Origin of the sequence: Brevundimonas sp. BAL450 (assembly GCF_015767455.1) — a bacterium.
Taxonomy (GTDB): domain Bacteria; phylum Pseudomonadota; class Alphaproteobacteria; order Caulobacterales; family Caulobacteraceae; genus Brevundimonas; species Brevundimonas abyssalis.
The window spans coordinates 1-112,821 of the sequence record NZ_JADWOW010000052.1 but is presented as its reverse complement, the minus strand read 5'-3'; the positions used below and the strand labels follow the sequence as shown (position 1 = coordinate 112,821).

104 protein-coding genes and 3 pseudogenes (1 of these 107 only partly in view) are annotated in these 112,821 nt (G+C 67.9%); 63 read left to right on the top strand and 44 right to left on the bottom strand.

The window, feature by feature from the left end; all coding sequences use genetic code 11:
* A protein-coding gene (locus IWC96_RS09580; protein ID WP_021696092.1) for a creatininase family protein crosses the window boundary here: on the bottom strand, window positions 1-91 show its 5' end (the start). It extends 659 nt beyond the left edge of the window; 91 of the gene's 750 nt are visible here — the first part of the coding sequence; its start codon is at window positions 89-91; its stop codon lies beyond the left edge, outside the window.
* A gap of 110 nt (window positions 92-201) precedes the next feature.
* On the opposite strand from IWC96_RS09580, the gene acs reads away from it, so the two are divergent.
* Window positions 202-2,136 (top strand): acetate--CoA ligase, encoded by a 1,935-nt coding sequence (gene acs, locus IWC96_RS09575; RefSeq protein ID WP_021696093.1) that lies wholly within the window; start codon window positions 202-204, stop codon window positions 2,134-2,136.
* Here acs and IWC96_RS09570 read toward each other — a convergent pair.
* Entirely contained in the window at window positions 2,117-2,836 is a 720-nt protein-coding gene (locus tag IWC96_RS09570) for a hypothetical protein (RefSeq protein ID WP_021696094.1), read from the bottom strand. The two genes, acs and IWC96_RS09570, sit on opposite strands and share 20 nt — an antisense overlap.
* 67 nt (window positions 2,837-2,903) lie before the next feature.
* Between IWC96_RS09570 and nth the strand changes: the two genes are divergently transcribed.
* Window positions 2,904-3,572, top strand: coding sequence for an endonuclease III (gene nth / locus IWC96_RS09565; protein ID WP_021696095.1), 669 nt, complete (start codon window positions 2,904-2,906; stop codon window positions 3,570-3,572).
* Window positions 3,573-3,576: 4 nt separating this feature from the next.
* Here nth and gyrB read toward each other — a convergent pair whose 3' ends face one another.
* From gyrB to IWC96_RS09535, 6 genes are all read right to left on the bottom strand, one after another.
* Window positions 3,577-6,006, bottom strand: coding sequence for a DNA topoisomerase (ATP-hydrolyzing) subunit B (gene gyrB / locus IWC96_RS09560; RefSeq protein WP_196838801.1), 2,430 nt, complete (start codon window positions 6,004-6,006; stop codon window positions 3,577-3,579).
* A complete protein-coding gene (gene recF, locus IWC96_RS09555) occupies window positions 6,007-7,179 on the bottom strand; it encodes a DNA replication/repair protein RecF (RefSeq protein ID WP_021696097.1) in 1,173 nt (390 codons plus the stop codon).
* A gap of 136 nt (window positions 7,180-7,315) precedes the next feature.
* Window positions 7,316-8,434 carry a DNA polymerase III subunit beta gene (gene dnaN / locus IWC96_RS09550; RefSeq protein ID WP_021696098.1) on the bottom strand — a complete coding sequence of 373 codons (1,119 nt, stop codon included), beginning with the start codon at window positions 8,432-8,434 and terminating at the stop codon, window positions 7,316-7,318.
* Between the two features lie 120 nt (window positions 8,435-8,554).
* On the bottom strand, window positions 8,555-9,982 hold the full coding sequence (gene dnaA, locus IWC96_RS09545; protein ID WP_021696099.1) for a chromosomal replication initiator protein DnaA: 1,428 nt from the start codon (window positions 9,980-9,982) through the stop codon (window positions 8,555-8,557).
* A 425-nt stretch (window positions 9,983-10,407) separates the two neighbouring features.
* Window positions 10,408-10,677, bottom strand: a complete 270-nt coding sequence (gene rpsT / locus IWC96_RS09540; RefSeq protein ID WP_021696100.1) for a 30S ribosomal protein S20 — start codon at window positions 10,675-10,677, stop codon at window positions 10,408-10,410.
* Window positions 10,678-10,788: 111 nt separating this feature from the next.
* Window positions 10,789-11,574, bottom strand: a complete 786-nt coding sequence (locus IWC96_RS09535) for an enoyl-CoA hydratase (RefSeq protein ID WP_021696101.1) — start codon at window positions 11,572-11,574, stop codon at window positions 10,789-10,791.
* Window positions 11,575-11,737: 163 nt separating this feature from the next.
* On the opposite strand from IWC96_RS09535, the gene IWC96_RS09530 reads away from it, so the two are divergent.
* The 4 genes from IWC96_RS09530 to folP all read left to right on the top strand — a co-directional run bounded on the left by IWC96_RS09530 (window position 11,738) and on the right by folP (window position 14,879).
* Window positions 11,738-12,967 carry an acyltransferase family protein gene (locus IWC96_RS09530; protein ID WP_021696102.1) on the top strand — a complete coding sequence of 410 codons (1,230 nt, stop codon included), beginning with the start codon at window positions 11,738-11,740 and terminating at the stop codon, window positions 12,965-12,967.
* Between the two features lie 59 nt (window positions 12,968-13,026).
* Window positions 13,027-13,665 carry a hypothetical protein gene (locus IWC96_RS09525; protein WP_021696103.1) on the top strand — a complete coding sequence of 213 codons (639 nt, stop codon included), beginning with the start codon at window positions 13,027-13,029 and terminating at the stop codon, window positions 13,663-13,665.
* A gap of 3 nt (window positions 13,666-13,668) precedes the next feature.
* Window positions 13,669-13,971, top strand: a complete 303-nt coding sequence (locus tag IWC96_RS09520; protein WP_021696104.1) for a transcriptional regulator — start codon at window positions 13,669-13,671, stop codon at window positions 13,969-13,971.
* Between the two features lie 83 nt (window positions 13,972-14,054).
* Complete coding sequence (folP, locus tag IWC96_RS09515) at window positions 14,055-14,879, top strand: dihydropteroate synthase (RefSeq protein WP_081703373.1); 825 nt, start codon at window positions 14,055-14,057, stop codon at window positions 14,877-14,879.
* On the opposite strand, the pseudogene IWC96_RS09510 reads toward folP, so the two are convergent.
* A pseudogene (locus IWC96_RS09510) lies at window positions 14,849-15,703 on the bottom strand (PA0069 family radical SAM protein); the annotation flags it as partial. The gene folP and the pseudogene IWC96_RS09510 sit on opposite strands and share 31 nt — an antisense overlap.
* A gap of 67 nt (window positions 15,704-15,770) precedes the next feature.
* Between IWC96_RS09510 and IWC96_RS09505 the strand changes: the two are divergent.
* The 14 genes and pseudogenes from IWC96_RS09505 to IWC96_RS09440 all read left to right on the top strand — a co-directional run bounded on the left by IWC96_RS09505 (window position 15,771) and on the right by IWC96_RS09440 (window position 29,071).
* On the top strand, window positions 15,771-17,540 hold the full coding sequence (locus tag IWC96_RS09505) for a recombinase family protein (protein ID WP_196838800.1): 1,770 nt from the start codon (window positions 15,771-15,773) through the stop codon (window positions 17,538-17,540).
* Window positions 17,541-17,681: 141 nt separating this feature from the next.
* Window positions 17,682-18,383: a hypothetical protein gene (locus IWC96_RS09500; RefSeq protein ID WP_196838799.1), complete on the top strand. Its 702-nt coding sequence runs from the start codon at window positions 17,682-17,684 to the stop codon at window positions 18,381-18,383.
* Between the two features lie 99 nt (window positions 18,384-18,482).
* Complete coding sequence (locus tag IWC96_RS09495) at window positions 18,483-18,686, top strand: hypothetical protein (protein WP_196838798.1); 204 nt, start codon at window positions 18,483-18,485, stop codon at window positions 18,684-18,686.
* Window positions 18,686-18,973: a hypothetical protein gene (locus IWC96_RS09490; protein WP_196838797.1), complete on the top strand. Its 288-nt coding sequence runs from the start codon at window positions 18,686-18,688 to the stop codon at window positions 18,971-18,973. The genes IWC96_RS09495 and IWC96_RS09490 overlap by 1 nt, the downstream gene beginning before the upstream one ends.
* Window positions 18,973-19,191, top strand: a complete 219-nt coding sequence (locus tag IWC96_RS09485; protein ID WP_196838796.1) for a hypothetical protein — start codon at window positions 18,973-18,975, stop codon at window positions 19,189-19,191. Before IWC96_RS09490 ends, IWC96_RS09485 begins: the two co-directional genes overlap by 1 nt.
* A complete protein-coding gene (locus tag IWC96_RS09480) occupies window positions 19,188-19,775 on the top strand; it encodes a recombinase family protein (RefSeq protein WP_196838795.1) in 588 nt (195 codons plus the stop codon). Before IWC96_RS09485 ends, IWC96_RS09480 begins: the two co-directional genes overlap by 4 nt.
* Window positions 19,772-21,826 (top strand): recombinase family protein, encoded by a 2,055-nt coding sequence (locus tag IWC96_RS09475; protein WP_196838794.1) that lies wholly within the window; start codon window positions 19,772-19,774, stop codon window positions 21,824-21,826. The genes IWC96_RS09480 and IWC96_RS09475 overlap by 4 nt, the downstream gene beginning before the upstream one ends.
* Before the next feature lie 209 nt (window positions 21,827-22,035).
* Window positions 22,036-22,701: pseudogene (locus IWC96_RS09470) on the top strand (integrase core domain-containing protein); the annotation flags it as partial.
* Between the two features lie 185 nt (window positions 22,702-22,886).
* Entirely contained in the window at window positions 22,887-25,793 is a 2,907-nt protein-coding gene (locus IWC96_RS09465; protein WP_196838793.1) for an ATP-dependent Clp protease ATP-binding subunit, read from the top strand.
* 76 nt (window positions 25,794-25,869) lie between these two features.
* The gene (locus tag IWC96_RS09460) at window positions 25,870-27,012 is read left to right on the top strand and encodes a sigma-70 family RNA polymerase sigma factor (protein ID WP_196838792.1); all 1,143 of its coding nucleotides are present in this window, start codon (window positions 25,870-25,872) and stop codon (window positions 27,010-27,012) included.
* A 26-nt stretch (window positions 27,013-27,038) separates the two neighbouring features.
* Window positions 27,039-27,686 (top strand): HdeD family acid-resistance protein, encoded by a 648-nt coding sequence (locus IWC96_RS09455; protein ID WP_196838791.1) that lies wholly within the window; start codon window positions 27,039-27,041, stop codon window positions 27,684-27,686.
* 208 nt (window positions 27,687-27,894) lie between these two features.
* Window positions 27,895-28,533 (top strand): hypothetical protein, encoded by a 639-nt coding sequence (locus IWC96_RS09450; protein ID WP_196838790.1) that lies wholly within the window; start codon window positions 27,895-27,897, stop codon window positions 28,531-28,533.
* Entirely contained in the window at window positions 28,517-28,813 is a 297-nt protein-coding gene (locus IWC96_RS09445; RefSeq protein ID WP_196838789.1) for an NADH dehydrogenase ubiquinone Fe-S protein 4, read from the top strand. Before IWC96_RS09450 ends, IWC96_RS09445 begins: the two co-directional genes overlap by 17 nt.
* 3 nt (window positions 28,814-28,816) lie before the next feature.
* Complete coding sequence (locus IWC96_RS09440; protein ID WP_196838788.1) at window positions 28,817-29,071, top strand: hypothetical protein; 255 nt, start codon at window positions 28,817-28,819, stop codon at window positions 29,069-29,071.
* Between the two features lie 65 nt (window positions 29,072-29,136).
* Here IWC96_RS09440 and IWC96_RS09435 read toward each other — a convergent pair.
* Window positions 29,137-29,238: pseudogene (locus IWC96_RS09435) on the bottom strand (IS5/IS1182 family transposase); the annotation flags it as partial.
* Between the two features lie 38 nt (window positions 29,239-29,276).
* Window positions 29,277-29,480 (bottom strand): integrase core domain-containing protein, encoded by a 204-nt coding sequence (locus IWC96_RS16000; protein WP_370541125.1) that lies wholly within the window; start codon window positions 29,478-29,480, stop codon window positions 29,277-29,279.
* Here IWC96_RS16000 and IWC96_RS09430 point away from each other — a divergent pair.
* Entirely contained in the window at window positions 29,443-30,003 is a 561-nt protein-coding gene (locus IWC96_RS09430) for a LysR substrate-binding domain-containing protein (protein WP_196838787.1), read from the top strand. The genes IWC96_RS16000 and IWC96_RS09430 overlap by 38 nt on opposite strands.
* A 117-nt stretch (window positions 30,004-30,120) precedes the next feature.
* On the opposite strand, the gene IWC96_RS09425 is transcribed toward IWC96_RS09430, so the two are convergent.
* The 8 genes from IWC96_RS09425 to IWC96_RS09390 form a co-directional block, all read right to left on the bottom strand.
* Complete coding sequence (locus IWC96_RS09425) at window positions 30,121-31,209, bottom strand: PA0069 family radical SAM protein (RefSeq protein WP_196838863.1); 1,089 nt, start codon at window positions 31,207-31,209, stop codon at window positions 30,121-30,123.
* Complete coding sequence (locus IWC96_RS09420; protein WP_370541124.1) at window positions 31,206-31,469, bottom strand: hypothetical protein; 264 nt, start codon at window positions 31,467-31,469, stop codon at window positions 31,206-31,208. The genes IWC96_RS09425 and IWC96_RS09420 overlap by 4 nt, the downstream gene beginning before the upstream one ends.
* A 100-nt stretch (window positions 31,470-31,569) precedes the next feature.
* Window positions 31,570-32,058, bottom strand: coding sequence for a peptidase S1 (locus tag IWC96_RS09415; protein WP_196838786.1), 489 nt, complete (start codon window positions 32,056-32,058; stop codon window positions 31,570-31,572).
* Between the two features lie 170 nt (window positions 32,059-32,228).
* Window positions 32,229-32,639 carry a hypothetical protein gene (locus IWC96_RS09410; RefSeq protein WP_148291394.1) on the bottom strand — a complete coding sequence of 137 codons (411 nt, stop codon included), beginning with the start codon at window positions 32,637-32,639 and terminating at the stop codon, window positions 32,229-32,231.
* A gap of 85 nt (window positions 32,640-32,724) precedes the next feature.
* Entirely contained in the window at window positions 32,725-33,180 is a 456-nt protein-coding gene (locus tag IWC96_RS09405) for a hypothetical protein (protein WP_021696109.1), read from the bottom strand.
* 160 nt (window positions 33,181-33,340) lie between these two features.
* Entirely contained in the window at window positions 33,341-33,802 is a 462-nt protein-coding gene (locus tag IWC96_RS09400; protein WP_045318651.1) for a hypothetical protein, read from the bottom strand.
* 116 nt (window positions 33,803-33,918) lie between these two features.
* A complete protein-coding gene (locus IWC96_RS09395; protein WP_231378994.1) occupies window positions 33,919-35,520 on the bottom strand; it encodes a lytic transglycosylase domain-containing protein in 1,602 nt (533 codons plus the stop codon).
* A gap of 158 nt (window positions 35,521-35,678) precedes the next feature.
* Window positions 35,679-36,467: a uracil-DNA glycosylase family protein gene (locus IWC96_RS09390; protein ID WP_045318638.1), complete on the bottom strand. Its 789-nt coding sequence runs from the start codon at window positions 36,465-36,467 to the stop codon at window positions 35,679-35,681.
* Between the two features lie 88 nt (window positions 36,468-36,555).
* Here IWC96_RS09390 and IWC96_RS09385 point away from each other — a divergent pair, with 88 nt between their 5' ends.
* From IWC96_RS09385 to IWC96_RS09350, 8 genes are all read left to right on the top strand, one after another.
* Complete coding sequence (locus tag IWC96_RS09385) at window positions 36,556-38,304, top strand: electron transfer flavoprotein-ubiquinone oxidoreductase (RefSeq protein WP_021696113.1); 1,749 nt, start codon at window positions 36,556-36,558, stop codon at window positions 38,302-38,304.
* 15 nt (window positions 38,305-38,319) lie between these two features.
* Window positions 38,320-40,086, top strand: a complete 1,767-nt coding sequence (locus IWC96_RS09380; protein ID WP_021696114.1) for a tetratricopeptide repeat protein — start codon at window positions 38,320-38,322, stop codon at window positions 40,084-40,086.
* A complete protein-coding gene (locus tag IWC96_RS09375; RefSeq protein WP_021696115.1) occupies window positions 40,083-40,958 on the top strand; it encodes a 4-(cytidine 5'-diphospho)-2-C-methyl-D-erythritol kinase in 876 nt (291 codons plus the stop codon). Before IWC96_RS09380 ends, IWC96_RS09375 begins: the two co-directional genes overlap by 4 nt.
* Window positions 40,959-41,086: 128 nt before the next feature.
* Window positions 41,087-41,599 (top strand): hypothetical protein, encoded by a 513-nt coding sequence (locus tag IWC96_RS09370; RefSeq protein ID WP_021696116.1) that lies wholly within the window; start codon window positions 41,087-41,089, stop codon window positions 41,597-41,599.
* Between the two features lie 71 nt (window positions 41,600-41,670).
* Window positions 41,671-42,591, top strand: coding sequence for a glycine--tRNA ligase subunit alpha (locus IWC96_RS09365; RefSeq protein WP_045318639.1), 921 nt, complete (start codon window positions 41,671-41,673; stop codon window positions 42,589-42,591).
* Entirely contained in the window at window positions 42,588-42,995 is a 408-nt protein-coding gene (locus IWC96_RS09360) for a hypothetical protein (protein ID WP_148291395.1), read from the top strand. The genes IWC96_RS09365 and IWC96_RS09360 overlap by 4 nt, the downstream gene beginning before the upstream one ends.
* Window positions 42,995-45,181, top strand: coding sequence for a glycine--tRNA ligase subunit beta (gene glyS / locus IWC96_RS09355; protein WP_021696119.1), 2,187 nt, complete (start codon window positions 42,995-42,997; stop codon window positions 45,179-45,181). The genes IWC96_RS09360 and glyS overlap by 1 nt, the downstream gene beginning before the upstream one ends.
* A 123-nt stretch (window positions 45,182-45,304) precedes the next feature.
* On the top strand, window positions 45,305-46,003 hold the full coding sequence (locus IWC96_RS09350; protein ID WP_021696120.1) for a pirin family protein: 699 nt from the start codon (window positions 45,305-45,307) through the stop codon (window positions 46,001-46,003).
* Between the two features lie 121 nt (window positions 46,004-46,124).
* On the opposite strand, the gene IWC96_RS09345 is transcribed toward IWC96_RS09350, so the two are convergent.
* Both IWC96_RS09345 and IWC96_RS09340 read right to left on the bottom strand, forming a co-directional pair.
* Window positions 46,125-47,075: an acetyl-CoA carboxylase carboxyltransferase subunit alpha gene (locus IWC96_RS09345; RefSeq protein WP_021696121.1), complete on the bottom strand. Its 951-nt coding sequence runs from the start codon at window positions 47,073-47,075 to the stop codon at window positions 46,125-46,127.
* 81 nt (window positions 47,076-47,156) lie between these two features.
* Window positions 47,157-48,062, bottom strand: coding sequence for a site-specific tyrosine recombinase XerD (locus IWC96_RS09340; protein WP_021696122.1), 906 nt, complete (start codon window positions 48,060-48,062; stop codon window positions 47,157-47,159).
* A 57-nt stretch (window positions 48,063-48,119) separates the two neighbouring features.
* Between IWC96_RS09340 and IWC96_RS09335 the strand changes: the two genes are divergently transcribed.
* The 3 genes from IWC96_RS09335 to IWC96_RS09325 are packed head-to-tail and all read left to right on the top strand — an operon-like array spanning window position 48,120 to window position 50,433.
* The gene (locus IWC96_RS09335; RefSeq protein WP_021696123.1) at window positions 48,120-48,686 is read left to right on the top strand and encodes a shikimate kinase; all 567 of its coding nucleotides are present in this window, start codon (window positions 48,120-48,122) and stop codon (window positions 48,684-48,686) included.
* Window positions 48,683-49,795 carry a 3-dehydroquinate synthase gene (gene aroB / locus IWC96_RS09330; RefSeq protein ID WP_021696124.1) on the top strand — a complete coding sequence of 371 codons (1,113 nt, stop codon included), beginning with the start codon at window positions 48,683-48,685 and terminating at the stop codon, window positions 49,793-49,795. Before IWC96_RS09335 ends, aroB begins: the two co-directional genes overlap by 4 nt.
* Window positions 49,792-50,433: a class I SAM-dependent methyltransferase gene (locus tag IWC96_RS09325; RefSeq protein WP_045318654.1), complete on the top strand. Its 642-nt coding sequence runs from the start codon at window positions 49,792-49,794 to the stop codon at window positions 50,431-50,433. The genes aroB and IWC96_RS09325 overlap by 4 nt, the downstream gene beginning before the upstream one ends.
* On the opposite strand, the gene IWC96_RS09320 is transcribed toward IWC96_RS09325, so the two are convergent.
* Window positions 50,430-50,840, bottom strand: a complete 411-nt coding sequence (locus IWC96_RS09320; RefSeq protein WP_242397017.1) for an MliC family protein — start codon at window positions 50,838-50,840, stop codon at window positions 50,430-50,432. The two genes, IWC96_RS09325 and IWC96_RS09320, sit on opposite strands and share 4 nt — an antisense overlap.
* Window positions 50,841-50,871: 31 nt before the next feature.
* Window positions 50,872-51,351, bottom strand: coding sequence for a tRNA adenosine(34) deaminase TadA (gene tadA, locus IWC96_RS09315; protein ID WP_045318655.1), 480 nt, complete (start codon window positions 51,349-51,351; stop codon window positions 50,872-50,874).
* Window positions 51,352-51,363: 12 nt separating this feature from the next.
* On the opposite strand from tadA, the gene IWC96_RS09310 reads away from it, so the two are divergent.
* The 4 genes from IWC96_RS09310 (at window position 51,364) to IWC96_RS09295 (ending at window position 57,384) form a co-directional block, all read left to right on the top strand.
* Window positions 51,364-52,845, top strand: a complete 1,482-nt coding sequence (locus IWC96_RS09310; protein WP_196838784.1) for a pseudouridine synthase — start codon at window positions 51,364-51,366, stop codon at window positions 52,843-52,845.
* A gap of 6 nt (window positions 52,846-52,851) precedes the next feature.
* Entirely contained in the window at window positions 52,852-53,433 is a 582-nt protein-coding gene (rsmD, locus tag IWC96_RS09305; RefSeq protein ID WP_196838783.1) for a 16S rRNA (guanine(966)-N(2))-methyltransferase RsmD, read from the top strand.
* A 9-nt stretch (window positions 53,434-53,442) separates the two neighbouring features.
* Window positions 53,443-54,483 (top strand): kelch repeat-containing protein, encoded by a 1,041-nt coding sequence (locus IWC96_RS09300; RefSeq protein ID WP_021696130.1) that lies wholly within the window; start codon window positions 53,443-53,445, stop codon window positions 54,481-54,483.
* A gap of 93 nt (window positions 54,484-54,576) precedes the next feature.
* Window positions 54,577-57,384 carry a pitrilysin family protein gene (locus IWC96_RS09295; protein WP_196838782.1) on the top strand — a complete coding sequence of 936 codons (2,808 nt, stop codon included), beginning with the start codon at window positions 54,577-54,579 and terminating at the stop codon, window positions 57,382-57,384.
* Between the two features lie 88 nt (window positions 57,385-57,472).
* On the opposite strand, the gene IWC96_RS09290 is transcribed toward IWC96_RS09295, so the two are convergent.
* On the bottom strand, window positions 57,473-59,161 hold the full coding sequence (locus tag IWC96_RS09290; protein ID WP_021696132.1) for an alkaline phosphatase: 1,689 nt from the start codon (window positions 59,159-59,161) through the stop codon (window positions 57,473-57,475).
* 12 nt (window positions 59,162-59,173) lie between these two features.
* Window positions 59,174-61,720 carry a TonB-dependent receptor gene (locus tag IWC96_RS09285; protein ID WP_021696133.1) on the bottom strand — a complete coding sequence of 849 codons (2,547 nt, stop codon included), beginning with the start codon at window positions 61,718-61,720 and terminating at the stop codon, window positions 59,174-59,176.
* Window positions 61,721-61,943: 223 nt separating this feature from the next.
* Between IWC96_RS09285 and IWC96_RS09280 the strand changes: the two genes are divergently transcribed.
* Both IWC96_RS09280 and IWC96_RS09275 read left to right on the top strand, forming a co-directional pair.
* Complete coding sequence (locus IWC96_RS09280) at window positions 61,944-62,228, top strand: DUF4212 domain-containing protein (RefSeq protein ID WP_021696134.1); 285 nt, start codon at window positions 61,944-61,946, stop codon at window positions 62,226-62,228.
* Between the two features lie 9 nt (window positions 62,229-62,237).
* Complete coding sequence (locus tag IWC96_RS09275) at window positions 62,238-64,145, top strand: sodium:solute symporter family protein (RefSeq protein ID WP_021696135.1); 1,908 nt, start codon at window positions 62,238-62,240, stop codon at window positions 64,143-64,145.
* Window positions 64,146-64,388: 243 nt separating this feature from the next.
* On the opposite strand, the gene IWC96_RS09270 is transcribed toward IWC96_RS09275, so the two are convergent.
* Complete coding sequence (locus IWC96_RS09270; protein WP_021696136.1) at window positions 64,389-66,326, bottom strand: S9 family peptidase; 1,938 nt, start codon at window positions 66,324-66,326, stop codon at window positions 64,389-64,391.
* 144 nt (window positions 66,327-66,470) lie between these two features.
* Here IWC96_RS09270 and IWC96_RS09265 point away from each other — a divergent pair, with 144 nt between their 5' ends.
* Entirely contained in the window at window positions 66,471-68,465 is a 1,995-nt protein-coding gene (locus tag IWC96_RS09265) for an acyltransferase family protein (RefSeq protein WP_196838781.1), read from the top strand.
* Window positions 68,466-68,626: 161 nt separating this feature from the next.
* Here IWC96_RS09265 and mnmA read toward each other — a convergent pair whose 3' ends face one another.
* The 5 genes from mnmA to IWC96_RS15995 all read right to left on the bottom strand — a co-directional run bounded on the left by mnmA (window position 68,627) and on the right by IWC96_RS15995 (window position 74,181).
* Window positions 68,627-69,829, bottom strand: coding sequence for a tRNA 2-thiouridine(34) synthase MnmA (mnmA, locus tag IWC96_RS09260; RefSeq protein WP_162471529.1), 1,203 nt, complete (start codon window positions 69,827-69,829; stop codon window positions 68,627-68,629).
* 104 nt (window positions 69,830-69,933) lie between these two features.
* Entirely contained in the window at window positions 69,934-70,218 is a 285-nt protein-coding gene (locus IWC96_RS09255; protein WP_021695959.1) for a DUF1153 domain-containing protein, read from the bottom strand.
* A gap of 170 nt (window positions 70,219-70,388) precedes the next feature.
* A complete protein-coding gene (gene flgE, locus IWC96_RS09250; RefSeq protein ID WP_021695958.1) occupies window positions 70,389-71,837 on the bottom strand; it encodes a flagellar hook protein FlgE in 1,449 nt (482 codons plus the stop codon).
* A 34-nt stretch (window positions 71,838-71,871) separates the two neighbouring features.
* Window positions 71,872-72,609, bottom strand: a complete 738-nt coding sequence (locus IWC96_RS09245; protein WP_021695957.1) for a flagellar hook assembly protein FlgD — start codon at window positions 72,607-72,609, stop codon at window positions 71,872-71,874.
* A 3-nt stretch (window positions 72,610-72,612) separates the two neighbouring features.
* A complete protein-coding gene (locus IWC96_RS15995) occupies window positions 72,613-74,181 on the bottom strand; it encodes a flagellar hook-length control protein FliK (protein WP_231378993.1) in 1,569 nt (522 codons plus the stop codon).
* A 384-nt stretch (window positions 74,182-74,565) separates the two neighbouring features.
* Here IWC96_RS15995 and flgK point away from each other — a divergent pair, with 384 nt between their 5' ends.
* Together flgK and IWC96_RS09230 are read left to right on the top strand one after the other, a co-directional pair.
* On the top strand, window positions 74,566-76,677 hold the full coding sequence (gene flgK, locus IWC96_RS09235) for a flagellar hook-associated protein FlgK (RefSeq protein ID WP_021695954.1): 2,112 nt from the start codon (window positions 74,566-74,568) through the stop codon (window positions 76,675-76,677).
* Window positions 76,677-77,606, top strand: a complete 930-nt coding sequence (locus IWC96_RS09230; RefSeq protein ID WP_021695953.1) for a flagellin — start codon at window positions 76,677-76,679, stop codon at window positions 77,604-77,606. Before flgK ends, IWC96_RS09230 begins: the two co-directional genes overlap by 1 nt.
* Window positions 77,607-77,619: 13 nt before the next feature.
* On the opposite strand, the gene IWC96_RS09225 is transcribed toward IWC96_RS09230, so the two are convergent.
* The 3 genes from IWC96_RS09225 to IWC96_RS09215 are packed head-to-tail and all read right to left on the bottom strand — an operon-like array spanning window position 77,620 to window position 81,361.
* Window positions 77,620-78,666: an ABC transporter ATP-binding protein gene (locus IWC96_RS09225; RefSeq protein WP_196838780.1), complete on the bottom strand. Its 1,047-nt coding sequence runs from the start codon at window positions 78,664-78,666 to the stop codon at window positions 77,620-77,622.
* 20 nt (window positions 78,667-78,686) lie between these two features.
* Complete coding sequence (locus tag IWC96_RS09220; protein WP_196838779.1) at window positions 78,687-80,294, bottom strand: iron ABC transporter permease; 1,608 nt, start codon at window positions 80,292-80,294, stop codon at window positions 78,687-78,689.
* Between the two features lie 23 nt (window positions 80,295-80,317).
* A complete protein-coding gene (locus tag IWC96_RS09215; RefSeq protein WP_021695949.1) occupies window positions 80,318-81,361 on the bottom strand; it encodes an extracellular solute-binding protein in 1,044 nt (347 codons plus the stop codon).
* 170 nt (window positions 81,362-81,531) lie between these two features.
* Between IWC96_RS09215 and IWC96_RS09210 the strand changes: the two genes are divergently transcribed.
* The 4 genes from IWC96_RS09210 to IWC96_RS09195 are packed head-to-tail and all read left to right on the top strand — an operon-like array spanning window position 81,532 to window position 85,025.
* Complete coding sequence (locus IWC96_RS09210) at window positions 81,532-82,644, top strand: ABC transporter permease (RefSeq protein WP_196838778.1); 1,113 nt, start codon at window positions 81,532-81,534, stop codon at window positions 82,642-82,644.
* Window positions 82,641-83,414: an ABC transporter ATP-binding protein gene (locus tag IWC96_RS09205; RefSeq protein WP_021695947.1), complete on the top strand. Its 774-nt coding sequence runs from the start codon at window positions 82,641-82,643 to the stop codon at window positions 83,412-83,414. Before IWC96_RS09210 ends, IWC96_RS09205 begins: the two co-directional genes overlap by 4 nt.
* 25 nt (window positions 83,415-83,439) lie before the next feature.
* The gene (locus IWC96_RS09200; protein ID WP_021695946.1) at window positions 83,440-84,378 is read left to right on the top strand and encodes an MlaD family protein; all 939 of its coding nucleotides are present in this window, start codon (window positions 83,440-83,442) and stop codon (window positions 84,376-84,378) included.
* Window positions 84,375-85,025, top strand: a complete 651-nt coding sequence (locus IWC96_RS09195) for an ABC-type transport auxiliary lipoprotein family protein (RefSeq protein ID WP_021695945.1) — start codon at window positions 84,375-84,377, stop codon at window positions 85,023-85,025. The genes IWC96_RS09200 and IWC96_RS09195 overlap by 4 nt, the downstream gene beginning before the upstream one ends.
* Here the strand turns inward: IWC96_RS09195 and IWC96_RS09190 are convergent.
* On the bottom strand, window positions 85,022-86,806 hold the full coding sequence (locus tag IWC96_RS09190) for an acyl-CoA dehydrogenase (RefSeq protein WP_196838777.1): 1,785 nt from the start codon (window positions 86,804-86,806) through the stop codon (window positions 85,022-85,024). The two genes, IWC96_RS09195 and IWC96_RS09190, sit on opposite strands and share 4 nt — an antisense overlap.
* Window positions 86,807-86,966: 160 nt before the next feature.
* On the opposite strand from IWC96_RS09190, the gene IWC96_RS09185 reads away from it, so the two are divergent.
* The 10 genes from IWC96_RS09185 to IWC96_RS09140 all read left to right on the top strand — a co-directional run bounded on the left by IWC96_RS09185 (window position 86,967) and on the right by IWC96_RS09140 (window position 96,063).
* Window positions 86,967-87,515: a cytochrome b gene (locus tag IWC96_RS09185; RefSeq protein ID WP_021695943.1), complete on the top strand. Its 549-nt coding sequence runs from the start codon at window positions 86,967-86,969 to the stop codon at window positions 87,513-87,515.
* A 10-nt stretch (window positions 87,516-87,525) separates the two neighbouring features.
* A complete protein-coding gene (locus IWC96_RS09180; RefSeq protein WP_021695942.1) occupies window positions 87,526-88,449 on the top strand; it encodes an L-threonylcarbamoyladenylate synthase in 924 nt (307 codons plus the stop codon).
* A 192-nt stretch (window positions 88,450-88,641) separates the two neighbouring features.
* Window positions 88,642-89,787 (top strand): FAD-binding oxidoreductase, encoded by a 1,146-nt coding sequence (locus IWC96_RS09175; RefSeq protein ID WP_196838776.1) that lies wholly within the window; start codon window positions 88,642-88,644, stop codon window positions 89,785-89,787.
* A gap of 26 nt (window positions 89,788-89,813) precedes the next feature.
* Window positions 89,814-90,476 (top strand): phosphoribosylanthranilate isomerase, encoded by a 663-nt coding sequence (locus IWC96_RS09170; protein ID WP_045318604.1) that lies wholly within the window; start codon window positions 89,814-89,816, stop codon window positions 90,474-90,476.
* 14 nt (window positions 90,477-90,490) lie between these two features.
* Window positions 90,491-91,720, top strand: a complete 1,230-nt coding sequence (trpB, locus tag IWC96_RS09165) for a tryptophan synthase subunit beta (RefSeq protein ID WP_045318603.1) — start codon at window positions 90,491-90,493, stop codon at window positions 91,718-91,720.
* Entirely contained in the window at window positions 91,720-92,172 is a 453-nt protein-coding gene (locus IWC96_RS09160; RefSeq protein ID WP_021695937.1) for a hypothetical protein, read from the top strand. Before trpB ends, IWC96_RS09160 begins: the two co-directional genes overlap by 1 nt.
* Window positions 92,169-92,999, top strand: a complete 831-nt coding sequence (gene trpA / locus IWC96_RS09155; RefSeq protein ID WP_021695936.1) for a tryptophan synthase subunit alpha — start codon at window positions 92,169-92,171, stop codon at window positions 92,997-92,999. The genes IWC96_RS09160 and trpA overlap by 4 nt, the downstream gene beginning before the upstream one ends.
* 10 nt (window positions 93,000-93,009) lie before the next feature.
* Complete coding sequence (gene accD / locus IWC96_RS09150) at window positions 93,010-93,894, top strand: acetyl-CoA carboxylase, carboxyltransferase subunit beta (protein WP_021695935.1); 885 nt, start codon at window positions 93,010-93,012, stop codon at window positions 93,892-93,894.
* Between the two features lie 11 nt (window positions 93,895-93,905).
* On the top strand, window positions 93,906-95,180 hold the full coding sequence (locus tag IWC96_RS09145) for a folylpolyglutamate synthase/dihydrofolate synthase family protein (RefSeq protein WP_196838775.1): 1,275 nt from the start codon (window positions 93,906-93,908) through the stop codon (window positions 95,178-95,180).
* Window positions 95,181-95,190: 10 nt separating this feature from the next.
* Window positions 95,191-96,063, top strand: coding sequence for a RimK family alpha-L-glutamate ligase (locus IWC96_RS09140; protein WP_021695933.1), 873 nt, complete (start codon window positions 95,191-95,193; stop codon window positions 96,061-96,063).
* A gap of 80 nt (window positions 96,064-96,143) precedes the next feature.
* On the opposite strand, the gene IWC96_RS09135 is transcribed toward IWC96_RS09140, so the two are convergent.
* Both IWC96_RS09135 and prmC read right to left on the bottom strand, forming a co-directional pair.
* Window positions 96,144-96,998, bottom strand: coding sequence for a DUF4167 domain-containing protein (locus IWC96_RS09135; RefSeq protein ID WP_231378991.1), 855 nt, complete (start codon window positions 96,996-96,998; stop codon window positions 96,144-96,146).
* Between the two features lie 295 nt (window positions 96,999-97,293).
* Window positions 97,294-98,175: a peptide chain release factor N(5)-glutamine methyltransferase gene (gene prmC / locus IWC96_RS09130; RefSeq protein WP_021695931.1), complete on the bottom strand. Its 882-nt coding sequence runs from the start codon at window positions 98,173-98,175 to the stop codon at window positions 97,294-97,296.
* A gap of 71 nt (window positions 98,176-98,246) precedes the next feature.
* On the opposite strand from prmC, the gene IWC96_RS09125 reads away from it, so the two are divergent.
* Window positions 98,247-99,512: a YihY/virulence factor BrkB family protein gene (locus tag IWC96_RS09125; protein WP_196838774.1), complete on the top strand. Its 1,266-nt coding sequence runs from the start codon at window positions 98,247-98,249 to the stop codon at window positions 99,510-99,512.
* On the opposite strand, the gene prfA is transcribed toward IWC96_RS09125, so the two are convergent.
* Together prfA and IWC96_RS09115 are read right to left on the bottom strand one after the other, a co-directional pair.
* The gene (prfA, locus tag IWC96_RS09120; RefSeq protein ID WP_196838773.1) at window positions 99,509-100,576 is read right to left on the bottom strand and encodes a peptide chain release factor 1; all 1,068 of its coding nucleotides are present in this window, start codon (window positions 100,574-100,576) and stop codon (window positions 99,509-99,511) included. The two genes, IWC96_RS09125 and prfA, sit on opposite strands and share 4 nt — an antisense overlap.
* A 69-nt stretch (window positions 100,577-100,645) precedes the next feature.
* Window positions 100,646-101,245: a glutathione S-transferase N-terminal domain-containing protein gene (locus tag IWC96_RS09115; RefSeq protein ID WP_021695928.1), complete on the bottom strand. Its 600-nt coding sequence runs from the start codon at window positions 101,243-101,245 to the stop codon at window positions 100,646-100,648.
* A 131-nt stretch (window positions 101,246-101,376) separates the two neighbouring features.
* Here IWC96_RS09115 and IWC96_RS09110 point away from each other — a divergent pair, with 131 nt between their 5' ends.
* Together IWC96_RS09110 and IWC96_RS09105 are read left to right on the top strand one after the other, a co-directional pair.
* Window positions 101,377-102,024, top strand: coding sequence for a DUF4893 domain-containing protein (locus IWC96_RS09110; RefSeq protein WP_196838772.1), 648 nt, complete (start codon window positions 101,377-101,379; stop codon window positions 102,022-102,024).
* Between the two features lie 4 nt (window positions 102,025-102,028).
* Window positions 102,029-103,210, top strand: coding sequence for an NAD(P)/FAD-dependent oxidoreductase (locus IWC96_RS09105; RefSeq protein WP_021695926.1), 1,182 nt, complete (start codon window positions 102,029-102,031; stop codon window positions 103,208-103,210).
* Between the two features lie 6 nt (window positions 103,211-103,216).
* Here the strand turns inward: IWC96_RS09105 and IWC96_RS09100 are convergent, their stop codons facing one another.
* On the bottom strand, window positions 103,217-103,720 hold the full coding sequence (locus IWC96_RS09100) for a pyridoxamine 5'-phosphate oxidase family protein (protein WP_021695925.1): 504 nt from the start codon (window positions 103,718-103,720) through the stop codon (window positions 103,217-103,219).
* A 58-nt stretch (window positions 103,721-103,778) separates the two neighbouring features.
* The gene (locus tag IWC96_RS09095; RefSeq protein WP_196838771.1) at window positions 103,779-103,997 is read right to left on the bottom strand and encodes a hypothetical protein; all 219 of its coding nucleotides are present in this window, start codon (window positions 103,995-103,997) and stop codon (window positions 103,779-103,781) included.
* Window positions 103,998-104,223: 226 nt separating this feature from the next.
* Here IWC96_RS09095 and IWC96_RS09090 point away from each other — a divergent pair, with 226 nt between their 5' ends.
* The 3 genes from IWC96_RS09090 (at window position 104,224) to IWC96_RS09080 (ending at window position 108,735) form a co-directional block, all read left to right on the top strand.
* Complete coding sequence (locus IWC96_RS09090; protein WP_021695923.1) at window positions 104,224-106,884, top strand: tetratricopeptide repeat protein; 2,661 nt, start codon at window positions 104,224-104,226, stop codon at window positions 106,882-106,884.
* Window positions 106,885-106,996: 112 nt separating this feature from the next.
* Window positions 106,997-107,917 carry a sulfite exporter TauE/SafE family protein gene (locus tag IWC96_RS09085; RefSeq protein WP_021695922.1) on the top strand — a complete coding sequence of 307 codons (921 nt, stop codon included), beginning with the start codon at window positions 106,997-106,999 and terminating at the stop codon, window positions 107,915-107,917.
* Window positions 107,917-108,735 carry a TIGR02186 family protein gene (locus IWC96_RS09080; protein WP_021695921.1) on the top strand — a complete coding sequence of 273 codons (819 nt, stop codon included), beginning with the start codon at window positions 107,917-107,919 and terminating at the stop codon, window positions 108,733-108,735. Before IWC96_RS09085 ends, IWC96_RS09080 begins: the two co-directional genes overlap by 1 nt.
* 237 nt (window positions 108,736-108,972) lie before the next feature.
* Here the strand turns inward: IWC96_RS09080 and IWC96_RS09075 are convergent, their stop codons facing one another.
* The 3 genes from IWC96_RS09075 to IWC96_RS09065 are packed head-to-tail and all read right to left on the bottom strand — an operon-like array spanning window position 108,973 to window position 110,650.
* On the bottom strand, window positions 108,973-109,755 hold the full coding sequence (locus IWC96_RS09075) for a sulfite exporter TauE/SafE family protein (protein ID WP_021695919.1): 783 nt from the start codon (window positions 109,753-109,755) through the stop codon (window positions 108,973-108,975).
* A gap of 2 nt (window positions 109,756-109,757) precedes the next feature.
* The gene (locus IWC96_RS09070) at window positions 109,758-110,291 is read right to left on the bottom strand and encodes a rhodanese family protein (protein WP_045318602.1); all 534 of its coding nucleotides are present in this window, start codon (window positions 110,289-110,291) and stop codon (window positions 109,758-109,760) included.
* Window positions 110,292-110,293: 2 nt separating this feature from the next.
* The gene (locus IWC96_RS09065) at window positions 110,294-110,650 is read right to left on the bottom strand and encodes a metalloregulator ArsR/SmtB family transcription factor (protein ID WP_196838770.1); all 357 of its coding nucleotides are present in this window, start codon (window positions 110,648-110,650) and stop codon (window positions 110,294-110,296) included.
* Between the two features lie 69 nt (window positions 110,651-110,719).
* Here IWC96_RS09065 and IWC96_RS09060 point away from each other — a divergent pair, with 69 nt between their 5' ends.
* Together IWC96_RS09060 and rhuM are read left to right on the top strand one after the other, a co-directional pair.
* Window positions 110,720-111,601, top strand: coding sequence for an MBL fold metallo-hydrolase (locus IWC96_RS09060; RefSeq protein ID WP_021695917.1), 882 nt, complete (start codon window positions 110,720-110,722; stop codon window positions 111,599-111,601).
* Window positions 111,602-111,650: 49 nt separating this feature from the next.
* Window positions 111,651-112,718, top strand: a complete 1,068-nt coding sequence (gene rhuM, locus IWC96_RS09055; RefSeq protein WP_196838769.1) for a RhuM family protein — start codon at window positions 111,651-111,653, stop codon at window positions 112,716-112,718.
* Window positions 112,719-112,821 lie beyond the last annotated feature (103 nt).

The following is a 112,821-nucleotide window of genomic DNA, read 5'->3' as shown; positions in this document are numbered from 1 at the left end:
GCTGCTCATTGGAGCCGATCGGCACGACCACGGTCTTCGTCGCCTTCAGGCGCGCGTCGATCTCGGGCCAGGACGACAGGTGGATCAGCATGAGGAACTCCGAACTTTGGGACAGTGGTCCGCTTGGCAAGCGGACGCCCAGCGCATACGCCTGTTTCACCGGCGCCGCCAAGACGCGATCCTCCCCAAACGGAGCCCCACATGACCGACCAGACCCGCATTCCCGTTCCGGACCACATCGCGCAAGCCGCCCACATGGACGCCGAAGCCTATGCCCGTACGGTCGAGAGCGCGGCGCGCGATCCGCAAGGGTTCTGGCGCGGAGTGGGCGAGCGGCTGGACTGGTCCAGGCCCTTCACCGAGGTGAAGGACGTCAGCTTCGACCGGCAGGATTTCCGCATCCGCTGGTTCGCCGACGGCGAGCTGAACGCCAGCGTCAACTGTATCGACCGGCACCTGCCCGACCGCGCCGACCAGACCGCCATCCTGTTCGAGGGCGACGACCCCTCCGTCGACGGCAGGATGACCTATGCCGAGCTGCACGCCGAGGTGTGCCGCATGGCCAATGTGCTCAAGGACCTGGGCGCGAAAAAGGGCGACCGCATCACCCTGTACATGCCCATGATCCCGCTTGCGGCGGTGGCTATGCTGGCCTGCGCCCGCATCGGCGCGGTGCACTCGGTGGTGTTCGGCGGCTTCTCGCCGGACAGCCTGGGCGGCCGGATCGAGGACTGCGGCTCGACCATCGTCATCACCGCCGACGAGGGCAAGCGCGGCGGCAAGCGCATCCCGCTCAAGGCCAATGTGGACAAGGCGCTGGAGAAGGTCGCTGTCGACAAGGTGCTGATGATCCGCTGGACCGGCGCCGACGTGCCGCTGACCGAGGGCCGCGACGTGGTCTATGAGGACGTGCGCGAGGCCGCGTCCACCGAATGCGCGCCCGAGCCCATGAACGCGGAGGATCCGCTGTTCATCCTCTACACCTCCGGCTCCACCGGAAAACCCAAGGGCGTGCTGCACACCACCGGCGGCTATCTGGCCTGGGCCGCCTACACCCACGAGCTGGTGTTCGACTACAAACCCGGCGACATCTACTGGTGCACCGCCGACGTGGGCTGGGTCACGGGGCACAGCTACATCGTCTATGGACCCCTCGCCAACGGCGCGACGACCCTGGTGTTCGAGGGCGTGCCCACCTGGCCCGATGCCGGGCGCTGCTGGCAGGTGGTGGACAAGCACAAGGTCAACATCTTCTACACCGCCCCCACCGCCCTTCGCGCCCTGATGCGCGAGGGCGACGACTGGGTGACGAATTCCGACCGTTCGTCCCTGCGCCTGCTGGGGTCGGTGGGCGAGCCCATCAATCCCGAGGCCTGGCTGTGGTATCACCGGGTCGTCGGCGACGGCCGCTGCCCCGTCGTGGACACCTGGTGGCAGACCGAGACCGGCGGCATCCTGATCAGCCCGTTGCCCGGCGTCACAGAGCTCAAGCCCGGCTCGGCCACCAAGCCCCTGCCCGGCGTCATGCCCGCCATCGTCACAAATGAAGGCGACATCCTGCAGGGGGCGGCCGAGGGGCCGCTGTGCATCACCGAATCCTGGCCGGGCCAGATGCGCACCGTCTACGGCGACCACAACCGCTTCATCGAGACCTATTTCACCACCTTCCCCGGCAAATATTTCACCGGCGACGGGGCCCGGCGCGACGCGGACGGCTACTACTGGATCACCGGGCGCATCGACGATGTGCTCAACGTCTCCGGCCACCGTCTGGGCACCGCCGAGATCGAGAGCGCGCTTGTGTCCCACCCGGCGGTGTCGGAGGCTGCGGTGGTGGGCTATCCCCACGACATCAAGGGTCAGGGCGTCTGGGCCTATGTGACCCTCAAGGCGGATCAGGAGCCGTCCGAGGATCTGCGCAAGGCGCTGGTCACCCACGTCCGCGCCGAGATCGGCCCCATCGCCAGCCCCGACGTGATCCAGTGGGCCCCCGGCCTGCCCAAGACCCGCTCGGGCAAGATCATGCGGCGCATCCTGCGCAAGATCGCCGAGAACGAGACCAGCGCCCTGGGCGACACCTCCACCCTCGCCGATCCTTCGGTGGTGGACGATCTGGTCAGGAACCGGCCGGGGTGACCGTCAATTGGTAGGGAATGAATAGCGACAGATCGAGCGGCCCGGACTGGGTCCAGGTCACGCGGTGGGCGAGGCCCTCCACTTGCACCGCATAGCGATCTCCGAAGGCTTCGGCGGTGCGACGGGCGTCAGCCGCGATGGCGGCAAGGATCTCGGCGCGATACCGGTCGGGGCCGATAAGAGTGAGCTGCCAGTCGCCCGAGGTGATGATTTCGGTGCGTCCGGCCTTGGGGGTCTGCGCCACAAAGCGCTCTATGCGCGCCGTGGCGGCATCCAGAGTGTCCTCGGCGCGGACGGGTGTCTTGATCGTCAGGGTGACCACGCTGGTGTCGGCGCGCGTGCGGTCGACGCCGATGGTCAGTCCGCCCGCCATGGTTTCGTCGAAGGCTGAGAGGATGTCCGATCCGGTGCTGAGATCGATGTCGTCCCGATAAGCCGCCGCCCGCGCCATGTTTCTCAGGGTCTCCAGCAGCTCGGCTCGCCGTTGGGCGGGGTCGCGCGTGTCGCAGATCACCTGCACCTGAATGACCAGATTGTCCGCCCGCCGGGTCAGCCGCACCTGGGGCACCTCTTCAGGCCCCCAACCCGCGAGGCGCGAACCGGTGACGACGATCTCGTCCACCTCGCCGTAGTCCTGCCCCGTCGCCGGAAGCGGGGCCAGCAGGGCGAGTGCGGCGATCAAGGCAATGGCGGATTTCATGAACGTCTCTCCCCGTTTGGACCATTAAGACCCTTGTTCAAATCCTTGTCACGCGGGATGAAGGAGCATGGTTTCCGTCTCACGCTTCCCGCCCGACCCCGACCGGGTGGAGGAGATCTTCGCCCGTCTGGCGCGGGTGATGCCCGAGCCGAAGACCGAGCTGAACTTCACCAATCCCTTCACCCTCGTCTCTGCCGTGGCCCTGTCGGCCCAGGCCACGGACGTGGGGGTGAACAAGGCCACAACCGCGCTGTTCGCGGTGGCCGACACGCCGCAGAAGATGGCCGCCTTGGGGGTCGAGGGCCTGACCCCCTACATCGCCTCCATCGGCCTGTACCGGAACAAGGCGAAGAACCTGATCGCCATGTCGCAGATCCTGATCGAGCGGCACGGCGGCGAGGTGCCGCTGAACCGCGCCGACCTGCAGGCCCTGCCCGGCGTGGGGCGAAAGACCGCCTCGGTGGTGCTGAACGAGCTGGGGATCGAGCCGGCCATCGCGGTGGACACCCATGTGTTCCGCGTCTCCCACCGCCTGGGTCTGGCCAACGCCAATACGCCGGACAAGGTGGAGGCCCAGCTGCATCAGGTGGTCCCGGAGCACTGGCTGCCCAAGGCCCACCACTGGCTGATCCTGCACGGTCGCTACACCTGCGTGGCGCGCCGTCCCAAATGCGAGGCCTGCGTCATCTCGGACCTGTGCCCGGCGCGGCCCGACCTGATGGCGGCCCGCGCCTGATCGATCAGACGTCCACCGCCGCGTCCAGGGCGTTGCTCTGGATGAACTCGCGGCGCGGCTCCACCACATCGCCCATCAGCTTGGCGAACAGGTCGTCAGCGTCGTCGGCGTGGTCCACCTGCACCTTGAGAAGGGTGCGGGCGTTGTCGTCCAAGGTGGTTTCCCACAGCTGCTCGGGGTTCATCTCGCCCAGGCCCTTGTAGCGCTGGATCGACAGCCCCTTCTTGCCCGCGTCCAGCACGGTGGTCAGCAGGTCGAGCGGTCCCCGGATGGTGGTGGACTTGTCCTTGCGCCGGAACGTCGCCGGCTCGCGGAACAGACCGTCGAAGGCGGCGGCGCGCTCGCCGAGGCGTCGCGCGTCCAGCGAGCGGGTGAGGGATTCCTCAAGCACGATCTGCTCGGCCACGGCGCGGCGCGTGCGGCTGAACACCAGGGCGCCCTGTTCCCCCTTCTCGCCGGACCAAGGACCATCGCCCTCCTCGGCGTAGAGGTCCAGATGGCGCGCCGCATAGGCGAGATCGCCGCCTTCCGCCGTGAACAGGCCCGACAGGGCCGCCTGCTCAATGGCGAAGGCGGGGGCGCGGGTCGCCAGCCGGTCCACCAGCCCCTTGAAGGCCTTGGCCTCGCGCACCAGGCCTTGCAGGTCCATGCCGGTGCGGCGCTCGCCGCCGGCGAAGTCCAGCTCGGCGCCGTCCGACCCTTCCTCGATCAGATAGGCGTCCATCTCGGACTCGTCCTTGAGGTAGCGGGACTGCTTGCCCTTGGACACCTTGTAGAGGGGCGGCTGGGCGATGAAGATGTGGCCCTTCTCGATCAGCTCCGGCATCTGCCGGTAGAAGAAGGTCAGCAGCAGGGTGCGGATGTGGGCGCCGTCCACGTCGGCGTCGGTCATGATGATGATCTTGTGGTAGCGCAGCTTCTCGATGTTGAAGTCGTCGCGCCCGATGCCGGTGCCCAAGGCCAGGATCAGGGTGCCGATCAGCTCGCTGGACAGCATCCGGTCAAACCGGGCCCGTTCCACGTTCAGGATCTTGCCGCGCAGGGGCAGGACGGCCTGGTTCTCGCGGTTGCGCGCCTGCTTGGCCGAGCCGCCGGCGGAATCACCCTCGACGATGAACAGTTCCGATTTGGCGGGGTCACGCTCCTGACAGTCGGCCAGCTTGCCGGGCAGGGAGCTGATCTCGAGCGCGGACTTGCGCCGGGTCAGGTCGCGGGCCTTGCGCGCCGCCTCGCGCGCGACGGCCGCCTCGACGATCTTGGAGACCACCATCCGGGCCTCGGTCGGGTGCTCCTCGAACCAGGTGGACAGGCCGTCCGAGCACAGGGCCTCCACTGCCGGGCGCACCTCGGACGAGACCAGCTTGTCCTTGGTCTGGCTGGAGAATTTCGGGTCCGGCACCTTGACCGACAGCACGCAGGTCAGACCCTCGCGCGCGTCCTCGCCGGTGACGGAGACCTTCTCCTTCTTCGCGATGCCGGAGCTCTCGATATAGGCGCCCATGACCCGCGTCAGGCTGGCGCGGAAGGCCGAAAGGTGGGTGCCTCCATCCCGCTGGGGGATGTTGTTGGTGAAGCACAGCATGGTCTCGTGGTAGCTGTCGTTCCACCACAGGGCCAGGTCGATCTCGATGTTCTCCTTCTTGCCCCGGATGACGATGACGTCCTTCAGGATCGGAGACTTGGACTTGTCCAGGTGGCGCACGAAGGCCTCGACCCCGCCCTCGTAGTGCAGGATCTCCTCGAACGGCTCCGCGCCGCGGTGATCGGCCAGCTTGATGACCACGCCCGAGTTCAGGAACGCCAGCTCACGCAGGCGGTGCTCCAGGGTCTTCAGGTCGAAGTCGATGTGGCTGAAGGTGGTCACCGACGGATAGAAGGTCAGTTCGGTGCCTGTCAGGACCTTGCCGTTCTCGCGCATGGGCGCGTCGCCCACCACTTCCAGCGCCTTGACCGTGTCGCCCCGTTCGAAGCGCATCTGATGCTTCTTGCCGTTGCGGTAGATGACCAGCTCGAGCCAGTCGGACAGGGCGTTGACCACCGACACGCCCACGCCGTGCAGGCCGCCGGAGACCTTGTAGGAATTCTGGTCGAACTTTCCGCCCGCGTGCAGCTGGGTCATGATGACCTCGGCGGCGGACACGCCCTCACCCTCGTGGATGTCGGTGGGAATGCCGCGCCCGTTGTCGGTGACGGTCACCGAGCCGTCGGCGTTCAGGATCACCTGCACCAGGTCGGCGTGACCGGCCAGGGCCTCGTCGATGGCGTTGTCCACCACCTCATAGACCATGTGGTGCAGGCCCGAGCCGTCGTCGGTGTCGCCGATGTACATGCCCGGACGCTTGCGGACGGCGTCGAGCCCTTTCAGCACCTTGATGGATTCTGCGCCGTAGGCGGCTTCCTCGGCGGTGTCCGGGGTGCGGTTCTGGTCGGTCATTCAGTCATCCGATGGGGCGAGCGTTCCTGCGTCGACGCGCACGAACCGGCCTCGCCCGTGAAGGTCAGAGAAGAGCGTTTCGTCGGTGCCGGTCAGGAAAGCCTGAAGGTCCAGCGCCACGATCTCCTCGAACAGGGCGGCGCGTCGGCGGCTATCCAGGTGCGCCGGCGCTTCGTCCAGCAACAATACAGGGTTTGCGCCTGAATTGGCCAGTGATTCCGGGCCTTCCGGCATGGTTTTCAGCCGCGCGACCTGCGCCAGAATAAGGTTCAGAACCAAGGCCTTCTGCTCTCCGGAGGAGCCTTCGGCCGCCGGGCGGTTCTTTTCCCGGTGAATGGCGGTCAGATCCGACCGATGAGGACCGAAAAGCGAGCGTCCTGAGGCCGAATCGCGGGCCCTGGACGCCTTCATGCCGGCGACGATTCCGGCTGCGATTTCAGCGGTCTCCCCGCCCATGGCGGCGCTTTGCTCGGCCTCGCCGGTCAGGCCCAGATCGGCCTGGGGGAAGGGGCGGTCGCCGCGCGCGTCGATGCCCGCCTGCAGGTCGCCCAGGGCGCGGGCGCGGGCCATGGCGGCGGCGGCGCCCTGTTCGCCCAGGCGGGCCTCCAGTGCGTCCAGCCAGGCGGGATCGGCGGGCCGCTTGCCCTCGGCCGCCTCGGTCAGCAGGCGCAGCCGTTCGCGCAGGGCTTTCTCATAGGCCGAGACGCTGGCGGCGTGGCCGGGGTCGGCGGCGAACACCAGCCGGTCGAAGAATTTGAGCCGCTCGGCCCGGCTGTCCGAGAACAGCCGGTCATGCTCGGGCGTGGCCCACACGGGCCGCAGATAATCCAGCATCCGCCCCGGCTGGGCGGTCTCGCTGTCGATGCGCACGATGCGCCGCGACGCCCCCGGGGCCTGCACTCCCGTGCCCAGCCGAACCTCATCGCCATCCGCCCCCGCCAGCACCGCCGCAACGGCCCAGGCGCGGCCCCCGGCCTCGCCCGGCTCGCGCCGCCCCAGCTCGGCCACCGGCGCCCCGCGCAGCCCCCGCCCCGGCGTCAGCAGGCTCACCGCCTCCAGCAGATTGGTCTTGCCCGCCCCGTTGGGCCCATGGAGCACGATGGGGCCTGACCCCACGCGCAAGGTCGCGCTGGCGTATGAGCGGAAATCGGTGAGGGTGAGGGCGGTGATCACTGTGTGATCGGTGGCGCGTGGCGCGTGGCGAGTGGCGAGACGGGCCAGCGCAGGTTCAGGAGGTCTAAGCGCAACCACCCCAAAGCGGTCAGTCTAGCCTTCTCACCACTCGCCACTCGCCGCTCGCCACTCAGAATCACACCCTCAGCGGCATCAGCACGTACTGCACGCCCGGATCGCCCGGATCGAGCACCAGGGTCGGGCTGGCCGGGTCGGCGAACATGTAGGTGGCGGTCTCGCCCTCGATCTGGCCGGCCACGTCCAGCAGGTAGCGGGCGTTGAAGCCGATCTCGAACGGCTCGTCGCTGTAGCCGATCTCAACCTCCTCCACGCCTTGTCCCGCTTCCATGTTGCGCACGGTCAGGGTGACCCGGTCGTTGTCCAGGCCCAGCTTCACCGAGCGGCTCTTCTCGGCCGAGATGGTGGAGACCCGGTCCACGGCCTGGGCGAACACGGCGTTGTCGATGTCGGCGCGTTTGTCGTTGCCCTTGGGAATGACCCGCAGATAGTCGGGGAACGAACCGTCGATGACCTTGGAGGTCAGGCTGGCCTGGCCGAATTCGAAGCGGATCTTCTGGGCGCTGACCTGCACCTCCACCGGGCCGGAGCCGTCGTCCAGCAGGCGGCGCACCTGATCGATGGTCTTGCGTGGCACGATCACGCCGGGGCCGCCCGCCGCGCCTTCCGGCGCCGGGGTCTCGGCCAGGGCCAGACGATGGCCGTCGGTGGCGACGGCGCGCAGCAGCGCCTGTCCGCCCTCGGACACGGTGTGCAGATACAGGCCGTTCAGATAGTAGCGCGTCTCTTCGGTGGAGACGGCGAAGCGGGTCTTGTCGATCAGACGGACCAGATCTTCCTTGAGCAGGCTGAACCGGGCCCCGGCGCTATCGGCGGACATGACCGGGAAGTCCCCGGCCGGCAGCACCGGCAGGTTGAACTTGGACCGGCCGGCCTGGACCACCAGACGGGGGTCGTCGCCGGAGTACAGCAGCGACACCTCGGCGCCTTCCGGCAGCTTGCGCACGATTTCGTACAGGGTGTGGGCCGGGGCCGTGATCTGGCCCTCGGTGTGCACCATGGCCTCGGCCTCATCCACCATCTCCATGTCCAGGTCGGTGGCCGCGAAGCTCAACCGGTCCCGGCCCGCGGACAGCAGGACGTTGGACAGGATGGGGATGGTGTTGCGTCGTTCGACGACGCTCTGCACGTGGCCAAGGGCCTTCAGGAGCGCCGCGCGTTCGATCGTCAGCTGCATTTGGTCTCGCCCGGATGACGACGACTCAACCGCCGCCGCTGCAATTGTGGGCCTTGGACATTAGCGGCTTGCGCGCCCGCTTCAACAGGGGAAACGGGCGCTCCACAGACCGGCGTCGCCTTATCCCCGCAGCTTGCGGGTCAGGGTCTCCACATCGCGGGCGATCTGGTCGTCCGCGGGCATCATCTCCTCGATGCGGCGCACCCCGTGCAGGACCGTGGTGTGGTCCCGCCCGCCGAAGCGGCGGCCGATGTCGGGATAGCTGCGCGTGGTCAGCTGCTTGCACAGGTACATGGCGATCTGGCGGGGGCGGGCGATGATGCGCGTGCGCCGTTCGCTCAGCAGATCCGCCTGCTTCAGGTTGAAGTGCTCGGCCACCGTCTTCTGGATCTCGTCCACGGTGATGCGGCGCTCGGGCCCGCCGCGCAGGGCGGCGCCCAGCAGCACCGAGGCCTCGTCCGCCGTCAGTTCGGCCAGACGCTGCCCGGCGGAGGCTGCCAGGGTGTTCACCGCGCCCTCCAGTTCGCGCACCGATCCCGGGGTGCGGTCCACCAGTTGCTCCAGAACCTCGGGACGCGCCTCGCCGGACACCAGGCCCAGACGGCCCAGGGCCTCAAACCGCTTTCTGGCCACCGCCAGCTTGACCATGCGGTCGGCGGGTTCGACCGGACAGGTCAGGCCTGCGGCCAGGTGGGAGCGCAGACGCGGCTCGATGTCGGTCATGGCCGTGGGCGGCTTGTCGCCGGCCATGACCACGCGCTTCCCGTCCTCGATCAGGGCGGTCAGGGTGTTCAGCAGCTCTTCCTGGGTCGAGCTCTTGCCGCCCACAAACTGGACGTCGTCCAGCAGCAGCATGTCGGCCGAGCGCAGGCTTTCCTTGAAGGCCGCGGTCTGGCGGTCCTGGACGGCGCGCACGAAGGTGGACAGGAACCGCTCGGCGGTCAGGTAGATCACCTTGGCGTTGGGGCGCAGGCGCTGCGCCTCCCAGGCGATGGCGTTCAGCAGGTGGGTCTTGCCGTGGCCGTAGGGGCCGCACAGGAACACCGGGTTGAAATGCCCCTCGGCCCAGCTGGCGGTCTGTTTGGCGATGGCCAGGGCGAAGGCGTTGCCCGGGCCTTCCACGAAGGCGTCGAAAGTCAGGCGGTCCTGCAGGCCCGCGGCCCGCACGGCGCGCGGCCCGTCGGCCACCGGCGCGACCGTGGCGCGGGGATGCGCCGCCGGCGTCTGGGTCTGGGAGGCGGAGCCCGAGATGGCCGGGGCGGGCGAGCCGAACTCGGCCCGGCAGCGCACGTCCAGCCGGCGCGACAGACCGTCCAGGCCCAGCCACAGCTCGTTCATGCGGCGCAGGGCGTTCCTGCGAACCCAGTCCCGCGCATAGGCGGTGGGCGTCACCAGCACCAGCCGACCCGAGGCGTCAGCCCGAACCGCCGACGGCGCGATGTACGAACTGAACGGACCCTCGCCGATCTCGGCGCGCAGGCGCGTCGCCGCTTCGTCCCAGATCCGTTCCGGATCCGTCAGTCTCTGTTCCGCCGCGCTGCCCGCCATGGGTTGCCCACCTCTTTCAGTTCACCAGTCACAAAGCCCGCCTGATCTCCGGGACGACTTCTCCTGGCCGCCGGAACAGGGGTTCCGGCGGTGGGGTCGGCCTCGCAGACGGACTTCTCCCGCCGACGCGGAACAGGGTCCCGCGCCGTCTTCATCCGTGTTGGGATGGAAGTGCGTTAGGCCCCAAAACTTACGCCCAGCGAGGGCGCCGTCAACGCTGATTCGCGGACCCGGATGCGGATAAATTGTTTGACTCCGCTAAGCGCCTCGCCCGCTTGGAGAAACGGATGATCCGCAGCACCGGCGGGTGCGGACTTTTTTTATTTCAACTTAGCCGCACACGGCAAAACGACGAAGGAGACAAATCCCCTTCGCCGTTGAAATGCTTTGATATTTACTGTGACGGCCCTGTGACGGGCCGCAAGTCAGGCTGCGGCCAGCTTCTTCAGCTGAGCGTGCAGACGCGACACCTTCCGGGCGCCGGTGTTCTTGTGGAACACGCCTTTGGACACCGCCCGCATCAGTTCCGACTGGGCGTCGAGGAAGGCCGTCTTGGCAGCCTCGACGTCACCGCCGGCGATCGCGGCGTCAAACTTCTTCAGGAAAGTGCGAACGCGGCTGCGGCGAGCCGTGTTCACTTCAGTCCGGGCGGCGATCTTGCGGATCGCCTTCTTGGCGCCGGGGTTGTTGGCCATCAGTCAAACCTTCGAACGGAAAACGCCGCGGAGCACTTCTCCACGGCGTGGAAATCTCAAGAGGGCGGGCCTATAGCCGATGGCTGCGCAGGGGTCAACGCGACTCTGGACTCAACGCCCCCTGAAATCCGGCTTCCGCTTGTCGACGAAGGCGGCCATGCCTTCCTTCTGGTCCTCGAAGGCGAACAGGCTGTGGAACAGCCGCCGCTCGAAGCGCACGCCTTCGGTCAATGTGCTCTCCAGGGCCACATTGACCATCTCCTTGTTGGCCATGACCGCCAGGGGGCTGTGGGCCGCGATCTTCGCCGCCGCCTCGCGCGCCTCGTCCAGCAGGCGCTCGCCCGGCACGACGCGGCTGACCAGTCCGGCGCGCTCCGCCTCGGCGGCGTCCATCATGCGGGCGGTCAGGATCATGTCCATGGCCTTGGACTTGCCCACCAGCCGGGTCAGGCGCTGGGAGCCGCCGATGCCCGGCGCCACGCCCAGATTGATCTCCGGCTGGCCAAATTTCGCCGTTTCAGAGGCGATGATGAAGTCGCACAGCATGGCCAACTCGCAGCCGCCGCCCAGGGCATAGCCAGACACCGCTGCGATGATGGGCTTTCTGAACCGGGTGATGCGGTCGTGACCGGCGGCGAAGAAATTCTCTGTGAACATCTGGGCGTAGGACTGGTCCGCCATCTCCTTGATGTCGGCGCCGGCCGCGAAGGCCTTTTCCGAGCCGGTCAGGACGATGCAGCGCACAGTGTCATCGCGCTCGACGCTGTCCAGAAAGGCCGTCAGGTCGGCGAAGACCTGGCTGTTCAGGGCGTTCAGCGCCTTGGGCCGGTTCAGCGTCACGACCGCATAGCCGTCGGCGTGCCGTTCGATCAGCAGGGTTTCATAGGTCTCGGCCATGGCGGGTCTCCCTTGTATGCGGGCCCCGTCTAGCGCGTCCCCATGGCCGCTGGAAACACTTGCCCAACCGCTAAGCACTCCCAAGTTGGCGGCGCATGAAAAACAAGTTTGTAAAATAGACAAGTCTATGCCATTCATTAACACGTCCATATCGGAGAGCGCCATGACCGTCCAATCACCCGAACCCGTCGACCGCCTGCACGGTCTAGACGCCCTCAGGGGCTTCGCCCTCCTGCTCGGCGTCGTGCTGCACGCGGCCATGGCTTATACGCCCATGCCCATGTGGGTGGTGGCGGACGGCCAGACTTCGCCCGCCGCCGGGGCGCTGTTCTTCGCCATCCACCTGTTCCGCATGACCGCCTTCTTCCTGATCGCGGGCCTGTTCGCTCACATGATGATCGGGCGCAGGGGCGTAGGCGGCTTTATCCGTGACCGCCTGAGCCGCATCGCCGGCCCGCTGGCGGTGTTCTGGGGGCCGACACTGGCGGCCATCATCGCCGTGCTGATCTGGGTGGCGGTCATCAACAACGGCGGAACCATGCCCGAGGGACCGCCGCCGCCGCCGCTCACCGTCCAGACCTTCCCCCTGACCCACCTGTGGTTCCTGTGGGTGCTGCTGATCCTCTACGCGGTCCTGCTGCTCTTGCGCGCGCCCTTCGCGGCCCTGGACCGGAACGGGGGCTGGGGCAGGGCGGTGGACCGCCTGACCGGCGGCTTGATCGGGCCGTGGACGCCCGTGATCCTGGCCGCGCCGCTGGCTGTCGCCCTGTATCTGACGCCGAACTGGATTCCCTTCTTCGGCATCCCCACGCTCGATACCGGACTGGTCCCCAATCCCGCCGCCCTGACGGCGTTCGGCGTTGCCTTCGGCTTCGGCGCCCTGATCGATCGTCGTCGTGACCTGCTGACCGGCATCCGCAGCCTTTGGGCGCCCTTCACCGTCATGGCGCTGGGAACGGGAGCCGGCGCCTTCCTCCTAAGCGGCGGCGCGACCCCCAGCATGGCGCCGGTGACCGACCCGCAGACCAAGGCCGGCATGGCCGCGCTGTACGCCTTCGCCGTCTATGCCGGCGCCTTGGCCGCCACGGCCCTGGCCCTGCGGTTCGCCTCGGGCGTCAGCGGCGTGCGTCGCTATCTGGCCGACGCCTCGTACTGGATCTACATCATTCACCTGCCGCTGGTGATGGTTGGGCAGGTTCTGATGCTGGGCCTGGACTGGCCATGGTTCGCCAAGCTGGCCGCCGTCATCGCGGGCGTCATGGCCGTCTCGCTGATCACCTACGAACTGCTGATCCGCCACAGCTTCATGGGCCGCTGGCTGAACGGCCGCCGCGTGCCGTGGCGCCGCCCGGCCGCGCCCGTCGCCGTCACCGCCGCCCCGCCTGCCGAATGACTTGCCAAGCCATGCCCGCTCGTTCACCCCAGCATCAGGCCGTTACAGGAATCGCCCCCATGCCCGCGCCCCTCACTTCATCCCCCGAAGACGACCTGGCCTATCTCCGCTCCGTCATCTCCGGCGGCGGGCCGCAAGGGCATTTCACTATGGGCGTCGCCTATCTGGCGGGCGGTCTTCTGTACGGGGTGCAGTGTCTGTTTCACATCGGCCAGTCCTGGGGCTGGATCCTCTGGCCGCCCGCGCCCACCCTGGCCTTCATCATCGCCATCACCGCCGCCATGATCGCCGTGCTGATCTGGGCCTGGCGAAAGGACAGGAGACAGCCGCGCCCCGGCCCGGTGGTGACGCGCACCCTGAACGCGGCCTTCAGCGCCACGGGCATGGTCAATCTGGCGGTGATCGTGGTGTTCGGCGCCGGGGCCATGCGGGATCAGGATTTCGCCGTCTGGCTCTACTATCCGGCCATGGTCTTCGCCATCCAGGCGGCGGCCTGGTTCGTGGCGTGGAGCCTGCGCAAGAAGGCGTGGATGCTGGCGACCTGTCTGGGCGGCTGGATCACCGCGATCGCGCTGGGCCTGCTTGTCCGCGAGCCGCTGCTTTACCTCTATGTCTCCACGGCGGCGCTGTTCCTGCTGTTCGCCGCGCCCGGCTGGATCATGCTGAGCGGCGCCCTGCGCGCGCGGGCGGCGGCCTGATCCATGGGGCTGCACGATCTCGGACGCATCGACGAGATCATCCACGGCCGCATCCGGCTGGGGATCATGGTCTATCTGGCCGACGCCGAAGTGGCCGACTTCACGGAGCTCAAGACCGCGCTGGAGGCCACTCAGGGCAACTTGTCCATCCATCTGAAAAAGCTGGAGGAGGCAGGCTATGTGGCCATCGACAAGAGCTTTGTGGACAAGAAGCCCCTGACCCGCGTGCGCCTAACAGACGCCGGTCGTAAGGCCTTCCAGGCTTATGTGGAGGCCATCGGCGCCCTGATCGGAGACAGGTCATGAGCCAATGGAGCTGGCTCGCCCGCCTCGGGGATGTGGTGTTCGGCGCGCACCCGGACACGCCGATGCATAGGCGGCCGCGCGTCATGGGCATCGTCAATGTGACGCCGGACAGCTTTTCCGACGGTGGCCGCCATGACACCGTCACGGCCGCTGTAGATCATGCGCTCGCCATGCTCGACCAAGGCGCCCACGTGCTGGACATCGGCGGTGAAAGCACCCGGCCCGGCGCCGAGCCGGTCGCTGCGGCCGAGGAAATCGCCCGTGTCGTGCCGGTCATTGAGGGGATCCGCGCCGAACGGCCCGATGCCGTCATCAGCATCGACACCATGAAGCCGGACGTGGCCCGCGCCGCCGTGGCCGTCGGCGCCGCCATCTGGAACGACGTCACGGCGCTGACCCACCGCGCCGACAGCCCGGCCGTCGCCGCCGAACTGGGTTGCGGTGTCATCCTGATGCACATGAAGGGCGCGCCGCGCACCATGCAGGCTGATCCTCGCTATGACGACGTGGCGGCCGAGGTGCGGGACTGGCTCATCGCCCGCGCTGAAGCGGCGATGACGGCAGGTGTGGCCCGCGAGCGCATCTGGCTGGACCCGGGTATCGGGTTCGGCAAGACGGCGGAACACAACCTGGCTCTGACGGCGCATCTGGGTCAGCTGACGACTCTGGGTTTCCCCGTGCTCTACGCCGCCAGCCGCAAGCGGACCATTCAGGCCGTCGATCCGACGGCGACGGATCCGATGGACCGGCTGGGCGGCTCCCTGGCCCTGGCGCTGGAGGGCGCCCGACGCGGCGCGGCCATGGTCCGGGTCCACGACGTGCGCGAGACCGTCCAGGCGCTGCAAGTCCAGGCGGCGGTCGCGAGCGCCGGATCGGGTCAGCTCGCCAGGTCGAACAGGTCCAGCTGACTGCGCGCCTCGGGCGGCACGCGGAAGTGACTGACGTCCAGCATCCTGCGCGGCCCATCCAGGTGGTAGCGCTTCACCGCCGCCCTGAACCGGGTGGCGATCAGCTCCGCCACGGGCCCGGTTCCCTTCATGCGCTGGCCCCAGTCGGGATCGTAGTCGCGCCCGCCTCGGGTCTGGCGCACCAGCGACATGACCCGTTTCGCCCGGTCGGGCCGCGCCTCCGCCAGCCATTCGCGGAACAGATCCTTGATCTCCAGCGGCAGGCGCAATGTGACGTACATAGCGCCGGTCGCCCCGGCCTTTTTCGCCGCCTCCAGCACCGCTTCCATTTCGTGGTCGTTGAGGCCCGGAATGACGGGAGCGAAGCCCACCGTCACCGGCACGTCTGCGTCCGCCAGGCGGGATATGGCCTCCAGCCGCCTGGCCGGCGTCGCCGCGCGAGGCTCCATGGCGCGGGCCAGCTTTCGGTCCAGGGTGGTGATGGACACCGCCGCGCTGACCAGGCCTTTTTTCGCCATCGGACCCATCAGGTCGGTGTCGCGCGCGATCAGGGCCGATTTGGTGATGATGCTGAACGGATGGTTGAAACGGCTCAGCACCTCAACCACCCCCCGCGTGATGCGCTCATCCCGCTCCACAGGCTGATAAGGGTCGGTGTTGCCGCCTATGTGGATGGGCTTGCAGACATACCGCCGGGCGCAGAGCTCCTGTTCCAGCAGACGCGCGCTTTCGGGCTTGAAGAAGAGTTTGCTCTCGAAATCCACGCCCGGGGATAGGCCCATCCAGGCATGGGCCGGACGGGCGTAGCAGTAGATGCAGGCATACCACTCAGTTGCACCAAACGCCTGATGGCACTAGGATCACCCGCGACCCTCATGCGCCTGATCCTAGATGGAAGCCCTAATCTATATACGCTTTTCCACTCCCAAGCAGGAGAGGGGAGCCAGCCGCGAACGGCAGTTGGAGCTGTGCCAGGAGTTCTGCGCCAGGAACGGCTGGCCTGTGCGCGAGGTGATCGAAGACTTGGGGAAGTCCGCCTGGAGCGGAGCCCATCTCTCCGCTGGCGAGTTGGGCCGCTTGGCCGAGCGGGTACGGAGTGGTGAGATCGGGCGAGACACCGTCCTGGTCGTCGAAAAGCTGGATCGCCTATCCCGTCAGGAGACACGCCTGACCCTGCGCTGGATGGAGGACATCTGCGCGGCCGGCCTGACCGTCGCAACCGTCGATGGGGCCAGAATCTATGATGACGCCAGCCTCAAGGCTGACCTGATGAGCGTCTTCGAGATTCTCATGCGGGCCAAGCTGGCCCACGACGAGAGCCAGCAGAAGTCCGAGCGCGTGCTGGACCGGATCGGCCGCAACATGGAACGGGCCCGGGTCACGGGTCAGATCATCACCGCGAAGGCGCCGGGGTGGCTGGTCGCCAAACCGGATCGCACCGGCTTCGACATCGTCGAGGAGAGAGCCACGCTCGTCCGGCAGATTTACGAGATGGCGGCCCAAGGGAAGGGGGCTGGCTGGATCGCCAAGGAACTGAATGAACGCGGTGTGCCAGCGTGGGGAAAATGGCGCAAAGCGACATCGACGCCGACTTGGGAAATCGGCGCGGTGAAGATGATCCTGAGCCAGCCTTCGGTCGAGGGCGACTATGTGCCGGGCTTCTCCAACACCAGCGCGAGGCGGACGAAATTCAAAGAGCCCGTCCGCGGCTACTATCCCCGGATCGTTGACGCGGATCTGGTGGCGCGGGCGCGCGCCCAGATCGAAGCGCGAAAGACGGGTCCGAGGAAGGGCGGTCGTCACACGCGGGGCGTGGCCAACCTGTTCGCCGGCGTGGTCCTGTGCGAGCAGTGCGGCAATCGCATGCACTTGCGCACAAGCGGCCAGCCGAATCCGAACCGATATTGGAAATGCAACTTCGCCGCCCGGGCTCGCGGATGCAGCCAGAAGGCCATGTTCCGATACGAGCCCTTCGAGCGAGCTGCCCTGGACGAAATCCTGCACCTCGTCCTGGACGACCGCTACTTCTCCTTGCCCGACCAGACCGCCGATCTCGCGCTGGCCCTGGCCGAACTCGACAAGACCATCATCGATCAGAACGAGCAGATCGAGCGCTGGGTCGAAGTGCTCGGCCGCCTCGGCGCTTCGCCGGCCATTGAAGCAAAGCTGGTCGACGCCGAGAGAGTGGTGAAGGACCTGGTCTCGAAGCGCGAGCACACCGCAAAGGCGCTGGAGGTCGCCCGAGGCGCCGTCAGTCCGATCGAGCATCTGCAGCGAGTTCAGGAAATCCGGGGAGCCTTGGATGACCCTGACCGTGATGTCCGGCAGGAAGCTCGCCTGCGGGTCCATAACGCCATCGTCGGCCTGGGCTGCACCGTCGTCTGCAGCGACGACCCAGAGGAGGGCCGGCAGATCGGCCTGTTCCTGCCGAACGGCCTCCTGGGCTGCATCTTCGACAACGATGGCCGAGTGGTTGCCCGGTTCGATGGGCTCGGGTTCATGGAGCATACGCATCCTGATGTGGACGAAGCCGAACTGGCAGCTCTAGCGACCGCGAAGCTTCCACAATTCGGCGACGAGGACGTGGCTTGGGTTCGCACCAACCCGACGACCAAGGGGTGGCTGGCGGCCTATATCGCGCGTTATCGAAAGGGCCGGTAAGGCGTCGATCGCGGGGTGCTCTCTAGACGGGCTAGTGGCTCAGAGTTAGGACTGATTGTAACAATAGGCTGTCCGGCGCGTGGGTCGAATGGTCTTCGATGTTCATTTGGAGATCATGCCTTGGCCCGACTGCCCGCCCTCGTGGACGCCTTCTCCGCCCATGACCCGCGCGGTCGTCCGACCATCGCCCACATCGCTCGGCAACTCCGTAACGATAGCGAGATCGAATCCACGCGGCGGGGCGCCGGCGGCGCCAAGATGACGTTTCGCGACGCCGCCACCTTGTTGATCGGCGCCTGCGGCGACATGAACCCCGCAGGTGCGGTGAAGGCCGTGGATCGAATGCGGGGCTTCACTCTCGATGTGGCGGACCACCTAGCCACCATGCAGGGAGAGGACCTGCCGGAACATTTTACCTGGCTCCGCGACGCCGAGAACTTCGGGGCGGTCGTCGAAGGCATGATCGCGCGGGCGCCGGAGTTGAAGGCTTGGGGGGAGGATTATGACTCCTTCTGGTCCGACGTGGAGGGCGGCGTCAGCGGGGCTGAGTTCTCCATGCGCCGGGCCGCACAGAGACTGCGTCTGCCCGGAGCGGGCTTCATGCCCGGTTTTGCGCGTGCGGTCCGGATCGTCTTTCACCCGCCGGCGCTGGCCGCCGAGGTGCATCTCGGCTGGGTCTGGCGTTCGCTTGAGGATGCTGACGCCTTCCACGGCTATTACGCTCATCCGGACACCTGGGCGCAGCAGCGACGAGAGACCGACGCGCCGGAAAACAATCTGATCACCATCGAGGTCGGCATTCCCCTCCTCATGTCCCTGCATCACACGGTGAAGGATGGCTAGCAGCCGCACGCCCGCGTCCGGCCAACAATAGATACCTTGACTCCTTATTCCCGATCCGCCATCTCGTAGATACCGTTTGTATCAACGAGGAGGTTGGTCATGCACCACCGTCTTGATCTGGGCGCCGCTCCGGCCATGCCGGTGCGCGACCCGTCCCACGGCGGGATGATCGCCGCCCAACGCCTTTCGGCCCGCGAGGCCGAGGCCGCCGCCGGTCTGGAAAAGGACGACGCGGCCCTGCTGCCGCTGATGATGTGCCTGGCCCGTCTGTCGGCGCGCCAGCACGTTCAGGAGATGCTGTAATGGCGGGGCGTCGCGTCGCCCTGCATGGGCAAGGCTACGGAAACGGCAGCCGTTGGACCGATACGTTGGGAGAGCTCGGCTGCACGGCCCGCGCCCTCGACCTGCGCGTGGTCATGGTCGACGGCGATCCGGCCGACATGGTCCTCGGCAAGGGAATGAAACGCCTGCTCACGCGCCTGTCGCACGACGAGGTCGATGTGATCCTGACCGAGTTGGACGGGAAGGCGGTCGCTATCGCTCTTCCGGACGCCGGTCTCTTCACTGTCAATCCCGAGGAGGTCCCCTAATGAGCACCAAGCCTCCCCCTGGCGCGCGGATCGCCACTTATGCCCGCTACTCGAGCGATCGCTCTCCGGAAAATCCGTTCAAAGAGCAGATGCGCCACCTGCGCGCCCAGTCGCGGACGCGCGGACGGGAGCCGGTCCACGTCTTCCGTGACGTCACGCCGGGCGAAGTCCCGCACAACCCGTCGCAGGATGATGCCGAACCGGAGGGCGGCGAATGAAGTTGCCTCCTCCCAAGACGCGCGCCGCCATCTACGCTCGCAAGGCGACGACGCCCGCCGCGGTCGCGATCGATGACCAGATCACGTCCTGCCGCAACTTCATCGAAGATCAGAGTTGGACGGAGTCTGGCGTCTATGCCGATGCGGCGGGCAGCGGTTCGACCTTCGCTAATCGAGATGGCTTTTTCACCCTGATGGCGGCGGCCGGGCGAGGCGAGTTCTCCGTGGTGCTGGTTAGCGACATCGATCGCCTCAGCCGCAGCCCGAGCGCGGTGCTTCAGATCGTCCGGGAACTCGACGATCTGGGTATCGCTGTCTGCACCGTGCAGTCGGGCCTGCTTGATACCCTGGGTGTTCAGTTCAAGGCGGCCATGGACAGCAGCAATGCTGGGAGCTCGGGCGGGCGCGGTCGCCGCAAGTCCTCGGCAACGATCCTCCGCGAAATCACGGGTCCTGACGAGGCGGTGGTGCGGCGCATCTATAGCCTCTTCGCCCGCGGGCTCGATGTTGGTGAGGTCTGCCGTCGCCTGAACCAGGAAGGTGCTTCGGACCAGCCTACCGCGTCCCAGGAGGACGGCGAATGATGCCGCCGGCCGGCACGCCCGTCGCCATCTACGCCCGCTACTCCTCGTCGCTTCAGTCGCCTATGTCGATCGAAGATCAGGTCGCTCTCTGCCGTGACTACATCCAGCGCCACGGCTGGGTCGAGGTCGGCGTTTACGTCGACGCGGAGCGCAGGGGCACCACCTGGGTAGGCCGCGACGGCTACTTCAGCATGATGGCGGACGCTGACCGCGGCAAGTTCAGCATTGTCCTGACTGAAGACCTCGATCGCCTGAGCCGGGTTCCCTCGGGCACCCATCTGGTGATCGAGGAACTCGAGGCCTTGGACATCGTCGTTTGCACGGTCAGTTCCGGGATCGTTGACGATGTGGATGTGGCGTTCAAGGCCGCCCAGAATTCCCGTTACGTGCGCGGGCTAGCCGAGAAGGTCCGCCGTGGCCAGTCGGGCATGGTCCGTCGCGGCCTGAACGCGGGTTCGGTGGCTTATGGCTACCGGAAAAAGATCATGCCCAATGGCGAGCGCGGTCACCGCGAGATCGTGCCGGAAGAGGCCGCGATCGTGCAGCGCATCTTCCGCATGGCCGCCGCAGGCCTTAGCGGTCTGGATATCAGCCGCCAGTTGAACGCGGAAAGCGTGCCCGGCCCCCGCGGCAAACCGTGGCAGTCCAGCACCCTCTACGGCAACAAGACGTCCGGCACCGGCATCCTGCGCAATCGGCTCTACATCGGCGTCAACGAGTACGGCGCCACCACGCGTAAGCACAACCGCGCCAAGGGCACGGTCACGATCAAGGTGACGTCTCAGGACGCCCGCACGCGCAGCGAATCCCCGCATCTGCGCATCATCGACGATGAGCTGTTTGAGACGGTCCAGGCGCGGCTTGAGGCTGCTGGGTCCCTGAAGGTGCACGAGCGCCGGCGCGTGGAGTATCCTCTGACTGGCCTGGTTTACTGTGGCTGCTGTGGGTCCAAGTACACCACGCTGCAGGAGAAGCTGGGCTGCAAGGGACGGGTTCAAGGCGTGTGTGACAACCGTCGCCGCGTCGCCCGCGAGGTTGTCGAAGACACCGCTCTCGCCGGCATCAAAAGCCGTCTGCTCAAGCCCGAATTGATCGAGCCGTTCCTGGCGGAATACCGCGCCGAGGTCGCCCGGGCGATCCAGGAACATCAGCAGCGTGTTGAGGGTGGCGCCAAGCGCCTGGCGGTTCTGGAGGAGGAGAAGGCCAATCTGGTGGCTCAGATGCGCAAAGGCATTCTGGGCGAGGTGCTGGCCGAGGAACTGGCGCGGCTGGAGATCGAGCGCCGCAACCTGCAGCGCGAGATCAAGGGCCGTCCGCCCGAACCGGCGCCGATCCTGGATGCCGCCACAGTGGTCGCCCGTCTTGAAGTCTTGCTGGATGACTTGAAGACCCATCTGAAGGGGGCTGACGAGAACGCTGTGCGCGCCCGCGACATCCTGCGCAGCTTCATCGAGCGTATCGAGATCAAGCCCATCCTGCTGGCCAAGGAGCACAAGCGCGGCATCGGGCCGGTCCGGATCACCGTCTTCGGCCGCCTTAACGCCCTCTTGGGCCGCGCGGCGGACGGTCACGAGACCCAGTCCACTTCAGGTACTCAAATGCGTCAGGATCTCGCGAACCTGGAGTTCCGCTACTGGGTTGATTTCTTTGGCGATGATGGAACACCTGATGCTCAGGGCTTCGCCGACCTGGCCCTGATTTCGACGGCCTTGGTCGAATCCGGGGTTCCCGTAGGCCGTTCAGCTCTGATCGACATTCTCGCCAAGGCCGACAATGTAACGCCGGACTATGGCCGTTTTCAGCCGCTCTCGGATCGGGTGAAGGCGGCGCTCGCCTACCTGCGGGCCGAAGGAGATGCGCGCCCGATCCAGGGCGGCCTGCCCTCGACGTCCTGGGTGTCGAACCGGCTGCCCCTGACCGACGAGCAATGGCGGCGGCGTGCGCGCAACGAGGCCCCGATCTCCGAGCCCATGCCTATCCCGTCGATCTCCCTCGGGGCCCCGACGGCCGATGTGGTGACGATCGGCAAGAAGGGGAGGAAGCCCGACTAGACACAGCCCCACGCCCTCCGCCTTCGCGGCTTCCTGACCCTCCCATCTTCTCCCGAGGTTTGTACCATGACCCTCAATTACGGCCGCGCGGGCGGCCCCATGCCTCCCTCCGATCGACCCACCACCCAGCACCCTCACGGGCCCTTCGCGGCCACACTGTCTCCCAGCATCTTCGCGGGGGCTCGCGGCGCCTACGGCGACGACCTCCTTCTCGCCTTTGGCTCAACGACGGGTCGTGCGTGCGGCTGCGCGCCGAGCGGCCCAACCATGTCTGGTCCTACGACTTCGTCAAGGACCGCACCCAGGACGGCAGGAAGTTCCGCATGCTCTGCGTGATCGACGAGTTCACGCGGGGGGCTCTGGCGATCCGGGTCAAGCGCAGGCTCAACTCCACCGATGTGCTGGAGACCTTGGCGGACCTGATGATCCTGCGCGGGCCTCCAGCCTATGTTCGCTCCGACAACGGACCGGAGTTCATTGCCACGACGCTGCGTGAAGGGATCGCCGCCGTCGGCTCGCAAACCGCCTATATCGAGCCGGACAGCCCCTGGGAGAACGGCTACTGCGAGAGCTTCAACTCCAAGCTTCGGGATGAACTTCTGAACGATGAGACCTTCTTCAGCCTGGCTGAGGCCCAAGTGCAGATCGAGGCGTGGCGGCGTCGCTTCAACGCCGTGCGTCCCCACAGCGCTCTGAAATACCGACCGCCGGTGCCGGAAGCCGTTATCCCTCGCAGCAGAAACATCGTGCCGTGGGCGAGCGCTCGCCCAACCCAACGATGGCGTCAGGCCGCCCATGAACTAACATCAAAACCGGATCACCCCATGTCAGCTACGTGGGAATGGCGTGTTCAAGCGCACCCTCACCCTTCTTGAAAACAATCTGGATATTCTCGAGCAATCGGCGCAGGATCTCCTGCAACGAGAGACACTGGACGAGCCCAATCTTGTGGCAATTGGGTCCAAGGTGAAAAGAACGGAAGCGGTCGCTGCGTGACACTGTCACTGGCGCAGATGATAGGCGAACAACCCCGACCGGATAATGAAAACGGAGAAGACGAATGGCAAACGGAGCTTGCGATATTTGCGGTCGCCCGGCGACGGCGCGCGTGCGCGCGTCGGTGAACGGCAGGGTTCAGAACATGGAGCTTTGCGACCAGCATTACAGCGAAATGGCGCGCCGGTCGGGGCGCAGCGCCTCGCCGCTGGAGTCCCTGTTCGGACGGCGTTCCCTTCTTGACGAATTCTTCGGCGAGAGCGGTTTCGGCAGCCTCTTTGGTGACAGTCCGCTGCGAGGCGGCACGCTCGGCTCTACGGGTGATGGCGATGACGCTGTCGTCGACGCCACTTTCGGCGAGGGCGCGCCGCGGCGTGGATCGCGGCGCGGCGGCGGACGCACCATCGCCGACCGGCTGAGCGAACAGGGCAACAAGCTGCTGCAGGATACAGCACAGAAGGCCGGGGAATTCGGGCGCAGCGAGGTCGATACCGAACATCTGCTTCTGGCACTGACCTCGTCCGACGTCGTCAAAACGATCCTGGAACAGTTCAAGGTCGATGTGGACGACCTGCGGCGCCAGGTTGAGAAGGAAGCGAAGCGTGGAGAGGCCAGGACGGAGGGCGAAATCGGCGTCAGTCCTCGCCTGAAGGACGCGCTGAACCGGGCCTTCATCGCCTCGAACGAACTCGGCCATTCCTATGTCGGTCCGGAGCACCTGCTGATCGGCCTTGCCGAGGAAGGTGAAGGCCTGGCCGCGTCGATCCTGCGCAAATACGGATTGACGCCGCAGGCGCTGCGCCAGCAGGTGACCAAGGTCGTGGGCAAGGGTGCCGAGGAAGGCCGCGTGGAGGCGCCTTCCAGCACGCCCGATCTCGACCAGTTCAGCCGTGACCTGACGAAGCTCGCCCGCGAGGGCAAGCTCGACCCCGTCATCGGCCGCGCCCGCGAGATCGAGACGACGATCGAAGTGCTGGCCCGCCGGAAAAAGAACAATCCGGTGCTGATCGGCGAGCCCGGCGTGGGCAAGACCGCCATCGTCGAGGGGCTCGCACAACGGATCGTCGCGGGCGAGGTGCCCGAGGCACTGCGCGACAAGCGGCTCGTGGAGCTCAACATCAACTCAATGGTGGCCGGGTCGAAGTATCGGGGCGAGTTCGAGGAGCGGGTGCAGAAGATCCTCAAGGAGATCACCGAGGAGAAGGACAGTCTGATCCTGTTCATTGACGAGATCCATACCATCGTCGGCGCCGGCCAGGGCGGCGGCGAAGGCGGTCTCGACATCGCCAACACCTTCAAGCCGGCGCTGGCGCGGGGCGAGCTGAACCTGATCGGTGCAACGACGCTCAACGAGTACCAGAAATATATCGAGAAGGACGCAGCACTCGAACGCCGCTTCCAGCCGGTCTATGTCGAGGAACCCACGGTCGCTCAGGTCATCATGATCCTGCGGGGTCTGCGCGACACGCTGGAGGCTCACCACAAGGTGACGATCACCGACGAGGCCATCGTCGCGGCGGCCGAGCTTTCGGACCGCTACATCACTGGCCGCTTCATGCCTGACAAGGCGATCGACCTGATCGATCAGGCCGCCGCACGTGTGAAGATCAGCGCCACAGCGCGCCCCGTGGACGTCCAGGAGCTGGAGGCCGAGGTCGCGCAGATCAAGCGCGAGCAGGACTATGCCGCAGCCCGCAAGCAATTCGACCGGGCAGCGGAATTGAAGAGGGAACTCGAACAGAAGCAGAAGGAACTGGACGAGCTTCTGGAGATCTGGAAGCGCGACCAGGCCTCCGCCACCGCCGAGGTGCGCGCCGATCATGTCGCGCAGATCGTCTCGAAGATCACCGGCGTTCCGGTCACCGAGCTGACCACCGAGGAGAAAGACAAGCTCCTCAAGCTCGAGGAGAAGCTGCACGAGCGCGTCATCGGCCAGGAAGAGGCCATCCGCGCCGTGGCGGATGCGGTGCGCCTGGCGCGCGCAGGACTGCGCGAGGGACGCGGCCCGACCGCGACATTCCTCTTCCTCGGGCCGACCGGGGTTGGCAAGACGGAACTGGCCAAGACGCTCGCCGAAGTGATCTTTGGCGATCAGGACGCAATCATCCGCATCGACATGTCCGAGTATGGCGAGCGCCACTCGGTCGCCCGGCTGGTGGGCGCGCCTCCCGGCTACGTCGGATACGACGAAGGCGGGCAACTGACCGAGAAGGTGCGCCGTCGGCCCTACTCGGTCGTGCTGCTCGACGAGATCGAGAAGGCGCACCCGGATGTCTACAACATTCTGTTGCAGGTGTTCGACGACGGTCGGCTGACCGACGGCAAGGGGCGCGTGGTGGACTTCACCAACACCATCATCATCGCCACGTCGAACCTCGGTTCGGACATCATCCAGCGCAACCTCAAGAAGCGCGGCACCAAGGAGTTCGACGAGGCAAAGCAGAAATCCGAGCTGATGGAGGTGTTGCGCGGTCATTTCCGGCCAGAGTTCATCAACCGGATCGACGAGATCATCGTCTTCCACTCGCTGAACCAGTCGGAAATCCGCCAGATCGTGGGGTTGCAGCTGAACCGGGTGAAACGGACCGCCCTCGGCCAGGGCGTCGAGCTCGAGTTCGACGTGAGCGTCGTGGATCACTTCGGCGCGGTCGGCTTCCGCCCCGAATTCGGCGCCCGCGAGCTGCGCCGGCTGATCCGGTCGGAGTTGGAGACCGAGTTGGCCCGCGAGATGCTCTCGGGGCGGATCGAGGATGGTGACAAGGTCCGCGTCGCCTGGTCGGCGGACGAGCAGAAGGTCGTGTTCGAAAAGATCGCAAAGGACACCGATGACGACAGCCCGGACGATCAGGCCAAGGCCGGGATCGACGAGTCCGGCAAAGTTGCCGGAGGCAAGGCGCACGCTCCGACGCCCGACGTCCCGGCCGAGGCCAAGGATGAGGTGCAGTCCAAGGACGACAAATCCGCCGGGTGACTTTGCGAAGGACTGGCCCGGCGCGACGACGGTCGCGCCGGCCCATTTCGTCGAAAGCGATAGCAGGTCACACGCCATGAAACTCATCAGAGCATTTCGCAATCTTGACCGGCACGGCCAACAGCGCGCGCCTGAGGTCATCGAGGAAGAGGTGCGGCAACTTGCACCGCACCTTGCGCGCTTTCGCGAGGATCTGGTCCGGCTCGAAGTCGTTGCCTCGCAGACGAGGGGCAAGAAGCGCATCAAAGTCAGCCTGCGCCTGCAACTGCCGTCGGGCGTGATCGCGGCGCGGGAAGAGGGATTCGAGATCGAGCCTGTCCTGCGCAAGGCCTTTGCCGACCTGCGCCACCAGGTCGATCGGCATGTGGCGCGCCTCAAGCACGAGCCTGAATACAAGCGTCCCGCCCGCCGGCGCCGGATCGGCGCCCCGCTGCCGCCCGCGCGGGATGCGGCGGAAGCGGACCGGCGCCAGCTCTTCTTTGACCTGATCGAGGATCATCTCGATATGGTCTACGATACCGTCAGGCGCGAGTTGACCTATCTCGAGTGTAGCGGGTCTGTGCCGGCTGGCTACCTGAGCGTTCGCGATATCGTCGATGCGACGATCCTCAAGGGGCTGGCCCGCTTCGAGGATCGGCCTTCGGAGTTTTCCGTCGGCGACTGGCTGAAACGGCTGGCTTTTGAGACCATCGAGGAAGAATCCCGCGCCGCCCGCCGCGCCGTGCCTGAGGATGCCGCCTCCATCGAGGCGGAACCCGAGGCCCCGGCGGAGGATCCGACCGAGGCGGATCAGGCGATGTTCGAGTTCTACCAGCCCGACGAAGTGCTGATGCTGGAGGACCTCATCGCCGACGACGGCGGCACAGACCCCGAGACCGAAGTGGATCGTCATAAGATCGCCATGGCACTGCACCGGGCTATCGCAGATCTTGCTCCGGTCGAGCGCCGCGTCCTGTATCGGATGTACCTGGAAGACGCCGCGATCGCGGAGACGGCAGACCTTTTCGGCCTGACCGAGACAGAGGTCGCCGAGATCGCAGAAAATGCGGGCGCGACACTACGCGCGAGGCTTGCCGAAGCCGGGTCGGTCAGAGATCCATCAGGCCGCGCGCCCATCCAACGGGAAATCGCTCACACGCAGCATCTGCCTCAGCCGATCGAGGATCGCCGCCGCTTGGCCGCCGCCCTAACCGGCGAGGAGGCCGGCTCCGACACCTGACATGGAACTGAATAGGAGATCGACCAATGACCACAGCCTCTGAAAACCCGACCGACAAGATGCAGGACATGCTGTGCAGCCTGTCCCGGAATTGGTGGGCATTCGTGTTACGCGGCGTGCTCGCATTGATCATCGCAGTGCTAGCCTTCGTCATGCCTGCGGAATCGCTTCTGGTGCTCACGCTGGTCTTCGGCGCGTTCGCCTTTGCCGACGGCGTGTTCGGCCTCGTCGCCGCGATACGTAACATCCGCAAGGGCAAACGCTGGGGCTGGCTGATGTTCAGCGGCCTCCTGGGGATCGCCACCGGCGTCGTCGTGGTTGTCTCGCCATTTGTCGCAACGCTCGTGCTTGCGACATTCCTCTGGGCCAGCATCGCATTCTGGTCCGTGTTCTCCGGCGTCCTGGAAATCGTGGCGGCGATTCGCCTGCGCAAGGAAATCAAGGGCGAAATCTGGCTCATCCTGAGCGGCCTTCTGTCCGTCACCCTGGGGGTCTTCGTGACCTGGATGCTGCTGACGCGCCCGCTCGAAAGTTTTCTTGCGCTTGGCTGGCTTCTTGGCTTTTACGCCGCCTTCTTCGGAGCAATGATGCTCCTGCTGGGCCTGCGGCTGCGCCGCGCCAATCACACGGAGCACGACAAAGGTCCCGACGCCAACCAAGCCGCTGGCACATGACTCGCGGAATGACGACCGGGCGGCCCATCGGCAACGAGGATGATTTTACTCGATGGGACGAGACAATCTTTGACCGCTGTCTAAAGGCTGGTTTCAATCCTTTCGGCAGCGGTCCGACGCCGGTTTTCCCGCAGCCGAGTGGCGAAGAACAAAGCTGCGAGAAGCCCAATGTTCGGCTGAGGGCAGATTGCAAAGAGGACGATCGCCAATGAACTACAGATTGCGCGATCTTGCCTACCTAATTGTCGCCACCTCGTTTGGGGTCGGCATCTATTTTATGTTTCGCGCAATGTATATGTCGGAAGAGCCTCTACCGTATGCCCAAGAGGTGACGATGGTCTTTCTGGGCGCCGTCGTCACGATCGCACTTACCGCCGCTCTCCTTAATCGTCAGACAGAACTCGAGCTTCGGAAAGAAGGAAGGGTGATCATCCTTCAGCAGCAATGCGACATATACATGTCGTGCATAGAAAAGGTCGCGGAAATTGTCGAGAATGCAAAGCATGAGGCCGGGCTGATCGATGATCTGAGGGTTCTCAATCATAAGCTTGCGGTGGTAGCCAGCGAAGAGGTTGTGATCCGCTTTGCGGTCGTTCTCGACGCCCTGTTGTCCGGCTTTGCGGACGGTGCGCTTTCCGAAGCTGACGGCGAAAAGGTGATGCAGTCCGTTGCCGATCTGACAACGGCAATGCGATCTGACGTCCTCCAGAACACGGCCTTGACCTCAACGAATGCGGCGAGCGCCATTCGCCGCAACTCGACGCGAATGGAGAAACTTGACGATCTCAATTTTGAAGCGGAGGTCGCAAAGATTAAGAAGGAGAAACGTCATGATGCGCGGCCATAACCGCCCGCCCTTTCCGCCGACGATACCCGGGACCAACATGAGGACTTGGGACGTTCCGACCGCGATCATTTACCGGCCGGCTCGTTCCGCGATGACGTCGGCGCCGCGGCCCAACTACTGGATACTGGAATTCGAGCCTTCTCGACCCCTGCAGGTCGAACCGCTGATGGGATATACCTCCAGCAGCGATCCCTACCGTTCGATCCGGCTGAAATTTCCCGACCGCGAAAGCGCCGTGGAATTCGCGGAGCGGCAGGACTGGCGCTATTTCGTGCGTTAGGACGTGGCTCACCGGCATGCGCCTGACCGCTGGCGGGGAGAGGAACGGCATCGACTCCACAAGGGAGCCAATGCGCCGGAAGCCTTCCGCATCCCGTCCCGCGTGGATCACGGTCGCTCGGATCACCGCCTCCGGCGCGCGGTCGAGCAGAAAGGCACGGTGGACCTGTCGTCGCAAGAACAGGCCGAATTCGATCCGGTGCTCGAAGCCTCGCTCGAATCCTTCCCGGCCTCCGATTCCCCGGCCTGGACGGCGTGACGATGGCCGGGAAAGAACAATGAACGGAATGTCTAGAGCGTTTTTCGATCAGCTAGGCTCAGGACTCATAGCCAGAACAGGACGGTTGCGGCGAGGGCTATGGCGGGGAGGAAGACGGTTGGGCAGCGATCGTAGCGGGTTGCGACCCGCCGCCAGTCTTTGAGCCTACTGACGTGCCCTGACGTGCCCCCCTCTGCTCCCTCGATCATTGTGAGAGCCCAGGGGGTTGATAGCCGATCTGCTGCGCCGGCGGGAGCGGCCGTGCGGCGGAGCTGATCAAGTTGCGCAGCCGGACGGCCGCGGGGTTCAGGCGCACCGCCTCCGGGGTCAGTCCCCCGTGCGCCGAGTGCGGCCTGACGTGGTTGTAGTCGATGCGCCAGCGCTCGATGACGGCGCGGGCCTCGGACATCCACGTCGAACTGCTGGTGGACAACAGCTTCCGCAACATCGTCGAGGAGGGCTACGACGGCGGCGTGCGCCTGGGCGAGAGCCTCGAGAAGGACATGATCGCCGTCCGCATCGGGCCGGACTGGCGCCTGGTGGCGGTCGCCTCGCCCGCCTACTTGGCGGCGCACGGGCGGCCGGATCATCCGCAGGATCTGATCCGCCACCGCTGCATCAACATGCGCCAGGAGACCTCGGGCGGCCTCTATGCGTGGGAATTCGAGAAGGACGGCCAGGGCCTGAAAGTCCGGGTGGACGGCCAGCTGACCTTCAACAACCCCTATGCGATGATCGATGCGGCGGTCAGCGGCTTCGGCGTCGCCTATGTCCCCAAAGACATCGTGGAGACCCATACGGCCTCCGGCGCATTGGCAGTCGTCCTGGACGACTGGTCGCCGGGCTTCGACGGCTACTTCCTCTACTATCCCAGCCGCCGCCAGAACCTCCCGGCCTTCCAGATCGTCATCGACGCCCTGCGGCATCGCTAGCTCAAGCGACTCCCGCTCTGTCTCAATGGGACATTTCTTCAGCGAACAGGAGGCTCCTTTGGCGTGGCGGCTTTTGGCGCGATCTGGTCATTTCTTGTGGCCGAAGACTCAGTTCACCTATCGGAATAAATCCATCTGCCGGATCGCATCAGCGGGAACGCGAAACCGACTCTCGTCGAGACTGTGGCGGGGGGCATCCAGACCGTAGCGTTTCACCGCCGCTTTGAAACGCGCGGCGATCAGGTCCGCCACTGGGCCGGTGCCTTTCATACGTTGGTTCCAGTCGGGATCGTAGTCGCGGCCGCCCCGAGTCTGGCGGATGAGGGACATGACCCGTTTCGCCCGGTCCGGCCGGGCGTCGGTCAGCCATTCGCGAAACAGGTCCTTGATCTCCAGCGGCAGGCGCAGCGTGACATACATGGCGGATGTGGCGCCGGCCTTGGCGGCGACCTCCAGAACCGATTCCAGTTCGTGGTCGTTGAGGCCGGGGATGACGGGGGCGAAGCCCACGCCGACGGGGCATCCGGCGTCGGCCAGGCGGCTGATGGCTTCCAGCCGTTTCGCCGGGGTGGAGGCGCGCGGCTCCATCGCTCGGGCCAGGCCCCTGTCCAGGGTGGTGATGGAGATGAAGGCCGAACACAGGCCTTCACGTCCCATGGGTCCTAGGATGTCGGCGTCGCGGGCGATCAGCACCGACTTGGTGATGATGCTGAACGGGTGATTGAACCGTCGCATAACCTCGAGCACGCCGCGCGTGATCTTCAGGTCGCGCTCATGGGGCTGATAGGGATCGGTGTTGCCGCCTATGTGGATGCGCTTGCAGACGTACTTCCCGGCGCTGAGTTCCTGTTCCAGGAGACGCGTGGCGTCGGGTTTGAAGAAGATCCGGCTCTCGAAATCCAGGCCCGGGGATAGGCCCATGTAGGCATGGGACGGACGGGCGTAGCAGTAGCAACAACCATGGGCGCAACCTGTGTAGGTGTTGATGGAACGCTCGAAACCGACGTCGGGGCTCTGGTTACGAGTGATGATGGTGCGGGAGCGGAGGGGTGTTATCGTGGTCGGGATTTGGAGGGAGGCGGGAGCATCCTCGTCGGTCCAGCCGTCGTCGAAGGCCTCCACCTGGTGGGTTTCGTATCGACCGCTGCGGTTCGATTTGGCCCCACGGCCCCGCGCGGCAGGTGTCGGTTTCGGTGTGCCAATCATGACGGTGTAACAGGGTGGTAAAGCCAGCCATGTTCGCAACCTCGATACGGATTGATGGATCGGTCGAAGCCCACGTCGGGGCTGTCGTTCCGGGTGATGATCTTCCTGGCCCGCTCGGGCGTGAGGGTGGTGCGCAGGGGCGCGGCCGCCGCGTCGTCGCCGGTCCAGCCGTCGTCGAAACCCTCTTCCCGGTTGCTCTCGTATCGGCCGGATGCATTGGATCTGGCCCCTCTGCCCTTTGGGACGGTGCTGGACGACATGCCCACACCATAGCGCAGATATAGAACAAAACAAGAACAAATACGGCATTAGAAAACCCGGCGTGCAGCCGGGTTTTCAATGTCGCTCAGGGATGAGGGCTCACCAACAGTCTGGATCGTCCCAGTCCGCATATTCGCAGTCGTCATCGAGGGATCCATGGGCCGTGCTCACATTGCCGATCACTTCGGAAATGTTGAGAACGGCGTTGGTCGTGCCCTGGGAATAGCGCCCCATCCAGATATCATATCGCCCCGACTGCGGAGCCGTGGCGGCGAACAGGGGGTTCAGATCGCCGGCGCCGTCATCGTTGCAATGCCATGAACCGTCCGGCCCTCGCACCACAAGGGTGGTGTCCGTATCTGAACGGGCGGAGATCAGCAGCGGCAGACTTCCTGAGCCGGCTCTCCACTCCAGTCGGGCCGTAGGCGCATCGCTGATGAAGCCGACGCAACTGGAACTGAAATCCCCAGCCCGGACGTTCCCGCCTGCGGTGACATTCAGGGTTCGCGGATCCGGTACGAATCCGGCCGACAGGTTGATGACCCCGAATCTGGGCGACAGATAATGATTGGGGGGACGGCCGGTCACCACGGCTCGAGGGGTAGAGTCCAGCGGCCGTGAGAATGAAGACAGCGAGCCGCCCGTACTGTCGCTCAGTTCAGTGATTCTGAACGTGGCGGCGCCCCGGGTGTTGGAAAATGTCCCGATCCAGACGTCATATCGGCCTGTCCGGGCGCTCCTGGCCTCGAACAGGGGGTTCAGCCCGACTCCGCCGTCGTCGTCGCAGTGCCAGGCTCCGCTGGATCGCGCACCAGTATGGTGGGGTCGCGCTCCGCGCTGGTGGTCGTGAAGAATAGGGGCAGGCCGCCGCTTCCGCTCGACCAGTGCAGGCTGACGGTCGGCGCTTCGCTGACATAGCCCGAACAGCCGGACTGGAAATCGCTCACCCGGATCGGTCCGCCCGCGTTGACCCGCAGGTCATGCGGATCGGGAAGGAACCCGGCGCTCAGGTGAATATCCCCATGAAGCGGTCGAAGATTTGGATTCGGCCAAGATTGCGCTGCGACATTTCCCGTCAACAGCATAGCGAGCGCCCCCGCCCCCCATAAACTCTTCATTTTTTCGTCCTCTTCAAGCGCCGCTTTTCCCGACAGCGGTGTGCTGATCATGAACCTTGCCGGTCATCGTGTCGCGGTGATCGGAACCGTTGGAAATGAAGAAAGGCCCGGCGTTGAGCCGGGCCTTTCCTGAAGCCTACTGGAGTTCGGTGATCACCAGGGTGGCCGGCGCCGTCTGTTCGCCGAAGGTGCCGATCCAGATGTCATACTGGCCGGAAGTCGCGTTGCGGAAAACGACGCGGGCGTTCAGGCTGCCGCCGCTGTCGTCGTCGCAGTACCAGCGACCGTCGGGACCGTTGATGACCAGGGTGGTGTCGCTGCTCGAGCGCGTTCTGAACACGAGAGGCAGGCTGCCGCCGCCGTTCCAGTTCACCCGCACATCGGGCGCGCTGGCGATGCGGCCGTTGCATCCCGACGCGGTATTGCTCGCGTTGATGCTGCCGCCGGCGACGACCTCAACCGTGCGGGGGTCCGGGGTGAACCCGGCCGACAGGTTGACCGTGCCGAAGCTGGGCGAGCGGGAGACATCCTGCGCGACGGCCGGCGCGGACATGAGCACGGCCACCGCCGCCAGGCCAAGAATTTGTTTCATCAGAAGAACCTCAAGCGATTTGAAAAAATGTCCGTTTCAGGGACACGGCTACGCTTACTAGCGGAAGCGTAGCCGTAACACGAACGGCGTGTTCATCCGCCGTTCATAAAAAAAGGCCCGGCCCTTGCGGGGCCGGGCCTCTCTGGTGCGCAAAGGCAGATCAGTTGCTGTACAGTTCCGAGATCGACAGGGTCGCCGACACATAGTCGCCGCCGTAGCTGCCCACCCAGATGTCGTACTGGCCGCTCATGGGGCTTCCGAAGCGCAAGGACGGGTTGGTGCCCTCGCCGCTGTCATCGTCGCAGTACCAGCGGCCGTTCGGAGCGTTCACCACCAGGGTAGTGTCACGCGAGGAGGACGCCGAGATAATCAGCGGCAGATTGCCGCCGCCCGACCAGTGCAGGCGCACGTCCGGCGCCTGTGAGATGTAGCCGTAGCAGCCCGAGAAGCGCTCGCTGGCGCGGATGGTGCCCCCCGCCGTGACGCTGATGTTGTAAGGATCCGGCGTGAAGCCGGCCGACAGACGCACCGTGCCCGCATGCGGGCTGGCGGAAATATCCTGAGCCGCGACGGGCCCGGCGACGAGCAGCGCCGCAACGGCAACGCCCAGAAGGTTTTTCATGGTGAACACCCCAGATAATCAGCCCCACGCGCACTGCGCGCGCTCTTCAGACAACAGCGATACTACACGCCCTTATCGTTCTGCAAAGCTGATTGAACGTGACGCGTGAAACGCGGTCAGCGGGTCTCGGCGGACGCGCCGGACTCCGGAGTCCCGGCAGGCTGGGGCGGGACATGGTCCAGGGCCAGCGGGATATGCGTCGCACCTGAGGCGACCGCGTCCAGGGTGTGCAGCGGGCGGCCCATCATGCGCTGATAGATCCAGTAGGTGGCCACCACGTCTTCCACATAGGTGCGGGCCTGGGGGACGTCGATGGTCTCGATCAGCAGCAGGGGATCCGGGTTCGGTCCCAGCCGCCGCAGGGCGCCCAGCATGGGGCCGGGCCCTGCGTTGTAGGAGGCGACCGCCCGCAGAAGATCGCCCTGGAACGCCCCCATGCCAAGCATGCGTGTGATGTAGGCCTGGCCCAGACGCAGGTTCACCGCCGGGTTCCACAGGCGCTGGGGGTCGCGCACGAAGCCCGGATCGCCGGCCAGTTCGGCGGCGGTGGTCGGCATCACCTGCATGATGCCGTAGGCGCCCACCGAGCTGCGGGCCTGGGGCTCGAAGCCGCTTTCCTTGCGCGCAATGGCGTAGACCAGCGCCCGTTCGATGGTGAAGCCGCCCTCGGGCTCCAGCACCGGCATCGGATAGGCGTTGGCGTCGATGCGGACGGCGGAGGACAGACCGCGCCGGGGCGCCAGCCCCCGCGCCAGGGCCGCCCACAGGGTCCGGTCGTCGTCCGAGGCGCGACGCAGGCCATTTCTCAGTTCTGTCTGGGCTTCCTCTGACCGGCCCAGTTCGTGAAAGGCCACGGCGCGGCGGGCCTGGTCGTTGGACGCCACGAAGGCCGCCAGGGCGTCCGCCTCGACCGCCATGGGCTCCGGCCCGCGGTCCGCGGCCGCGATCACAGCCATGTAGGGCTGGGGACCGAGGTTCTCGATCACCGGGTCCTCGCCCAGTTGTCGGAGGGCGATCTGGCCGTAGAAGGTGGCGGGCCAACGGCCGGCGAGGCGCAGATACTCCTGCACCCGGTCCTGCCGGCCCGAGGCATAGGCCGCACGGCTGGTCCAGAAAGCGCCGCCGGAACGCACCCACGGATCTTCCAGCGGGTCCAGCGCCACGATCTCGAACTCGGAGAAGGCTTCGGCGAACCGGCCCATGCGCCAGGCCGCAAGGCCGGCCGTCCAGTGATCACCCAGGGCAATCCCCAACTCATAGGCGCGCGGCAGGTCGTCGGCGTTCAGGGCGATGCGGGCTTCGCGGGGTCCGGGCGGGGTGAAGATGTCCTCGCCGACCGACTCGCCGCCGGCGGCCTGAACGCTGGCCCAGTTGCGCAGGGACGCGACCACGCCGGGGCGTCGCGGCTCGGGCGCGCCGTCGGGGCGGCGCCGAAGGGCCAGGGCGTACACACGTGGGGCCGGGGTCAGGTCCGCGTAGTCCTCCAGCCAGGCCGACAGCTCTTCATAGGTGGCGGTGTGATTGGCGTGGAACAGCCGTTCGAACTCCAGCTGGCCCAGCAGGACGCGATCCTGAATGCGGGCGGCCGTTTCACGCGCGGCGTCCAACTGGCCCTGACGCAGGGCGTCGAAGGCGGTGGTGTAGGACAGCCGGTCGGAATCGCTCAGCGCGCGGGGCACCTGGGCCAGGCCCGCGCCCGCGCCGGCCAGCACAGCCATGAATGTCAGCGCGCCAAGGACGCGACGGCTTGTCCGCTTCATTGGCGGCCCCCTCCGGAATGGCTCGACCTGTCTCGATTCAGGTCGCCCCTACGCACACGGTCGGTCGTCAGGCCGCTTTCGTGCCAGCGCCATGGGGCCTCTTCAAGGCGAAAGGGTTAATCCGCCGCGTCCAGTGTCGCGGCCAACTCCAGCATATCCGCCCACGCCATGCGCTTGGCAATGGGCTGGCGCAGCAGGAAGGCGGGGTGCAGGGTCGGCAGGACGGGGGCCGCCACGCTGCCTTCGTTCAGCCGCCATTCCCGCCACTGACCACGCATCTTCATGATGCCCTCGTCAGTCTTCAGCACAGACCTGGCCGCCGCCGCGCCCAGCAGAAGAACGGCTTTCGGCTGGATCAGGGCGAAGGCGCGCTCGACGAAGGGGGCGCAGACCATCTGCTCCTGTGGCGTCGGGGTGCGGTTGCCGGGCGGACGCCAGAACACCGTGTTGGTAATGAAGACCTTGTCCAGAAGGCCGGCGGCGTCGAGCATCTTGTCGAGAAGCTTGCCGGCCCGGCCCACGAAGGGCGCGCCTTGCGCATCCTCGTCCGCGCCGGGGGCCTCGCCGATGACCAGGATGGGCGCTCTGGGGGCGCCGCGCGCGAACACCGCCTGACTCGCCCCCATGTCACGCAGGGGACAGCCGGTGAAGGCGGCGATGGCGTCCTTCAGAGCGTCCAGATCGCCGGCCTGGGCGGCCAGCTGGCGGGCCTCGCCGACCGCGCCGCTGAAATCCATAGGGGCGGAGACCGAGGCGACGGCCTTCAGGGTCGCCTTCTGCTCTGGCGGGGCGGGGACGAAGGTTCGGTCGACCGGGGCTTCTGCGAAGCACGCATCGACGCCGGCGTCCCGCCAGAAGGCGAGAAGGCTTTCGGTCGCAGCGATTTCCGGGTTGAGCACGTTCATGGTTCAAGGACAGGGATAGTCCTTGACCACCGTCACGTCACCTTCGGATAGTGGTTCAAACCCATAAGAAACGAGGATTCAGGGGATCATGGCTGAGGATATCGTCGAAGGCGGCGCCAAAAACAAAGCTGAGGAAGCGGCCATCGGCGGCGGACTGGGCGCAGACGCCGAGCGCGAGGTCATGGAATATGACGTGGTCATCGTCGGCGCCGGGCCGGCGGGCCTGGCCTCCGCCATCCGCCTGAAGCAGCGCGCCGAGAAGGAAGGGCGAGAGCTCTCCGTGGCTGTGCTGGAAAAGGGTTCCGAGGTCGGCGCCCACATCCTGTCGGGCGCGGTGATCGACCCGTCGGGTCTGAGCCAGCTGTTCCCTGACTGGAAGGAACGCGGCGCCCCGCTGGACACGCCGGTGACCAAGGACCGGTTCCTGGTGCTGGGTCCCCAGGGCGACATCGACATCACCTGGCTGCCCCAGCCGAAGTACATGAAGAACCACGGCTGCTACATCGGTTCGCTGGCCAATCTGACCCGCTGGCTGGCCGAGCAGGCCGAGGCGCTGGGTGTGGAGGTCTATCCCGGCATGGCCGCCAGCCATGTGGTCTGGGACGAGCCCTCGGGCCGGGTGAAGGGCGTGGTCGCCGGCGTGTTCGGCATTGATCGCGAGGGCAAGAAGACCGACGATTATCAGCCGGGCATCGCGCTGCACGGCAAGTACGTCTTCATCGGCGAGGGCGTGCGCGGTTCGTTGGCCAAGACCATCATGGCCCGTCACAATCTGTGCGACGAGGCCGAGCCCCAGAAGTTCGGCATCGGGCTGAAGGAGCTGTGGCAGGTTCCGGCCGAAAAGCATCAGCCCGGCCTGGCCCAGCACACCCTGGGCTGGCCGCTGGACGACAAGACCGGGGGCGGGTCGTTCCTCTATCACTTCGGCGACCGCTATGTGGCCGTCGGCTTCGTTGTGCACCTGAACTACAAGAACCCGTTCCTGTCGCCCTTCGACGAGTTCCAGCGCTTCAAGACCCACCCGGCCATCGCCGAGCATCTGGAGGGGGGCGAGCGCATCTCCTACGGCGCGCGGGCCATCACCGAGGGCGGCTATCAGTCGGTGCCGAAGCTGGCCTTCCCCGGCGGCGTGCTGGTGGGCTGTTCGGCCGGCTTCGTGAACGTGCCGCGCATCAAGGGCAGCCACAATGCGGTGCGCTCCGGCATCCTGGCCGCTGACGCCGCCTTTGACGCCATCGCCGCGGGGCGTTCGGGCGACGAACTGGTGGAATACCAGACCGCCTACGAGGCCTCGGACATTGCAAAGGAGCTCAGGCTCGTCCGCAATGTGAAGCCCCTGCTGTCGAAATACGGCGCGACACTGGGCACCCTGCTGGGCGGCATCGACATGCAGATCACCTCGCTGTTCGGCGGCTGGTCGCCCTGGGGCACGGTCAGGCACGGCAAGACCGATGCGGAATCCACCGGCAAGGCCAGGGACTACAAGCCGATCAAGTATCCCAAGCCGGACGGAAAGCTCAGCTTCGACAAGCTGTCGTCGGTGTTCATCTCCAACACCAACCACGCCGAGGAGCAGCCTGCGCATCTGCGGCTGAAGGATCCCTCCATCCCCATCCGGGTCAATCTGCCCGAGTACGGAGAGCCCGCGCGGCTCTATTGCCCCGCCGGGGTCTATGAGGTGGTGTATGGGGACGAAGTGAACCGTACGGACCCGCGCTTTGTCATCAACGCCCAGAACTGCGTCCACTGCAAAACCTGCGACATCAAGGACCCCTCGCAGAATATCGTCTGGACCACGCCTGAAGGCGGCGGCGGCCCCAATTATCCCAATATGTAAGGCCATCCTCGCACCATGACGCGCACCCTGACCGCCGCGGCGCTCGCCGCCCTGATCGCCGCCGCCACGCCCGCCCTGGCCGAACCGCTGGAGGTGGCTGGGCCGGTCCGTTTCGTCGATTTCAGCGATGTGCCGGTGGATGAGCGTGGAAGGTCCAGCTACGGCCTGTTCCTGGCGGGCCGCAACGCCATGGCCCTGGGCGAAAGCAGCACGGGCGCCGATTATCTGGCCGCCGCCCAGGCCGCCGAACCGGATCAGACCCGTCTGAGGGACCAGGCCTTCACCTCGGCGCTGCTGGCCGGAGATCTGGATGTGGCCGCGCGCCTGTCGCCCAGCGGTGAGGGCGTCAGCCCCACCGTGGCCGAGGCCGGCCGCCTTGTCTCGGTGGTGCGGACCTATGGCGCCGGCGACGCCCGACAGGCCAACGCCGTGCTGACGGGCCAGCCCATCGGCTTCCCCCACGCCCGCGCCGGGCTGTTCGTCCAGCCCTGGATCGCCGCCGCTGCGGGGGACTGGGACCGCGCCCTGGCCGAGCCGCCCGCCAACGTGGATCCTCTCGCACGTCTGTTCGCCCGCTATCATCGCGCCCTGCTTCTGGAGCAACGCCGGGACTATGCGACGGCGGAATCGATCCTCGGCGAACTGGCCGGGGCCGCGCCCACGGCGCCGCTGTTCCGCACCGCCTATGGCGAATTCCTCGAACGACGGGGACGGCGTGATGAGGCTCTCGCCCTGTTCGACGCCGCGATCGAGGCCGGGGCCACGGATCTGACGACCCGTCTGGCGCGCGACCGCGTCGTGTCGCGCGGCCGCCCCGTGCCGGTTCCGACCCTGCGCGAAGGCGCGGCCCTGGGGCTCGGTGCGGCTGCGGCCGCAGCCCTGGCTGAAGAGAACAACGAGTTCGCCGCCGTCTATCTGCGCCTGGCCCTGGGGCTGGACGAGAGTGACCAGACCCGTCTGTTGCTGGGCCAGACCCTGCAGGAAGCCGGCCTGACCACCGCCGCCCGCGCGACCTTCGCCGAAATCGGCATGGGCGAACCGATCCTGTATGCGGCCGCTCGCCAGCAGATGGCCTGGAGTTATCAGGAGGACGACCGGGACGAGGACGCCCTGATCCATGCCCGCGAGGCGCTGAACGCGGCCCCTGAGGATCCGCAGGCGGTCTACGGCCTTGCCGGCCTGCTGACGTCGCAGGAGCGGTATCAGGAGGCGCTGGAGTTGCTGAACGGCCCCGCCCTGAACACGGGCGACCAGTCCTGGCAGGTGCGTTTCACCCGGGGCGCGGTCTATGAATCCCTGGGTCGCTTCGAGGAAGCCGAGGCCGAGCTTTGGGCGGCCTTGCAGGAGGAGCCTGACAACGCCGAGGTGCTGAACTATCTGGGCTATATGTGGGTCGACAGCGGCCAGCGGGTGCATCAGGGCGCCGAGATGATCGCGCGCGCCGTGGCGGCTGAGCCGGACTCCGGCCACATCCAGGACTCGCTGGGCTGGGCCCAGTATCGCCAGGGCCAGTTCGAGGCGGCGGTCGAGACCCTGGAGCTGGCCGTGTCGCTGGAGCCGGGCAACGCGGTCATCAACGACCATCTGGGCGACGCCTACTGGCAGGTCGGTCGGCGGCGGGAGGCGGAATTCCAGTGGAGCCGCGCCCTGAGCCTGGCTCCCGAGCCGGATCTGCGCGCGCAGGTCGAGGCCAAGCTGGAGCGCGGACTGGGCGCCGTTCAGTCCGTCAGCGCCGTCGCCCGCGCCGACAACGGCCAGAGCGCCAGCCCCGTCAATCCGTGAGCACCGCCGAACCGGCCTGGCGTCTTGCCCCGGCCAAGGTGAACCTGTTCCTGCACGTGGGGCCGCCGGGCGCTGACGGCTATCACCCGCTGGTGAGCCTGGCGGTGTTCGCCGACACGGGCGACCGCGTGGCGGTGGAACGCGCCGACGCCTTTCGTCTGGAGACCACCGGACCTTTCGCGGCGCGCATCGACGGCGGGCCGAACCTGGTCGAGACCGCGCTGGACGCAATGGCTCGCGCCGTGGGTCTGGACCGCCTGCCGGTGCATGTGCGGCTGGACAAGCGCCTGCCGGTGGCGGCGGGCCTCGGCGGCGGATCGTCGGACGCGGCGACGGTCATGAAGGCCGCGCGCGAGGTGCTCGACCTTGATCTGGACGACGCGGCCCTGACCCGCATCGCCGAACCCCTCGGCGCCGACATGGCCATGTGTCTCGCCGCGCGGCCCGTGATCGCCCGGGGCAGGGGAGAGGTGCTGAGCCCGGCGCCGAGCCTGCCGGACATTCACGCCGTGCTGCTGAATCCCGGCGTTCCATCGCCTACGGGCGCGGTCTACCGGGCCTTTGACGAAGCGGCCCGCCCGGCGGCGGACGCGCCGGACATGCCTGCCGGGTTCGCCTCGGCCTCAGAACTGGCGGACTGGCTGAAAACCACGCGCAACGATCTGGAGGCGCCCGCCATCGGCCTCGCGCCCCTGATCGGCACGGCTCTGGAGGCGGCGGGTTCGGCGCGCGGCGCTCTGGCTGCCCGGGTCACCGGATCGGGCGCCTCCGTCTTCGCCCTGTTCGAGACGGCAGAGGGCGCGCGCTCTGCCGCTGACGTCCTGTCACAGGCTCATCCGGGCTGGTGGGTCGCGCCCTGCCGCCTGGCCTGAGGCCGGGTCCGGCACGAATCTTCCCTGCGGCTGCAGGGAACACAGCGGGCCGATGCCGGATTGTCCTTTCAGAAGTCGGGTTATCCGGCCGCTGGCACGCGGCGGCCGAACTGAGAAGGAGACCACCGATGCTTCGCAAGCGCCTGATGACGGCCAGTGCGGCGGCGGCCCTGTTCTTGGCCCCGACCGCTATCGCTCAGGAAACCGACCCCGTGAGCCCGGCGAACACGCCGCCGGACGCCATGCAGACCAATCCCATGGAGCCGCCGCCGCCGGCGCCCGGCCAACGTCCGGTGTCCGCCATGCCCGACGGCGCAGTGCCCTATGAGCAGGTCGAGGAGGAAGGCTGGAGCGCGCCGACCGACATCGATGCCGACACAGATTCCTCTGAGCCCATGGACGCAGCGCCAACGGAGCCGCCGTCGCCGATGACGCCCCGCCCCGACCCGGCGATGCCGGTCGAGCCGATGGAGACGCCGACCGACATGGAGGCCCCGACGCCGGATCCCATGAATCCAGCCAATCAGGACAGGATTGATCCGCCGCAGGACGCGCCCATGCCGACGCCGCCCATTGATCCGGCGCCGGACGCGGGCGAGGAGGATGACGACCCCATGGATCCGGAGCCACCGGGCCTCTGAACGTCGCCATCCGGCATTGATGCACAAGGCGGCGGGCCCTATGGTCCGCCGTCTTTTTTCGCGCCCGCGAAATGCCCGCAAATCCGGATACGGCCTTGTCTTCCAGGACGACTGAACCGCTGAGTTTCCAGGACCTGATCCTGACCCTGCACGCCTACTGGAGCGAGAAGGGCTGCGCGATCCTGCAACCCTATGACATCGAGGTGGGGGCGGGCACCCTGCACCCGGCCACGGTGCTGCGCGCCCTGGGCCCGCGCCCGTGGAAGGCCGCCTACGTCCAGCCCAGCCGCCGCCCCGGCGACGGCCGCTATGGCGAAAATCCGAACCGCCTCCAGCATTATTACCAGTACCAAGTTATTCTGAAGCCGAATCCGGACGATCTGCAGGATCTGTATCTGAACAGCCTGAAGCGGATCGGGATCGATCCGAAGCTGCACGACATCCGGTTTGTGGAGGACGACTGGGAGAACCCCACGGTGGGGGCCTGGGGGCTGGGCTGGGAGGTCTGGTGCGACGGGATGGAGGTGACGCAGTTCACCTATTTCCAGGGCGTCGGCGGCATCGAGGTGGACGTGGTATCGGGCGAGCTGACCTACGGCCTCGAGCGGCTGGCCATGTATGTGCAGGGCGTCGACAACGTCTATGACCTGCGCTTCAACAACGACGGCGTCACCTATGGCGAGGTGTTCCTGGAGAACGAGCGCCAGCAGTCGGAAGCCAATTTCCACGGCTATGACGTGGACGGGCTGAAGCGCCGCTTCGAGGACATGGTGGGCGAGGTCTCGCGCTTCCTGGCCATGACCGGACCGCAGGGCCAGGCGCTGGTCCTGCCCGCCTATGATCAGGTGCTGAAGGCCAGCCACCTGTTCAACCTGATGGACGCCCGTGGCGCCATCGCCGTGGCCGAACGGCAGAGCTACATCGGCCGCATCCGGGACCTGTGCAAAGCGTGTGCGCTCGCCTACGTCGAACAAGAGCGGAAGACAGCGTGACCAGCGACCGCGTCATAACCTTGGCGGACAGACGCAGCGCAAAGTCCGAAGCGGTGTCAGGCATGGTGTCGTTTTCAAACAGCGCGCTCCGGTTGCCGTTCCACAAGGTCGAGTATGCTCCACGCTGGACGGTCACGGCCCTGGCGGAGATCGGCGAGGGTCAGCGGACGATCGAGGCTTCTATTGTCGGGTATGCGCTCGACGAGGAAACCCCCATGGGATGGGTTGATCGGACCGAGGCGGGCCTTGCCGCGGAATTCATGGTTGGCGTCGAGCATGCAGAAATGATTCAGGCTCTGGCGCTCAGCCCCATCCCTTTCATCATCCAGATCGAGTTTTCAGCCGATCAGACCGGAGCCGTCCGCAGCCTGAAGCTGTCGGTCAACCGTGAGCAGCAGACCTGATGCCCCAGCTTCTTCTTGAAATCTTCTCCGAGGAAATCCCTGCGCGGATGCAGGCGGGGGGCGCGCGGGATCTGGAGCGGCTGGTGGGTGACCGGCTGAAGGCTGAGGGCCTGACGTGGGACGCGCTGACGACCTTCGCCGGGCCGCGGCGGTTGACGCTGGTCATCGAGGGCCTGCCGGCGGCGACGCCGGACCGGGACGAGGAGCTGAAGGGCCCCAAGGCCTCGGCGCCGCCGCAGGCGCTGGAGGGCTTTCTGAGGAAGACCGGCCTGACCCGCGAGCAGCTGGAGGAGCGCGACGGCGTGCTCTACGCCCGCGTTCAGGAAACCGGCCGGGCGACCACCGAGGTGGTCGCCGAGACGGTGGATGCGGTGGTGCGCGCCTTCCCCTGGCCCAAGTCCATGCGATGGGGGTCAGGGACCCTGCGGTGGGTGCGGCCCATCAAGCGCATCCTGTGCCTGTTTGACGGCAAGGTCGTGCCGTTCGCCATCGACGGCATCGAGGCCCATGACATCACCGAGGGGCACCGGTTCCTGGGCACGGGCCGGGGCCTAAAGATCCGCGACTTCGCCGACTATCGCCGCCAGTTGCAGGACAATTTCGTCATGCTGGACGTGGCGGATCGCAAGCTGCGCATTCTGGAGCAGGCCAAGGCCGTGTGCGCCGACAAGGGTCTGGCGCTGGTGGACGACGACGGCCTGCTGGACGAGGTGGCCGGGCTGGCCGAATGGCCGACGCCGATCCTGGGCGACATGGACCCGCAGTTCCTGGACCTGCCGCCCGAGGTGGTGCGCCTGTCCATGAAGGTGCACCAGAAGTATTTCGCCGTGCGCGACCCGGCCAAGGACGGGCTGGCGCCCCACTTCGTGGTGGTGGCCAATGTGGAGGCGACCGACGGGGGCAAGGCGCTGGCGGCGGGCAACTCCCGCGTGCTGTCGGCCCGCCTGAACGACGCCCGCTTCTTCTGGGACGAGGACCGCAAGGTGGGCTTCGACTCCTGGCGGGAGAAGCTGAAGGGCGTCACCTTCCATGCGAAGCTGGGCACCCTGGCCGAGCGGGTCGACCGCATCGCCGCCCTGGCCCGCGAGATCGCCCCGCTGGTGGGGGCCGATCCGGAGGAGGCAGCGCTGGCGGCCCGTCTGGCCAAGGCCGACTTGGCCAGCGGCATGGTGGGCGAGTTCCCGGAACTGCAGGGCGTGATGGGCGGGTACTATGCGCGGGCCGAGCACGGCGACGCCATCGCCGACGCGATCCGCGATCACTACAAGCCGCAGGGGCCGGGGGACACGGTTCCGACGGCGCCGTTGACGGTGGCGGTGGCGCTGGCCGACAAGCTGGACACCCTGGTCGGCTTCTTCGCCATCGACGAGAAGCCCACGGGCTCCAAGGACCCGTTCGCCCTGCGGCGGGCGGCGTTAGGCTTCCTGCGGCTGGTACTAAGCAGCAACGTCCGGTTTTCGCTCAACCATCGCTTGATGGCCCATGGCTATCGCGTGGAACGGGACGCGGTATCTCATCTCGTTGAGAACGACGGCGACAATCAAAGAACAATTGAATCTGCTCAGTCGAAGTTCACCGATGACTGGACCAATCGAATGCTGGCCGCAGCCCAAGCGGGCGGTCCTCGTCTCACCATTCACCGAGCCTTGTTCGAACCGGCGCAACCCGATTTGGTTGAGTTCTTTCTTGACCGCTTGAAAGTCCTCCTGCGCGACCAGGGCCAGCGCCATGATCTGGTGGATGCGGTGTTCGCGCTGGGCGACGACGATCTGGTGCGCATCGTGCGCCGGGTGGAGGCCCTGGGGGCCTTCCTCGCCACGGACGACGGGGCCAATCTGCTGGCGGGGTACAAGCGGGCGTCCAACATTCTGAAGGCCGAGGCCAAGAAGGGCGATGTGCCCATGGGCATGGTCCAGACCGGCCTGCCGAACCAGCCGGACGAAGAGACGACTCTGGCCTTCGCGGTCGGCGCGGCCGGGACGGCGGTGGATGCGGCGCTTCAGACCGAGGACTTCGCCGCCGCCATGACGGCGCTGAGCAAGCTGCGCAGCCCTGTGGACGCCTTCTTCGACAAGGTGATGGTCAACTCCGACGTGCCCGCCGAGCGGGACAACCGGCTCAAGCTGCTGGGTCAGGTGCGCGACGTCATGGGCCGCGTGGCCGACTTCGGGCAGGTGACGGGCTAGCGCGCCCGTCTCCTGTCCATCCCGCGCCTCATCAGTAACAATATGTGTGCCAGTTAGGGCTTTCCCTCGCGTCCGCCGCGCCTATCTGAGTGTCAACATCCACCCCTTGAGGGAGACACCATCATGATCGAGCGCAGACCGTTCGACAGCCTGGGCGGCGCCGACCACGGCTGGCTCAAGGCCAAACACCATTTCTCGTTCGCGAGCTATTTCGACCCGAACCGGGTGCAGTGGGGCAACCTGCGCGTCTGGAACGATGACGAGATCGCGGCGGGCTCGGGCTTTCCGCCTCACCCCCACGCCGACATGGAGATCATCACCTATGTCCGCGACGGCGCCATCACCCACGAGGACAGCCTGGGCAACAAGGGCCGCACCGAGGCCGGCGACGTCCAGGTGATGAGTGCGGGCACCGGCATCCGCCATGCCGAGTACAATGCGGAGCCGGACGTCACGCGGATCTTCCAGATCTGGATCCTGCCGACCCGTCAGGGCGAAAAGCCAGCCTGGGGCGCCAGACCCTTCCCGAAGGGCGACCGGGCGGGTCAGTTCGTGGTCCTGGCCTCAGGCTTCGACGAGGACGCGGACGCCCTGCCCATTCGCACCGATGCTCGGGTGGTGGGCGCGACCCTGAAGGCGGGCGAGAGCGCCGACTATGCGCTGGGCGCGACCCGGCGCGGCTATCTGGTTCCCGCGAAGGGCGAGGTCGAGGTCAACGGCGTCCGCCTGAACGCCCGCGACGGGGCGGCTATCGAGAATGAGGACGTCATCACAGTGACGGCGATCAACGACGCGGAAATCGTCCTGGTGGACGCGGCCTAGACCGAAATCGGCCCGGTTGGACACGTCCAGCCGGGCTCAGATTTCGGTCCAGTTTGAAGCGAGAGCCTGATTCACGGCATCGTCGGGATCGCGAACCGATCCCGCCTCAACCGATCAGGCTCTAGAATCTTCCGATGGCGTAGAAGCGCTCGGCGCGCTGGGCTTTCAGCGCGTCGGGCGTCATCGCCGTCAGGGCCTTCAGCTCTTCCTCGAGCACGTCGCCCACGGTCTGGATGGCGGTCGCGGGATCAGCGTGGGCGCCGCCCAGAGGTTCGGGGATCAGACGGTCCACGATCTTCAGATCAATCAGGTCGGGGCCGGTGATCTTCATGGCCGCAGCCGCGTCCTTGGCCCGCGCCCCGTCGCGCCACAGGATCGAGGCGGCGCCCTCGGGAGAGATCACCGAATAGATGGAGTGCTCCAGCATCAGCACCCGGTTGGCGGCGGCCAGCGCAATGGCGCCGCCCGATCCGCCTTCGCCGGTGACCGTGGCGATCATGGGCGTGCCCAGGGTCAGGCCGCGCTCGGTGGAGCGGGCGATGGCCTCGGCCTGGCCGCGCTCCTCGGCGCCCAGCCCCGGATAGGCGCCGGCGGTGTCCACAAAGGTCAGGACCGGCAGGCCGAACTGCTCGGCCAAGTCCATCAGGCGCACCGCCTTGCGGTAGCCCTCGGGTCGGGCCATGCCGAAATTGTGAGTCAGGCGGCTGGCGGTGTCGTGGCCCTTTTCGTGGCCCATGACCACGCAGGCCTGGCCCCGGAACCGGCCCAGCCCGCCGATGATGGCCTGATCGTCGCTGAATTTGCGGTCGCCGTGCAGCTCGGTGAAGTCGGTGAACAGGCCCGCCAGATAGTCGCCAAGGTGCGGGCGCTGCGGGTGGCGCGCCACCTGCGTCTTCCGCCACGGGTCCAGCTCGGCGTAGGTCTTCTTGCGCAGCTGCTCCGCCTTCTTCCGCAGCCCCGCCACCTCGGTCTCGAACGAGCCGGCGGATTCGGACAGCAGGCTCAGCTCCTCGATCTTGGCTTCAAGCTCGGCGATCGGCTTTTCAAAATCGAGGTAGTGACGGGCGGCCATGGATGTCCGGTGGGCGGCTGATCGGGAAGCGGCGGAACCTAGAGCCGTCAACGCGCGCGGGCAAGCACGGGTTCAGAAGGCTCAGTCGCCTTTGGCCAGGGGGTGCTTGCTGGTCATCACCTGGGTCAGGCGGTCGGTGGCCACGTGGGTGTAGATCTGGGTCGTGGCGATATCGGCGTGGCCCAGCAGGGTCTGGACGATGCGCAGGTCGGCGCCGCCTTCCAGCAGATGGGTGGCGAAGGCATGCCTGAGCACATGGGGGCTGACCCGGGCCGGGTCGATCCCGGCGTCCACGGCGGCCTGATCCAGAAGTTGGGCGAACCGGCGCGGCGTCAGATGTCCGCTCTTGCCGCCGGACGGGAACAGCCACGAACTGTCGGCGCGCGCCTTGTCCGCATCGCGCAGGATCAGCCAGGCCTTCACCGCGGTGCGGGCGGCGTCGTTCAGGGGGGCCAGCCGCTCCTTGCCGCCCTTGCCGCGCACGATCAGGTGGGTGGGATCGCGCCGGACGGCCTGGACCTTGAGGCCCAGCAGCTCCGACACCCGCAGGCCCGAGGCGTAGGCCAGCTCCATCAGGCAGATCAGGCGCGCCCCCGCCGCGCCCTCCCGCGCCGAGGCGGCGGCGATCAGGCGCTCGATCTCGTCGCGGCTGAGGGTCTTCGGCAGGGGACGGCCCTGTCTGGGGGCGTCCAGTCGGCGGGACGGGTCGTCCGCGCGCCACCCCTCGGCCAGGGCGAAACGGTAGAACTGGCGCACGGCCGAACGGCGCCGGGCCTGGGTGGCGGGCGACAGGCCGCGCCGGGACAGGTCCGCGAACCAGCCTTCGATGGCCGTCTCGTCGGCGGCCATGAGTCCGCCCGAGGCCGCGTCCTCGGCGTCGTTCAGGTCGCGGGCGTAGGCGGACAGGGTGTGGGGGGAGGCGTCGCGCTCCACCGCCATCATCTCGAGAAAGGCCTCGATCTGGGGCGAGGCGGGCGAAACCGTCACGAAACCCTCATCGGCGGTTGGCGGCGAACAACAGGTCGTGCAAGGGTTTCACCGATCATGACCGCTGTCCTCTCCGCTTCGGAACTGAAACGTCTGAACACGCGCACCATAGCCCTGGTCGGGCTGATGGGGGTGGGAAAATCCACCGTGGGCCGACGGCTGGCGTCGCGGCTGGGCATGAAATTCTGCGACGCCGACGACGAGATCGAGGAAGCGGCGGGCATGAGCGTGTCCGACATCTTCGCCACCCTGGGCGAGGCCGCGTTCCGCGACGGCGAGGCGCGGGTCATGCGGCGGCTGCTGGAAGGCCGGCCCATCGTGCTGGCCACCGGCGGCGGCGCCATGCTGAACCCCGACACCCGGGCGCACCTGAAGCGCCATGCGGTCACCATCTGGCTGAAGGCGGACCTGAGCATCGTCGCCAGGCGCGTGGCCAAGCGCGACACCCGGCCCCTGCTGCGCGGCAAGGATCCGGCCGAGATTCTCAAGGGTCTGGCCGAGGCGCGCTATCCCATATACGCCGAGGCCGACCTTGTGGTGGAGACGGGCGGCGGCGCCCACGCCGAGGCGGTGGAGGCGATCATCAAGGCCCTGACGGAACACCAGGCGGAGACCGGCGCATGACGGCGGTTTCGGTTTCGGGCGCGGGGTTCGCGCCCTATGAGGTGCTGGTTGGCTCCGGCCTGCTGGCTGACGCGGCGGCGGGCCCCGCGCGGATCGCCGCCCTGCTGAAGCAGCCCCGGGTCCTGATCGTGTCGGACGAGACGGTGGCGAGCCTGCACGCGCCGGCCCTGATCTCCGGCCTCAAGACCCATGGCGTCCACGCCGAACTGGCCACGGTCCCGGCCGGCGAGGCGTCCAAATCGTTCGCGCATCTGGAGCGGGTGCTGGACCGCTGCGCCGAAGCCGGGCTGGACCGCAAGGACATGATCGTGGCCTTGGGCGGCGGCGTGGTGGGCGACCTGGCCGGGCTTGCGGCGGCGCTCTACATGCGCGGCGTCGATTTCATCCAGGTCCCCACGACCCTTCTGGCCCAGGTGGATTCTTCGGTGGGCGGCAAGACCGCCATCGACACGCCGCGCGGCAAGAATCTGGTGGGCGTGTTCCACCAGCCGCGTCTGGTGCTGGCTGACATCGATGTGCTGAAGACCCTGCCGGAGCGGCAGCTGCGGTCCGGCTGGGCCGAGGTGCTCAAGCACGGCCTGATCTGCGACGCGGACTTTTTCGACTGGCTGGGCGGCGCGGGCGCTGGCGGCGCCGCGGGCGATCCTGCCGCCCTGAGCGAGGCCGTGGTGCGCTCGGTGCGGATCAAGGCGGCCGTGGTGGGCGAGGACGAGAAGGAGGCGGGCCGCCGCGCCCTGCTGAATCTGGGCCACACCTTCGGTCACGCGCTGGAGACGGCGCTGGGCTATGACGAGGCTCTGACCCACGGCGAGGCGGTGGCCTTGGGCTGCTGCATGGCGTTCCGGTTCTCGGCGCGGCTCGGCCTGTGCGAGGACGGCGACGCACGGCGTGTGGAGGCCGTCACCGCGGCGGCGGGCCTGCCTACCCGACTGGAGCAGGCCGGCGCCTTCGCGGCGGATCGCCTGATCGCCCTGATGGCCGGCGACAAGAAGGCCGAGGGCGGCTCCCTGACCTTCATCCTGGCGCGCGGCATCGGCCGGGCCGAGGTGGTCAAGGGCGTCGACCCCGCCGAGGTGCGCGCGTTCCTGCTCGCCGAGGGCGCAGCCTGAACCCCGCCTGTCCCCTGTGCGAAACGACGAACGCGTCGTCTTTCGCCGACATCGGGGGCCTGCGCTATTTCCGATGCGGAGCCTGCGACCTGACGTTCCTTGATCCGGCACAGCGTCCGTCGCCGGAGGAAGAGCGCGCCGAATACGCCCTGCACCGGAACGACCCGGACGACCTCCGCTACCGCGCCTTCCTGCAGCAGGCGCTGGATCCGCTGCTCCCGCGTCTGAAGCGGGGTGCGCAAGGGCTGGATTTCGGCTGCGGCCCGGGGCCGACCCTGTCGGTCATGCTGGCCGAGGCGGGCTACCCGACGGCGGATCATGACCCCAATTTCCGGCCCGACCCCAGTGTGCTGGACCGGCGCTACGACTTCATCACCTGCACCGAAGTTGTGGAGCATCTGCACAGGCCTGGAGAGGTGTTCGCGCGGCTGGACGCCATGCTGAAGCCGGGCGGCCTCCTGTCGATCATGACCGAGCGCCTGACGCTGGAACGGGACTTCGTGGGCTGGCGCTACCGCCGTCAGCCCAGCCATGTGGTGTTCTATTCCGACCAGACCATCGACTGGATCGCGCACCGGTTCGGTTGGCGGGTCGGGCTGCACGGGCCTCTGGTCGCCCTGTTCGAGAAGCCCGCCTAGTCGACCGCGCGGCAGGTGGTGGGCTCCAGATTTTCGGCGGTCCAGGTGGCCATGGCGCCCTCGCCCCGCAGCTCATAGCCGCTGGCGGTGTACCAGATGCCGTCGGCGGCCCGCTGCTGGCGCAGGTCCACGGCCTTGCCGCTGACCTGGCGCACCGTGGCCATCTGGCGCGCATTGTCGAAATCCACGCTGAGCCGCTCGCCGTTGTTGCACAGATAAACGGCGCGCACGGTGCGGGTCAGGATGCCCTCCTGAATCTCCGCCCCGGTGCGCCGTCTCGCCGTCTGGGCGTCCTGGGCGCGGGTCTGCACTTCCGCGCTGTCCGTGGGCGCCTCGGTGTCGGGCGACCCGCACGCCGAAAGCCCGAGCACGGACAGGATCATGAGGCTGGCGGAAAAAACGCGCACGGCGGCGACCTTTGCTGTTGCAGGCCGAAGCTCAACGCGGCTCGGAGGACGCCTGTTCCCCTGACTTGCGCCTCGGCTTGCGGCGCGGCGCGAAGAAGCCCTTCAGAAGTGCGCTCGCCTCATCGGCCAGGACGCCCCCTTGCACCGCCGGGCGGGAATGGCAGGTGGGCTGATCGAAGAATTTCGGCCCGTGGACCACCGCCCCGCCCTTGGGGTCGTCGGCGGCCCAGACCACCCGGCCGATGCGGGCATGGCTGATGGCGCCGGCGCACATGACGCAGGGTTCCAGCGTCACATAGAGGGTCAGGCCGGTGAGGCGGTAGTTCTGCAGGCTCTCGGCCGCCTCGCGGATGGCGCGAACCTCGGCGTGAGCGGTGGGGTCGTGCAGGGCGACCGGACGGTTGGCGCCGGTTCCGATCACCTTGCCGGTGGCCTCATCGACGACAATTGCGCCCACGGGGACCTCTCCGGCCTCCGCTGCGGCTTGCGCTAGGTCAAGCGCCGTGCGCATGAACCGCTCATCATGGTCCGCCATTTCAAAGACACCGACAAGACGCCCCGACCGGGCCAGGCCGAAAAGCGTTTCGGCGGCCCCGGCGGCAAGAAGAGCCCCTCTCATAGCGGGAAAAGGGACGACTCCAAGTCCTCGTTCTCGAAAGGACCGGGTCGACCCGGCGGCAAGCCGGTCGGCAAGGACGACCGGGACGCGCCCAAGGCGCCCCTGCGTCAGGAGCGCATCGCCAAGGTCATGGCCCGCGCAGGCATCGCCTCGCGCCGCGAGGTCGAGCGCCTGATCGGCCTGGGCAAGGTGGCGGTCAACGGCCGCCTCCTGGACACGCCCGCCACCCTGGTGACCCGCGACGACGTCATCACAGTGGACGGCAAGCCCATCGGCACCATCGCCGCCACCCGCGTCTGGCGCTACCACAAGCCGGTTGGTCTTCTGACCACCCACAATGATCCGGCCGGACGCCCGACGGTGTTCGACGCCATGCCCGCGGGTCTGCCGCGCGTGATTTCGGTGGGGCGGCTGGACATCAACACCGAAGGCCTGCTGCTGCTGACCAACGACGGGGAGCTGGCGCGCGCGCTGGAGCTGCCCACGTCGTCTCTGGTGCGTCAGTACCGGGCCCGCGCCCGGGGCCGCGTGACCCAGGATCAGCTGGACAAGCTGAAGGACGGCGTCACCGTCGACGGCGAACGCTACGGGCCCATCGAGGCGACCCTCGACAAGGTCAAGGAAAAGGCCGCCGACACCGATAGCCGGGCGCCGGCCAATCTGTGGATCAGCGTCTCGATCACCGAGGGCAAGAACCGCGAGGTCCGGAAGGTGCTGGAATCCGTTGGCCTGACGGTGAACCGGCTGATCCGCCTGGCCTATGGCCCGTTCCAGCTCGGCACGCTGGACACCGGCCATGTGGAGGAGGTGGGCCCCCGCGTAATCCGCGAGATGCTGGCCCAGTACATCCGCCCCGAGAACCTGCCCCAGGGCAATACGGTCGAGACCCCGGCGCCGGTCCCCGGCCGCCGCCCGGCCGGATCGGTGGTGCGCGGCAAGTCCGGCTCGCCCATGTCGGACCCGTCGCGCAAGCCCAGCCGCACCCGCGCCGCCGAGGCCGCCGTCGAGGAGGCCGAGAAGCGTCCCGCCAAGAAGGAAGGCTGGGCCAAGGCCAAGCCCCGCTCCAGCCCCGGCGGCGACCGGCCCAAACGCCCGTTCAAGCCGCGCGAGGAGCGGGCGGACGGTGAGCGTCCCCGCCGCGATTTCAAACCCCGTGAGGACCGCACCCCCCGCGCCGACGGCGACCGGCCCAAGCGCGACTTCAAGCCCCGTGACGGCGGCGCGGACCGTCCGCGTGGCGGCAAGCCGGCTGGCAAACCGGGCGGACGTCCTTTCGCTCCGCGCTCAGCGGGTCCGCGCTCTGGCGGTGATCGTCCCGGCGGCGACCGTCCGTCCGGCGGCGGTGGCAAGCCCCGTGGCCCCGGCGGCCCGCGCGGACGCTCGTAAGTCTCCATGCGGATCGTCGCCGGACAGTTCAGGGGCCGCGCCATCGTCGCGCCCGAGGGTCAGGGCACGCGCCCCACATCGGACCGCGCCCGTCAGGCCGTGTTCAATGTCATCGAGCATGCCTCATGGGGCCGCAATCTGGACAGCGCGCGGGTGATCGACCTGTTCGCGGGCTCCGGCGCCCTGGGGTTCGAGGCCTTGTCGCGCGGCGCGGCCTTCGCCCTGTTCGTTGAGACCGACGACGGCGCACGCGGCGCCATCCGCGACAACATGGAGGCGTTCGGCCTGTTCGGCGCCTGCCGCGTCCACCGCCGCAGCGCCGTGGATCTGGGCGTGCGCCCGGGCTCGGCGGGCGAGGCCTTCGACGTGGCCTTTCTCGACCCTCCCTATGGAAAAGGTCTCGGCGAACAGGCGCTGGCCCGCCTGATAGAGGGAAACTGGCTGGCGCCGGGCGCCCTCGTGATCCTCGAGCGGGGCTCGGACGAGCCGGAGATCGAAACACCCGGCTATGAGCGCCTCGACGCCCGCGACTATGGCGCGGCGCGGGTGCTGTTTCTGAGAGTCGCGGGCGGCGAACAACCGGGCTAGGCTCGCCCCATGATCAACCGCCGCACCCTCATGACCGCCGCCGGGGCCCTGGCCCTCGCGCCCGCCGCCGCCCCCACGGCCGCCAATGCCCAGCGCGGGCCGTTCTGGGACGAACGCGCGCCCATGCCGTGGGCGATCCAGGAAATCTACGCCGCCGCCTGGGGCGAGCGGATCATCACGGCGGGCGGTCTGGCCATGACGCCCGAAGGTTTTCACGTCAGCGACCGCACCGCCATCTACGACACCCGTCGCGACGTGTGGGAGGAAGGTCCGCGCCTGCCCGAGGCCCGCCACCATCCGATGATCGTGGTTGCTGACGACAAGCCATGGGCGCTGGGCGGCTATCGCCGCAGCGCGCAGGGCGACTGGACCTCCACCACAGACATCTGGGTGCTGGACGGGGACTGGACGCCCGCCGGGGCCATGCCGGGGCCTCAGGCCGAGACCGTGGGTGTCGAGCACGCCGGACGGATTCACCTGATCGGCGGCCGCGCGCCGCACGGCTCCGGCGATGGCGGCTGGAACGATCAGGGCGACATCGCCGTGCATCGGGTCTTCAATCCCGGCGACGGGCGCTGGGCGGAGGCCGCGCCCCTGCCCATGGCCCGGAACAGCGCCGCGGCCTGCGTCGTGGACGGGGCGATCTGGGTGGCGGGCGGACGCACGGTGGCGGGAGGCGGCACGGGCCGGCTGGATCGCTATGACCCCGTCACGGATCGCTGGGACACCCTGGCGCCCATCCCGCCCTCACCCGCTACGGGCCGGCAAGTGGGCGGCGGGCTGGCCATGGGAGCGATCGACGGCCGGCTAGTCGCCTTCGGGGGTGAGTGGTTCGGGTCCGACAACACCTCACGGCAGGGTGGCGTGTTCGCCGAGACCTGGACCTATGACGCCATGCGCGACGTCTGGTTTGAGGGTCCGCCCATGCCCACGCCCCGCCACGGACTGGCGGCGGCCGGCGTGGGGTCCGCCCTTTACGCCATTGCTGGCGGGGCCGTTGTCGGTGGCGGCCGGGCCAGCGCCGCGGTCGAGGTTTTCACCCTCCTCTGATCGCGAATCTGTCCGAACTTTAATGTTCGACGAATTGCGTGGGACCGTCGCCCTGATAGGGTTCATCCTTCCATAGGCTCCGGGGTTACGCGCATGCGTCGTGTTCTGACTTTCCTGTTCGCCGTGCTTCTGGTCGCGCCCGGCGCGGCCCTTGCACAAATTTCCACGGAGGCGGCGCCGGTCGCCGAACTGGTCGAACGGGTCGATATTCCGTACGAGCGGTTCACCCTCGACAACGGCCTGACCGTCGTTGTGCACGAGGACCGCAAGGCCCCCGTGGTGGCGGTGTCCATCTGGTACAATGTGGGCTCCAAGGATGAACCCCAGGGCCAGACCGGCTTCGCTCACCTGTTCGAGCACCTGATGTTCGCGGGTTCCGAGAACGCGCCGGGCAGCTATTTCAACTATGTGCGCGGCATGGGCGCCACGGACCTGAACGGCACCACCTGGTTCGACCGCACCAACTATTTCCAGACCGTGCCGACACCGGCGCTGGAGCAGGCGCTGTATCTGGAAAGCGACCGCATGGGGCACCTGCTGGGCGCCGTCAGCCAGGAGCGCCTGGATAACCAGCGCGGCGTGGTCCAGAACGAAAAGCGTCAGGGCGACAACCAGCCTTACGGCCTGGTCTACTACCAGATGCTGGAGGACCTGTTCCCCGAGGGGCACCCCTACCGCCACTCCACCATCGGCTCCATGGCCGATCTCGACGCCGCGTCCATGGACGACGTGCGCCAGTGGTTCACCGACAATTACGGCCCCAACAACGCTGTGCTGGTGCTGGCCGGCGACATCGACACCGCCACCGCCCGCACCCTGGTCGAGCGCTATTTCGGCGGCATCCCGGCCGGTCCCGTCAACACGCCGGCCGCCGCTGACGTGCCGACCCTCGACGCGCCCATCAACCGCGTGATGCAGGACCGGGTCGCCAATGTGCGCCTGTACCGCACCTGGATCGTGCCCGGCATGCTGGACGATGACGCCATCCCCCTGAGTGTGGCGGGCTCGGTCCTGGGCGGACTTGCCAGCTCGCGCCTTGACAATGAACTGGTGCGCGGCGACCAGACCGCCACCTCGGTCTCGGCCTCCATGCAAGCCTTCCAGCGCGTGGGCATGTTCAGCGTGACCGTGAACGTCAAGCCGGGCGAGGACGCCGACGCGGTGTCGGAACGTCTTGACGCCATCATGGCCGACTTCATCGCCAGCGGGCCGACCGCCGAGGAGGTTCAGCGCGTCGCAACCAACCAGGTCGCGAACCGCATCTATGGCCTGGAGCAGGTCGGCGGCTTCGGCGGCAAGGCCACGGCCCTGGCGGAGGGCCAGCTCTATGCCGGCAATCCCTCGTTCTATCGTGAGCAGCTTGAAGCCTATGCGAGCGTGACCCCGCAGGCTGTGACGGCCGCCATGCAGCGCTGGCTGACCCGCCCTGTCTGGACCATGCGGGTCGAGCCCGGTGAACGGGAAGACTATGTGGAGGCCGCGCGCGATCCGTCCGGCGCCGCGCCGTCCGCCGCACCGCAGGACTATACGCCCACGCCTCGCGATCCGATGCCGCAGATCGCCCAGGTCGAGAACCTGGACTTCCCCGACATCCAGCGCGCGACCCTGTCCAACGGTCTGGAGGTTGTCTACGCCCGCGCCGAAACCGTTCCGGCGGTTCGCGTGGCTGTGGAATTCGATGCGGGTCTGGCGGCGGATCCCGCTGATGCGCTGGGCACCCAGCGCCTGATGCTGAACCTGCTGACCGAAGGCACGGAGAGCCTGAACTCGACCGAGCTGGCCGAAGCGCGCGAGCGTCTGGGCGCCTCGATCAACGCCGGTTCCTCGCTGGACCGCACCGTCGTCAGCCTGGGCGCCGTGAGCCCGAACCTGGAGCCCTCGCTCGACCTGCTGGCCGACGTGGTGATGAACCCGGCCTTTGATCCGGCCGAGGTGGAGCGCCTGCGCGCCACACAGCTCGCCTCCATCGCCAGCGAGCTGACCCAGCCGGGCGGTCTCGGCGGCCGCGTGACCCCGGTGGTGCTGTTCGGTGAAGACCATCCCTATGGCCGTCCCTACAGCGGCCTTGGCGATCCCGACACCGTGCGCGCCATTACGCGCGAAGATCTGGTCAACTTCCACCAGACCTGGATCCGTCCGGACAACGCCCGCATCTATGTGACTGCGGACGTGCCGCTTCAGACCCTCGTGCCGATGCTGGAAGCCCGCTTCGGATCGTGGGCGGCGCCGTCCACGCCGCGCGGCGTCAAGAATTTCGACGTCGCCATTCCTGATCCCCAGCCCCGCGTGGTGCTGGTCAACCGGCCCCAGTCGCCCCAGTCCATCATCTTCGGCGGAACGATCCTGCCGATCTCCGGCCAGGACGACACCCTTGTGCTGGAAGCGGCGAACGAGGTGCTGGGCGCCAGCTTCCTGTCGCGCGTCAACACCGAGTTGCGCGAGGTCAGGGGTTGGTCCTACGGCGCGTCCGCCTCGGTCAGCAACCGTGAGCATCAGACGCCTTACCTGTTCCAGGCGCCGGTGCAGGCGGACCGTACGGGCGATTCCATCGCCGCCATGATCGCCCAGTTCGACGCCTTCCTGACCGAGAACGGCGTGACCGAAGAGGAGCTGGTGCGCACCATCAACGGCCGCACCCGCCAGCTGGCCGGGCAGTTCGAGACGTCCAATGCGGTGCTGGCGGCCATGCGCTCCAACGCCCTCTACGGCCGTCCCGACAACTACTGGGAGACGGTGGCCGGGCGCTACAACGCCATGACCGCCGCAGAGATGGACGCCGCCGCCCGCGCCGTCATCGATCCCTCGCGCTTCGTGTGGGTGGTGGTCGGCGACGCCGAGGTGGTCCGGCCCCAGCTGGAGCAACTGGGCCTCCCCATCGAGGAGGTGACGCTGGGCGAGTGATCGCCTTCGTCATATGAAATCGGCCCGGCCGCTTCGGCGGCCGGGCCTTTTTCGTGTCTGCGGTCTCGCTGGTGTCGATGGAGACGCTCTAGGCCCGGGTCAGGTCGCCCGCACCCGCCGGTCCCCTCGCGATGATGAAGCGCGCCGCGTCGCGGACCTCGAACGGCTTGGCCAGGATGGTGGACACCGCCTTCAGTTCGGCGGTGGCCTGATCGCGGGTCAGGGTCAGCAACACGAAGCCCTTGGAGGACTGGTCGCAGAACACGACCTCCTCATTGGTCTGCGCCAGGGCCGGGCCCAGCGGCAGGCCGGGGACTGCGTCCCCAACCGACGGGCTTGAGATGGCGCTGGTGCCGAACTCCACGCCGCGGCGCTCGCCGGCGGCGTCCTTCAGATCGTTGACCCAGAAGGCATGGCTGTCGCCGGCCAGAACGATGGGCGAGACACCCGCCTCGGCGAAGGCGGCGTACAGGCGCTCGCGCTCGGCGGGATAGCCGTCCCAGCTGTCCAGATTGAACGGCAGACCGAAGCGGAACAGCTGGATGGACTGCTGCACCTGGGCCCGGATGGCGTCGGGCAGGCTGGCCAGCAGGCCCTCGATCATGGGCGCCGGCACGGTGTCGGCGATATTGGGCCCGGCCACACGGGCCATGACCACCTGATTGCCGATGATCTGCCACGGACGGCCCGCCAGACGCGACGCCTCCAGCTCGCCCTTCAGCCAGGCGATCTGGTCGGCGCCCATCAGTTCGCGCGCCGGATCGTGACGGATGACCTCGAAGCCGCGCACGTCGGGGATCGGATTGCCCGCCGCGTCCGTGGTCATGGGCAGGTGGCTGGCGTAGCCGATGGGCTCGTCACGGGCGGTCAGCCGCGTCTCGACCATCACCAGGGTGGCCAGATCGCCGAAGTGGAAGGTGCGGTTGATGGCCTCCATCGACAGGCCGGCGCGCGGCTCGCGGATGGGCATCCATTCGTAATAGGCGCGCAGGGCGACGGCCTTGCGCGCGCTGTAATCGCCTTCGTCGCGCGGCTGGTGGTTCTGGGCGCCCTCGGTCCAGCTGTCGTTGGAGACTTCGTGGTCGTCCCACACGCAGATGAAGGGCGCGCGCGCATGGGCGGCCTGCAGGTCGGCGTCGGTCTTGTACTGGGCGTGACGGCGGCGATAGTCGTCCAGGCTGACGATTTCGTGGGCCGGATCGGGCACGCGGTTCAGGGCCGCCCCGGTGACCATGCCGTAGTCGTCGGCCTCGGCGCCGTACTCATAGATGTAGTCGCCCAGGTGCACGACCGCATCCAGGCGCTCCAGCCCGGCCATGGCCTCATAGGCGTTGAACAGACCGCCGGGGTGCAGCTGGCACGAGGCCACGGCCAGCACCACGTCCTCGGTCCCGCCCGCAGGCAGGGTGCGGGTGCGGCCCTCCGGCGAGCCCACGTCGCCGACCGCGAAGTCGAAGCGGTAGTCAGCGCCGGGCTGCAGACCGCCCACGTCCACCTTGACCGTGTGGTCCCGCCCGGGCCCGGTCTCGACCGTGCCCGAGGCGAGCACCGTGTCGGCGTCCAGCGGCCGGATGCGCCACTCCACCGAGACCATCGCATCGGCCCGGTCCGGACTGACCCGGGTCCACAGGATGACCCGGTCATTGAGCGGGTCGCCTGAGGCGACGCCGTGGCGGAACTCGACCGCCGCGGCGGTCTGGCGGGCCTGGGCGGGGGCGGCGGGGGCGGCTGCCCCGGCCCCGATCAGGCTCAGGACGCGGCGACGGTCGATGCGCATGACGGCGGCTCCCTAGTAACGCAGGCTCAGGTTGACGCCCCAGGTGCGGGGACGACCGGGGATGAAGGTCGGCATGCCGATGCCGTCGCCGGTGTTGCCGGCGTCCTTGATGAACTCTTCGTCCAGCAGGTTGTCGCCGAACACCTCGACGCCCCAGTTGGCGCTGTCGGGCGCATAGCGCAGGCGCAGGCTGAGCAGGCCGTAGCTGTCCTGCACCTCGTCCTGGATCAGGTCGGGGACGAGGTTGTTCGCTTGCAGGGCCGGCAGGTCGTTGTCGTCGTCGAAGAAGACCTCGGACTGCCAGGTGTAGCTAGGCTGGATCTCGAAGGCGCCGGCGCCCGCGCGCACCCGCCACACCGCGCCCACCGACGCCATGTGGTCCGGCGACAGACGGAAGCTGTTGCCCTCATAGATGCCGTTGCCGAAGCGGGAGTGGTTGAAGCCGTAGGTGGCGAACAGGTCCAGGTCCGGCGTGGCGGCGTAGAAGACCTGCCCCTCGAACCCGTAGGACTCCGCCTCACCCGCGTTGGTGACGAAGAACCGGGTCCCCTCCTGCACGGTCGTCTGGAAGTTTTGGTAGTCGTAGAAATAGACCGCGCCGTCCAGACGCAGGCGTCGGTCCATCAGCACCGTCTTCGCGCCGATCTCGAAGCTGTCGACCGTCTCGGCCTCGATCACATTGAAGGTGGGCGCGCCCTGGGGCGCCGACGGGGGGCTGACCGACAGCACCTCGGGGCGACGGCCGCGGGCGTAGTTAGCGTAGACGTTGACGTTGTCCGACACCGCATAGCGGGCGGTCAGGCGCCAGGTGAAGCCTTCGTCCTCATGGCCCTGGGTGATCATGTCGCCGTTGTTCGCGGTCGGCTGGGCGGTCAGGGCGAACAGGGGCAGGCCCGGCAGGTTGGCGAAGCCCGGGGTGGCCAGGGCGCCGACCAGACCATTCAGCTGCGCGTTCAGGGCGCCGGCCTGGGCCAGGGCTTCGGGCGTGCCGACGGCGATCAACTGCTGAATCTGGGTTGCGATCGCCTGGGCGCCGAGAATGCCCCCGAGGGTCGAGCGGCCGTTATCCACCTGGGCCGCATAGCCGGTGGTCTTGTCGTCCGTCGTGTAGCGAAGACCGGCCGACAGCTCCAGCCGATCGGTGGCCTGGAAGGTCATGTCCCCGAACACATCCCACGAGGTCAGTTCGGAGGCGTTGGTCGGCGTCTCGATGTGGACGGGCTTCAGATTGGCGGCGATGGCCGGAGCAAGCGGGCCGGCGCCCAGCGGGGTCAGCAGCTGACCGAGGATCAGCTGGGACAGGCCCGGATAGGCCGCGGCGGGAAGCGTGCCGCCGCCCAGACCGCCATCCAGGAAGCCTGACAGCTGGGCCAGGGCCATCCGCTCGTCAAACTGGGTGGGCGTGCGCTGATAGCCTTCCTCGGTGAAGTAGCCGACGCCGACGAAGCCGGTCACGCGCGGGCCGGCCTCGAAATTCAGGCGCAGCTCCTGACTGAACTGCTCGCCATAGGCCTCTTCGGCCGCAGTCAGGATGGGCAGGGACACGCCGTCGGCGTCGAAGGTCTCGTAGGAGTCGAACTCGCGCCAGGCGGTGATGCTGTTCAGGGTCAGCATGGGCGACAGGTCCCAGGCCACCAGCCCGGTCACGCCCCAGACCTCCCGGTCCAGACCCAGGGCCTGGCCGCCGTCGAAGTCCGCGCCCGGCGTCAGGGCCGCGCCCGCCCACGGATCGATCGGGCCGAGCGGGGCGCCCGTGGCGGGATCGGCGGGGGCGTAGGCCATGGAGGTGAACGGCGTGCCCGAGGCGCGATCGGTCTGATAGTTGGCGATGACGTCGATGCTGAGCCCGGGCGTGGGTTCGAACGCACCGGACAGGCGGAAGGCCTCGGTGTCGATGCTGTTGTAGTCCTGCCCGCCCAGCAGGTTCTCCACATAGCCGTCACGGCTCTTCAGCCGGGTGGCGAATCGGATGGCGGAGGTCTCGCCCAGCGGCATGTTGATCATGCCTTCGGCCAGCCGATAGCCCAGGTCGCCGGCGCCCACGCGGGCCTCGGCCTCGAACAGGCTCGGCTCGGCCCGGCGCTGAACGACGTTGACGGCCCCGATCAGGGCGCCGCGTCCGTACAGGGTCGACTGCGGTCCCTTGGCGATTTCCATGCGCTCGATGTCGAACAGTTCGACGTAGGAACCGCGCGACTTCGAGATGGATACGCCGTCCTGATAGACGGACACGCGGGGCTCGGCCGTTGCTGCGCCAGAGTCCGAGGTGATGCCGCGCATCACGAAGCCGGGGTTGTTGGGCGACTGGTTCTGAACCAGGAAGCCGGGCACGAAAGCCGAGAGCTCCTCGAACTCCTGCACCCCCAGATCGCGCAGAAATTCGCCGTCGTAGGCGGTCAGGGCGAAGGGGACCTCGATGGGGTTCTGGGCGCGGAGCTGGGCCGTGACGATGATTTCGTCGACCTCGGTGGCCTCCTGGGCCTGGACGGCTCCGGCCGCGAGGGCGCAGGCGGTCGCCGCGCTCATGAGACCGATGCGATAGGATGTGGTGCGAGCCATGGTGAAGTCCCCCGATTTGGATGGACCCGCACTAATCGCTGTTCATGTAGGACGCGCGACAGCTTGGCCACGGTAGGGTGACGGTTGATCCGGGACGCTGGAATTCCGGGATCATGAGCGCCGGCGCCACAGGCCGGCGAACCGTCTCCACTCAAGTCCGACAAAAGCGGTTGCGCCCCGCGCCCGCATCGTTTCACTGTGACGGTTCGCAGGGAGGCGATGCATGACAGACACCAGCCGCGCTGAAATCCGCCGGGCCGAACACAAGGCCTACTGGAAAAAGAACCTGACCCTGATGGGGGCTCTGCTGGCGGTCTGGTTCCTGGTGTCGTTCGGGGCGGGCATCCTGTTTCGCGACTGGTTGGACCAGTTCAGCATCGGCGGGGCGCCCCTCGGGTTCTGGTTCGCCCAGCAGGGGTCGATCTACGTCTTCGTGGTTCTGATCTTCGTCTATGCGGTCGTGATGGACCGGGTCGAGCGCCGTCACGGCGCGGACGATCAGGTCTAGGGGGCGCACATGGACACCATCTTCGGCCTGTCGCCGACCCTGTTCTGGACCGGCCTGTTCGTCATCACGACCTTCGGGCTCTACATCGGCATCGCCATCTGGGCCCGGGCCGCCAGCACCAACGACTTCTATGTGGCCGGGCACGACGTGCATCCGGTGTTCAACGGCATGGCCACCGCCGCCGACTGGATGAGCGCGGCCAGCTTCCTGTCCATGGCCGGGATCATCGCCTTCTCCGGCTATGACGGCTCGGTCTATCTGATGGGCTGGACCGGCGGCTATGTGCTGCTGGCGCTGTTGCTGGCGCCCTATCTGAGGAAGTTCGGCAAGTTCACCGTGCCGGACTTCATCGGCGACCGGTACTACTCCCAGACCGCCCGGATCGTGGCGGTGATCTGCGCCCTGTTCATCTCCTTCACCTACATCGCCGGCCAGATGCGCGGGGTGGGCATCGCCTTCTCCAACTTCCTGAACGTGCCCATCGAGATAGGCGTGATCGTGGGCGCGATCGTGGTGATGTTCTATGCGGTGCTGGGGGGCATGAAGGGCATCACCTACACCCAGGTGGCGCAATACTGCGTGCTGATCTTCGCCTTCATGGTCCCGGCCATCTTCCTGTCGCTGCAGATCACCGGCTCGCCCATTCCGCAGATGGGATTCGTGGGCAACGCCCAGGACGGGACTCCGCTTCTGCTGAGCCTGGACCGAACCCTGACGGACCTGGGATTCTCGGCCTATACCGAGGGGACCAAAGCGCGCATCGACGTCTTCGCCATCACCCTGGCCCTGATGGTGGGCACCGCGGGCCTGCCTCACGTGATCATCCGCTTCTTCACTGTGCCCAAGGCCTCGGATGCGCGGAAGTCGGCGGGCTACGCCCTGGCCTTCATCGCCATTCTCTACACCACCGCCCCGGCCGTTGCCGTGTTCGCCCGCTCCAACTTCATCGATACGGTGCACCAGTCGGAGTACTCGGTGGACGTGCGGCGGGGCGAAGCGACGGCGGCGGAGCAGGGCGAGGGCGCCACGCCCCAGTGGTTCTATAACTGGGAGCGCACCGGCCTTCTGGAGTTCACCGACAAGGACGGCGACGGGCGCATCCGCTACGCCGCAGACCCGGAGGTCAATGAGGTGACCAAACTGGACCAGGACATCTTCGTCCTGGCCAATCCCGAGATCGGCGGCCTGCCCGCCTGGGTCATCGGCCTGGTGGTTGCTGGCGGTCTGGCGGCGGCCCTGTCGACAGCGGCGGGCCTGCTGATGGTCATCTCCTCGGCGGTGTCCCATGACCTGTGCAAGAAGGTGCTGTTCAAGGGCATGAGCGATGCTCGGGAACTGCTGGTGGCGCGGCTGGCGGCGGTGGTCGCGGTGCTGATCGCCATTATGGCGGGGATCTATCCGCCCGGCTTCGTGGCGGCGGTGGTGGCCTTCGCCTTCGGCCTGGCGGCGGCCAGCTTCTTCCCGGCCATCTTCCTGGGCATCTTCTGGAAGCGCATGAACAAGCACGGGGCCATCTGGGGCATGATCTCGGGCCTGACGGTCACGGGGGCCTATCTGATCCACTTCAAGGTGGGCTTCTCGCCCATGGTGATCGGCATCACCGCCCTGGTTCTGGCCCTGGCGGTGTTCGTGCTGCACCTGGGCGCGTCCCAGGACAGCGGACGGCGCCTCACCCCCTTTGCGGCGGCCTCGGCGCTGCTGGTCCTGACCGGGCTGGCGGCGTTCCTCGGGCTGTTCCCCGGGGCGGCCGCGGGGACGCCCGAGGACTGGTTCCTGGGCATCTCGCCCGAGGGCTTCGGCGCCGTCGGCATGCTCATAAGTTTTGCCGTTTCGATCGTCGTGACCCTGGCCACCCCCGCCCCGCCGGCCGAGGTCCAGGCCATGGTCGAGGAGATCCGCCTGCCGTCGGCGAATTAGACTCCGGGGCAAAAAACAGGGTCTGAATCGTCTGAATAGTCTGAATGCGCCGCCCGCCCGCATGGGCCGGGTGAGACTCTTCGCTCAAAAAAGAGTGCAATGAGAGTCTCACTGCGCGCCCAATCCTCCGTTCCCTGCGCAGACTAGCAGGGTGGGGGAGGGGCGGGGCGAAACAGGGGCCTCGCCAGCCGCAATCCCTTGCGGGGCTTGCGACTGGCTTGGGGAAGTGCGGGGATTACCGGCCTAGTCGTCCCGCACGTGTTCGTTGAGGAAGGCCAGATAGGCTTCCTGTGCGGTGATGCGGTTCTCGCGGCGCAGGAAGCCGTGACCCTCGTCGGGGAACAGGACATATTCCACCGGCACATCGTTGGCGCGGATGGCGGCGACCAGTTCGTCGCTTTCCACCTGAAGCACGCGCGGGTCATTGGCGCCCTGGACCACCAGCATGGGCCGGACGATGTTGGAGGCGTGGAACAGGGGCGAGATGCGGCGGTGGCGCTCGGCGTCGGTGGCCGGGTCTCCCATCTCGTCATAGAGGGCGTCCCGCTGGGCGCCCCACCACGGCGGGATGGACTCCAGTGTGCGCACCCAGTTGGTGACACCGAAGATGTTGACCCCCGCCTCGAAGGCTTCCGGGTGGAAGGCCAGGGCCGCAGCCGTGATGTAGCCGCCGTAGGACCCGCCCATCACCGCCACCTGATCGTCGGCAACCCAGTCCTGCTCGCGCAGCCACTGGCCGCCGTCGACGATGTCCTGAAGGTCGGCCTCGCCGTGGGCGCGGTCGTCCATGTGGAAGAAGGTCTTGCCGTAGCCGGACGAACCCCGGTTGTTGGCGCCCAGCACCGCATAGCCGTGATTGACCAGATGCTGGACCATGGCCGAATAGCCGCGCCGGGTCTGGCCGCCCGGGCCGCCATGCACCAGCACCAGCGCGGGGACCGGATTGTCGGCCGAGGCGCCGCGGGGGCGATACAGCACCGCCGGGATCTCCACCCCGTCCGAGGCGCGGTAGCGGACGATGACAGCCTCCACCAGATCGCTTTCGGCGATGGCGGGGTTCAGGGCCGTGGTCAGGCGTCGCGCCTGTCCGGTCGCCATGTCCGCCACGAACACGTCCGACGGCGAAGTGTCGGAGGAGACGGTGAAGGCGACTGTGCTCTCGTCGTCATTGAAACGCACCTGGGCGATGTCGCCGTCCGGCACGCCGGTGAGGGCGACGGGCTGATTGGTGGTGGTGTCCAGCAGAGTCAGTTGGGTGGAGGCGTCGGCGTTGACGGCGGACACCCGGTAGCGGCCGGACGGCGAGAAAGCGACGTACATCACGTCCCAGTCCGCCGCGAGGAAGGGGGTCTTCTCGCCGGTGGCGAGGTCGTGGCGCCACGCCTGGTTGAACTCGCCGTGCGCGTTGGTGGCGTAGATCAGGGCCGCACTGTCGGGGGTGAAGTCGTAGGTCCCGTGGGCGACATTGCCTTCATGTTCTGTGATCAGCACCGGCTCGCCGCCGCTCTGCAGGTCCACCACATAGACGTCGGAATCGGCGGAGGTGATGGGCTTGTCCATGGCCAGCCAGCGCCCGTCGCGCGAGATGGCCGAGATGAACATGCCGGGGTTCTCGTACACCAGCCGGCTCTCATAGGTGGCCGCGTCATAGGCGTAGAGGTCGAAAACCTGCGGGTCGCGGGCGTTGGAGGTGATCCAGAAGGTGGCGCCGTCGGCGCTCCAGCCCAGCAGGTCGGCCTTGACGTTCTCGCCCGGCGTCAGGTCGCGGACGGATCCGTCCTCCTCGCGCACATAGACATGGGTCAGTTCGCTGCCGCCGCCGCCGGAATCGGCGGTCAGCAGCACCCGGCCGTCGTTGGGAAAGTAGCTCTCGGCGAAGGTGGCCACGTCGGTGGAGGCGCTGAGCGGGACCGGATCGCCGCCGGCTATGGGCAGGGCCCATGCGTTGAACACGCCGGTGCGGTCGCTGGAGATCAGGATCGAGGACCCGTCCGGCGAGAAGGCCGCGCCCGACGGGCTGGCCATGCCATAGCTGGTGGTCTCGAAGAACTGGGCGGCGGTGTAGGTGCGCGGCGCTTCGGCCGATGCGGACGCCTGGGCCAGAGCCGGGGCGGGGGCGATCAGGGCGGGAACGGCGGCGGTCAGGGCGAGCGCCGAGACCAGGCAGGCGAGCTTACGCATGGAAAACCCCTCTATCGATGATGATCTCTAGAGGCGTCATCCCATCACGGCGGATGCAGGCTGTCGCGGAATTAATCGCCGGTCGTTGAGCCGACGGTAACCGGGACCGTGGCAGGGAGAGCGCTTAACTGCCGGGGAACGCCCATGTCCGTCGCGCCAGCGCGCACCGATCGTCGCGGAGACATCCAGGGCCTGAGGGCCGTCGGCGCCTTGCTGGTCGCCGTGTTTCACATCTGGTTCGCCCGGGTGTCCGGCGGGGTGGACGTGTTCTTCGTGGTGTCCGGTTTCCTGCTGATCGGCTCGCTGGGCCGGGAGGCGGTGGCCAAGGGCTCGGTGGACGTGATCCGCTACGCCGCCAAGCTGGCCAAGCGGCTGTTGCCCGCGTCCCTGTTCGTGCTGGTGGTCATCGTCCTGACCGCGCCGCTGTGGGCGCCGGGCGTGCGGTGGGAGCCCTACGCCAAACATGTGATCGCCTCGGCCGCCTATCTGGAGAACTGGTACCTGATCCGGTTCTCCACCGACTATCTGACCCGCGACGCGGCCACCGCGCCGGTGCAGCACTACTGGGCCATGGCGGTGCAGGTGCAGGCGCTGGCCTTCTTCGGCGTGGCCATGTGGGGCCTGGCCTGGGCGCTGGGCAAGACCGCCATCGACCGCACCAAGGCGGTGACGGGGTTCCTGATCCTGATGTTCGTGGGCTCGCTGGCCTGGTCGGTGATCCATACGGCGCGGGACCAGCCCGCCGCCTATTTCGACACCTTCGCCCGGCTGTGGGAGTTCGCCCTGGGCGGCATCGTCGCCCTGATCCTGCCGCGGCTGAAGCTGGGCGAGGGGATGCGGCTGATCGTCGGCTGGCTGGGCCTGGCCCTGATCGTGTCGTGCGGGTTCCTGCTGCAGGTCTCCACCGTGTTTCCCGGCTATGCGGCCCTGTGGCCGACGCTGGGCGCGGCCATGGTGCTGATCGGCGGCCTGGGCGCCAGCCGCTTCGGCGTGGCGCGGCTGCTGGGGAGCCGTCCGTTCACCTGGCTGGGGGACCGGTCCTATGGGCTGTATCTGTGGCACTGGCCGATCCTGCTGGCGTATCTGGCGATCAGCGAACGCACGGTGGCCACCCCGCTGGCGGGGCTGGTGATCATGGGCGCGTCCGTCCTCGCGGCGGACCTGACCCTGCGTTTCATCGAGGGGCCGACGCGGTATCTCAGCGACGCAAAACCCTGGCGCATCCTGATCGCCGGGGCCGCCGCCGTGGCGGTGGCCGGCGGGGTCGCCGTGGGCTGGATCGGCTACACCAAATTCCAGGCCCGCGCCGAGTGGGCGCGGCTGGCGGATGCGGAGGCCTATCCCGGCGCCGCCGCCTTCGGACGCGACATTCCCGAAGCGCCCGTGACGCCGGGCCCGTTCACCGTGCGCGCCGACCGGCCCGAGCTCTACGACAACGGCTGCCACCAGTCCGAGACCGGGACCGCCACGCCGAACTGCGTCTATGGCGACCCGGACGCGCCCTACACCCTGGCGGTGGTGGGCGGCTCGCACGTGACCCAGTGGTTTCCGGCCCTGCAGGGCGCGGTGGAGGGCTCGGAGTGGAAGCTGATGATCTTCACCAAGAGCGCCTGCCTGTTCCGCGAGACGCCGGAGCCGCACGAGCCGCCGTCCTGCGCCGTGTGGAACCGCAACGTCATGGCCGAGCTGGAGCGCCTCCGCCCCGACGCGGTCTTCACCACCACCACGCGCGGCGAATATGCGGCCGACGAGATCGCGCCGGGCTATGTGGACCGCTGGCGCGAGCTGGAGGCGCTGGGCATCCCAATCGTGGGCATGCGCGACACGCCGTGGTTCCAGTTCGATGTGGCGGAATGCGTGGAGCGGTTCGGTCGGGATGCGGCGCGCTGCTCACGGGCGCGGACGGACCTGCTGTCGCCGGAGAACCCCACGCTGCAGGTGACGGAGATCGAGGGTCTGTATCCGCTCGATTTCTCGCGCTTCTTCTGTGACGAGACCACCTGTCCGGCGGTTATGGGCAATGTGATGGTCTATCACGACACCCACCACTTCGGATCGACCTACGCCCGCTCGCTGGCTCCGATGCTGAGGGACGAACTGATGCCCGTGCTGGACCGGATCGCAGGCAGGAATCCCTGACCGCTCATCCCCGCGAAAGCGGGGACCCAGTGCTTTGGGTGTTGCAGCGGATCAGGATCAGGTGACATCCGTCAGTCCTGAAGCTCCGGCGCCACGCTGGACAGGACTGGGTCCCCGCTTTCGCGGGGATGAGCGGATGTGAAATCCTGAGCAGTGGGACCCTAAACCGCCACCGCCGTCGTGCCCTTGATGAAGCCGCCGCCCAGCAGGCGGTCGGGATCGGCGGGGTCATAGAGGACGCAGGCCTGTCCCGGGGCCACGCCTTCCTCGCCCTCATGGAACACCACGGCCACCGCGCCGTCTTCCATGGCAAGGCGGGCGGGGGAGGGATCGCGGGTGGAGCGCACGCGGGCCAGCACGGCCGCGCCGTCGCGGGCCGCTTCCTCAATGGATGCCTGGTCGCCCAGCCAGTTGGTCTCCTCCAGCGTCAGGGACGCGGTCAGCAGCGCCTCGCGCGGGCCGACGATGACGCGGCGGGTTTCCGGCTCCAGCTTGACGACGAAGAGGGGCTCGCCCACCGCCACGTTCAGACCCCGGCGCTGGCCGATGGTGTAGTCGGTGATGCCGGAATGGGTCCCCAGCACGCGGCCGTCCATGTGCACGATCTCGCCGGCCTCGCGTCCCTGCGGCCGCAGCCGGTCGATCAGGGTGCGGTAATCGCCGGTGGGCACGAAACAGATGTCCTGGCTGTCCGGCTTGGCGGCGATCTTCAGGCCCAGTTCGGCGGCGACGCCGCGCACCTGGGGCTTCTCCAGATCGGCCAGGGGGAAGCGCAGATAGTCCAGCTGATCGGCCGTGGTGGCGAACAGGAAATAGGACTGGTCGCGGGAGTGATCGACGGCCTTGCGCATCTGGGCGCGATTGCCGACGGCGGCGCGGCGCACATAGTGCCCGGTGGCCATGGCCTCGGCGCCCAGATCCCGGGCCACGTCCAGCAGGTCGCGGAACTTCACCGTCTGATTGCAGCGGATGCAGGGCACCGGCGTCTGACCGCGCAGATAGCTGTCGGCGAACTGGTCGATGACCGCGTCGCGGAAGCGGCTTTCATAATCCAGCACATAATGGGGAATGCCGATCATCTCGGCCGCCAGCCGGGCGTCGTGGATGTCCTGACCGGCGCAGCAGGCGCCCTTTTTCTTCAGCGCCGCGCCGTGGTCGTAGAGCTGCAGGGTCACGCCCACCACGTCGTAGCCGGCCCTGGCCAGCAGGGCCGCCACCACGGTGGAGTCCACCCCGCCCGACATGGCCGCCACAACCCTTGCGCCCACGGGCAGGCCGACCGCCGCGCGCGCGGACTCGATCGCCGCGTCCATGTCAGTGCGCGCGATATCGGGGACAGGGCAGAGGGGCTCCATCAGGGTCATGGCCGCCATTTAGGGGTTAAAGACGGAGAATTCGAGGCTGCGCCCAAAGGAAAGGGCCGCGCCCTTGCGGACGCGGCCCTGAAACCTTCGGAGAAACCCCGCGACTACTGGCGGTAATGCTGGATGCGCGTGGTGCGCAGGCCCTGCATGCCCCATTTGTCGATCGCCTTTTGCCAGGCGATGAATTCCTCGGCGGTCAGACGATAGCGCTCAAGGGCGTCCTCAAGCGAGAGCAGACCGCCGCGCACGGCGGCGACCACCTCCGCCTTGCGGCGGATGACCCAACGATCGGTGTTGGGCGGCGGCAGGTCAGCGAGGGTCAGCGGGGTGCCCGTCGGGCCCACCACATACCGTTCGCCGCGGTTATTTAGGCGCTGTTCTTTCAGCATGGGCTTGAGCCTCGTACGTCACCATCACGATCATGAGCATAGGCCGACGCCCTAAAAGGCCGCTTAAGCGCCTTGGTGAACGGAAAGATAAAATCCGCCGTTTCCCAAGGGATTCCACCCGGTTTGCTTAGGCAATGATTCATCGACTCTAACGATTACTTGCCCGCGTATCAGCGTTTGATCATCAGAAGCTCTTCCAGCATCTGGTCTGCGGTGGTGATGATTTTCGACGAGGCCGAGTAGGCGCGCTGGGTCGTGATCAGGCCGGTGAACTCGGTGGACAGGTCCACGGTCGAGGCCTCCAGCTGCGAAGCGCCGATGAAACCGGCCCCCCCTGAACCGGGGGCCTTGAGGTTATAGGTGCCGCTGGCCTGGCTGACGGAATAGGCGTTGCCGTTCACCGCAGTCAGATTGTCCGGGCTGGGGAAGGTGGCCAGGGTCACCTGGGCGATGCGCCGCATCACGCCGTTGTCGAAAATGGCGGTGACCGAGCCCTGGTCGTCGATCTGGATGTCCGTCAGGTTGCCGAAGGCGGTGCCGTTGGTCAGGGTCGCCTGCACCACCGAGGCGCTGTCGTACTGGGTCAGGCCGCCGGCCGAGGCGTTCAGATCGAAGGTCACGACCTGGTTATCGATGCCCAGCTCGTCGGCCCAGCGGAATTCTCCGGCGGCCGGTGCGCCGCTGTCCGAAGCGCCGAAGGACAGGCTGGCGTTCTCCGGATCATCGAACAGGGCGGCGGCGCCCAGGGCCTGCATGGCCGGCACATCCAGACGGCCGTCCTGGGTGAAGGCGACGATGCCCGAACGCAGCTGGCCGTTGTTCAGGCCGGCGCCGGTGACCACATCGCCCTCGGGGATGGCGCGGATTTCGGCGTACCACTGGTTGGGCGTGTCACTCTTGAGGAAGGACACCGCCAGGCTGCGCTGGCCGCCCTTGGAGTCCGACACCGGGATGGTCAACTCGAAGTCCGGCTTCACGCCGGTTCCCAGCTCAGGATCCCACATGGCCATGGAGTTGGTGGCGGGGTCATAGGCGTTGGGCCCCGCTGTCGTGACGGCCAGGGCTTCGGCGGACACCTCCTGGCTGGAGCGCAGGTTGGCGTTCAGCTGCACACGGGTGGTGGCCTCGGCGGTGCCGCCGACGGTGCCGACGTTGATGGAGCGCAGGCGGTTGAGGTCGGATGGATCGGCGTTGATGTTGCCGTCGCTGTCCACCGGCCAGCCCTGCAGATAGAGGCCCGCCGTGTTCTTGAGATAGCCCATCTCATCCACGCGGAAGGCGCCGGCGCGGGTGAACAGGCGGGTGTCGGCGGGCGTCAGCCCCTCGGCTCGCTCGGTGACCACGAAGAAGCCGGCGCCCGAAATGCCCAGGTCGGTCGATGAGCCGGTGCGTTGCAGCTGGCCCGCCTGGCTGATGAAGTTGCGGGTGTTGGCCATGACGCCGCCCGCAGAATAGCCGGCGCCCTGGTTCTGGGCGTTGACCATGGTCTGGAACTCGCCCTGGGAGCGCTTGTAGCCAATGGTGTTCACATTGGCGATGTTCTGGGAAATGGCGGACAGGGCGGCCGAGTTGGCGGCGAGGCCCGAAACGCCTGCGAGAAGCGCGCTGTTGATGCTCATGGTGGGACTCCTGGAACGAAAGTGTTCAGTGGGTTCAGTTGAAGGGGTTCAGGGCCGAGACGATGGAGGCCATCAGGCTCTCCTCGTCGTCGTCCGGCGGAAGTTGGGCCTGGGCCTGTTCCTCCAGGGCGATGACATGGGTCAGGGGCACGACCGAGCGGCCGATGGTCAGGAAGGGCTGGCCGTCGTACATCTCGACGCCGCTGACCCGCCCGCGGATCAGCACCTGTGAATCCACCGCCGTGCCGCCCGCCGAGGCGGCGCTCACGCGCAGTGTGTAGACGCCGCCCTGCTGGACCTGGCCGCCGCCTGCGGTCTGACCGTTCCAGGTGAAGTCGTGCACGCCCTCGGCGGTCTGGTCGGCCTGGCCGGTCCAGACCACGTCGCCGTTGCCGTTCAGGACCTCGACGGTCACATCGGCGGCGTCCGACGCCAGTTCGTAGCTCCAGGTGGCCGCGCCGTCCTGATACTTCACCGCCTCCCAGGCGGCGGTGGCCTCGCGGCCGATGTAGTTGGCCGCGCCCGTCATCGCCCCGCCGCCGTTCTGTTCCAGAAGGGCGGTCAGCAGGTCGTTGGTGAGCAGCTGCTGCTCCACCCCGGCCATCTGGGTCAGCTGGCCGGTGAACTCGTTTGAATCCAGCGGGGACAACGGGTCCTGATTCTTCAGCTGGGCGGTGAGCAGGAGAAGAAAGGTCTCGAAGTTCGAGGCCATCATCTGGCTGCCGGCGTTCATCCGGCTGCCAGCCTGGGCTGTGGAGATGACGTCAACCATGGGTCAGACTTTCATGTCGACGCCCTCGGGCGTCAGGCTTAGGGCGGTCCAGCGCGGGGGCGCGGAAATGGCGTCGGCGGTGTCGGCCAGGCGTCCTGCGCCGGTGAAGGCGCGATCGCGGCGGTCAAAGGGCTGGTCGCGTCGTCCGCCCTCACGCTCGGCGAACTCCAGCGAGGTGTCGGACATCTGGAAGCCGGCGGCTTCCAGCTGGCGGCGCAGTTCGTCGGCGCGGCCGCGCAGTTCGTTGGCGGCGGCCGGATTGTCGAAGGCCAGACGCGCGGTCAGCTGACCGTCGGAGTCGACTTCCATGCGCACATCGACCCGGCCCAGGTGTTCCGGCGTCAGCACCATGTCGAAGCGGGTGGACCGGGCCTCAAGCCGCCGCACGATCTGGGCGGACAGCATGGCGGTGGTCTCGACGCCCGCCCGCGACAAGGTGCTCGGCAGGTGCTCGCGGACGGAGGCGGCGCTCTGGTTGTCGAGGGTGCGAGCCGGCTCGGGTGCCGCTTCGCCGTCGGGCGCCGCCGGATTCACGGCCATGTGGGCGGGTTCGACGCGGGCCTCCACCGGCGGGGTTCCGGGACGGGGCGGCGGGGGTGCGGCGACAGCGGCGTTGGTCTGGGCGGGTGCGGCGACGGAAGGACGGGACGCTTCCCCGGATTCCGTCGTGGCGAACAGGCTGGAGCGGCTCTCCCCGTCACGTCGCTCGCCGCGTCGGTCGGTCTGGGCCGGGTCGGGTCGAGGCGGCTGGACCAGCCGCTCGGCCTCGGGGGCGAGGGCGGTCGTGGCCGCCTGCTGGCCGAGCGCGCGCGCGGCCTCCGTCGCGGCGCGTGCGTCAGCGCTTGCAGCGGTTGTAGCGGTTCGGGTCGTTTCCGGCGCGGTTTCGGGCGTCGCAACGGCTGCTGACGGGTCGGGGACGGCGCCCGGCTGAGACGCGGGCGTGGTCTGCGCGGTCTGGTTGGTTTGAACGATCTGGGCGCCCTGTGGCGCAGCGACCTGGACCCCGGCGTTTGCTTCAGAGTGTCCCGGCGCGGCGGCCGTGGGCCGGCCGTTCGCCATCAAGGGTTCGCCCTCGGGGGAGAGAACCGGCGGGGGCGCCGGGTCCGCTTCAGGAGAGGTCGTCGCCGAGCCCGCCTGGGGGGAGGCTTCAAACGGGGTCGGAGTCGCTTCGACAGCCGACACGGATGAGTTGGTCGGGAGAGCCGGCGCGAGGGTCGGCGTCAAGGCTGCGGGAGGCGGCGCCGGGACCCCGAGCCCGGCCTGAACGACGACCTCCGCATCAAGTCCGGCGTCGTCTGCGTCTTCGATTCCGGTGCTGTCCGACGATGCCTCGTCGGACGCGACGAGGGGGGGCGACCCGTTGAAGCGGAACGGCGCCAGGGACATGCCGACACTGGCCGTCGTCGGAGCCGTCGCCGCCTCGCCCGTCCCTTCGCCCTGTGGCGCGATCATGGCCAGCAGGCCGGCGAAGGCGCCGTCGGCCTGGCCGTCAGGCTGACCGGGCGTGAACGCACCGGCGCCGTTCCCCGCAAGGGGGGCGTTCAGCATGGCGAACAGATCGAGCGCTGACATGGACCGGGCGGGCCTTGAGGCTTGGGGATGGGGTGGCGCGTGCTGCGCCCGGAATTTCACATCGATGTCCCAAGCAACGGCCGCGCCACATGGCCGTATTCCCATCATCAGTCTGAAATCACGAAAGAAAACTGAAATTCGACGTGCGCGTTCAATCGGTCCGAGAGGCGCTTTTTGCCGTGCCGAGCGCCCTTTCTTGCCCGGCGCCGGGCAGAGCCGCCGACTGGCCCGCCCCTTGCGCCGTGATCAGCGCGGCCGACCGCCGTGAATTGAGAATGTCATGACGATCAATGACTTGAGCAAATATCGACTGGATGACGCCGGGCAAAAACCGCCCGGGCGCCAGCAGGCTTTGCCGGGTCGCGGTGCTGAAGGCGTACGCGGATGTCCCTGAACCTGATCATGAACACCGCCACCTCGGGCCTGATGACGGCCCAGGGTCAATTGCGGGTGGTTTCGGACAACGTCGCCAACGTCAATACGCCCGGTTACGTCCGCAAGGTGGCCGAGCAACGGGCCATGACCACCCAGGGCATGGGCGCCGGGGTCGAGATTGCGCGGGTGCGGCTGGCCACCGATCGTTTCCTTCAGGCCGCCAGTTTCAACGCGGGCGCCGAGGCCGCGCGCCAGGGCGTGCGCTACGAGTTGTTCGACCGCATCCAGAACCTGTTCGGCGACCCCAGCGGCGGGACGGACTTCTTCAGCCAGGTGGACGAGATGTTCTCGGCCTTCGCCGTGGCGGCGGAGGATCCCATCTCCTCGCCCCGCAGGCAGGAAGCCCTGTTCCGCGCCGAGGCCCTGTTCGACGAATCCGCCCGCATCCAGACCCAGATCCAGGCGGTGCGCGAGGACGCTGACGGCCGCATCCAGAGCGCGGTGGACGGCGCCAACCTGTTGCTTGAGCAGATCGAGGCCCTGAACATCGAGATCTCCCGCGCCTCGGTCACCGGCGCTGACGCCTCCGGGGCCGAAAGCGCCCAGGCCAAGCTGATCGGTGAACTGTCGGAGCTGATGGATGTCCGCGTCAGCGCCCGCACCCAGGGCGGAGTCAGCGTCCGCACCTCCGCCGGCGTGCTGCTGGCCGGGGACGGGTACGCCACCCTGGAGTATCAGCGCGCCGGATCGGTCAACAGCGAGAGCGCCTTTTCCGAAATCTGGGTGACCGAGCCCCGCGGCACCAAGCGGTCCCTGGCCGAGAACATCACCTCCGGCGAGATCAAAGGCCTGCTCGAACTGCGGAATGTGGACGCTCCGGCCGCCTCCGAACGGCTGGCCGAACTGGTCACGCGTGTGGCTGACGAGCTGAACCGCGCCCACAACGCCAACAGCGCCGTGCCCGCTCCCGCGACCCTCACCGGCCGCAATGTGGGCCAGTCGTTCGAGAACGCCGTCGCCGGCTTTTCCGGCACCACCAACATCGCCGTGGTCGATCCCGCCGGCGTGGTCCAGAACCAGGTCGAGATCGTCTTCTCGGGCGGGACCATGACCCTCAACGGGACCCCGGCGACCCCGGCCACCTTCCTGGCGGTGCTGAACGCCGAACTGGGCGGGGCCGCCACCGCCAGCTTCGCGGGCGGGGTGCTGAGTCTGGAGGCCGCGGGCGTAAACGGCCTGGTGGTGGCCGACGATCCCGCCGATCCCTCCAGCAAGACCGGGCGCGGCTTCTCGCACTTCTTCGGCCTCAACGATCTGGTCTCCACAGACCGGCCTGCGCTCTATGACACCGGCCTGACCACGACCTCGCCGCACGGCTTCACGGCGGGCGAGACGCTGAAGTTCCGCTTCACCGGCGACACCGGCGCGCGCCTGCGCGACATCGAGGTGACGATCCCGGCGGGCGGGACGGTGGATGACCTTCTGATCGCCCTGAACGATTCCAACACCGGGGTGGGTTATTTCGGCAGTTTCTCGCTGGACGCGTCCGGCGCGCTGAGCTTCATCTCGGCCCGCACGCCGGCGCCGCAGCTGTCGGTGCTGGAGGACCGCACGACCCAGGTTCCGTCGGGCGTCTCCCTGACCGAGCTGTTCGGCATCGGCGGGACGCGAGCCTCGCGGGCGGACGGCTTCTCGATCCGCGCCGACATCCGCCAGAGCCCCAGCCATCTTGCCCTGGCCCAACTGGACCTGAGCGCGGCGCCGGGAACCTCGGGCTTGTCTTCGGGCGACGGTCGCGGGGCCCTGCTGCTGGCGGACGCCGGCCAGAACGCCGCGGCGTTCCAGGCGGCGGGCGGCGCTTCTGGCGGACCCATCTCCATCTCGCGATACGCTTCCGAGATGGCGGGCGACATCGGCGCCAAGGCGTCCATCGCCAAGGCCCGTCAGGAAGCCGCCCAAGGCCTCTACAACGAGGCCACTGCCCGTCAGGTGGCGCAGGAGGGGGTGAATCTGGATGAGGAACTCGTGCTGCTGACCACCTACCAGCAGGCCTTCAACGCCTCGGCGCGCCTGATCCAGGCCGCCAACGACATGTATGACACCTTGATGGGGATGATGTGATGACCCGTGTCTCCACCTTCGGAAACTACCAGAGCGCCCTGCTCAATCTGATGTCGGCGCAGTCGCGTGGACTGGAAGCCCAGAAGCGCCTGTCCACCGAGAAGGTCGCCCATGACCTGACGGGCTATGGCCGGGGCGCCGAAACCCTGACGGCGCTGAAGTCAGCGAAGAGCCGCATCAACGGCTTCATCCAGACCGGCGAGGCCGTGGCCGCCCGCATGACCACCCAAGCGCTCGCTTTCGACAGGATCGCCGCCGGCGCCGACGGAGCCCGACAGGCCATCGCCGAGGCCATCGCGGCCGGACGCGCCGACGGCCTGATGCTGGAGATGCAGTCCTATTTCCAGACCGCCCAGGACGGGCTCAACGCCAAGCATCAGGGCCGCTATCTGTTTGCGGGCGCCGACACCCAGAATCAGCCGATCTCCATCGACACCCTGGCCGATCTGGCCGCCGCGCCGGACGTGGCCTCGGTCTTCGCCAATGACGAACTGGCGACGGTCTCCCGTCTGGACGAAAACGCCACTCTCCAGACCGGCTTCCTGGCGGATGACGTGGGAAGCGAGCTGTTCCAGATCTTCCGCGACATTCAGGAATACCACACCGGACCCAACGGTCCTCTCGATGGTCAGATCGATGACGTCACGCGCGACTTCCTGACGACCCAGCTGGGCCGGTTGCGAGACGCACACAACAACGTCACCGACACAGCGGCGCGCTCGGGCTCCATCCAGGCGCGGGTGGACTCCATCCTAGCGTCCCACAACAACCAGCAGGTGTCGCTGCAGGAGCTGATCGGCGACCGCACCGACGCGGACATGGCCCAGGCGGTGACCGATCTGCAGATGTCGCAGTTCTCGATCCAGGCCTCGGCCCAGGTCATCAGCCAGCTGCAGTCCACGTCGCTGCTGAACCTGCTTCGCTTCTAGGGCCGGATCGGGCCTAGGCGGCGAACACCCGCGCGCGGTCGGCGTCGATGGTCACCCGCACCTGATCCCCCACCGCCGGAACCCCGCCGTGCAGCCGGAGCCGCGCGGTCTGGCCGGCGGCGACCACCGTCACCTCATGAAAGCCGCCGCCGAAGGCGGTGGAGACGATCTCGGCCGGGGCGCCCTCCAGCCACAGGCGCAGACCCTCGGGCCGCACCATGACGGTCCCGGCGCCGTCGGGCAGACCGGGCGCGGGCAGATCCCCGAAGACGGTCTCGGCCACGCCGTTCGCAATGCGGGCGGGCAAGGCGTTCGCCTCGCCCAACAGGCGCGCCGCCGCCATGGAGGTGGGGTTCAGGTAGCAGTCGCCCGGATCGCCTGCCCGAAGGATGCGGCCTTCGCTCATCAGCACCAGATCGTCGGCCATGAGCAGGGCCTCCTCGGCGTCGTGGGTGACCACCAGCACGGCGGCGCCCGCGGCGCGCAGGGCCGCCATCAGGGTCTCGCGCACCTCGCTCTTGAGATGGCTGTCCAATCCCGAGAACGGCTCGTCCAGCAGCACGGCGGCGGGCTCGCGCGCGAGGGCACGGGCCAGGGCCACACGCTGCTGCTCGCCGCCCGACAGCATGTGCGGCCAGGCCTCGGCGCGGGCGGCCAGCCGGACCTTCTCCAGCAGGGCCAGGGCGCGCGCCTTGCGTTCCTTGCGCGGCAGATGCTTCAGGCCGAAGGCCACATTGTCCAGCACGCTCAGGTGGGGGAACAGGGCGTAGTCCTGGAACACCAGCCCCACGCCGCGCTGTTCGGGCGGCACATGGACGCCGGGTCCGGACAGCACGGCGTCGTCCGCCTCGATGCAGCCGTCGTCCACCGGCTCCAGGCCCGCCATCAGGCGCAGCAGGGTGGACTTGCCGCAGCCCGACGGACCCAGCAGGCAGGTGATCCGGCCGGGATGCAGATCCAGATCCGCCGCCGCCACCGCCGTCTTGGCGCCGTAACGCCGCGTGACGCCGCGCGCCGTGATGACGGGCCGGGTCAGCGTCTGCGGGGTTTTCACATGCATGTTCACGTCATGGCTCGGCTTCAGGCGTCGGCGCCGGGGCGGGAGGCGGCGACCTTCCGCGACAGCCATATCACCGCCGGCAGGGCGATGAGAACGATCATCAGGGACGGCCACCCCGCCTGCGACAGGCGCTCGTCCCGGGCGTAGTTGTCGGCCAACACCGCCAGGGTGTCGAAATTGAAGGGCCGCAGGATCAGGGTGGCGGGCAGTTCCTTCAGCACGTCGATGAAGACCACCAGGGCGGCGGTCAGCAGGGCGCCCCAGGCCACCGGGATCTGCACTGCGGCCGCGGCGCCCGCCTCGGTGCGGCCCAGACCGCGCGCGGCCCAGACCATGTTCGGCGTCACCTTGGAGAGGCCGGAGTCGATGGGCTCCAGCGCCGCCGCCATCAGCCGGGCGGCGTAGGCGTAGATCAGCAGCACCAGGCCCATGCCGAAGCCGGACGCCGCGCCGGGGAAGATGCGCCAGATCACCGCCGCCGGGGCCAGAAGGCCGATGGCCATGACCGCGCCCGGCGTCGCATAGCCCAGGCTGGCGACCCGCGCGGCCAGCGGCATGGTCCGCGCGCCCAGGGCCAGGGCGCCGGCCAGCAGGACGGTGACCACCGCCCCGATCCCGCCCATGCTCACGGTGTGCAGGGCGGCCCGTTGCAGGCGGGGCCACTCGGGCGTGATGTCCAGCGACGACCAGGCCAGCCATCCGGCGGGCAGCAACAGGCCGAAGGTCAGCAGCGCCAGGCAGAAGGCGGTCGCGCCCCACGCCTTGACCCCGCTCAGGGCCGTGGTGGGCAGGGGCCGCCAGCGGGCGTTGGGGCTCTCGAAGCCGCGTCCCTTGCGGCCCCAGCGCTCCAGCCACATCAGCAGCGCCGCCGCGCCCATCAGCGGCAGGGCGAACTGGGCCGCCGAGGCGGTGGAGCCATAGACCGACCAGGCCCGCACCACGCCGGTGGTCAGGGTCTGGACCGCCAGGAACTGCACGGCGCCGTAGTCGGCCAGGGTCTCCATCACCGCCAGCGCCATGCCCGCCGCCAGCGCCGGCCGGGCCAGCGGCAGGGCTACGCGCAGGAAGGCGCCGCGCGAGGTGGCGCCCAGGGTCCGCGCCGCCTCCAGCGCATGGACCGACTGGTTCACGAAGGCCGCCCGGGTGGCCAGATAGACATAGGGGTAGAAGGCGCAGCTCAATACAAAGGCCGCGCCGTACAGGGTCCGCATCTCGAAGGGCAGGTCGAAGCCCAGGGCGGGCCGCATCCACATGCGCAGATCGCCCGCCACGTCGAACAGGTCGGCGTAGGCGTAGGCCACCGCGAAAGCGGGGGCGGCCAGTGGCAGGGCCAGGGCCCAGGCGAACAGGTTCCGGCCGGGAAACCGATGCATCACCACCAGCCAGGCGGCGATGGAGCCGCTCACCCCGGTCAGCACCGCCACCATCAGGGCCAGGGCCGCCGAGGTCAGGGCGTAGCGGGTCACGTCCCGGGCCGCGATGTCCGCCCCCCCGCCCGACAGGGCCGCCGCCACCACCCCGATCAGCGGCAGGATCGCCGTGATCGCGGCCAGCAGGGCCAGCACCCTCAGGGGGGTCAGGCGAAACGACGAAAGCCCGCCCCGTCGTGCGACCGGGCGGGCGTCCATGGTCTGCGGTGCAGGCAGGGGGCTTATCGCCAGCCCGCTTCGCTCATCAGGCTCTGGGCCTGGGCCTGGTTCGGGCCGTAGCTCGAGACGGGCATCGGGTGGGCGTCAAAGTCCGCATAGGCGTCCACCGGCGCGGGCGCGGGCACGTTCGGGCTGGCCGGGAACTCGTTGTTGTACTGCGACACAAGCGTCTGGGACTCGGCCGAGGCGAGGAATTCCAGCAGGCGCACCGCGTTTTCGCGGTTCGGCGCATTGGCCGCCACCCCGCCGCCGGAGATGTTCACATGGCTGCCCTGGCCGTCCAGGCTGGGGAAGCCCAGCTTGACCGTCTCGGTGAGGGCGCGATCGCCCTCGTCGTCGCCCGAGGCCATGCGGATATAGTAGTAGCTGTTGGTCAGGGCGATGTCGCAGACCCCGGCCGCGACGGCGCGGATCTGATCGCGGTCGCCGCCTTCGGGTTGGCGCGCCATATTGGCCACGATGCCCTCGACCCAGTCGCGGGTCTTGTCCACGCCCCAGGCCTCGATCAGGGCGCCGACCAAAGACAGGTTGTAGACGTTATCGCCCGAACGGACGCACAGCCGACCCCGGAATCGCGGCGAGGCCAGCTCTTCATAGGTGTCGATCTCGTCGGGGCTGACGGTTTCGGAATTATAGGCCACCACGCGGGCGCGGCGGGAGAAGCCGAACCACTCGCCGCCCGAGGCGCGCAGGTTCTCGGGGATGGCCTCGTTCAGGGTTTCCGACTCGGCCGCCTGGAACAGGCCCGCGTTCTGTGCCCGCCACAGGGCGCCGGCGTCGGCGCTGACGAAGACGTCGGCGGGGCTGTTGGCGCCCTCGCTCTGCATGCGGGCGATCAGCTGGTCGGCGTTGCCCTCGATGCGGTTGACCCGGATGCCGGTCTCTTCGGTGAACCGTTCGTACAGCGCCAGGTCCGCGTCGTAGTGGCGGGCGGTGTAGAGGTTCACCTCGCCGGAGCCGCTCTCGGCGGCCTGATTATTCTGGCCGCAGGCGGCCAGGGCGGCGGCGCCGGCGACGGCGGCGATCAGGGACAGGCGAAGGCGCATGGGGGACTCCTAAAGGGCTGTGCAGGCGTCCTAGAGGCATTGCGAATAAATCGCAAGAAGCGTTCGGCGGCCTGTGCGGCTGTGACTGAACGGAAACAGACGCCGAAACGTTAGGCGTCCACGCAGCGACGCCATCTAGGCGATGCGCGGGGGCAGGATATGATGCGCGCATGAAGGCAGCGGAATTCCAGATCGATTCGGGCGGCAAGGGCGCCGTGCTGCGCCTGTCCGGGGACTGGACGACCACAGGCCTGCGCCGCCTGCCGCAGCGGCTGAACCGCGCCCTGGACGGCGTCACCGTGGACCGCGTCGACATCAGCGACATGGACGGCTTCGACACCGCCGGCGCCCTGGTGCTGGTGCAGGCTCTGGACGTTCCGGTCCCGGAGAAGACCTGGAAGAGCAACCCCGGAGCCGGCCGCATCTACGCCTTGGTGGAAAGGCTGGAACGCGGCACGGCCGAGACGCCGAAGCGTCCGGACGCCATCATCCGCACCTTCTCCAAGATCGGCCAGGGCGTTTATGACGTTCTGAGCGAGGCCATGCAGACCATGGCCTTTCTGGGCCGGCTGGTCCTGGCTCTGGGCAGCACCCTCAAGAATCCTGGCCGCATCCGCTGGGCCGCATGGGTCACCCATGTGGAACGTGCGGGGCTGGACGCCATCCCCATCGTCATCGCCACCAATTTCTTCATCGGCGCGGTGATCGCCTTCATCGGCGCGGACCTGCTGCAGCAGTTCGGGGCCCAGGTGTTCGCGGTCGAGCTGATCGGCATCTCGGTCTTCCGCGAGTTCGCGGTGGTCATCACCGCCGTGCTGCTGGCCGGCCGCTCGTCCTCGTCCTTCGCCGCCGAGATCGGCTCCATGAAGATGAACCAGGAGATCGACGCCATGAAGGTGATGGGCGTGGATCCGTTCCAGGCCCTGGTGATCCCACGCCTGGCAGCCCTGCTGCTCATGCTGCCGCTGCTGACCTTCATCGCCGTGATCGCCGGCATGTTGGGGGGGATGCTGGTCACCTGGAGTCAGCTGAACCTGGGGCCCAATTTCTTCATCCTGCGCATTGAACAGAACGTGGGCGTCGAGCACCTGTGGGTGGGCCTGTCCAAGGCGCCGGTCTTCGCCATCGTCGTGGCGGCCATCGGTTGTCGTCAAGGCATGGCGGTGTCCGGGGATGTGGAGTCCCTCGGACGGCGCGTCACCGCAGCGGTGGTGCAGGCCATCTTCGCCATCATCTTCCTGGATGCGCTTTTCGCCCTGCTGTTCATGGAGATGGGCGTATGACCGGGCGTTCCGAATTCGTCATCGAGGTCGAGGGCCTGCTCACCGCCTTCGGCGACCGGGTCATCCATCAGGATCTGGACCTGACCCTAGAGCGCGGCGAGGTGCTGGGCGTGGTCGGTGGCTCGGGCAGCGGCAAGACCGTGTTGCTGAACACCGTACTCGGCCTGAAGACGGCGGACGGCGGCACGGTGCGCCTGTTCGGCAAGGACGTCTCCGAGATGACCAAGGAAGAGCATGCCGAGGCCGAGCGCCGGTCCGGCGTCCTGTTCCAGCAGGGCGCGCTGTTTTCAGCCCTGACAGTGATCGAGAATGTCTCATCGCCCCTGATCGAGCACACCAGGCTGTCGCGCGACACCATCCGCGAACTGGCCGAGCTGAAGATCGCCATGGTCGGTCTGGGGCCAGAAAGCCATCACCTGAAGCCGGCCGAACTGTCCGGAGGCATGAAGAAGCGCGCCGGCCTGGCCCGCGCCCTGGCCCTGGACCCGGAGCTGCTGTTCCTGGACGAGCCCACGGCGGGTCTGGACCCAATCGGGGCGGCGGCCTTCGACGAACTGATCCGCACGTTGTCGGATGACCTGCATCTCAGCATTTTCATGATCACCCACGACCTCGATAGCCTGTACGCGGTGTGCGACAATGTCGCCGTGCTGGCCGACAAAAAGGTGGTCGAGAAGGCCCCGGTCCAGGAGCTTGAGAAGTCAGACCATCCCTGGATCCAGGAATATTTCCTCGGCCCGCGCGGACGCGCCGCGGCCCGAGCGGCATGAGACCCGTCAGGAGGACGGATTAGGCATGGAAAGAGACGCACATTACGCCGCTGTCGGCATGGTCACGGTCGCGATCGTCGCGGCCCTGGCCGTGTTCGTCATCTGGCTGGCCCGTTTCCAGTTCGCCGAGGAGTACGACCTTTACGACATCGTCTTCTACGGTCCCGTGCGCGGGCTTCAGGAGGGCGGAGAGGTCCACTTCAACGGCATCCGCGTGGGCGAGGTGTCTGATCTGGCCCTCGACCCGGACCAGCCCGACCAGGTGGTGGCCCGCGTCCGCGTGGACGGCGGCACGCCCATCCGGGTCAGCTCCCGCGCCCAGCTGGAGCCCCAGGGCATCACCGGCCTGAACTATATCCAGGTCACGGCCGGGGAAGCTGAAAGCGCCCTGCTGAAGGCCCAGTACGATGACGATGTGGTGCCGGTGATCCAGAGCCAGCCCAGCCCCATCGCCGAGCTGCTGCAGGGCGGCGGCACCGTGCTGGCCGAGGCGGTGGACGCGCTGAACCGCATCAACCGGGTGCTGTCGGACGACAACATCCGCTCATTCTCCACCAGCCTGAGCAACATCGAGGAGGTCTCCACCGAACTGGAGGCCCGGCGCGGCATGCTGCGTGAGATGGAGGAGGCGCTGGCCGGCGCCAACCGCGCCATGGCCGAATACGAGGCCCTGGGCGCCAGCGCCCGCCAGCTGGTGGAGGGCGACGGCGCCCGCGCCATCGCCAGCATCGAGCGCGCCGCAGCCCAGGCCGAGGCGGCCATGAGCACCCTGAACGACACGACCGAGGGCCTGCAGGGGCCGGTCAACGACTTCGCCACCAACGGCCTGCCGCGCTTCGCCATCGCCATCCAGAGCCTGGAGGAGGCGGCGGACTCGCTGGAGCGCCTGGTGGATGAAGTGCGCTCCAGCCCGCGCGACTTCATCGGCCGCCCGGAATCCATCGAACTCGAGGTCGAACAATGAACCGAGCCCTCATCCTGAAACGTGTGGCCGTGATCGCGGCCGCCGCGGGTCTGACCGCCGGTTGCGCCCTGTTGTCCACGCCAGACCCGGTGCAGATGTACCGCTTCGGCGCGTCCGAGGCCGGGATGCAGGCGGCCCCGCCCGCGCCGACGGGCGCGCTTCGCCCTGTCTCAATGCGGCGGATCGAGTTCTCAGAGGCCGCGCGCGGCGACCGCATCCTGGCCATCACCGGGACCGAGGCCGCCTACCTCGGGGGCGCCCGCTGGGTCAGCCCGGCGGACCAGTTGTTCACCGAGGCCCTCCTCGGCGCCTTCTCGGACCAGAGCCGCAACACCCGCCTGATCGGGCCGCGCGAGTTCAGCCGCTCGGCCCTGTCACTGGACATCGACGTGCGGTCGTTCGAGGCGCGCTACGCCTACGAAGGGGCCGTGCCCGTGGCCCACATCGTGGCCCGCGCCCGCCTCCTGCAGTTCCCGGACCGGGAGGTGGTGGACGAGCGTCTGTTCAACGTGAGTGTTCCGGCGTCGGACAACCGCGTCTCGGCCATTGTCGCCGCCTTTGACGCGGCGAGCGCCGATGTCAGCGCCCAGATCGTCGACTGGACCGACGCGGCGGCGGCCAATACGCCTGTGCCTGAGAGCAACTAGGCGCCCAAGGCCTGCGGCGTCATGCGCTGAAGCAGCGCTCCGCCCTGGCCCACTGCGGCCAGGCGGCTTGAGACGTGGCCCAGGATATTGGCGGCGTAGACCTCGTAAAGGGCGATCTTGCCGTTCAGCCAGGCGGGATCGCCTTCGCCGGCATCCAGCCGGGCTTTGGCGGCCAGGGCCCCCTTGGCCAGCATCCAGCCGCCGATGACGTCCCCCATCAGACGCAGATAGGCGTCCGCCGCCGCCAGCACGTCCGCCGCGCCGTCCGCCTCGCCCTTGCGGTCGATCAGCCACAGGGTGGCGTCCTCCACCGCCGTGATCGCCGTGGAGAAGCGCTCGACGGGCTTGCCCTCGAACAACCCTGCCATGGCGGTCAGGGTTTCGAGCATGTCGGCGATCACGGCGCGGGCGGCCTCGCCTCCGTCCATGGACAGCTTGCGGCCCACCAGATCCATGGCCTGGACGCCGTTGGTGCCTTCGTAGATCGGGGCGATGCGGGCGTCGCGGTAATGCTGGGCTGCGCCGGTCTCCTCGATGAAGCCCATGCCGCCGTGAACTTGAACGCCCATGGAGGCGACCTCGACCCCCATGTCGGTGGACCAGGCCTTGGCGATGGGGGTGAACAGATCCTCGCGCGCCTTCCACTTGCGGCGGTCTTCCTCGGTTTCTGCGTGGCGGGCCAGGTCGGCGGCGACGCCGGTGGACAGGCAGATGCCGCGGGCCGCCTCGATCCGGGCCTTCATGACCGAGAGCATGCGGCGCACGTCGGGATGGTCGAAGATCGGGGCGTTGTGCTCGCCGGTCCAGACGCTGCGGCCCTGACGGCGGTCCAGCGCATAGGCCAGGGCGGCCTGATAAGCCCGCTCGGCGATGCCGACGCCCTCGACCCCTACGGCCAGGCGCGCGGCGTTCATCATGGTGAACATATGCGACAGGCCCTGATTGGGTTCGCCCACCAGTTCGGCGGTGGCGCCCTCATAGCTCATGACGCAGGTGGGCGAGGCGTGGATGCCCAGCTTGTGCTCGACGCCCACGGGGCGGAAGGCGTTGCGCTCGCCCAGCGAGCCGTCGTCCTTGAGCAGGTATTTGGACGCCAGGAACAGGCTGATGCCCTTGGGACCGGCGGGGGCGTCGGGAAGGCGGGCCAGCACCAGGTGCACGATGTTGTCGGTGGCGTCGTGGTCGCCCCAGGTGATGAAGATCTTCTGGCCGTTCAGGGCGTAGGTCCCGTCGCCGTTCGGCGTGGCGGTGGCGGTCAGTGATCCCAGGTCGGTGCCCGCCTGGGGCTCGGTCAGCACCATGGCGCCGGTCCATTCGCCGGACACGAGTTTCGACAGCCAGGTGTCCTTCTGCGCGTCGGTCCCGTGCTCCTGCAGCGCCTCGATGGCCGCCAGCGAGAGCATGGGGCACAGGCCGAAGGCCATGTTGGCCGCGTGCACCGTCTCGAACGCCGCAAGCTCCAGCGCCTTGGGCAGGCCCTGGCCCCCATGGGCGGGATCGGCGGACAGGCCGGTCCAGCCGCCGGCCGCGAACTGGCGATAGGCGTCGGCGAAGCCGGGCGCGGCTGTGACCGAGCCCTCGGCGTAGACCGAGCCCTTCTGGTCGCCCACCCGGTTCAGGGGCGCGAGCACCTGCTCCGAAAACTGGCCCGCGGCGTCCAGCACCGCGCTCATCAGATCGGCGTCATAGTCGGGAAAGGCGCCGGTGGCGGCGACGTCGTCGATGCCGGCGATGGCCTCGAGGGCGAAGGCCAGATCACGAACGGGGGCGCGGAAGGTCATGGGTCGTTCCTGAAGCGGTGCGTTTTCTTTCGCTTCTGATTGAGGGATGCGGGGCGCATGCGCAAGATCACGCAGGGTCAAGCCGGCGAGGATGCATCGCGCATCTTGGCGAACGGCGCCGGTCGGGTCACTGTGGGCGTCACCATACAGGAGGGACGCCATGATCCAGACCCGCAGCCGTTATTCCGCCGTGTCCATGGCCCTGCACTGGGTCATCGCCGTTCTGGTGATCGGCCAGGTGCTGTTGATCTCGGCGGCGGATCAGGAAGGGCCCAATGCGGGCCTGTGGATGGCGACCCACAAGGCCAACGGCATGTCGATCCTGCTGCTGACGCTGTTCCGCCTCGGCTGGCGGGTGAAGCATCCGGCGATCCCCCTGCCCGAAGGGACTCCGCGCTGGCAGAAGCTGGCGGCGCGCACGACGCACATCCTGTTCTATGTGGTGCTGCTGGTGATGCCCCTGACCGGATGGCTGGCGTCCTCGGCGGCGGGTCGGGCGCTGGAGTGGTACGGCCTGTTCAACTGGCCCCTGCTGCCTGTCGGCGGCGGACGCGAGACGGCCGGGCTGATGATGGCGATCCACGAAGCGGTGGTGAAGTCGCTGTACATCCTCATCGCCCTGCACGTGGCCGGTGCGCTGAAGCACTACTTCATCGACAAGGACAATGTGCTGCAGCGCATGCTGCCCTTCCTGCGCCAGAGGGCGTAAGCTGAGGGGCATGACGCCCGAGGCCGAGATCCAGCACGCCGCCGTCGCCCTCAAGCGGGGCGAACTGGTGATTTTGCCGACAGAGACGGTCTATGGGCTGGCCGCCGACGCGGCCAACGGCGAGGCGGTGGCGCGCATCTTCGAGGCCAAGGGTCGGCCGCGCTTCAATCCCCTGATCGCCCATGTGGCCGACGCGGCGCAGGCCGAGCGGATCGCGGTGCTGGATGACCGGGCGCGGCGCCTCGCCGACGCCTTCTGGCCGGGGCCGTTGACCCTCGTGGCGCCGGTGCGGGACCGGGCTGCGGTCTGTGATCTGGCGCGGGCGGGTCTGGACACGGTGGCGGTGCGCGTGCCCGGCCACACCCGGGCGCGGGCGGTGATCGCAGCCTTCGGCGGCGCGGTGGTGGCGCCGTCCGCCAACCGCTCGGGACGGCCCAGCCCCACCACCTTCGATGACGCGGTCGAGGAGACGGGCGCCCATGCGGGCGCGGCCCTGGACGGCGGCCCCTGTGCGGTAGGTGTGGAGAGCACGGTTGTGGCGGTGATGGACGGCGCGCTCCGTTTGCTGCGCCCCGGCTCGGTGACGCGCGACGAGATCGAGGCCGTGGCCGGCCCCCTGTCTGAGGGCGGCGGAGAGGGGCATCGCTCGCCCGGACGGCTGGCCCTGCACTATGCGCCGGATGCGCCGGTGCGGCTGAATGCGGATCGGGCCGAGGCGGGCGAAATCCTGCTGGGCTTCGGCCCGGTGGGGCAGGGACGCTGGAGCCTGTCCGAGGCAGGCGATCTGCGCGAGACCGCCGCCAATCTGTTCCGCATGCTGCGCGAGGCCGACCGCGAGAAGCCCCGCGCCATCGCGGTGGCGCCCATTCCCGCGCACGGTCTGGGCGAGGCGGTCAACGATCGATTGAAAAGGGCGGCGGGTTTCGTGGGCTAGGCCCACAGTCCGCTGGGCCTGAGGCTGCATCGAACAGCTGATGGCGTTCTTCTTCAATCCCTCGGCAACAACCCGATCGTCCATGAGTTCAGGCGTGGGATTATCGATCTGAGGTTTCTGATGACGAGCGCCACCAACAAGCGGGATCTACGAACGGGGCGGTCGGTATGGGTCGACAGTCCAGGACTGGGCGTGCCCACAAGGCCTCTCAGGGCGGCGTTGTCGGTGGACGTAGCTGTGGTTGGGGCCGGGATCAGCGGGGCGTTCACGGCGCGTGAACTGGCCAGGGATCATTCGGTGGCCGTGCTGGACCGACGCGCGCCCCTGATGGGATCGACCATGGCGTCGACCGCTCTGTTGCAGTGGGAGATTGACCTGCCCTTGACGGCCTTGGGCGGCCGCATCGGGATAGCGAAGGCCCGGCGTGCCTATGCGCGGTCATGGTCGGCGGTCCAGGCGCTGAAACGGATTGTCGAGGACGATCGAATCCCCTGCGGATTGGCGGAGCGCCGCTCGCTCTATCTGGCTGGGGACGAATACGGTCATCGGGCGCTGAAGACCGAGGCCGAGGCGCGAGCGGCAATGGATCTGCCGTCGGAGTATTTGGACGGGCCTGCCCTGCGGGAAGGGTTCGGCATAGATCGCACCGGGGCGATCCTGTCGCAGGGCTCCGCCAGCGCCGATCCGGCCCGTTTGGCGGCGGGCTTGCTGCGGCGCGCGGCGGCCGACGGGGCGAGGATCTTCGCCCCCGTGGAGGTGACGGAGGTGCTGTCCGATCCCGACGGCGTGACCCTCGCCACTGACACCGGTCACGCGGTGCGGGCCCGTCACGTGGTGTTCTGCTGCGGTTATGAGTTCCCGAAGGGCGTGCCCACGCCGGGCGGCAAGGTGATCTCCACCTGGGCTCTGGCGTCGAAGCAGAGGGCGCGGTGTCCGGCATGGCTCCGGGACACCCTCGTGTGGGAGGCGTCCGATCCGTATCTTTATGTACGCATGGCCCGGGACGGACGCCTGATCGCGGGGGGCGAGGACGAGGAAGGGCCGGACAATCACGACGACCCGGACAAGGTGCGGCGCAAATGCGAACGCATCGCCCGAAAGCTGCACGACCTTTTGCCAGGCGTGGAATTCGATATCGACTACGCTTGGGGCGGGGCCTTCGGGGAAAGCGCCACCGGCCTGCCCTTGATCGGACCTGCGCCCGGCATGCCGCATACCCACGTGGTCATGGGTTTCGGCGGCAACGGCATCACCTATTCCGTCATCGCCTCGCAGGTGGTGGCCGCGGCGGTGCGGGGAGGATCGGATCCCGACGCGGATCTCTACGCCTTGACCTGATGGCTCGCGAGCTTCACCTGCGAACCATGAACACTCGCGTGAAGATCTGCGGCCTGACGACGCCAGAGACCCTGCGGGCGGCGGTGGACGCCGGTGCGGACTTCGTGGGGCTGGTGGCCTATCCGCGCAGTCCGCGCGCGGTGTCGCCCTTGCGGGCGGCGGCGCTTCTGGAAGAGGCGGGCATGGCGCGCGAACGACCCGTGAAGGTGGTGGTCGTCACCGTTAATCCGGACGACGCCCTGCTGAAGGGCATCGCCGACTGGATCGCGCCGAATTTCATCCAGCTGCATGGATCGGAGACGCCCGAGCGGGCCCAGCAGGTGCGGGCCATCACCGGCGCCGGGATCATCAAATGCATTCCGGTGTCCGGCCCGGCCGATCTGGAGGCGGCCTCCGTCTGGAGCGAGGCGGCGGACCATCTGATGTTCGACGCGCGCACGCCGGAGGGCTCCAGCTTGCCCGGCGGCATGGGCCTGTCGTTCGACTGGACGATGCTGAAAGGGCGCGCGTTCGCCCGGCCGTGGTTCCTGGCGGGCGGTCTGAACCCGGACAATGTGGCGCAGGCTCTGGGCGCATCCGGCGCGCCCATGGTCGACGTATCTTCTGGCGTGGAAAGCGCGCCCGGTGTTAAGGAACCCGCCCTGATCGCGGCCTTCGTGGAGGCCGTGCGCGCAACCTCCCCACGTTGACGCTGGTGGCCCTGATGAATGCTCCTCTCTCGAACGCCCCCCTGACGAACGCTTACGCATGGCCCGACGACAAGGGCCGCTTCGGTCCCTACGGCGGGCAGTTCGTGGCCGAGACCCTGATGCCGCTGATCCACGAGCTGGACGCCGCCTATACGGCGACTAAGGCCGATCCCACATTCCAGGCGGAGCTGGACGGGTTCCTGACCCACTATGTGGGCCGGGCCAGCCCCCTGTATTTCGCCGAGCGGCTGACCGACCATTTCGGCGGGGCCCGGGTCTGGCTGAAGCGCGAGGACCTGAATCACACCGGCGCGCACAAGATCAACAACTGCATGGGCCAGATCCTGCTGGCCCGACGCATGGGCAAGACCCGCATCATCGCCGAGACCGGCGCGGGCCAGCACGGGGTCGCCTCGGCCACCGTGTGCGCACGCTTCGGCCTGCCCTGCACGGTCTATATGGGCGCGGTGGACGTGGAGCGGCAGCAGCCCAACGTGTTCCGCATGAAGCTGATGGGGGCCGAGGTCACGCCGGTGACGGCGGGCGCGGCGACCCTGAAGGACGCCATGAACGAGGCCATGCGCGACTGGGTGACCAACGTCGAGGACACCTATTACATCATCGGGACGGCGGCGGGGCCGCACCCCTATCCGGCCATGGTGCGCGATTTCCAGAGCGTGATCGGGCGCGAGATCAAGGTCCAGTCCATGGACCAGATCGGCCGTCTGCCCGACGCCGTGGTGGCCTGCATCGGCGGGGGCTCCAACGCCATCGGCGCGTTCCATCCGTTCGTCGATGACGAGGGCGTGCGCCTGATCGGGGTCGAGGCCGCGGGCCACGGCCTGGACACGCCGGACCACGCCGCCAGCCTGAAGGGCGGACGCCCCGGGGTGCTGCACGGCAACCGCACCTATCTGCTGCAGGACCCGGACGGCCAGATCGTCGAGGGGCACTCCATCTCGGCAGGGTTGGACTATCCCGGCATCGGACCCGAGCATGCCTGGCTGCACGATATCGGGCGGGCCGAGTATCTATCGGCCACCGATGAGGAGGCGCTGGAGGCGTTCCAGCTGTGCTCCAAGCTGGAAGGCATCATCCCTGCGCTGGAACCTTCGCACGCACTGGCCCGGGTCGCCGAAGTGGCGAAGGCGGTTGGCAAGGACGGCGATATCGTGTTGCTGATGTCGGGAAGGGGCGACAAGGACATCTTCACCGTCGCCAAGCACCTGGGAGTGAATCTGTAATGCGTCTGGCCCTGATCGCTGGTATGGCGGCCCTCGTCGCCCTGCCTGCCCACGCCCGCCAGGATGCGGCCGTCGGCGACGAGACCATCAGTCTGATCCTGCCGGTGGTCGAGGGCGCCCGCGCCGCTCCGGATTGCGGCGGCCTGTACGGCCTGGCCGGCCGGGCCCAGTGCATGACCGCGCCTCTGACCGAGATCGGAGCGCTGGCGGAGCTGTATGTCGGGGCTCTGTCCCAGACCGGCTGGCGCACCTCGGGAGGCGGGCCGAACCAGGTTCTGTTCCAGCGCGTGCGCTCGAGCGGCGGCTGCGACATCCTGGAGATGATCACCTTCTACGATGTGGAGCTGGCGGAGGAGGCCTTGGCCACGGCGCCGGGTTATCTGGGCTTCGCGCTTCACACGGGCGGCGACTGCCTGCCGATTCCGGCCGAGGGCGAGACGCCTCCGCAATGACCACCGCGCGTATCGACGCCCGTTTCGCGGCGCTGAAGACCGAGGGCCGGGCCGGGTTCGTGGCCTATGTGATGGCGGGTGATCCCACGCGGGATCAGGCGCTGGAGATTCTGCGCGGCCTGCCCGGCGCGGGCGCGGACATCATCGAACTGGGCTTTCCGTTTTCCGATCCCATGGCTGAGGGACCGCCGATCCAGCGCGCGGCGCAGCGGGGCCTGAAGGCCGGGCTGACGCTTCAGGGCACGCTGGATCTGGCGGCGGACTTCCGCAAGGGCGACGACGCCACCCCGGTGATCCTGATGGGCTATCTGAACCCCATCGAGAGCATGGGCCATGAGGCCTTCGCCCGCGCCGCCAATGCGGCGGGCATCGACGGCCTGATCGTGGTGGACTGCCCGCCCGAGGAAGCCGGTCCCCTGACCGACGCCCTGGACGCCGAAGGCCTGTCGCTGATCCGCCTGGCCACGCCGACGTCCGACGACGAACGGCTGAAGATCGTGGTCTCGCGCACCTCGGGTTTTGTCTATTACGTTTCGGTGGCGGGCGTGACCGGGGTGAAGGAGGCGCAGACCGCTTCCGTGGCCCCGGCGGTGGAGCGAGTGCGCAAGGCCTCGGGCCTGCCCGTGGCCGTGGGCTTCGGGGTCAAGACGCCCGAGCGCGCCGCCGAGATCGCCAGGGTAGCCGATGCTGTGGTGGCCGGGTCGGTGCTGGTGGACGAGGTGGCCGCCGCGCTGGACGCGAACGAACCGACTGCGTCGCGCGTTCTGGCCAAGGTGAAGGCGCTGTCGGACGCGGTCCGGGGTGCGCGCGTCGCGGAAACCGTCTAAAGGCCCCCGCATGATCGACAAGACCAATCCCCCTCGCCAAGGCTGGCTGTCCCGTTTCGCGCCGGGCGTACGCAAGATCGTGGGCCGCCGCGACACCCCTGACAATCTGTGGGTCAAGGATCCCGATTCCGGCGAGATGCTGTATCGCCCGGACCTGGAGACGGCGCTGTGGGTCACGCCCTCGGGCCGGCACATGCGCATCGGGGCCGAGGCGCGCCTGCGCTACACCTTCGACGACGGCGCCTGGGAAACGATCGACACCCCGGACGTGCCTGAGGATCCGCTGAAATTCTCGGACGGCAAGCCGTACCGCGAACGGTTGAACGCCGCGCGCAAGAAAGCCGGGGCCAAGGACGCCATGGCCATCGGCTTCGGCGAGATCGACGGGACCCCCGCCGTGGTCATCGTGCAGGACTTCGCCTTCATGGGCGGGTCGCTGGGCATGGCGGCGGGTGAGGCCTTCATCGCCGCGGCGCGCGAAGCCGTGAAGCGCGGCTGCCCCATGGTCTGTTTCACCGCCGCGGGCGGGGCGCGCATGCAGGAAGGCGCGCTGAGCCTGATGCAGATGGCGCGCACCACCCTGGCGATCCAGGAGCTGAAGGCCGCGCAACTGCCCTATGCGGTGGTGCTGACCGATCCGACCACGGGCGGGGTGACGGCGTCCTACGCCATGCTTGGCGACGTGCATCTGGCCGAGCCGGGGGCCCTGATCGGTTTCGCCGGACCGCGCGTGATCGAGACCACCATCCGCGAGAAGCTGCCCCCAGGCTTCCAGCGCTCCGAATATCTGCAGGAAAAGGGCATGGTGGACCGGGTGGTCAAACGCGCCGACCTGCCAAAGGAGTTGGGCGCCATCCTGTCGATGCTGATGGGCGGACGGCGGCGCGCGGCGTAAAAGCCCGGCCCATGGATCCCATTTCCCGACGCCTTCTCGAGCGACTGCCCCAGAAGATCGACCTGTCGCTGGACCGCATGAGGGCCCTGTGCGCAGCGCTGTGCGATCCGCAGGATCGGCTGCCAGCCGTGGTGCATGTGGCCGGGACCAACGGCAAGGGATCGACCGTGGCCTTCCTGCGCGCCATGGCCGAGGCGGCGGGGCTGAGGGTCCATGTCTACACCTCGCCCCACCTGGTGCGGTTCAATGAGCGCATCCGGCTGGCGGGCGACCTGATCGAAACCGATGCGCTGAATGCCCTTCTGGACCGGGTGGAGGCCACGGGCGTGCCCGTGACGGTGTTCGAGGCGACCACGGCGGCGGCGCTTCTGGCCATGGCCGAGACCCCCGCCGATCTGACCCTGATCGAGGTGGGGCTGGGCGGGCGGCTGGACGCCACCAATGTGATTGATCGGCCGCTGGTCAGCGTCATCGCCCCGGTGGATCTGGACCACGCCGAGTTTCTGGGGACCGACCGGGCCGTGATCGCAGGCGAGAAGGCGGGCATCCTCAAGCCCGGCGTCCCCGCCGTCATCGCCCGACAGGCCGAGGACGCCATGGCCGTGATCGAGGCCGAGGCCGCCCGGGTGGGCGCGCGCCTGACGGTCATGGGCCGAGACTTCGACGCCTGGCCCGAGCGGGGCGCCATGGCCTGGCAGGGCGAGGACCGGTTGCTGGACCTGCCCGCCCCGGCCCTTTACGGCGCGCACCAGATCGACAATGCAGCGCTGGCCGTCGCCGTGGCGCTGGAGCTGGATCTGCCCGAAGCCGCCATCGTGCGGGGCGTGGAGACAGCCCAATGGCCCGCCCGCATGCAGCGGCTGACTGAGGGGCGGTACGCCGAAGTCGCGCGCGAAGCTGACGCCGAGCTGTGGCTGGACGGGGGGCACAATCCCCATGCCGCCGCCGCCCTCGCCGACGCGCTGTCGCGCATGCAGGCCCGCGCGCCCCGGCCGCTGGCTCTGATCTGCGGCATGCTGGCCAACAAGGACGCGGGCGGCTTCTTCGAAGCGCTGGGCGACACCGGCGCCCATGTCTTCACCGTGCCGTTCGAGGGTGCGGCGGCCGATCCCGCCGCCCTGGCCGCCGTAGCCCACGGGCACGGCCTGGGCGCGACCCCCTGCGAGGGGCTGGACGCGGCGCTGGATCGGGCCGTGCGCTTCGGGGCCGGCCGTGTGGTGATCTGCGGATCACTGTATCTGGCCGGCGAGGTGTTGGGCGCCGACGACATCACCTGGCCGCGCTGAAGGAGCTTTCATGAGCCGCATCGCCATCCTGACCCCCGCGCCGAACGATCCGTCCTATGCGGGCCGCTGGCGCGCGGTGTTCGACCGTCTGGCGCCGTCCCTGCGGGAGGCGGGCCTGGAGCCGGTTCCGACGGCGTGGACCGAGCATGAGCGGGATGCGGCGGCTCTGGCCGGGTTTGATCTGGTGCTGCCGCTGATCGCCTGGGGCTATCACCGGGATCACCCACGCTGGCTGGCGGCGTGCGAGACCTGGCGCGCGGCGGGGGTTCCCGTGGCCAATCCCGCCGGGGTGCTGATCTGGAACTCGGACAAGCGGTATCTGGGGCGGTTGGCCGAGGCCGGGGCGCCCATCGTGCCGACCGTCTACGCCGAGGGCGTGACCCAGGATCACATTGAGGCCGCCTTCGCCGACTTCGACGCCGAGGCCCTGATCGTGAAGCCTGCGGTGTCAGGCGGGGCCTACCGCACCACCCGCCTGCGCCGGGGCGAGACCCTGACCGAGACGCCCCACGGCACGGCCATGATCCAGCCCTATCTGACGGGACTGGAGACCGAGGGCGAATTGTCGCTGCTGTTCTTCGGCGGCCGCTTCAGCCACGCCATCCGCAAGGTGCCGGCGGCGGGCGACTTCCGCAGCCAGCCGGACTTCGGCGGCCATGTGACGGCCGTCACCCCGCCGGACGCCGCCCTGGCCGTGGCCGAACGGGTGCTGTCCATCATCGGTGAGGATCTGCTGTACGCCCGCATCGATCTGGTGCCCGGGCCGGACGGGTCGCCCGTGCTGATCGAGGCCGAACTGATCGAGCCCGACTTCTACCTGGGGTTCGATCCCGAGCGCGGCGCGGGCTTCGCGCGGGCGGTGTGCGCGCGGCTGACCCCCTGAGCGGGTTCAGCCCGGGACGAGCGAAAAACTGATCCCGTCAGGCGCGCCTGGGCGCGTTCGGCGAGATGCTCCGGGGCTGCCTAGACGTCTTCGCCGAGGGGCGTGTCGGCGGCCTTGCGGCGCGGGGCGCGACGGCGCGGGGCCGGCTTGTCCTCGGCCGAAGTCTCGGAGGCCGAGTCGCCCGCAGGCTGCGGCGTGGCGCGGGTCAGGAAGCCCGGCAGGCTGGATTCGATTTCGGACGAACCCTCGTTCTCGTCCCCGCCGCTGCGCGGACGACGCGCACGGCGCGGGCGATCCTGCGGCTCGGAGGTGTCGCCGCCCGAGGCGGGTGTCTCCTGGCTGGAGGCCGCATTCTCGTCGCGGGCCTGGTCGGCCTGGGCGGCGCCGCCTTCGGATTCGTCACGCTCATACGGACCGCGGCGGCCGTCGCGACGGCGCTCCCAGCGCTCACGGCGGGTTTCCCGGCGACCGTTCGCGTCACCGTCGCTGTCAGCCTGATTCTGGGCGGCGTCCTGCCCTTGATTCGGCTGCTGCGGGGCCTGCTGGGCGTTCTGCTGCGGCTGAGCCTGGCGGTCGGCGGCCTGCTGGGCGGCGGCGAAAGCCGCGGCCTGGGCGCCGGATTCATCCTCGAAGTCGATGTCGAACCCTTGGCCGATCTGCTCTCGCTGGGCGATCTCCTGGAAGGAGCGCTGAGGCTGAAGCGCGCGCAGGACGCGGAAATAGTGCTCGGCGTGCTGGAGATAGTTCTCCGCCAGCACCCGGTCGCTGGACGAGGACGCGTCGCGGGCGAGTTGCTGATACCGCTCATAGACGGTCTGGGCGTTGCCGCGCACCTTGATGTTCTCGGGCCCTTGCGAGTCCCAGGAACGGTTCGGGTTGGCGCTGTTGCCCTGATTGCCGCCGGGCTTTCTGTTGCGCCCGCGTTGGCGCTTCATGCCCTTGAAATCTCTCATAGACGTTACCGTGCTTGGGGCGAGTCGCCGCCTGGGGCGGTGGGACGTTCGCCGGAAATGGGTCTGATCCTGCCGGCCGGGGCCGATCCCCGGCGTCCGATGCTCGGAAAACCGTTCGCCGCCCTTCGTGTCACGACGCGCGGGAAAACCCGTGAGCCGTCACGAAATCCAGTCGTCAATCGTCGGGCCGGTCCCGAAGCGATGCGGATTGGTGGGAGACAAACCAAGACTTAGCGCGCGCCGCGCCGCTTTCCAAGAGGCTTTCGCGCAAAAGCGGTCAGTTCAGCGCCGTGCCCTCGTGCGGGTCCGGCCCGTTGGTGATGACGCGGTCGCGGCCGGCCAGATCCTTGACCACCTTCACGTCCTCGAAACCGGCGGTCTCGAACAGCGCCTTGACCGCCGCCGCCTGGTCCCAGCCGATCTCCACGGCGAAGATTCCGTCGGCCTTGAGAATGCGACGAATCTCGGGCGCCAGCAGGCGATAGGCGTCCAGTCCGTCCTCGCCGCCGTCCAGGGCCAGACGCGGGTCGTGGTCGCGCACCTCAGGGTCCAGGGTCTCGATGTCCTTGCTGGGGATATAGGGCGGATTGGACACCACCAGATCAAACGCTGCGTCGGACAGGCCCGCAGTCCAGTCGGTGCGCAGGAAGACGGCGCGAGTGTTCAGATCCAGGTTGGCGGCGTTCTCGCGGGCCACGGCCAGGGCCTCCTCGGATACCTCGGTGCCCAGCCCCCTGGCCGCAGGCCGCTCCGCCAGCACCGCCAGCAGGATGGCTCCGGACCCCACGCCCAGATCGGCCATTTCGAAGGCCCGGCCTTCGGGAAACGCCTTCAGGCACACGTCCAGCACCGCCTCGGTGTCGGGGCGGGGCGAGAGCACGTCGGGGGTGACCGACAGCATGATCTTCCAGAACCCCTTGCGGCCGAGGATGCGTGACACCGGCTCGCGCTTCAGGCGCCGCTCAACATAGTCCTCCATCCGCGCCAAGGCGTCCGGCTCCAGCGGCCGGTACGGGTCGGTCAGGATGTCGGTGCGCGACACCTCGGCGGCGGCTTCCAGCAAGAGGCGCGCGTCAATGGACGGGCTGTCGATGCGCGCGGCCTTCAGGCGGCCTTGCGCGCTCTTCCAGGCGGTCAACAGGGTGGGGGTCTCGGTCATGGGCGCTAGATGGCCTCGCACGCCGGACGGGGCAAGCGGGAACGGTGATCAGGCTTGGCCGTTCCCCGCTGATGGCGCGCCTCCCTCGTCCCGACACCCGTCTTCTGTCCGCCCTGTCCCGCTCCGGCGGCGAAGGCGGGCTATGGCGCTGGATCGCCGCAGGCGCCGGCGGCCTGGCGGCGGGCGCAGCGGGCGCGCACCTGCTGCACACGCGCGGCAACAAGCTGGTGCGCAATCTGGGTGTGGAGCCCGGCACGCGGCCGTTTGAGCCTGATGAGCCCGATCCCGGTCCCCATGACTACGAGGCGAAGGAGCCGGGCCGGGGCCGTCTCGCCGCCCATCCGGCGCATATCCCCCGCAAGGGCTGGACCGACATCATCTGGCGGGTGGGCGCCGCCTATCTGGGCGACCGGGTCGGATTCGTGGCCGGCGGGGTGACCTTCTTCATGATCCTGTCCCTGTTTCCCATGCTGGCGGCCTTTGTGACCATCTACGGCCTGTTCGCCGATCCCAGCGACGCCTGGGGGCGTTTGCAGTTTCTGTATTCCGTCCTGCCGGCCAACGTCGCGGAGTTCATCGGCGCCCAGATGCAGCGGCTGGCGGAGAATTCGACGGGCCAACTGACCTTCACCTTGATCTGGACCTTGGCCCTGTCCCTGTGGACCGCCAACAACGGGGTCAAGCATCTCTTCTATGGCCTCAACGTCGCTTACAGCGAGACCGAGAAGCGCAACTTCATCCGCTACAATCTGATCTGCATGGGCTTCACCGTATCGGCGCTGGTCTTCGTGCTGATGACCGCCGCCATGGTGATCGGCGTGCCCGTGGTGCTGGACCTGTTCGGCCTGCGGGAGGAATGGGCCTATCTCGCGCCCTTGCGGTGGCCGTTGTTGTTCGCGGGCTATGTGTCCGCCTTGGCCCTGATCTATCGCCTGGGGCCCTGCCGGTCGCGGGCGCGCTGGCGCTGGCTGACGCCGGGAGCCCTGACAGCCGCGACCCTCAGCGTCCTGACGTCCTTCGTGTTCAGCTGGTTCCTGGGCAACTTCGTGCGCACCGACACCTATGGTCCGCTGGCGGCCATGATGGCGTTCCTCTTGTGGACCTGGGTGACCGTTCAGATCATCCTGATGGGCGCCGAACTCAACGCCGAGATCGAGCACCAGACCGCGCTGGACACGACCACCGGCGATCCGGTTCCGCTGGGTGAACGGGGCGCCGTCATGGCCGACACCATCGGCGCCCGCCGTGGCCATCCGGCCGCCCTGGCCTTCACCCTGAAACACGCCGAAGCCTTATCCGATCGACTGATGCGTCGACGGAGGCATCAGCGGGATTAGGAGAACTCAGCCTCCAGATCGGCCAGACGCGCGGCCTGGTCCTCGCCGATCAGGGCGTCCAGGATCGCGTCGATGTCGCCCTCCAGGATCTGGGGCAGGCTGTGCAGCGTCAGGCCGATGCGGTGGTCTGTCACGCGGCCCTGCGGGAAATTGTAGGTGCGGATGCGCTCGGAGCGGTCGCCGGAGCCGACCTGCGATTTGCGGGCGTCCGACCGGGCCGTGTCCTTGGCCTGTCGCTGCATGTCGTACAGGCGCACGCGCAGGTTCTTCATGGCCTTGTCCCGGTTCACGTGCTGGGACTTTTCCGACGAGGTGACCACGATGCCGGTGGGCAGGTGGGTGATGCGCACGGCGGAGTCCGTCTTGTTGACGTGCTGGCCGCCCGAGCCCGAGGCCCGGTAGGTGTCGATGCGGATGTCCTTGTCGTGGATCTCGATCTCCACGTCCTCCACCTCGGGCAGCACGGCGACGGTGGCGGCCGAGGTGTGGATGCGGCCCCCGGCCTCCGTGGCGGGCACCCGCTGGACCCGGTGCACGCCGGATTCGAACTTCAGCCGCCCGAACACGCCGTCGCCGGAGATGGTGGCCACGATTTCCTTGTAGCCGCCGGCCTCGCCCTCGGAGGCGGAGTCCACCTCGACGCGCCATCCGCGCGTCTGGGCGTAGCGGGAGTACATGCGGAACAGGTCGCCGGCGAACAGGGCCGCCTCGTCGCCGCCGGTGCCGGCGCGCACTTCCAGCACGGCCGAGGCGTTCTCGTCGGCGTCGCGGGGCGCCAGCAACAGGGCCACCTGCCGCTCCAGTTCGGGCAGGGTGTCCTTCAGGGTCTCCAGCTCTTCGCCCGCCATGGCCGCCATCTCGGGATCGCGGGCCATGATCTCCAGGTCGGCCAGTTCCTGGCGTGCCTTCGAAAGGGCCTGGACCGCGTCGGCCACCGGCTTGATCTCGGCGTGCTCCTTGGACAGGCGCACGATTTCGGCGCCGTCCGCGGCCGCGCCCATGCGGGCCTCCACTTCATGGAAGCGGTCGAGCACCTGGTCGAGGCGGGCCTGGGGCAGTCGCAAGGATACGTCTCCGTCGGATCGGGAAGGGCGGTGTTTACGCCGTTCGGACGGCGCCTGTCGATGCGGGGGTCAGGCGTCCGGCCGGGTCTCGCGGAAGCTGTCCCGGGCCTCGAGCGCCGCCTGCAGCGCGACCAGGTTCGGTCGGCCCGTTCGCCAGTCAACCTCCGGGTGCCGGAAACCGATCCAGGTCACCGCCACCCCCGTGGTGATGACGCCCATGTCCAGGGGTTCGGCCCGGGGCGCCACGGCCTCAAGGGCGTCCAGACCCAGGGCCATGTTGCGGCCCCAGCGCTGGAGCCAAGACGGCGAACGCTCATGTTCAGGCCGGCGCTTCTCCAGCAGCAGCTTGACGCCCATCTCCAGCACCCCGTTGGCCAGGGTCTCCAGCCGCTTGACCTGCCAGCGCTCCGGCCCGTCGGTCGGCAACAGGTGCGGCCCGGAGCCGAGCGCGTCCAGATATTCGCAGATCACCGGGCTGTCGGTGATCGGCTCGCCGTCCCCGGCGATCAGCGCCGGGACCTGCACCAGCGGATTAGCCGCCAGCAGGGCGGGCGCGTCTCCATAGGGATCGGCGATGATCTCCTCGATGCGATCCGAAAGCCCCTTCTCCCGCGCCACGATGCGGCACTTGCGGGCGAAGGGCGAGGGCGTGGAGATGTAGAGCTTCATGGCGTGTTCCCTGGTGCAGGACGCCCTGCATAGCGCCTGGCGTGATGGCGGAACAGCCGGGTCCAGGGTTGACGCGCCCCGGCCCGGACGGGGCATAAGGATGGTGAAGCTTTCAACAGCGGAAACCGTTCATGCGCATCGCCTCAGCCCTCATGGCGTCCGCCATCGCCCTGGCCGCCTGCACCCCGGCGCTTCCGCCGCCGCCGCCGCTGCCGGATGCATCGGGCGGCGGGGGACGCATCCTGCCGGACTGGCGCGCCTCCATCACCGGCCAGGACCGCGACCGGCTGAACCGCATCGACGCGGCCTGGAGCCTGGCGCTGGAGCAGGCGCGCCGTCAGGAGGGGTCAGGCGATCTGGCCTCCACAGGGCGGCTGATCGACCCGAACGCCGCGCTCAGCAATGTGGCGCCGCCGGTGGGCGACTATCGCTGCCGCACCGTCAAGCTGGGATCGCAGGGCGGCGAGCAGGGCCTGGGCTATGTGGTCTACGGCTGGTTCGCCTGCCGGGTCGAGGAGACGCCCAACGGGCTGAAATTCATCAAGCTGACGGGGTCGCAGCGTCCGGCGGGCCTGCTGTTTCCCGAGAGCGATCGGCGCATGGTGTTCCTTGGCTCCATGGCCCTGGCCAGCGAGCCGCCCGCCAACTCCTATGGCCAGCGGCCCGAGCGGGACATGGTGGCGGTGCTGGAGCGGATCGAGCATAGGCGCTGGCGGCTGGTGATCCCGTGGCCGCAGTACGAATCCAATCTGGACCTGCTGGATCTGGTCCCGGCCTGAACCAGTGAGTCGGGGCCCACGCGACATCGCCGTCGTCGGCGCCGGGCCCTCGGGCCTGGCCGTCGCCCTGATGCTGGCGCGGCAGGGACGACGGGTGGTCGTCCATGAGCGCTTTGACGCGCCGCGCCCGGTGGGCGCGGGGTTCCTGCTGCAGCCCACGGGCCTGCATGTCCTGGACCATCTGGGCCTGACCGGCGCGGTGGAAGCTCTGGGCCAACCGGTGACGCGGCTGTTCGGCCGCGCGGCGCCGACCTACCGCACTGTTCTGGACGTGCGCTATGCCGACCTGAAGTGCCCGCGCGCGGCGCTGGGGGTGCACCGGGCGGCGCTGTTCGAGGTGCTGCACCGGGCCTGTCTGGACGAAGGCGTCGGTTTCGAGACCGGATTTGACGCGGTCGTTGCGGATGACGGCCGTCTGACCGACGCGGGGGGTCGGACAACGCCGCAATTTGATCTGATCATCGACGCCTCGGGCGCCCGGTCCCGCATCGCCGAAGGTCTGGAGGGGCCGCGTCGGCCGCTGAGCTTCGGGGCCCTGTGGGCGACCGTGCCCTGGGCCGATGGGGCGGGATTCGATGAAGGCGCGCTGGAGCAGGTCTACCGTCGGGCCGACACCATGATCGGGGTTCTGCCCAGCGGCCGCGGCCCCGGATCGGATCAGCGGCTGGCCACGGTGTTCTGGAGCCTGAAGGGGCAGGATTACGACGCCTGGCGCGCTGAGGGGCTGGATGCCTGGAAGGCGACCGTTCTGGGATTCTGGCCCGAGATGTATCCCCTGCTGGACGCCATCAAAACGCCGGAGGATTTGACCCTCGCGCGCTACGCCCACCGCACCATGAAACGGCCCTGCGGTGATCGGCTGGCGGTGATCGGCGACGCGGCCCACGCCACTAGCCCGCAACTGGGGCAGGGCGTGAACATGGGCCTGCTGGACGCCAGCGCCCTGGCCAAGGCGCTGGCGCGGACCGACAATCTGGACACAGCCCTGTCCGCCTACGCCGCCACACGGCGGTGGCACGTGCGGCTGTATCAAACGCTGAGCTGGGCCTTTACGCCCTTCTATCAGGCGGACGGATGGATGCTGCCCTGGGTGCGCGACCATGTGCTGGGGCGTGCGGCGGGACTGCCGATTGCGCCGCGTCTCCTTGCCGCCACCGTGTCGGGCCTGTTGCTGGATCCGCGCTGAGTCGGGTCAGAACTGGATATTGGCGCGATCACCCAGATCGGGCTGCTCGTGGGTCATGTTCGCCTTGGCGATTTCGAAGGCAAAGCGGACGGGACCGGCCTCGCTGATCCAGATCTGGGCGTCATCGAGCCGCATGCGCATGAGGGTCAGGCGGGGATCGTCCTTGCCCTCGGGGTACCAGGCGGCCACGACCGGGTTCCAGTAGCGCTCCATGCGCTCGCGGTCGAAATGCTCCTCGAGTTCGCCGCCCAGACAGGCGTAGATTTCGCGGTCCTTCGAGATCAGGCAGAACATGGCATGGTGGCCGCCGGAGCCGTTTACATCGCGCGTCAGATCGGTGTCGCGGTAGGTGAAGAACCACAACTCGCCAGCGTCGCGTTCGACAAAGGCGGTCATGGGCTGCATGTGCCGGGGCTCGCCGCCCGAGACGCCCAGCATGCCCACACGGGTGTCCTCGATCGCCTTGAACAGGCGGTCCTCGGCATCCTTGCGGTCAAGGTGTTCGGTCATGGTCGGCTCCTCTTGCAGGTGGAGCCCTGATAACCGGCGGCGGCGGCCGATGTTCCGGTCAGAAGCGGGGCCCGGCGGCGCTGGTGTCGAACCCGGCCAGGTTCACCAGATGGACGATCAGGAAGATGCAGACCACGATCCCCAGCAGCATCAGGGCGCGCCAGGGGATCATGCGCGGTCCCCGCATCAGGTCGGGCGGACGCGCTCCACGCCAGCCGCTGAATATGGTCAGCCCCAGCACAAGGGCTAGGATGATGAGGGTGGCGGGGGTGCTCATGACGACGGCCAGATGGCGTGCGCCGCGTCTGGCGACAAGTGCTGCTGAAAGATTACGACGGCCGTTAACCCTTTACGCCTCATTAACCGTATCACCGCAGGTATGAATCGGGCGGAGTGACTGTCCACAGGAACAACGCGGCGCCGCTAGATATTGGGGTTAACCATGCGTTTACACCCCGGATTTGGGCGAGTAGCGTCGTGGAAACGGGTCGGGAGACGAATCAGTGAGCGCAGCGGCGCCTTGGAGCGTCAAAGGGATTGAACCCAAGGCGCGTGAGATCGCCAAGGATCTGGCGCGCCGCTCGGGGATGACCCTGGGCGAGTGGCTCAACCAGATGATCCTGGATGACGAAGACGACGGGGTGACGCCCCTTCCGCGCCGGCATCAGGCCGCGCCGCGCGATGACAGGCGTTCACGTCTGCGGCGGCTCGACGACGCCTATGGCCGGGACGAGACCCTGGACCGCGTCGCCGCCTCTGTTGAAATGATCGCCGAGCGGCTGGAAGCCTCCGAGCGGCGCTCGACAACCGCCATCACCGGAGTGGATCAGGCGGTCAGTGGTCTGGTCCATCGCCTGGACAACGTCGACGAGCAGTTCAGGACGCACGGTCGCCGCATCGACGACATCGCCGAGGAGCTGCGCGAGGGCCATCGCCGCTTGCGCCGCTTCGAGACCGACACCGGCCCCCAGACCACAGAGGCCTTCAAGAAGGTCGAGACGGCGCTGGGAACCCTGGCGGGCCGCTTCTATGACCTGGAAGAGCGCCAGCGCACAGGCTTCATCGAGCTGCGCGGGCGGGCGGACAAGGCCGAGGACGCGGTGTCGCGCGTGTCCGGCTCCGAGATTCTCAGCCAGGTGGGCGCCCGGCTGGATGCGGCCCAGTCGCGCACCACCGACGCCCTGCGCGCGCTGGAGCAGTCCTTCGCCGGGCTGGACCAGCGCATGCGCGCCGCCGAGAGCAAGCCCCGGACCGATGGGCCCAGCGACGCCGCGCGCTTCGAGAAGCTGGCCGAGACCCTGAGTCGCCAGGTGGAGACCAACCGCGCCGAGATGATGCGGCGGCTGGACTCGGCGGCGGCGGAAGGGCGCATCGACAAGATCGAGCGTGCGGTTCTGGCCATCGGAGAGCAGGTGCAGGCGTCCGAGCGGCGCTCGGCCCAGGCGGTCGAGACCATGGGCAAGGAAGTTCTGCGCATCGCCCAGAACCTGAACCAGCGCATGATCAAGGCCGAGGACGACGGCGGACGCCGCTTCGACGCCCTGGGTCAGGACATGACCCGCCGGGTCGAGCAGGACATGGTCAAGCTGGCGCAAGGCGTCGAGCAGCGCCTGATCCGCTCCGAGGACCGCCATGCCCTGGCCATCGAGAAGCTGGGCGGCGAGATCACGCGCATCTCCGAACGCCTGGCCGAACGGATCACTGAGTCCGAACGGCGCTCGACACAGGCGCTGGACGACATCGGCGAGCGGCTGAAGCGGTCGTCGGACAAGATCGAGCAGCAGTACGACCGCGCTTCGGGCGAACTGGCCGAACGCATGCGCCAGAGCGAGGAGCGCACGGCGAAGCTGCTGGCCGAGGCTCGCGAGAGCATCGAGAAGCGGGTTGGAGACCGGCCCGCCGAAGCCGCGGCGCCCGCGACGGGGCCCGAGCCCGACTGGCGCGCCTCCGCCTTCCCCGACGCCTTTGGCGAAGAGGACCCCATGAGCTGGCCCGGCGAGGATCTGGGCGAAACGGAGGGCGCCGCGCAGCCCACGGCGGCCGCGGCCGAACCGTTCGCGCGCCTGTCCATGGACGAGCCGGTGTTCGCGCAACGGGCGCCGGAGCCTGAGGCTCCCGCCGCGCCCGCTCTGGACACGCCGGTGGCGGAGACCGCTCCCCAGCCTGCTGCGGCCCCCGCACCTCAAACCTTCGGCGGCTTCGGCGGCGTGGACGTCAGCGACGCACTGGCGAGCGAGGACGATTTCGCGGCCGAGACCGAGTTCGTGGCCTCCGGGGCGACGCAACGCCTCAGTTCGACCCGCGACGCCATCAGCGCGGCGCGAGCGGCCATGGCGGCGAGCGAACCGGAACAGCCTGCGAGAGAGGGCTTCGGTCTCAAACGCGGCGGCAAGTCGCGGCTTCAGGAGCGCATGGACCGCCAGTCGCGGCGCGACGGCGGCACGGTCAAGAAGGCGTTCCTCGCCTCGGTGGCGGTGGCGGCCCTGGCCGGGGCCGTGTTCGGCTACACCCGCCTGACGGACGCCTCGAGCCTGGGCCCGCGCACGGCGGGCGATGACGGCGAGAGCACTCTACTGGCCGCCGCCATGCTGCCGGATCCCGCCGCCGCCGCACGTCCCGCCGGTGAGACCGAGGCGGAAGCCCTGTACCAGCAGGCCGAAGCCCAGCTGGAAGCTGGCGACGGGGCAGCGATCGAGACCCTCACCCGCGCGGCGAATCTGGGCCATGTGACGGCGCAGTTCCATCTGGCGCGGCTCTATGAAGGCGGCGACAACGGGGTGACCCAGAACGCGGCGGAAGCCCGTGTCTGGACCGAACGCGCGGCCCAGGGCGGCGAGGTGCGGGCCATGCACAACCTGGGCCTCTATCTGTTCGACGGGGTCGGCGGCGACCGCAGCCAGGTGCAGGCTGTGCGCTGGTTCCGTCAGGCGGCGGAGCGGGGGCTGACCGACAGCCAGTACAATCTGGGCCGCATCTATGAGCAGGGCGCCGACGGCGTGGCCGCCAATGCGGGCGAGGCCTACAAGTGGTATCTGATCGCGGGCCGGGCCGGCGACGAGCAGGCGCAGGTGGACGCGGACCGCATGGCGGGCGCGCTGTCGGCGGGCGTGCGTCGCACCGCGCGCCAGGCCGCCGACGCCTTCGAGGCGCCCCCGCTGGCCTGAGGCGCCCTTTTCGGGTGTCCGTGCTGGCGCATCACCGGATGGCTCGGTAGACCAGACTTTCACGCCTCCCCTTCGGAGGTTGTTTCGAGTTCCTGAGCCGAAGGCGAGCGCCTTGGACATCTACCTGCCGATCGCCGAAGTGTCGGTGAACGCACCCCTGCTGATCCTGCTGGGCGCGGCGGTGGGCTTCATCTCGGGCCTGTTCGGGATCGGCGGCGGCTTCCTGATGGCGCCGGTGCTGATCTTCATGGGCATTCCGCCGTCGGTGGCCGTGGCCAGCCAGGCCAGCCACGTGGTCGCCTCCTCCACCTCCGGGGTCATTACCTATACGGCCAAGAAGGGCGTGGATTACCGCATGGGCGGGATCATGGCCCTGGGCGGCGCCGTGGGCGCCATCGGCGGGGTCGAGCTGTTCCGCATGATGCGCCTGCTGGGCCAGGCGGATCTGGTGGTGGCCCTGTCCTATCTGATCTTCTTGGGCGCCATCGGCGGGCTGATGCTGAAGGAGAGCCTCGAGGCCATCATCCGCCGCAAGAAGGGCCTGCCCGCGCCGCGGCCCCAGAACCGCCGGCCCCTGTGGCTGTACGGCCTGCCGTGGCGGATGAAGTTCCCGCGCTCGGGCCTGTACATCAGCGCCATTCCGCCGCTGGGTCTGGGCGTGTTCGCCGGGGTGCTGTCGGCCATCATGGGGGTGGGCGGCGGCTTCATCCTGGTGCCGGCCATGCTGTATGTGCTGCGCATGAAGGCCAGCGTGGTGGTGGGCACCAGCCTGTTCCAGATCATCATCACCACGGCCATCACCACGGTGCTGCAGTCCGGGCGCAACCAGACCGTGGACATCGTGCTGTCTTCCCTGCTGCTGTTCGGCGGGGTGGTGGGGGCCCAGTACGGGGCGCGCATGTCGGGCAAGTTCCGGGCCGAGGAGCTGCGGGCGGTGCTGGGGCTGCTGGTGCTGCTGGTGGGCATCCAGATGGGGCTGGAGCTGTTCGTGCGGCCCGCCGAGATGTTCGTGCTGGCGCCGGGGGTGGACTGATGTTCCAGGATCTCCCGCCCGAGCCGCCCGCCGTCGTGGCCGAGGCCCCGGCCCAGAGCCTGCAGACCCTGACGCCCGTGACCCAGGCACGGGTTGCGGCGGCCCTGACCGAGGCCACGGTGGACATCGACACGGGCTTCGCCGGCGCCTCGATGGTGCTGTACGGGGCCGTGTTCAACCCGACCGACACCCCCGCCGACGTGGTGGTGGTGGTGCGCGGGCCGGACCAGCCGGTGCGCTTGGTGCGCAAGGTGCGCGTGGCGGGGCTGTGGCTGAACAGCCGCCCGGTGGTGTTCGAGGGCGCGCCCGGCTTCTACATGACCGCCTCGACCCGGCCGCTCAGCGACATTGCCAGCTTCAGCGTGTTGCGCCGGCTGGGCGTGGGCGTGGACCACCTGCGCATCAACGCCCCGGAGCAGGAGACCACGGTGACCCGGTTCGGGGTGAGGGACGTGGTCATCAACCGGCTGGGCGAGGACTATCTGGACTGGCGCCGGGCGGTGATCCGCCTGAAGGAGGACGCGGCCCTGTACGCCACGGACCCGGACGGGGTGCGCTTCGTGGACCAGGGCCTGTTCCGCGCCGAGGTGGAGCTGCCCACCGAGGCGCCCACCGGGACCTATGAGGCCGAGGTGTGGCTGTTCCAGGAGGGCGAGGCGATCTCGGTCAGCCGCATGGACCTGACCGTGGACAAGGTGGGCGTGGAGCGGGCCATCTTCGACTTCGCCCACCAGCGCTCATGGCTGTACGGCATCCTCGCCGTGGTGCTGGCGGCCTTCACGGGATGGGCGGCGTCGGCCTGGTTCCGGCGGACCTGATTTCGGACTCCGCGCCCGAAAAAAAAGACAGTGCGAATTGTCCGAAATCTCGAAAAGCCGTTTCGAAACAGAGTCTGAAATCGTCTGAAATCGCCCCCTGATTTCGGACTCCGGGGCCGGGGAAAACAGGGTCTGAATCGTATCAATGGTATGAAAGCGCTTCTCCGTGCCGATGGTCGACGAACCATCATAAGGGCGCTGAAAAGGGGTGGGCGCAAAAATCAGGGGACTTTTTTTTCAGACCAGTCCCGAGGCGTTGGCGGCGACCCAGGCGGCGACGATCAGGATGAGGCCGGCGAACAGGCGGCGTCCCAGGGCGGCGCGCTCGCCCAGGCGGCGGGCGATGGGCAGGCCGATCAGGGTTCCGGCCGCGCCGCCCACGGTCAGGGCGGCCACCACCGGCCAGTTGACCAGACCCGAGACGGCGTAGTTGGCCGAGGTGGCCGAGCCGAACACGGCGACGCTGAGCAGGGACGAGGCCTGGGCGTGGGCCAGGGTCATGCCTGTGGCGGCCATCAGGCCGGGTACGATGAGAAAGCCGCCGCCGATGCCGAAGAAGCCCGCCGCGAAACCGGCGGCCAGACCCATGGGCGCCAGCTTCAGGGTCAGGGCGCGGTCCAGCCGCACGGCGGGGTCGCCCTCGGACTTGGCCGGGCGCAGCATGGACAGGGCGATCAGGGCCATGGCCAGGGCGAAGAACAGCAGCAGGCTGTCACCATCCACCATCTTCGCCAGGGTGGAGCCGGCGATGGAGCCGGTGATCCCGGCGACGGCGAACAGGGCGGCGCAGGGCCATTTGACCCGTCCGGCGCGGGCGTGGCCGGACAGGCCCGCCAGGGCGTTCAGCGCCACCCCGGCGGCCGAGGTGCCGATGGCCACGTGGGGGTCACGGATGCCCACCACATAGATCAGCAGGGGCGCGGCCAGCACCGACCCGCCCCCGCCGAAGACGGCGAGGAACAGGCCGACCACCACCCCGCTGGCCGCGCTGAGCAGCAGGGTGGCGAGGGAGACGTCCATGATCAGGCCGCGCGTGTCCGGTTCCAGGGGGCCAGCATCAGCATCCGGGCCATGCCGCAGATCCCGGTGGCGCCGGCCATGAACAGGCCCGCGCCGACGAAGGCCGACAGGGCGATCCAGGCGGGATGGACCAGCCAGGACAGCAGGGCGCCGATCACCACCAGCGACCCGGCGATGATCTGGACCTGACGCATCAGCTCCAGCGGGGCCTTCTTGTCCACCGAGGTGGGAAGCCCGGCGTCCTTCCAGCCCTGCAGCCCGCCGTCCAGCACGAAGGCCTCGCCTTCGACGCGGGCGGCGAGGCGGACGCAGTTGGTCTGGGTGCGCATGCCCGAGCGGCACATGAAGATCACGTCCTGATCGGCCCGGATGCCCAGATGGGCGTCCTCGAAGGCGGACAGGGGGGTGTGGGCGACGCCGGGGATGTGTTCGCGGGCGAACTCGTCGGGCTCGCGGATGTCCACCAGACGGGCGCGGCCGGATGTGATCCGGGCCTGCACCTCGGCGGCGGAGAGGGGGGTGAGTATGGCGGTCATGGTCAGGCTTTCATCAAGTTGGGGGGCATCATCTCGGGGGGACAGAAGATCGCCGCCAGGGTCGCGATGACCTGAAGCACGGCGGGATCGTGGATACGGTAGTAGATGGACTGGCCCTCGCGCCGGGTGGCCACGAGGCCCTCCTCGCGCAGCAGGGCCAGGTGTTGCGACAGGGCCGACTGGGACAGGCCGGAGGCCTGGACCAGGGCGGACACGGGCAGTTCCTCCCCGCCCAGACGGCACAGGATCATCAGGCGCTTCTCATTGCCCAGCGCCCGGAGCAGGCGCGCCGCCTGTCCGGCGGCGGCCTGAAAGGCGGCGGGGTCGATGGCGACGGCGATGTCGGTCGGGCTGTTCATGGAGCCCTATATATTCGGTCTTGCTAATTTAGCAATAGCTAATATGTTGTCCGTCAGAAGGAGAACGCCATGACCCGTTCCGACGACACGACCTCCCCCCGCGTGCAGGGCTTCTTTCACGGCCCCACCAACACCATCACCTATCTGGTCAGCGACCCGGCCACGGGCGCGGCGGCCATCATCGACCCGGTGCTGGATTATGATCCGGCGGCCGCCCGCACGGACGACGCCTCGATCATTCAGGTGCTAGACGCGGTGCGCGATCAGGGGCTGGACCTGACGCTGATCCTGGACACCCACGCCCACGCCGACCACCTGTCGGGCGCCGACGAGATCCGCCATCGCACCGGCGCGCCCATCGGCATCGGCGGCCACATCACCAAGGTGCAGAAGGTCTTCGGCGCCCTGTTCGAGGCCCATGACGTGACGCCGGACGGGGTGGTGTTCGACCGCCTGTTCACCGACGGCGAGCGCTTCATGCTGGGGTCGCTGGAGGTGGAGGTGCTCCACACGCCCGGCCACACCCCCGCTTGCGTCAGCTATCACGTCGGCGATGCGGTGTTCGTGGGCGACACCCTGTTCATGCCCGACTTCGGCACCGCCCGGGCCGACTTCCCCGGCGGCGACGCCCGGACCCTGTACCGCTCGATCCACAAACTGCTGGCCCTGCCGGAGGCGACCCGCATGTTCGTGGGCCACGACTATCTGCCCGAGGGGCGTACCGACTATCGCTGGGAGACCACCGTGGGCGCCCAGAAGGCGGGCAACATCCATGTGGGGGGCGGGGTCAGCGAGGACGAGTTCGTCGCCATGCGCGAGGCCCGCGACGCGACGTTGGCGGTCCCGAAGCTGATCCTGCCGTCCCTGCAGATGAACATCCGCGCCGGCGCCCTGCCGCCCGCGGAGGCGTCGGGGAAGCGGTTTCTGAAGACGCCGTTGAACGCGATTTGAGGGACATGTTCCGGTTTCGTTTCGATTTAGAGAATGCTAGCTTGGCGGCATGAACGATCCCCGCAACCCCGAAGAAAGCGGTCCGGTCACCATCCGCGAGGACGGCGACACGGGCGATCGGTTTCTCGTCTACGTCTCCAAAGATGGGGTGCGCGCGGAGTTGCGGGTGATCGGCGACACCTTCTGGGCCACACAAGCTCAGATGGCTCACATGTTTGGGGTGAACGTCCGCAGCGTCAGCCAGCATATTAAGAACATATTTACCGAGGGCGAATTGGTCGCTGATTCGGTTATCCAAGAATCTTGGATAACTGCCGCCGACGGCAGAACCTATCGAACCAACCTCTACAGCCTCGATGTCATCATAGCGGTTGGCTATCGGGTCAGTTCGCGACTTGGAACCATGTTCCGCATCTGGGCCACCCAGGTGCTAATGGCCTATCTGACGAAGGGGTTCGTCATTGATGACGATCGCCTGAAGAACCCAGATGGCAGGCCCGACTTTTTCGACGAGCTTCTCGAGCGCGTCAGGGACATCCGCTCGTCTGAAAAGCGGATGTGGACCCGCATTCTCGAGCTTGCTTCCTTCTGCGTTGATTACGACCCGCGCGACAAGACACAGCACACGGAGTTTTTCGCGGAGATACAAAATACGCTTCACTGGGCGGTGGTCCAGAAAACCGCCAGCGAACTCGTTGTGGAGCGCGTTGACCACCAAAAAGAACGGGCTGGGGTCATCACGTTCAAAGGAAACCTGCCCACAGTCGATGAAGCCAAAACTGCGAAAAACCTGTTGCTGGAACCTGAGATCAAAGCGTTGAATCACATCACAAGTTTGATGCTGGAATTCTTTGACAGTCAGGCCGAGCAACGTCGAGCGACGACATTGGGGGAGTTCCAGATAAAACTCCGCGAGCTTATCAAGCTGGATGGACGGCCATTAAAGCCTTGGGGAGCCGCCACATCTGTGAGCCACGCGCAAGCAGCGGCTCATGCATCCAAAGAAATCAAAGCCTTCAAACAACGGAAGCGGGTTGAAGCAGAGAGCGCAGGTGAAGACCAGCTTCGCCAACTCGCAAAAACCCTGAAAGATAAAAAGCGATCCCGTGATCGCTGACGCGCAGGTGGACATCGCTGACGCGGCCGCCGCGTGGCGGGATCTGCCGCCGGCGCTGGCGGTTCCGCCGGGGGCGGGGGCCGTGGCGGATGAGGCGGGGGCG

Bases quoted from the DNA above. Each gene is read 5' to 3' on its own strand.
- acs (WP_021696093.1), top strand. From the start codon at position 202: ATGACCGACCAGACCCGCATTCCCGTTCCGGACCACATCGCGCAAGCC.
- IWC96_RS09570 (WP_021696094.1), bottom strand. From the start codon at position 2,836: ATGAAATCCGCCATTGCCTTGATCGCCGCACTCGCCCTGCTGGCCCCG.
- nth (WP_021696095.1), top strand. From the start codon at position 2,904: ATGGTTTCCGTCTCACGCTTCCCGCCCGACCCCGACCGGGTGGAGGAG.
- gyrB (WP_196838801.1), bottom strand. From the start codon at position 6,006: ATGACCGACCAGAACCGCACCCCGGACACCGCCGAGGAAGCCGCCTAC.
- dnaN (WP_021696098.1), bottom strand. From the start codon at position 8,434: ATGCAGCTGACGATCGAACGCGCGGCGCTCCTGAAGGCCCTTGGCCAC.
- dnaA (WP_021696099.1), bottom strand. From the start codon at position 9,982: ATGGCGGGCAGCGCGGCGGAACAGAGACTGACGGATCCGGAACGGATC.
- rpsT (WP_021696100.1), bottom strand. From the start codon at position 10,677: ATGGCCAACAACCCCGGCGCCAAGAAGGCGATCCGCAAGATCGCCGCC.
- IWC96_RS09535 (WP_021696101.1), bottom strand. From the start codon at position 11,574: ATGGCCGAGACCTATGAAACCCTGCTGATCGAACGGCACGCCGACGGC.
- IWC96_RS09530 (WP_021696102.1), top strand. From the start codon at position 11,738: ATGACCGTCCAATCACCCGAACCCGTCGACCGCCTGCACGGTCTAGAC.
- IWC96_RS09525 (WP_021696103.1), top strand. From the start codon at position 13,027: ATGCCCGCGCCCCTCACTTCATCCCCCGAAGACGACCTGGCCTATCTC.
- IWC96_RS09520 (WP_021696104.1), top strand. From the start codon at position 13,669: ATGGGGCTGCACGATCTCGGACGCATCGACGAGATCATCCACGGCCGC.
- folP (WP_081703373.1), top strand. From the start codon at position 14,055: ATGGGCATCGTCAATGTGACGCCGGACAGCTTTTCCGACGGTGGCCGC.
- IWC96_RS09505 (WP_196838800.1), top strand. From the start codon at position 15,771: ATGGAAGCCCTAATCTATATACGCTTTTCCACTCCCAAGCAGGAGAGG.
- IWC96_RS09495 (WP_196838798.1), top strand. From the start codon at position 18,483: ATGCACCACCGTCTTGATCTGGGCGCCGCTCCGGCCATGCCGGTGCGC.
- IWC96_RS09490 (WP_196838797.1), top strand. From the start codon at position 18,686: ATGGCGGGGCGTCGCGTCGCCCTGCATGGGCAAGGCTACGGAAACGGC.
- IWC96_RS09485 (WP_196838796.1), top strand. From the start codon at position 18,973: ATGAGCACCAAGCCTCCCCCTGGCGCGCGGATCGCCACTTATGCCCGC.
- IWC96_RS09480 (WP_196838795.1), top strand. From the start codon at position 19,188: ATGAAGTTGCCTCCTCCCAAGACGCGCGCCGCCATCTACGCTCGCAAG.
- IWC96_RS09475 (WP_196838794.1), top strand. From the start codon at position 19,772: ATGATGCCGCCGGCCGGCACGCCCGTCGCCATCTACGCCCGCTACTCC.
- IWC96_RS09465 (WP_196838793.1), top strand. From the start codon at position 22,887: ATGGCAAACGGAGCTTGCGATATTTGCGGTCGCCCGGCGACGGCGCGC.
- IWC96_RS09460 (WP_196838792.1), top strand. From the start codon at position 25,870: ATGAAACTCATCAGAGCATTTCGCAATCTTGACCGGCACGGCCAACAG.
- IWC96_RS09455 (WP_196838791.1), top strand. From the start codon at position 27,039: ATGACCACAGCCTCTGAAAACCCGACCGACAAGATGCAGGACATGCTG.
- IWC96_RS09450 (WP_196838790.1), top strand. From the start codon at position 27,895: ATGAACTACAGATTGCGCGATCTTGCCTACCTAATTGTCGCCACCTCG.
- IWC96_RS09445 (WP_196838789.1), top strand. From the start codon at position 28,517: ATGATGCGCGGCCATAACCGCCCGCCCTTTCCGCCGACGATACCCGGG.
- IWC96_RS09430 (WP_196838787.1), top strand. From the start codon at position 29,443: ATGCGCCAGCGCTCGATGACGGCGCGGGCCTCGGACATCCACGTCGAA.
- IWC96_RS16000 (WP_370541125.1), bottom strand. From the start codon at position 29,480: ATGTCCGAGGCCCGCGCCGTCATCGAGCGCTGGCGCATCGACTACAAC.
- IWC96_RS09425 (WP_196838863.1), bottom strand. From the start codon at position 31,209: ATGATTGGCACACCGAAACCGACACCTGCCGCGCGGGGCCGTGGGGCC.
- IWC96_RS09420 (WP_370541124.1), bottom strand. From the start codon at position 31,469: ATGTCGTCCAGCACCGTCCCAAAGGGCAGAGGGGCCAGATCCAATGCA.
- IWC96_RS09410 (WP_148291394.1), bottom strand. From the start codon at position 32,639: ATGATCAGCACACCGCTGTCGGGAAAAGCGGCGCTTGAAGAGGACGAA.
- IWC96_RS09405 (WP_021696109.1), bottom strand. From the start codon at position 33,180: ATGAAACAAATTCTTGGCCTGGCGGCGGTGGCCGTGCTCATGTCCGCG.
- IWC96_RS09400 (WP_045318651.1), bottom strand. From the start codon at position 33,802: ATGAAAAACCTTCTGGGCGTTGCCGTTGCGGCGCTGCTCGTCGCCGGG.
- IWC96_RS09395 (WP_231378994.1), bottom strand. From the start codon at position 35,520: ATGGCTGTGCTGGCCGGCGCGGGCGCGGGCCTGGCCCAGGTGCCCCGC.
- IWC96_RS09390 (WP_045318638.1), bottom strand. From the start codon at position 36,467: ATGAACGTGCTCAACCCGGAAATCGCTGCGACCGAAAGCCTTCTCGCC.
- IWC96_RS09385 (WP_021696113.1), top strand. From the start codon at position 36,556: ATGGCTGAGGATATCGTCGAAGGCGGCGCCAAAAACAAAGCTGAGGAA.
- IWC96_RS09380 (WP_021696114.1), top strand. From the start codon at position 38,320: ATGACGCGCACCCTGACCGCCGCGGCGCTCGCCGCCCTGATCGCCGCC.
- IWC96_RS09370 (WP_021696116.1), top strand. From the start codon at position 41,087: ATGCTTCGCAAGCGCCTGATGACGGCCAGTGCGGCGGCGGCCCTGTTC.
- IWC96_RS09365 (WP_045318639.1), top strand. From the start codon at position 41,671: ATGCCCGCAAATCCGGATACGGCCTTGTCTTCCAGGACGACTGAACCG.
- glyS (WP_021696119.1), top strand. From the start codon at position 42,995: ATGCCCCAGCTTCTTCTTGAAATCTTCTCCGAGGAAATCCCTGCGCGG.
- IWC96_RS09350 (WP_021696120.1), top strand. From the start codon at position 45,305: ATGATCGAGCGCAGACCGTTCGACAGCCTGGGCGGCGCCGACCACGGC.
- IWC96_RS09345 (WP_021696121.1), bottom strand. From the start codon at position 47,075: ATGGCCGCCCGTCACTACCTCGATTTTGAAAAGCCGATCGCCGAGCTT.
- IWC96_RS09335 (WP_021696123.1), top strand. From the start codon at position 48,120: ATGACCGCTGTCCTCTCCGCTTCGGAACTGAAACGTCTGAACACGCGC.
- aroB (WP_021696124.1), top strand. From the start codon at position 48,683: ATGACGGCGGTTTCGGTTTCGGGCGCGGGGTTCGCGCCCTATGAGGTG.
- tadA (WP_045318655.1), bottom strand. From the start codon at position 51,351: ATGCGCACGGCGCTTGACCTAGCGCAAGCCGCAGCGGAGGCCGGAGAG.
- IWC96_RS09310 (WP_196838784.1), top strand. From the start codon at position 51,364: ATGGTCCGCCATTTCAAAGACACCGACAAGACGCCCCGACCGGGCCAG.
- rsmD (WP_196838783.1), top strand. From the start codon at position 52,852: ATGCGGATCGTCGCCGGACAGTTCAGGGGCCGCGCCATCGTCGCGCCC.
- IWC96_RS09300 (WP_021696130.1), top strand. From the start codon at position 53,443: ATGATCAACCGCCGCACCCTCATGACCGCCGCCGGGGCCCTGGCCCTC.
- IWC96_RS09295 (WP_196838782.1), top strand. From the start codon at position 54,577: ATGCGTCGTGTTCTGACTTTCCTGTTCGCCGTGCTTCTGGTCGCGCCC.
- IWC96_RS09290 (WP_021696132.1), bottom strand. From the start codon at position 59,161: ATGCGCATCGACCGTCGCCGCGTCCTGAGCCTGATCGGGGCCGGGGCA.
- IWC96_RS09285 (WP_021696133.1), bottom strand. From the start codon at position 61,720: ATGGCTCGCACCACATCCTATCGCATCGGTCTCATGAGCGCGGCGACC.
- IWC96_RS09280 (WP_021696134.1), top strand. From the start codon at position 61,944: ATGACAGACACCAGCCGCGCTGAAATCCGCCGGGCCGAACACAAGGCC.
- IWC96_RS09275 (WP_021696135.1), top strand. From the start codon at position 62,238: ATGGACACCATCTTCGGCCTGTCGCCGACCCTGTTCTGGACCGGCCTG.
- IWC96_RS09270 (WP_021696136.1), bottom strand. From the start codon at position 66,326: ATGCGTAAGCTCGCCTGCCTGGTCTCGGCGCTCGCCCTGACCGCCGCC.
- IWC96_RS09265 (WP_196838781.1), top strand. From the start codon at position 66,471: ATGTCCGTCGCGCCAGCGCGCACCGATCGTCGCGGAGACATCCAGGGC.
- mnmA (WP_162471529.1), bottom strand. From the start codon at position 69,829: ATGACCCTGATGGAGCCCCTCTGCCCTGTCCCCGATATCGCGCGCACT.
- IWC96_RS09255 (WP_021695959.1), bottom strand. From the start codon at position 70,218: ATGCTGAAAGAACAGCGCCTAAATAACCGCGGCGAACGGTATGTGGTG.
- flgE (WP_021695958.1), bottom strand. From the start codon at position 71,837: ATGAGCATCAACAGCGCGCTTCTCGCAGGCGTTTCGGGCCTCGCCGCC.
- IWC96_RS09245 (WP_021695957.1), bottom strand. From the start codon at position 72,609: ATGGTTGACGTCATCTCCACAGCCCAGGCTGGCAGCCGGATGAACGCC.
- IWC96_RS15995 (WP_231378993.1), bottom strand. From the start codon at position 74,181: ATGTCAGCGCTCGATCTGTTCGCCATGCTGAACGCCCCCCTTGCGGGG.
- flgK (WP_021695954.1), top strand. From the start codon at position 74,566: ATGTCCCTGAACCTGATCATGAACACCGCCACCTCGGGCCTGATGACG.
- IWC96_RS09230 (WP_021695953.1), top strand. From the start codon at position 76,677: ATGACCCGTGTCTCCACCTTCGGAAACTACCAGAGCGCCCTGCTCAAT.
- IWC96_RS09225 (WP_196838780.1), bottom strand. From the start codon at position 78,666: ATGCATGTGAAAACCCCGCAGACGCTGACCCGGCCCGTCATCACGGCG.
- IWC96_RS09220 (WP_196838779.1), bottom strand. From the start codon at position 80,294: ATGGACGCCCGCCCGGTCGCACGACGGGGCGGGCTTTCGTCGTTTCGC.
- IWC96_RS09215 (WP_021695949.1), bottom strand. From the start codon at position 81,361: ATGCGCCTTCGCCTGTCCCTGATCGCCGCCGTCGCCGGCGCCGCCGCC.
- IWC96_RS09210 (WP_196838778.1), top strand. From the start codon at position 81,532: ATGAAGGCAGCGGAATTCCAGATCGATTCGGGCGGCAAGGGCGCCGTG.
- IWC96_RS09205 (WP_021695947.1), top strand. From the start codon at position 82,641: ATGACCGGGCGTTCCGAATTCGTCATCGAGGTCGAGGGCCTGCTCACC.
- IWC96_RS09200 (WP_021695946.1), top strand. From the start codon at position 83,440: ATGGAAAGAGACGCACATTACGCCGCTGTCGGCATGGTCACGGTCGCG.
- IWC96_RS09195 (WP_021695945.1), top strand. From the start codon at position 84,375: ATGAACCGAGCCCTCATCCTGAAACGTGTGGCCGTGATCGCGGCCGCC.
- IWC96_RS09190 (WP_196838777.1), bottom strand. From the start codon at position 86,806: ATGACCTTCCGCGCCCCCGTTCGTGATCTGGCCTTCGCCCTCGAGGCC.
- IWC96_RS09185 (WP_021695943.1), top strand. From the start codon at position 86,967: ATGATCCAGACCCGCAGCCGTTATTCCGCCGTGTCCATGGCCCTGCAC.
- IWC96_RS09180 (WP_021695942.1), top strand. From the start codon at position 87,526: ATGACGCCCGAGGCCGAGATCCAGCACGCCGCCGTCGCCCTCAAGCGG.
- IWC96_RS09170 (WP_045318604.1), top strand. From the start codon at position 89,814: ATGAACACTCGCGTGAAGATCTGCGGCCTGACGACGCCAGAGACCCTG.
- trpB (WP_045318603.1), top strand. From the start codon at position 90,491: ATGAATGCTCCTCTCTCGAACGCCCCCCTGACGAACGCTTACGCATGG.
- IWC96_RS09160 (WP_021695937.1), top strand. From the start codon at position 91,720: ATGCGTCTGGCCCTGATCGCTGGTATGGCGGCCCTCGTCGCCCTGCCT.
- trpA (WP_021695936.1), top strand. From the start codon at position 92,169: ATGACCACCGCGCGTATCGACGCCCGTTTCGCGGCGCTGAAGACCGAG.
- accD (WP_021695935.1), top strand. From the start codon at position 93,010: ATGATCGACAAGACCAATCCCCCTCGCCAAGGCTGGCTGTCCCGTTTC.
- IWC96_RS09145 (WP_196838775.1), top strand. From the start codon at position 93,906: ATGGATCCCATTTCCCGACGCCTTCTCGAGCGACTGCCCCAGAAGATC.
- IWC96_RS09140 (WP_021695933.1), top strand. From the start codon at position 95,191: ATGAGCCGCATCGCCATCCTGACCCCCGCGCCGAACGATCCGTCCTAT.
- IWC96_RS09135 (WP_231378991.1), bottom strand. From the start codon at position 96,998: ATGAAGCGCCAACGCGGGCGCAACAGAAAGCCCGGCGGCAATCAGGGC.
- prmC (WP_021695931.1), bottom strand. From the start codon at position 98,175: ATGACCGAGACCCCCACCCTGTTGACCGCCTGGAAGAGCGCGCAAGGC.
- IWC96_RS09125 (WP_196838774.1), top strand. From the start codon at position 98,247: ATGGCGCGCCTCCCTCGTCCCGACACCCGTCTTCTGTCCGCCCTGTCC.
- IWC96_RS09115 (WP_021695928.1), bottom strand. From the start codon at position 101,245: ATGAAGCTCTACATCTCCACGCCCTCGCCCTTCGCCCGCAAGTGCCGC.
- IWC96_RS09110 (WP_196838772.1), top strand. From the start codon at position 101,377: ATGCGCATCGCCTCAGCCCTCATGGCGTCCGCCATCGCCCTGGCCGCC.
- IWC96_RS09100 (WP_021695925.1), bottom strand. From the start codon at position 103,720: ATGACCGAACACCTTGACCGCAAGGATGCCGAGGACCGCCTGTTCAAG.
- IWC96_RS09095 (WP_196838771.1), bottom strand. From the start codon at position 103,997: ATGAGCACCCCCGCCACCCTCATCATCCTAGCCCTTGTGCTGGGGCTG.
- IWC96_RS09080 (WP_021695921.1), top strand. From the start codon at position 107,917: ATGTTCCAGGATCTCCCGCCCGAGCCGCCCGCCGTCGTGGCCGAGGCC.
- IWC96_RS09075 (WP_021695919.1), bottom strand. From the start codon at position 109,755: ATGGACGTCTCCCTCGCCACCCTGCTGCTCAGCGCGGCCAGCGGGGTG.
- IWC96_RS09070 (WP_045318602.1), bottom strand. From the start codon at position 110,291: ATGACCGCCATACTCACCCCCCTCTCCGCCGCCGAGGTGCAGGCCCGG.
- IWC96_RS09065 (WP_196838770.1), bottom strand. From the start codon at position 110,650: ATGAACAGCCCGACCGACATCGCCGTCGCCATCGACCCCGCCGCCTTT.
- IWC96_RS09060 (WP_021695917.1), top strand. From the start codon at position 110,720: ATGACCCGTTCCGACGACACGACCTCCCCCCGCGTGCAGGGCTTCTTT.
- rhuM (WP_196838769.1), top strand. From the start codon at position 111,651: ATGAACGATCCCCGCAACCCCGAAGAAAGCGGTCCGGTCACCATCCGC.